This is a genomic window from Thalassospira alkalitolerans, assembly GCF_002115745.1.
GTDB classification, from domain to species: Bacteria; Pseudomonadota; Alphaproteobacteria; order Rhodospirillales; family Thalassospiraceae; genus Thalassospira; species Thalassospira alkalitolerans.
Genome location: NZ_JFKB01000004.1, coordinates 230,687 through 324,286, shown reverse-complemented (window position 1 = coordinate 324,286; position 93,600 = coordinate 230,687). Strand labels below are relative to the sequence as shown.

Annotated in this window: 90 protein-coding genes (1 of these 90 running past the window's edge); 48 read left to right on the top strand and 42 right to left on the bottom strand. The window is 54.0% G+C overall.

The genetic code is table 11. The features are described 5' to 3' along the window. Window positions 1–167 precede the first annotated feature (167 nt). Window positions 168–1,406, bottom strand: coding sequence for a glycosyltransferase family protein (locus TALK_RS08205; RefSeq protein WP_085617709.1), 1,239 nt, complete (start codon window positions 1,404–1,406; stop codon window positions 168–170). A 36-nt stretch (window positions 1,407–1,442) separates the two neighbouring features. Beyond that, entirely contained in the window at window positions 1,443–2,261 is an 819-nt protein-coding gene (locus TALK_RS08200; protein ID WP_085617708.1) for an HAD-IIB family hydrolase, read from the bottom strand. A 322-nt stretch (window positions 2,262–2,583) separates the two neighbouring features. Here TALK_RS08200 and TALK_RS08195 point away from each other — a divergent pair, with 322 nt between their 5' ends. From TALK_RS08195 to TALK_RS08170, 6 genes are all read left to right on the top strand, one after another. After that, window positions 2,584–2,769 (top strand): hypothetical protein, encoded by a 186-nt coding sequence (locus TALK_RS08195; RefSeq protein ID WP_139833760.1) that lies wholly within the window; start codon window positions 2,584–2,586, stop codon window positions 2,767–2,769. An 81-nt stretch (window positions 2,770–2,850) separates the two neighbouring features. After that, window positions 2,851–3,330 carry a hypothetical protein gene (locus tag TALK_RS08190; RefSeq protein ID WP_085617706.1) on the top strand — a complete coding sequence of 160 codons (480 nt, stop codon included), beginning with the start codon at window positions 2,851–2,853 and terminating at the stop codon, window positions 3,328–3,330. Between the two features lie 208 nt (window positions 3,331–3,538). Continuing rightward, on the top strand, window positions 3,539–4,405 hold the full coding sequence (locus TALK_RS08185) for a hypothetical protein (RefSeq protein ID WP_085617704.1): 867 nt from the start codon (window positions 3,539–3,541) through the stop codon (window positions 4,403–4,405). A gap of 234 nt (window positions 4,406–4,639) precedes the next feature. Next, window positions 4,640–5,812, top strand: a complete 1,173-nt coding sequence (gene pobA, locus TALK_RS08180) for a 4-hydroxybenzoate 3-monooxygenase (RefSeq protein ID WP_085617702.1) — start codon at window positions 4,640–4,642, stop codon at window positions 5,810–5,812. A 214-nt stretch (window positions 5,813–6,026) separates the two neighbouring features. After that, the gene (locus TALK_RS08175; protein ID WP_085617700.1) at window positions 6,027–6,314 is read left to right on the top strand and encodes an ElaB/YgaM/YqjD family protein; all 288 of its coding nucleotides are present in this window, start codon (window positions 6,027–6,029) and stop codon (window positions 6,312–6,314) included. Next, window positions 6,311–6,850 carry a hypothetical protein gene (locus TALK_RS08170; protein ID WP_085617698.1) on the top strand — a complete coding sequence of 180 codons (540 nt, stop codon included), beginning with the start codon at window positions 6,311–6,313 and terminating at the stop codon, window positions 6,848–6,850. The genes TALK_RS08175 and TALK_RS08170 overlap by 4 nt, the downstream gene beginning before the upstream one ends. Window positions 6,851–6,891: 41 nt before the next feature. On the opposite strand, the gene hpt is transcribed toward TALK_RS08170, so the two are convergent. After that, window positions 6,892–7,428 carry a hypoxanthine phosphoribosyltransferase gene (hpt, locus tag TALK_RS08165; RefSeq protein WP_085617696.1) on the bottom strand — a complete coding sequence of 179 codons (537 nt, stop codon included), beginning with the start codon at window positions 7,426–7,428 and terminating at the stop codon, window positions 6,892–6,894. A gap of 181 nt (window positions 7,429–7,609) precedes the next feature. Further along, window positions 7,610–8,272: a glutathione S-transferase gene (locus TALK_RS08160; protein WP_085617694.1), complete on the bottom strand. Its 663-nt coding sequence runs from the start codon at window positions 8,270–8,272 to the stop codon at window positions 7,610–7,612. Between the two features lie 373 nt (window positions 8,273–8,645). Here TALK_RS08160 and TALK_RS08155 point away from each other — a divergent pair, with 373 nt between their 5' ends. Further along, on the top strand, window positions 8,646–8,864 hold the full coding sequence (locus TALK_RS08155) for a DUF3126 family protein (RefSeq protein ID WP_085617692.1): 219 nt from the start codon (window positions 8,646–8,648) through the stop codon (window positions 8,862–8,864). Window positions 8,865–8,920: 56 nt separating this feature from the next. On the opposite strand, the gene TALK_RS08150 is transcribed toward TALK_RS08155, so the two are convergent. From TALK_RS08150 to TALK_RS08140, 3 genes are all read right to left on the bottom strand, one after another. Beyond that, complete coding sequence (locus TALK_RS08150; protein WP_085617690.1) at window positions 8,921–9,157, bottom strand: thioredoxin family protein; 237 nt, start codon at window positions 9,155–9,157, stop codon at window positions 8,921–8,923. Window positions 9,158–9,193: 36 nt separating this feature from the next. After that, window positions 9,194–10,513 carry a permease gene (locus TALK_RS08145; RefSeq protein ID WP_085617688.1) on the bottom strand — a complete coding sequence of 440 codons (1,320 nt, stop codon included), beginning with the start codon at window positions 10,511–10,513 and terminating at the stop codon, window positions 9,194–9,196. Between the two features lie 144 nt (window positions 10,514–10,657). Then, window positions 10,658–11,503 carry an oxidoreductase gene (locus TALK_RS08140; RefSeq protein WP_085617686.1) on the bottom strand — a complete coding sequence of 282 codons (846 nt, stop codon included), beginning with the start codon at window positions 11,501–11,503 and terminating at the stop codon, window positions 10,658–10,660. Window positions 11,504–11,643: 140 nt separating this feature from the next. Here TALK_RS08140 and TALK_RS08135 point away from each other — a divergent pair, with 140 nt between their 5' ends. Together TALK_RS08135 and TALK_RS08130 are read left to right on the top strand one after the other, a co-directional pair. After that, window positions 11,644–12,552, top strand: coding sequence for a LysR family transcriptional regulator (locus TALK_RS08135; RefSeq protein ID WP_085617685.1), 909 nt, complete (start codon window positions 11,644–11,646; stop codon window positions 12,550–12,552). A gap of 162 nt (window positions 12,553–12,714) precedes the next feature. Continuing rightward, window positions 12,715–13,404: a hypothetical protein gene (locus TALK_RS08130; protein WP_085617683.1), complete on the top strand. Its 690-nt coding sequence runs from the start codon at window positions 12,715–12,717 to the stop codon at window positions 13,402–13,404. 87 nt (window positions 13,405–13,491) lie between these two features. Here the strand turns inward: TALK_RS08130 and TALK_RS08125 are convergent, their stop codons facing one another. From TALK_RS08125 to TALK_RS08115, 3 genes are read right to left on the bottom strand one after another with little or no spacing between them, the layout of a single operon-like run. Then, window positions 13,492–14,298: a siderophore-interacting protein gene (locus tag TALK_RS08125; protein WP_085617681.1), complete on the bottom strand. Its 807-nt coding sequence runs from the start codon at window positions 14,296–14,298 to the stop codon at window positions 13,492–13,494. A gap of 30 nt (window positions 14,299–14,328) precedes the next feature. Further along, window positions 14,329–14,766: a MarR family winged helix-turn-helix transcriptional regulator gene (locus tag TALK_RS08120; RefSeq protein ID WP_085617679.1), complete on the bottom strand. Its 438-nt coding sequence runs from the start codon at window positions 14,764–14,766 to the stop codon at window positions 14,329–14,331. 60 nt (window positions 14,767–14,826) lie between these two features. Continuing rightward, entirely contained in the window at window positions 14,827–16,218 is a 1,392-nt protein-coding gene (locus TALK_RS08115) for an MFS transporter (protein WP_085617677.1), read from the bottom strand. 227 nt (window positions 16,219–16,445) lie between these two features. On the opposite strand from TALK_RS08115, the gene TALK_RS08110 reads away from it, so the two are divergent. After that, window positions 16,446–16,643 (top strand): hypothetical protein, encoded by a 198-nt coding sequence (locus TALK_RS08110; protein WP_085617675.1) that lies wholly within the window; start codon window positions 16,446–16,448, stop codon window positions 16,641–16,643. 585 nt (window positions 16,644–17,228) lie between these two features. On the opposite strand, the gene TALK_RS08105 is transcribed toward TALK_RS08110, so the two are convergent. Both TALK_RS08105 and TALK_RS08100 read right to left on the bottom strand, forming a co-directional pair. Then, a complete protein-coding gene (locus tag TALK_RS08105; RefSeq protein ID WP_139833759.1) occupies window positions 17,229–17,936 on the bottom strand; it encodes a hypothetical protein in 708 nt (235 codons plus the stop codon). 60 nt (window positions 17,937–17,996) lie between these two features. After that, the gene (locus TALK_RS08100) at window positions 17,997–19,241 is read right to left on the bottom strand and encodes a TIGR03862 family flavoprotein (RefSeq protein ID WP_085617671.1); all 1,245 of its coding nucleotides are present in this window, start codon (window positions 19,239–19,241) and stop codon (window positions 17,997–17,999) included. A gap of 267 nt (window positions 19,242–19,508) precedes the next feature. Here TALK_RS08100 and TALK_RS08095 point away from each other — a divergent pair, with 267 nt between their 5' ends. The 3 genes from TALK_RS08095 to TALK_RS08085 all read left to right on the top strand — a co-directional run bounded on the left by TALK_RS08095 (window position 19,509) and on the right by TALK_RS08085 (window position 22,258). After that, window positions 19,509–20,570, top strand: coding sequence for an ABC transporter substrate-binding protein (locus TALK_RS08095; protein ID WP_245829771.1), 1,062 nt, complete (start codon window positions 19,509–19,511; stop codon window positions 20,568–20,570). A 91-nt stretch (window positions 20,571–20,661) separates the two neighbouring features. Further along, complete coding sequence (locus TALK_RS08090) at window positions 20,662–21,435, top strand: ABC transporter ATP-binding protein (RefSeq protein ID WP_085617669.1); 774 nt, start codon at window positions 20,662–20,664, stop codon at window positions 21,433–21,435. Continuing rightward, a complete protein-coding gene (locus TALK_RS08085) occupies window positions 21,425–22,258 on the top strand; it encodes an ABC transporter permease (protein ID WP_139833758.1) in 834 nt (277 codons plus the stop codon). The genes TALK_RS08090 and TALK_RS08085 overlap by 11 nt, the downstream gene beginning before the upstream one ends. A 78-nt stretch (window positions 22,259–22,336) precedes the next feature. On the opposite strand, the gene TALK_RS08080 is transcribed toward TALK_RS08085, so the two are convergent. The 6 genes from TALK_RS08080 to pcaQ all read right to left on the bottom strand — a co-directional run bounded on the left by TALK_RS08080 (window position 22,337) and on the right by pcaQ (window position 28,444). Then, window positions 22,337–23,134: a polysaccharide lyase family 20 protein gene (locus TALK_RS08080; protein ID WP_211274781.1), complete on the bottom strand. Its 798-nt coding sequence runs from the start codon at window positions 23,132–23,134 to the stop codon at window positions 22,337–22,339. An 86-nt stretch (window positions 23,135–23,220) separates the two neighbouring features. Then, window positions 23,221–24,135, bottom strand: a complete 915-nt coding sequence (locus tag TALK_RS08075; protein WP_245829769.1) for a helix-turn-helix domain-containing protein — start codon at window positions 24,133–24,135, stop codon at window positions 23,221–23,223. A 117-nt stretch (window positions 24,136–24,252) separates the two neighbouring features. Next, the gene (locus TALK_RS08070) at window positions 24,253–25,644 is read right to left on the bottom strand and encodes a TRAP transporter large permease (RefSeq protein ID WP_085617667.1); all 1,392 of its coding nucleotides are present in this window, start codon (window positions 25,642–25,644) and stop codon (window positions 24,253–24,255) included. Next, the gene (locus TALK_RS08065; RefSeq protein ID WP_085617665.1) at window positions 25,637–26,140 is read right to left on the bottom strand and encodes a TRAP transporter small permease; all 504 of its coding nucleotides are present in this window, start codon (window positions 26,138–26,140) and stop codon (window positions 25,637–25,639) included. The genes TALK_RS08070 and TALK_RS08065 overlap by 8 nt, the downstream gene beginning before the upstream one ends. Before the next feature lie 97 nt (window positions 26,141–26,237). Further along, a complete protein-coding gene (locus TALK_RS08060; RefSeq protein ID WP_085617663.1) occupies window positions 26,238–27,272 on the bottom strand; it encodes a TRAP transporter substrate-binding protein in 1,035 nt (344 codons plus the stop codon). Window positions 27,273–27,502: 230 nt separating this feature from the next. Continuing rightward, window positions 27,503–28,444 (bottom strand): pca operon transcription factor PcaQ, encoded by a 942-nt coding sequence (pcaQ, locus tag TALK_RS08055; RefSeq protein ID WP_085617738.1) that lies wholly within the window; start codon window positions 28,442–28,444, stop codon window positions 27,503–27,505. 129 nt (window positions 28,445–28,573) lie between these two features. Here pcaQ and pcaD point away from each other — a divergent pair, with 129 nt between their 5' ends. From pcaD to TALK_RS08015, 8 genes are all read left to right on the top strand, one after another. After that, window positions 28,574–29,374 (top strand): 3-oxoadipate enol-lactonase, encoded by an 801-nt coding sequence (gene pcaD, locus TALK_RS08050; protein WP_085617661.1) that lies wholly within the window; start codon window positions 28,574–28,576, stop codon window positions 29,372–29,374. Continuing rightward, the gene (gene pcaC / locus TALK_RS08045; protein ID WP_085617659.1) at window positions 29,367–29,759 is read left to right on the top strand and encodes a 4-carboxymuconolactone decarboxylase; all 393 of its coding nucleotides are present in this window, start codon (window positions 29,367–29,369) and stop codon (window positions 29,757–29,759) included. Before pcaD ends, pcaC begins: the two co-directional genes overlap by 8 nt. A gap of 5 nt (window positions 29,760–29,764) precedes the next feature. Then, window positions 29,765–30,466 carry a protocatechuate 3,4-dioxygenase subunit beta gene (pcaH, locus tag TALK_RS08040; protein WP_085617657.1) on the top strand — a complete coding sequence of 234 codons (702 nt, stop codon included), beginning with the start codon at window positions 29,765–29,767 and terminating at the stop codon, window positions 30,464–30,466. A 3-nt stretch (window positions 30,467–30,469) separates the two neighbouring features. Beyond that, entirely contained in the window at window positions 30,470–31,057 is a 588-nt protein-coding gene (gene pcaG / locus TALK_RS08035; protein ID WP_085617655.1) for a protocatechuate 3,4-dioxygenase subunit alpha, read from the top strand. 134 nt (window positions 31,058–31,191) lie between these two features. After that, entirely contained in the window at window positions 31,192–32,046 is an 855-nt protein-coding gene (locus tag TALK_RS08030) for a CoA transferase subunit A (protein WP_085617653.1), read from the top strand. A gap of 14 nt (window positions 32,047–32,060) precedes the next feature. Then, window positions 32,061–32,834: a CoA-transferase subunit beta gene (locus TALK_RS08025; protein ID WP_085617651.1), complete on the top strand. Its 774-nt coding sequence runs from the start codon at window positions 32,061–32,063 to the stop codon at window positions 32,832–32,834. An 11-nt stretch (window positions 32,835–32,845) separates the two neighbouring features. Next, on the top strand, window positions 32,846–34,051 hold the full coding sequence (pcaF, locus tag TALK_RS08020) for a 3-oxoadipyl-CoA thiolase (RefSeq protein ID WP_085617649.1): 1,206 nt from the start codon (window positions 32,846–32,848) through the stop codon (window positions 34,049–34,051). A gap of 165 nt (window positions 34,052–34,216) precedes the next feature. Further along, window positions 34,217–35,557, top strand: a complete 1,341-nt coding sequence (locus tag TALK_RS08015) for a 3-carboxy-cis,cis-muconate cycloisomerase (protein WP_085617647.1) — start codon at window positions 34,217–34,219, stop codon at window positions 35,555–35,557. Between the two features lie 55 nt (window positions 35,558–35,612). Here the strand turns inward: TALK_RS08015 and TALK_RS08010 are convergent, their stop codons facing one another. Further along, the gene (locus TALK_RS08010; RefSeq protein WP_085617645.1) at window positions 35,613–36,110 is read right to left on the bottom strand and encodes a GNAT family N-acetyltransferase; all 498 of its coding nucleotides are present in this window, start codon (window positions 36,108–36,110) and stop codon (window positions 35,613–35,615) included. Continuing rightward, window positions 36,092–36,799 (bottom strand): TenA family protein, encoded by a 708-nt coding sequence (locus TALK_RS08005; protein ID WP_085617643.1) that lies wholly within the window; start codon window positions 36,797–36,799, stop codon window positions 36,092–36,094. The genes TALK_RS08010 and TALK_RS08005 overlap by 19 nt, the downstream gene beginning before the upstream one ends. Before the next feature lie 251 nt (window positions 36,800–37,050). Between TALK_RS08005 and TALK_RS08000 the strand changes: the two genes are divergently transcribed. The 3 genes from TALK_RS08000 (at window position 37,051) to TALK_RS07990 (ending at window position 39,199) form a co-directional block, all read left to right on the top strand. Then, window positions 37,051–37,287, top strand: a complete 237-nt coding sequence (locus TALK_RS08000) for a YgaP family membrane protein (protein ID WP_085617641.1) — start codon at window positions 37,051–37,053, stop codon at window positions 37,285–37,287. A 192-nt stretch (window positions 37,288–37,479) separates the two neighbouring features. Then, window positions 37,480–37,893: a protein tyrosine phosphatase family protein gene (locus TALK_RS07995; RefSeq protein ID WP_085617639.1), complete on the top strand. Its 414-nt coding sequence runs from the start codon at window positions 37,480–37,482 to the stop codon at window positions 37,891–37,893. Between the two features lie 193 nt (window positions 37,894–38,086). Continuing rightward, complete coding sequence (locus TALK_RS07990) at window positions 38,087–39,199, top strand: GNAT family N-acetyltransferase/peptidase C39 family protein (protein WP_085617637.1); 1,113 nt, start codon at window positions 38,087–38,089, stop codon at window positions 39,197–39,199. Window positions 39,200–39,246: 47 nt separating this feature from the next. On the opposite strand, the gene TALK_RS07985 is transcribed toward TALK_RS07990, so the two are convergent. After that, window positions 39,247–41,208 (bottom strand): GNAT family N-acetyltransferase, encoded by a 1,962-nt coding sequence (locus TALK_RS07985; RefSeq protein WP_085617635.1) that lies wholly within the window; start codon window positions 41,206–41,208, stop codon window positions 39,247–39,249. Between the two features lie 338 nt (window positions 41,209–41,546). Between TALK_RS07985 and TALK_RS07980 the strand changes: the two genes are divergently transcribed. Both TALK_RS07980 and TALK_RS07975 read left to right on the top strand, forming a co-directional pair. Further along, a complete protein-coding gene (locus TALK_RS07980; RefSeq protein WP_245829776.1) occupies window positions 41,547–43,502 on the top strand; it encodes an autotransporter assembly complex protein TamA in 1,956 nt (651 codons plus the stop codon). Further along, window positions 43,499–47,914, top strand: a complete 4,416-nt coding sequence (locus TALK_RS07975) for a translocation/assembly module TamB domain-containing protein (RefSeq protein ID WP_085617631.1) — start codon at window positions 43,499–43,501, stop codon at window positions 47,912–47,914. Before TALK_RS07980 ends, TALK_RS07975 begins: the two co-directional genes overlap by 4 nt. Before the next feature lie 6 nt (window positions 47,915–47,920). Here TALK_RS07975 and TALK_RS07970 read toward each other — a convergent pair whose 3' ends face one another. The 3 genes from TALK_RS07970 to TALK_RS07960 form a co-directional block, all read right to left on the bottom strand. Further along, the gene (locus TALK_RS07970) at window positions 47,921–48,952 is read right to left on the bottom strand and encodes a sugar kinase (RefSeq protein WP_085617630.1); all 1,032 of its coding nucleotides are present in this window, start codon (window positions 48,950–48,952) and stop codon (window positions 47,921–47,923) included. A 75-nt stretch (window positions 48,953–49,027) separates the two neighbouring features. Next, the gene (locus TALK_RS07965; RefSeq protein WP_085617628.1) at window positions 49,028–49,912 is read right to left on the bottom strand and encodes a MurR/RpiR family transcriptional regulator; all 885 of its coding nucleotides are present in this window, start codon (window positions 49,910–49,912) and stop codon (window positions 49,028–49,030) included. A 60-nt stretch (window positions 49,913–49,972) separates the two neighbouring features. Continuing rightward, on the bottom strand, window positions 49,973–50,362 hold the full coding sequence (locus TALK_RS07960) for a RidA family protein (RefSeq protein ID WP_085617626.1): 390 nt from the start codon (window positions 50,360–50,362) through the stop codon (window positions 49,973–49,975). Between the two features lie 204 nt (window positions 50,363–50,566). On the opposite strand from TALK_RS07960, the gene TALK_RS07955 reads away from it, so the two are divergent. The 5 genes from TALK_RS07955 (at window position 50,567) to TALK_RS07935 (ending at window position 56,197) form a co-directional block, all read left to right on the top strand. Beyond that, on the top strand, window positions 50,567–51,088 hold the full coding sequence (locus tag TALK_RS07955; RefSeq protein ID WP_085617625.1) for a TRAP transporter small permease: 522 nt from the start codon (window positions 50,567–50,569) through the stop codon (window positions 51,086–51,088). Then, a complete protein-coding gene (locus TALK_RS07950) occupies window positions 51,085–52,365 on the top strand; it encodes a TRAP transporter large permease (protein ID WP_085617623.1) in 1,281 nt (426 codons plus the stop codon). Before TALK_RS07955 ends, TALK_RS07950 begins: the two co-directional genes overlap by 4 nt. A gap of 100 nt (window positions 52,366–52,465) precedes the next feature. Continuing rightward, window positions 52,466–53,521, top strand: coding sequence for a TRAP transporter substrate-binding protein (locus TALK_RS07945; protein WP_139833755.1), 1,056 nt, complete (start codon window positions 52,466–52,468; stop codon window positions 53,519–53,521). Between the two features lie 90 nt (window positions 53,522–53,611). Then, on the top strand, window positions 53,612–55,090 hold the full coding sequence (locus TALK_RS07940) for a M81 family metallopeptidase (protein WP_085617621.1): 1,479 nt from the start codon (window positions 53,612–53,614) through the stop codon (window positions 55,088–55,090). A 36-nt stretch (window positions 55,091–55,126) separates the two neighbouring features. Further along, entirely contained in the window at window positions 55,127–56,197 is a 1,071-nt protein-coding gene (locus tag TALK_RS07935; protein ID WP_085617619.1) for a D-TA family PLP-dependent enzyme, read from the top strand. 8 nt (window positions 56,198–56,205) lie between these two features. Here the strand turns inward: TALK_RS07935 and TALK_RS07930 are convergent, their stop codons facing one another. Then, the gene (locus TALK_RS07930; RefSeq protein ID WP_085617617.1) at window positions 56,206–56,700 is read right to left on the bottom strand and encodes a hypothetical protein; all 495 of its coding nucleotides are present in this window, start codon (window positions 56,698–56,700) and stop codon (window positions 56,206–56,208) included. A 222-nt stretch (window positions 56,701–56,922) separates the two neighbouring features. Here TALK_RS07930 and TALK_RS07925 point away from each other — a divergent pair, with 222 nt between their 5' ends. From TALK_RS07925 to TALK_RS07915, 3 genes are all read left to right on the top strand, one after another. Continuing rightward, window positions 56,923–57,774, top strand: coding sequence for an alpha/beta hydrolase (locus TALK_RS07925; RefSeq protein ID WP_085617615.1), 852 nt, complete (start codon window positions 56,923–56,925; stop codon window positions 57,772–57,774). A gap of 138 nt (window positions 57,775–57,912) precedes the next feature. Continuing rightward, entirely contained in the window at window positions 57,913–58,863 is a 951-nt protein-coding gene (gene lhpI / locus TALK_RS07920; RefSeq protein ID WP_085617613.1) for a bifunctional Delta(1)-pyrroline-2-carboxylate/Delta(1)-piperideine-2-carboxylate reductase, read from the top strand. Beyond that, window positions 58,860–59,360: a thioesterase family protein gene (locus TALK_RS07915; protein ID WP_085617611.1), complete on the top strand. Its 501-nt coding sequence runs from the start codon at window positions 58,860–58,862 to the stop codon at window positions 59,358–59,360. Before lhpI ends, TALK_RS07915 begins: the two co-directional genes overlap by 4 nt. Window positions 59,361–59,417: 57 nt before the next feature. Here TALK_RS07915 and TALK_RS07910 read toward each other — a convergent pair whose 3' ends face one another. Then, window positions 59,418–59,927, bottom strand: coding sequence for a GNAT family N-acetyltransferase (locus tag TALK_RS07910; protein ID WP_085617609.1), 510 nt, complete (start codon window positions 59,925–59,927; stop codon window positions 59,418–59,420). Window positions 59,928–60,030: 103 nt separating this feature from the next. Between TALK_RS07910 and TALK_RS07905 the strand changes: the two genes are divergently transcribed. Next, on the top strand, window positions 60,031–61,275 hold the full coding sequence (locus TALK_RS07905; protein ID WP_085617607.1) for a bifunctional alpha/beta hydrolase/OsmC family protein: 1,245 nt from the start codon (window positions 60,031–60,033) through the stop codon (window positions 61,273–61,275). A gap of 75 nt (window positions 61,276–61,350) precedes the next feature. Here the strand turns inward: TALK_RS07905 and TALK_RS07900 are convergent, their stop codons facing one another. The 10 genes from TALK_RS07900 to TALK_RS07855 form a co-directional block, all read right to left on the bottom strand. Beyond that, a complete protein-coding gene (locus tag TALK_RS07900; RefSeq protein ID WP_085617605.1) occupies window positions 61,351–61,698 on the bottom strand; it encodes a RidA family protein in 348 nt (115 codons plus the stop codon). Between the two features lie 43 nt (window positions 61,699–61,741). Beyond that, the gene (locus TALK_RS07895) at window positions 61,742–63,043 is read right to left on the bottom strand and encodes a M20 family metallopeptidase (RefSeq protein ID WP_085617603.1); all 1,302 of its coding nucleotides are present in this window, start codon (window positions 63,041–63,043) and stop codon (window positions 61,742–61,744) included. A gap of 16 nt (window positions 63,044–63,059) precedes the next feature. Beyond that, window positions 63,060–64,202, bottom strand: coding sequence for an NAD(P)/FAD-dependent oxidoreductase (locus TALK_RS07890; protein WP_085617601.1), 1,143 nt, complete (start codon window positions 64,200–64,202; stop codon window positions 63,060–63,062). Then, window positions 64,199–65,242, bottom strand: coding sequence for a histone deacetylase family protein (locus tag TALK_RS07885; protein ID WP_085617599.1), 1,044 nt, complete (start codon window positions 65,240–65,242; stop codon window positions 64,199–64,201). The genes TALK_RS07890 and TALK_RS07885 overlap by 4 nt, the downstream gene beginning before the upstream one ends. A gap of 57 nt (window positions 65,243–65,299) precedes the next feature. Beyond that, window positions 65,300–66,229: a 3,5-dioxohexanoate:acetyl-CoA acetone transferase gene (kce, locus tag TALK_RS07880; RefSeq protein WP_085617597.1), complete on the bottom strand. Its 930-nt coding sequence runs from the start codon at window positions 66,227–66,229 to the stop codon at window positions 65,300–65,302. Further along, window positions 66,226–67,602: an aminotransferase family protein gene (locus tag TALK_RS07875; protein ID WP_085617595.1), complete on the bottom strand. Its 1,377-nt coding sequence runs from the start codon at window positions 67,600–67,602 to the stop codon at window positions 66,226–66,228. Before TALK_RS07875 ends, kce begins: the two co-directional genes overlap by 4 nt. 21 nt (window positions 67,603–67,623) lie before the next feature. Further along, the gene (locus tag TALK_RS07870; protein WP_085617593.1) at window positions 67,624–68,721 is read right to left on the bottom strand and encodes an ABC transporter ATP-binding protein; all 1,098 of its coding nucleotides are present in this window, start codon (window positions 68,719–68,721) and stop codon (window positions 67,624–67,626) included. A gap of 93 nt (window positions 68,722–68,814) precedes the next feature. After that, window positions 68,815–69,969: an extracellular solute-binding protein gene (locus tag TALK_RS07865; protein WP_085617591.1), complete on the bottom strand. Its 1,155-nt coding sequence runs from the start codon at window positions 69,967–69,969 to the stop codon at window positions 68,815–68,817. Window positions 69,970–70,088: 119 nt separating this feature from the next. Then, window positions 70,089–70,898, bottom strand: a complete 810-nt coding sequence (locus TALK_RS07860; RefSeq protein WP_085617589.1) for an ABC transporter permease — start codon at window positions 70,896–70,898, stop codon at window positions 70,089–70,091. A gap of 11 nt (window positions 70,899–70,909) precedes the next feature. After that, window positions 70,910–71,782 (bottom strand): ABC transporter permease, encoded by an 873-nt coding sequence (locus TALK_RS07855; RefSeq protein WP_085617587.1) that lies wholly within the window; start codon window positions 71,780–71,782, stop codon window positions 70,910–70,912. A 166-nt stretch (window positions 71,783–71,948) separates the two neighbouring features. On the opposite strand from TALK_RS07855, the gene TALK_RS07850 reads away from it, so the two are divergent. Together TALK_RS07850 and moaD are read left to right on the top strand one after the other, a co-directional pair. Beyond that, on the top strand, window positions 71,949–72,893 hold the full coding sequence (locus TALK_RS07850; RefSeq protein ID WP_085617585.1) for a LysR family transcriptional regulator: 945 nt from the start codon (window positions 71,949–71,951) through the stop codon (window positions 72,891–72,893). An 83-nt stretch (window positions 72,894–72,976) separates the two neighbouring features. Further along, window positions 72,977–73,228 carry a molybdopterin converting factor subunit 1 gene (gene moaD, locus TALK_RS07845; RefSeq protein WP_085617584.1) on the top strand — a complete coding sequence of 84 codons (252 nt, stop codon included), beginning with the start codon at window positions 72,977–72,979 and terminating at the stop codon, window positions 73,226–73,228. A 67-nt stretch (window positions 73,229–73,295) separates the two neighbouring features. Here the strand turns inward: moaD and choV are convergent, their stop codons facing one another. The 3 genes from choV to TALK_RS07830 all read right to left on the bottom strand — a co-directional run bounded on the left by choV (window position 73,296) and on the right by TALK_RS07830 (window position 76,396). After that, entirely contained in the window at window positions 73,296–74,492 is a 1,197-nt protein-coding gene (choV, locus tag TALK_RS07840; RefSeq protein ID WP_085617582.1) for a choline ABC transporter ATP-binding protein, read from the bottom strand. 2 nt (window positions 74,493–74,494) lie between these two features. After that, window positions 74,495–75,343: a choline ABC transporter permease subunit gene (gene choW / locus TALK_RS07835; protein WP_085617580.1), complete on the bottom strand. Its 849-nt coding sequence runs from the start codon at window positions 75,341–75,343 to the stop codon at window positions 74,495–74,497. Window positions 75,344–75,436: 93 nt separating this feature from the next. After that, window positions 75,437–76,396, bottom strand: coding sequence for a choline ABC transporter substrate-binding protein (locus TALK_RS07830; RefSeq protein ID WP_085617578.1), 960 nt, complete (start codon window positions 76,394–76,396; stop codon window positions 75,437–75,439). Between the two features lie 375 nt (window positions 76,397–76,771). Between TALK_RS07830 and betI the strand changes: the two genes are divergently transcribed. From betI to TALK_RS07805, 5 genes are all read left to right on the top strand, one after another. Continuing rightward, window positions 76,772–77,368 carry a choline-binding transcriptional repressor BetI gene (gene betI, locus TALK_RS07825; protein ID WP_085617577.1) on the top strand — a complete coding sequence of 199 codons (597 nt, stop codon included), beginning with the start codon at window positions 76,772–76,774 and terminating at the stop codon, window positions 77,366–77,368. Window positions 77,369–77,439: 71 nt separating this feature from the next. Next, complete coding sequence (gene betB, locus TALK_RS07820) at window positions 77,440–78,897, top strand: betaine-aldehyde dehydrogenase (RefSeq protein ID WP_085617575.1); 1,458 nt, start codon at window positions 77,440–77,442, stop codon at window positions 78,895–78,897. A gap of 60 nt (window positions 78,898–78,957) precedes the next feature. Then, complete coding sequence (betA, locus tag TALK_RS07815) at window positions 78,958–80,643, top strand: choline dehydrogenase (RefSeq protein WP_085617573.1); 1,686 nt, start codon at window positions 78,958–78,960, stop codon at window positions 80,641–80,643. Window positions 80,644–80,766: 123 nt separating this feature from the next. Beyond that, on the top strand, window positions 80,767–82,359 hold the full coding sequence (locus TALK_RS07810; protein ID WP_085617734.1) for an L-serine ammonia-lyase, iron-sulfur-dependent, subunit alpha: 1,593 nt from the start codon (window positions 80,767–80,769) through the stop codon (window positions 82,357–82,359). Between the two features lie 208 nt (window positions 82,360–82,567). Beyond that, window positions 82,568–83,881 (top strand): NAD(P)/FAD-dependent oxidoreductase, encoded by a 1,314-nt coding sequence (locus TALK_RS07805; RefSeq protein ID WP_085617572.1) that lies wholly within the window; start codon window positions 82,568–82,570, stop codon window positions 83,879–83,881. A gap of 5 nt (window positions 83,882–83,886) precedes the next feature. On the opposite strand, the gene TALK_RS07800 is transcribed toward TALK_RS07805, so the two are convergent. From TALK_RS07800 to TALK_RS07790, 3 genes are all read right to left on the bottom strand, one after another. After that, window positions 83,887–84,369 carry a group III truncated hemoglobin gene (locus TALK_RS07800; RefSeq protein ID WP_085617570.1) on the bottom strand — a complete coding sequence of 161 codons (483 nt, stop codon included), beginning with the start codon at window positions 84,367–84,369 and terminating at the stop codon, window positions 83,887–83,889. Between the two features lie 86 nt (window positions 84,370–84,455). Then, window positions 84,456–85,805, bottom strand: a complete 1,350-nt coding sequence (locus tag TALK_RS07795) for an NAD(P)/FAD-dependent oxidoreductase (protein ID WP_085617568.1) — start codon at window positions 85,803–85,805, stop codon at window positions 84,456–84,458. 110 nt (window positions 85,806–85,915) lie between these two features. Further along, window positions 85,916–87,286 (bottom strand): aspartate aminotransferase family protein, encoded by a 1,371-nt coding sequence (locus TALK_RS07790; protein ID WP_085617566.1) that lies wholly within the window; start codon window positions 87,284–87,286, stop codon window positions 85,916–85,918. 302 nt (window positions 87,287–87,588) lie between these two features. Between TALK_RS07790 and TALK_RS07785 the strand changes: the two genes are divergently transcribed. From TALK_RS07785 to TALK_RS07760, 6 genes are all read left to right on the top strand, one after another. Then, entirely contained in the window at window positions 87,589–88,971 is a 1,383-nt protein-coding gene (locus TALK_RS07785) for a glutamine synthetase family protein (RefSeq protein ID WP_085617564.1), read from the top strand. 54 nt (window positions 88,972–89,025) lie between these two features. Beyond that, a complete protein-coding gene (locus tag TALK_RS07780; RefSeq protein ID WP_085617562.1) occupies window positions 89,026–89,574 on the top strand; it encodes a cupin domain-containing protein in 549 nt (182 codons plus the stop codon). Window positions 89,575–89,645: 71 nt separating this feature from the next. Further along, complete coding sequence (locus TALK_RS07775) at window positions 89,646–91,151, top strand: aldehyde dehydrogenase (protein WP_085617561.1); 1,506 nt, start codon at window positions 89,646–89,648, stop codon at window positions 91,149–91,151. A gap of 38 nt (window positions 91,152–91,189) precedes the next feature. After that, on the top strand, window positions 91,190–92,161 hold the full coding sequence (gene speB / locus TALK_RS07770; protein WP_085617559.1) for an agmatinase: 972 nt from the start codon (window positions 91,190–91,192) through the stop codon (window positions 92,159–92,161). A gap of 111 nt (window positions 92,162–92,272) precedes the next feature. Beyond that, window positions 92,273–92,857, top strand: a complete 585-nt coding sequence (locus TALK_RS07765) for a tyrosine phosphatase family protein (RefSeq protein ID WP_085617557.1) — start codon at window positions 92,273–92,275, stop codon at window positions 92,855–92,857. A gap of 152 nt (window positions 92,858–93,009) precedes the next feature. Next, window positions 93,010–93,600: the 5' portion of a PfkB family carbohydrate kinase gene (locus tag TALK_RS07760; protein ID WP_085617555.1), read on the top strand. The gene runs 369 nt beyond the window's last position; the window shows 591 of its 960 coding nt (coding positions 1–591); it begins with the start codon at window positions 93,010–93,012; its stop codon lies beyond the right edge, outside the window.

The following is a 93,600-nucleotide window of genomic DNA, read 5'->3' as shown; positions in this document are numbered from 1 at the left end:
GCCATTCCAATCAAATTAATGAGTCCTGACCTAGGCTTTGGGTGTGGCGGAAGGCCGCGAAAGGTAACCTCCTGCCAGATCGTGCGCATTAAAAGGGCGGCACGAAGCCGCCCTTGGGTATTTTCATGATGGTCCGGCGCATGAAAGTCTGGCCGCACCTGATCCGATCAGGATGGTGACGCGCCAATTCCGGCATCATTCAAATCGTCTTCAACTGCACTTGAAATATGTTCAAAGATATCGCCCATGGCACTTTCAACACGCTGCCAGCTTGGGATGAACGGGCTTTCAAGCGGATTGTCGAGGTAGTGCTGACCGGCGCTGATGATGACTTCGGCCAGAACTTCGACGCATTGTTCTTCTTCGTCGCGGTTGATCTTAAGCCCGTTAAAGAAGGCATCGGCACGGTATTGTTCAATCAGGTCAAGGGCCGTGCGATAATAGGTTGCCTTAAGCGTTCGGAATGTTTCGTGGGAGAAGATGGTGCCCTGGGTGGCAAGTTTGCGGAACAGGGATTTGGCGATGTCGCTTGCCATGCGCGACAGCCCGTCATCCTTTTGCGCCGGATCGAATTCGCGGTGTTTATGGTCATAGATATCGGCGATATCGACCTGTGCCAGACGATGGACCGTATGGTTGCGATACATTTCCGACAGCATGGAAACTTCAAGCCCCCAATCAGATGCCACGCGCAAGCCATAGGCAACATCGGTGCGGATTGCCATTTCACCCGATAATGAATAGCGGAAGCAATCCAGGTAATTCAGGAAATCGGTCTTGCCGACCACCTGTTTAAGCGCGCGGATCAGCGGGGTGACAAACAGGCGGCAAACCCGGCCTTTGAGCGTGCCATTGGCAACGCGGGCGTAATAGCCCTTGGCAAAGGCGAAATTAAACGCCGGATTGGCAATCGGATACATCAGACGCGCGGGCAGATCGGGTTTATAGGTCGCGATATCGCAATCATGAATGCCAATTACCGAGCTTCGCCCGGTGGCCAGCGTATAGCCAAGGCAATACCAGACGTTGCGGCCCTTGCCCGGTTCGTAACGTGCAAGATCATATTCCGCCAAACGATCATGCACACCGCGCAGGCGCGGGCCATCATTCCACAGGATGCGAACATGTTGCGGCAGGTCTTTGAAAAAGTTACGCGCATAGGCATATTGCGTGGCGTCGGCCCGGTCCAGCCCGACGACGATCTGATCGATATAGGTGGCCTGTTTCAATCCATTAAGGATCGTGGTCATCGCCGGTGTTTCAAGTTCGGAATACAGGCAGGGCAGGATCAGGGTTTGCCGGCGCTGGCGCGCAAAAGCCGTCATTTCATAGGCGAGTTCTTCGGGATTGCGGTCAATGATCCGATGAAGGGTTGTGATCGGGCCGCCCTGATGAAAATCAGCCATCAAATACCTCGCTTTTGTTGGTGGGGTGCGGTCGCATTAATGAGCCTGCACCCTTGCATTGAAAATTTGGTCAAGCAGTTGATTAATCGCGCTGTTCCAGCCCGATGGGCCGGGTTCCGGGGCGATCAGAAGCTTTGTGTCATCGATCAGTGGCAAAATTGCGCCGCCATGCTTTTGCGGAATTTGCACCGGGAAATCAGCCGCCGCCAGCATCGTCGCATCATTTGCGGAATCGCCAAGCGCGATGGTTGCCGGTTTTGCCGGGGGCGATGGCAATCGGCCAATGCCAATCAGCATTTCAATCATCTTGTCCATGGCCTTGCCCTTGTCGGTCGGGCCACACAGGGTGTGAAAACGCCCGCCCTTGACCAGTTTCAGGCCAAATTCCCCGGCAATGGATTGCGCGGTTGCGATATCGGTTTCTGTTGGTGCCCAGATCAGCGGGTCCGAGCAATGGCGTTGTGCCGCCCGGGCCGCATCGGAGGGGGCAAGCCCGGTTTCCCTGGCGATGACGGCCGGGGATGACGTTCGAAAACCGGCCAGCGGGCCGGAAACCGCCCTGGCAATGGCATTGCGTGCCCCATCAATGGTTTTGGTGGTGGGGCCGGGGTGTTCAAGCTGATCGCCAAGGCAGATGACGCCGCCATTTTCACCAATCAGACCATCAAAAATATCGTCCCTGTCATTAAGGAAGGACAATTCGGCCAATGTTTTGGATGAAATTGCAATAAGAGGAATGTGCAACTGTTTTATGCGCCCGATTGCCGCGGCGGCGGGGGCCCAGCTATAGCTGTCATGATCAAGCAGCGTGCCGTCAAGATCGGTAAAAATTACGCAGTGGCTGTGTTTTGTCATCGTCCCGTTTGGTCAGTTTCAGGTGCTTTTTGACGGTCCGGTGCAATAGCGAACAAACAGCTTAGCATAGAGGTTTGGCAAGGGCGACACCGGAAAGATTAAATTTTATACGGTCATGAAAAATGATGAAAAACATGGCAAATCAGGGTTTCACAAGATATTTTCTATTTGTGGTTTAATTTTTGACAAATTAGACAACATTTAAGGCAGGCAAGACGATATTTTTTTACGAATATGCGGGAGCCGGGGATTGGGAAAAAAACGAACTGGCTTTGTAACGTTATGTCCCCTGTTGATGTTGTTTGTTTGGGGCATATCAGCGGTGGCGCAAGCGCAAAACCCGGTAGAGGAAATTTCGCAAGCGCGCCCTGAAATTTTGTTTGCTGTTGGTGAATGGCCGCCGATGATTGCCGAGAATGCAATCGGTTATGGGATCCTCGCCCGGCGTGTTAGCGCCGTATTTGAAGCGATGGGGTATCAGGTGCGGTATGAGTTCCTGCCATGGTAGCGTGCCTATCAAAATACGCAGCGCGGCGAATATGCTGCGACATTTCCCTGGGTATGGTCGGATCAGCGAGACAAGCAGGTTTTGTTTCCGCGTCATCCCATTGCCCGGACCCGGCAAAAGGGATTTTATAAAAAATCACGTTTTCCCGATGGCTTACAGATTGATGATGTTGTCGATATCAAGTCACTTGGGCTGCTGCCGGTTGGTGTGGCGAGTTACTGGTATGAGGGGGTGTTTCGCAATCACCATATTCAGCCCGAGATTGTCACTACATCTGGCGCGGCATGGCGTTTTTTGGAAGCGGACCGTGCGGATATTTACTTTGAAGAAGAGGACGTCGGCTGGTTCGATATTGCGCGCATTTTGGGGGATTATGCACCGGAACGATATGCAACAACGGGGCCGGTATTATCCGAAAACATGTTTGTTTTGTTTTCACGCAGCCATCCTGAGGGGGTGATGCTTCGGGATGCGTTTGATGCCTTTATGGAGACACCCAAGGGGCGTGATCTTTGCAAGCAATGGGACATGTGCGAGCGGGCGGTAAAAAACCACCCGTAAATCGCCCGGCAGATGCAATACAGGAAATGCCGAGCCGAACCAGTCACCATAAATATCGCGATATTTTGGCAAATAAGGTTTTTGAATTTTAATTTTAAGTTGTAGAAGATTTAAATCAATAAAATCAGGGCGGGGAGCGGCTATAGATGACGGAAGGATGTTTTCGTACATGGAAAACATGGCCGTTTATGGATAACCGGAGCCGCATATGAGACATCTGTGCCGTCAGTTGATGATCCTGTTCTGCGTTCAGATCGCAGGTATGGGCATTGGCAATCGTGTTTTTGGACAAGAATTGGCGATCAATGCGGCACAGGGGGCTGCGCCTGAGGCATCATCGGGTATATCTTCTGGTATGGCCGGGGCCGAGGTTGTTTTTGCGGTCGGCGAATGGTTGCCCATGATTAGCAAAACGCCGCCGGATTTTGGCCCACATGCCCGCCGGGTTGCCGAGGTTTTCCGGGCGATGGGATATGAACCGAGATTCAGGTTTTTTTCGCGTGATGATGCCTATGACAAAACCCTTGAGGGTGAATATGTCGCGACATTTTCACAGGTTCAGTCCGGCGACAGGTCGGAACAGTTTTGGCTGCCCGATCATCCCATTGCACAGGCCAATCAGAAGGGCTTTTACAAACCGGCACGTTTTCCGAATGGGCTGGATTTAAAGCGACTGGATGAAATCCGGATTTACGGATTGCGCGCGGTTGGTGTCGAGGGGCATTGGCATGGGGCGACCTTTCGCCAGCTTGGTATTAGTTCCGATATCGTGCGCAACCGAAAATCGGCCTGGCATTTCCTGAATGCGGATCGTGCGGATATTTTGATCGAGGAAGAACAGGTTGGCTGGAACGATCTGAGCGCTTTCCTTGGCGAAGGGGCGCGTGCGCAATATGCGACGACGGAAACGCTTCGAAGTGATGGCATGTATATCCTGTTTTCGCGCCATCACCCGATGGGGGAAATCCTGCGCGATCAGTTTGATGGCTATCTTGATACACAAGCCGGGCAGGCGATGTGCCGTGGATGGCGGGTATGCCGTACAGTTGCCAGTGATGCGTCCAATCAGAACTGATCCTGAACCATCCACCCCAAACGGATGCGAACCACAGCGACACCCCCGACAAAGGTCATTGTTTGAAAACCGGGGCGGTATATTGCAATAACCATTGCGATATATATGTTCGATTTGTCCTATTAATAACCCGGTTTGTCCATTCTTCCCGCGCAGCTTCACGCGTATTGTTTCCGGACTGGAACGGTTCTTGTTCCAGATAAAAACCAAGAACAATCGAGTGAGGAAAACGCCATGCATGTCCCTGTTGCCATTATCGGCTGCGGTCCTTCGGGGCTTTTGCTGTCACATTTGCTGCGTGTCCAGGGGATTGACAGCATTATTCTGGAACGCAAGGACCGCGCCTATGTCGAGGGGCGCATTCGGGCCGGTGTTCTTGAAATGGGGACGGTTGACCTGATGAAGCGGGTCGGCGTTGATGCGCGGATGAACCGCGAAGGCATCATTCATGGCGGCATCTATATCAGTGTGAATGGCAAGCGCCAGCACGTGAATATCGAAGAGTTGACCGGTGGATCAACCGTGATGATCTATGGCCAGACCGAGGTGACCAAGGATTTGATACAGGCACGGCTTGATCATGGCGGCGAGATCGTGTTTGAGGCCGAAGACGTTAGCCTGCATGACATTGAAAGCGACAAGCCGCGTGTTCGATATGTTAAGGATGGCAATCCGGTCGAGCTGACCTGTGATTATATTGCGGCCTGTGACGGATTCCACGGGGTTGGCCGCCAGACCATGCCGGTATCGAAACTTGAAACCTTTGAAAAGGTTTATCCGTTTGGCTGGCTGGGCGTTTTGGCGCACGCCAAGCCGGTGGCGGACGAGCTGATTTATGCCAGCCATGATCGCGGGTTTGCGCTGTGTTCGATGCGGTCCGAAACGGTGGTGCGCCATTATGTGCAGGTGCCCAGTTCGGAAAAAATCGAAGACTGGTCCGATGATCGGTTCTGGAACGAGCTTCGCCTGCGTCTTGGCGAAGCGGATGGGGAATTGGTCAACGAGGGCGAGGTGTTTGAAAAAAGCATCGCGCCGCTGAGAAGTTTTGTTGCCGAGCCCATGCGCCACGGGCGGTTGTTCCTTGCCGGTGACGCGGCGCATATCGTGCCGCCGACCGGGGCCAAGGGGCTTAACCTTGCGGCCAGTGATGTGCATTACCTGTCCGAGGCCTTGATTGCGAAGTTCAAGAACAATCGTGAAGACCTTTTGGATGCTTATTCCGATACCGCATTGGCGCGCGTGTGGAAGGCCGAGCGGTTTAGCTGGTGGATGACAACCATGTTGCACACATTTGATGATCATCACGGCTTTGATGGCCGCATCCGTCGTGCCGAACTGGAATACATCCTGTCATCCAAGGCAGGTTTGACAACCTTGGCAGAAAACTACGTCGGTTTGCCTTACTGATCGATATGGGGCGGAGCCCGCCCGCTTTGGACCCATTGGAATTTCTGCCAGGAAAGAACGGCCCGTCCCCCACAGCGGGCCGTTCTTGTTTCTGGGTTTTGTGGGTTGCCTCGAAATGATCACAATTTTTTGTGGAACTGTTTGGTGCCCTTCGTCGTTAAGAGGGTGTTGTATTTAGTGCAGCCACGAATTTAATGAATGACAGGAGCAAATCATGGTGACCAAGACCGAAACCGATAACGCCAAACTTCAGGCCGATGTTGATGCGCTTCGCAAGGATCTTGCCGAGGTTACCAAAACCCTGAGAGCGATGGGAACGGACACCGTCAATTCCAAGGCACAGGCCGCTGCCCAGCGTGTGCGCGAAGTATCCGGTCAGGCGCGCGATCAGTTTGATCATGCCCGCGAAGCCGCGGTAGAGCAGGTGCGCGAACGTCCGCTGGCATCGGTGGCGCTGACATTTGGTATTGGCATGTTGATTGGTCGTTTGCTTCAGAAATGATTGATCAGATAAGCAATGCAATTGCAGAAATGGCAAAGGCCGCCGCCGCCCGGCTGGCGGTCTTTGCAGCGATTGCGCTTGTGATCTTGACCGGTATTGGTTTTCTGATCGCGGCGATCTTTATGTATCTGGCGGCACAATTTGGCGCGCTTGGCGCGGCATTGGGGCTGGGGTCGGTGTTTGTTGCCCTTGGTCTGGTCGCGCTTGCGATCATGCTGCAAAAAGATCCAAGTGACGCGATTGATCAACCAATCGCCGGTGAACATGGCACCAAACGCCGCGAAGATGATGTGTTGCTTGATATGGTGATCCATGCCGCCAAAGCCGGTTTCGCGACCGGACAGGGTGACAAGGCCCGGATGCAAAATGGCTTTGATCAACTGGTGACGGATTTTTCCGATCTTGGTCTTTTTGAGCCAAGAGAGCGCCGGGATGCAAGTGATGCAGGCGATGATTTTCCGGATCGGGCAGCGGATGATCCGGGGGATCAACCCGATGAAAATCCAATCGATCCAAATGCAAAAAGGGCGGGGTAACCATTGGTTCCCGCCCTTTGTTTTGTTAATTCCAGCGAGATTTATTCGCCGTGGAAATGCACCGTGCCGATAAACGGCAGGTTGCGATTGTTCTGGGCGTAATCAATGCCATAGCCGACGACGAATTCATCGGGAATGTCAAAGCCGCAATAATCAATCGGAATGTCAACTTCGCGACGTGATGGCTTGTTCAACAGCGTGCAAATTTCAAGCCGGTTGGGATCGCGGGTTTTCAGCAAACGCACGACTTCTGACAGGGTATAGCCGGTATCGATGATGTCTTCGACCAGCAGGACATCCTTGCCGTGGATCTGCCCGTCGAGGTCTTTGACGATCCGCACATTGCGCGAGCTTTCGGTGGAATCGCCATAAGATGACGCGACCATGAAATCGACTTCGACCGGAACGGTCAGTTTGCGCGCCAGATCGGCAATGAAAACAAACGATCCGCGCAGCAGTCCAACAACGATCAGCTTTTTGGTGTCTTTGAAGTTTTCGTTGATCTTGGCGGCAATCGCGTCGATCTGTGTGGCAATTTCGTCCGCCGTTATCAGCGGCTTGACATCATAATCGGCCATCAATTTCGGTCCTGAAGCGTTATGGGAGGGTTTCCCGTTTGCTAACACACGCCGCCCGTCATGACCAGCCTGCGAATGGTAACAGAAGTATAATACCGTAGATTTCATGCGGTGTTGCACGCCCCGATTGTGCAACACGCAGGCTCGTCAATACGGGGCATCCCCATCAGATGTAAATTGTTCAGGCGGCTTTAAAGATCACCGGGTCATCGCCGTCGTGCCATTGGTCATATTTGACCATCGCGGCCTCGAACCAGTGTGAGTGCAAAAAGTCATCGAGCCAGCGTTGCAGATGGACAAACGGCATGGCGTCAAAGGCGTCTTTGTCGGCATTGGCGAATTGGCGGATAAATGGCGCAATGGCAAAATCGGCCAGAACCGGGCGGCTGCCAAACAGATATGTGCCAACGGCCAAACGGCCATCAAGCCGGTTAAGGATTTTTTCGGCCTCATATCGGTGTTCGGCCGGATCGGCATCGTCATAGCGCGTATGATATTTAAAGCGATCAAGGTGGTGTTTGAACGGGCCGTCGTTTTGTGCAATTAGCGCCAGCATATCGTCAAGCGTGCCGCTTTCGGGCATCAGCCAGTCTTGCGGATCGGCTTCGGCCAATGCCCAGACCATGATTTCAAGGCTTTCGTCGATCACACTGCCATCGGGCAGGATCAGAACCGGCACGGTGGCCTTGGGCGAGGCGGCGATCATCGCACTTGGTTTGTCGCGCAGGACAACTTCGCGCAGTTCGACATCAATCCCGCTTGCAAGCAAGGCCATACGGGCGCGCATCGCATAGGGACAGCGACGAAAACTATACAGGATCGGTCGGGTGTGCGGATCAGTCATATAAGTCGATTAGCGCCTGAGGGCGTGGTTTGCAACTGCTTATCGGGCACAAAGATGATTGTCATGCGTTAGACATTCATGTGCCGCTTTCCTATGTTTAGAAAAGGTACATGACGAGCGCGCAAAATCGCGCGGAGGCCTTTTTGATTGTGTCATGCGATGGCTTGGGCGGGGTTGATGTAAAAAACTTGGGTCCATTGGGCCTTTTTTGCGCAAGCGGGGTTGATTTCATGGCACAGTTTGTGAAAGGACAATGTCCGTCATTTATTTCGTAAGACCCGTTCGGGGATGTGCTGGCGCGGAACCTGCGCCGTTTGCCCCGAATGCGGTCACAAGACCAAAGCCGACTTGAAAAAAGCAAGGAACCAGTCACATGACACCGACCGAAATCGCGCGCGTTACCGATTATCTGCGCCGTACGTTTGAAAATCCCAATATCGCCATCGATGCGCCGAAACGCAAAGGCTATCCGATTGAAATGCGCGTTGGGGACGAGTTTGTCGGTGTTGTGCACCGTGACGAAGATGAAGGCGAAATCAGCTATTCGCTGAACATGGTCATCCTTGAAGAAGACCTGCCGCCAGCCGTTTAAGGTTGCTGCGATACGTATCAAAACGCCCCGTGCCACTTAATGGCCGGGGCGTTTTTTTATGACGGATCAAGCATGTGGCGGATTTCATCGACGGTGGGAATCTTGCCTTCGGCGACGATGTCGTCATTGATCATCAAGGCCGGGGTGCGCATGATCCCGGCATCGATGATGGCGTTGGTATCGGTGATTTTTTCAAGGTCGTAGTCAAGCTCAAGCGCCTGTGCCGCTGCGGCAGCATTTTTGGCAAGGGTCTGACATTTGGCGCAACCGCTGCCGTAAATTGTGAGTTTCATCCTTGATCTCCTTTGATCGTCAAATCGTTTAATCGCTTACCAGTAATTGCCATAGATAAAGCCCGTTACCGTCGCCATGACGATGACAAGGCTGCAATACACCACGGTTTTTTGTGTGCCGATCACGGTGCGGATCACCAGCATATTGGGCAATGACAGTGCCGGACCGGCCAGCAACAGCGACAGGGCCGGGCCTTTGCCCATTCCGGCCCCCATCAGGGCCTGAACAATCGGAACTTCGGTCAGGGTCGAGAAATACATAAACGCGCCCAGAACCGAGGCCAGAATTGTCGATTGCAGGGAATTATCCCCAACCGCGGCATTGACCCAGCGTGCCGGGATCAGGCCTTCGTGACCGGGACGGCCCAGCAATAGCCCGGCGACAAATACCCCGATCACCAAAAGCGGCAGGATCTGTTTGGTGAAATCCCAGCTTTGATCCGCCCATTCGCGGTCCTGGGGGCGTGACAGGGCAATCATCATCATCCCGCCAATACCAATGGCAAAGGCCAGTTCAGGGGCGTTTGGCGCAACAAGACAGGCCAGAATGACCGCAAGTGCGAGCACCAGAACCTGAAAACGCGGCCAGTCAAACTTTCGGATCAGCACAACAGCCAGCCCGGTGGTCAGAAGGGCGGTGATCAGCCATTTATAGGTGAAAATCATCATCCAGACCGGGCTTTCGACCGGTGCCCAATTGGCAAAAACCAAAACGGCAATCATCAGGGCAAAAAAGGTGACGGTGGTGCCAAGCGGCTTTTCTGCATCGGTTGGTGCAAAGCCACGGGCGGATGTTTTGGCGCGCGCGGCCTCTTCGCGGCGATAGATCAGATGCATGATCAGGCCAATAACAACGGCAAAGACAATCGCGCCAACACCGCGTGCAATGCCAATTTCAGCGCCAAGAATTTTGGCGGTGACGACAATGGCGATAATGTTGATTGCCGGACCGGAATATAAAAACGCAATCGCCGGGCCCAAGCCCGCACCGCGTTTGTAAATGCCGCCAAACAGCGGCAATACCGTGCAGGAACAGACCGCCAAAAGCGTGCCGGAAATAGACGCGACGCCGAGCGCAATCGGGCGTGATGCATCGGGGCCAAGGTATTGCATGACCGATCCCTGGCTGATGTAGACCGCCATTGCACCAGCAATGACAAAGGCCGGTAACAGGCACAGGATCACATGTTCGCGGGCATACCAATTGGTCAGGCGCACGGCTTCGAGAATGGCATTGTCAAAGCGTTCGGTGCCTGCGGGGATGAAATAGATTGCCAGAAATCCCAGCAAGATAAGGGCGGCCAAATGGCCTTCGCGGGGGTTTTCGCGATAAAGGGTTCGTAAAGTCGCAAGCACGCCATCCTCCCAATCTGAATCGACGTTTTAATCTATCCAGATTGGGGGCGTAAAACCATGATGTAAAACAATACCGCTGGTTATGTTTGCGGCCTTTGAAGGTTTAAAATGCCCCGTGCCACTGGCCGGGGCGTTTTTGTTTGTTTATTCGGCGAAGTCGGTTGATGTGGTGATGTGTTCCCATGCCGAGATTTCGCGTTGCAGATCGTCCAGTTTGCCACGAACAAGCGCAAGGGCATCGCGGCCGAGCAAAAGATGAACCGGCGGATTTGGTGATTTGATGATCTGCATCAAGGCCTGTGCGGCTTTTTGCGGATCACCAGCCTGTTGGCCGCTTTTGTTTTGGCGGGCTTGGCGGATCGGATCGAACAGATCGTTATAATCGGGGATATGACGTTCGGAACGAACCATGGAGCGCCCGGCCCAATCGGTGCGAAATGAACCCGGTTCGATCGCGGTAACATGAATGCCCAGACCGGCGACTTCTTTGGCCAGTGCTTCGCTGATGCCTTCAAGGGCAAATTTGCTGCCGCAATAATAGGAAATGCCGGGCATGGTGATGAAGCCACCCATCGAGGTGACATTGAGGATATGGCCGCTTTTGCGTTGGCGCATATAGGGCAGGACCGCCTTGATCATCGCGACCGCGCCAAAAACATTGACGCTGAATTGATCTTGCAGTTCTTGCAGCGGGGATTCTTCGAGCAATCCTTCATGGCCGTATCCGGCATTGTTGATCAGAACATCAATCGCGCCGACTTCCTGTTCGATCTGTGTGATGGCGGGGGGAATGGCATCAAAATCACTGACATCCAAAATAATGCCCGTTGTCTTGTGCGGTGACAGCGCCGTGAAGGCCGCAAGATCGGTTTCCTTGCGAACGGTGCCGATAACGTTGTGGCCTTCGGCGAGTGCGGCCTTGGCAAAGGCACGGCCAAAGCCGGAGCTGACACCGGTAATCAGGATTGTTTTCTTTGGGGGGCTGGTCATATGGGGTGGTCCTTTGAAAGCGTTTCGGGCAAGCGGTTTTGAATGCACGCGCCGCCGGTGTGGATGCCCCACGCTAGTGAAATCATATTGTTTGGTATATGGGTTAAATTCTGCATGGACTGTTTAAAAAGGAATGCATTATGCGCGGGCGGGAATATGCCGAACTTGAAGCCTTTGTCGCGGTCGTCGAAGAGGGGAATTTTCGGCGTGCGGCCGCACGGTTACGCATTTCGGCATCGTCCTTAAGCCAGACCATCGGGAAGCTTGAGGCGCGATTGGGCGTCAACCTTTTGCAGCGAACCACGCGCAGCACATCCTTGACCGAACCGGGAAAGCGGCTTTTTGACCGGTTTCGCCCGGCAATGTCGGAAATGGCGATTGCGGTCGAGGATGTGATGCAGCTTCAGGGGCGCCCGGCGGGAACGGTGCGGTTGATGTTGCCGCGCCTTGCCCTTGCGACCCAGATCGAGCCTTGGCTTGGCGCGTTTCATGAAAAATATCCCGATATTGTTCTGGAACTCGGGATTGAAGATGCGCCGCTTGATATCATTGATGCCGGATATGATCTGGGCATCACACTGGGCGAGTTGCTGCAAAAGGATATGATCGCGTTAAAGCTTGGCCCGGATATTCATCAGCTTGCCGTGGCATCACCGGATTATCTGGCGGCATATGGCGTGCCGCAAACGCCGGGCGATTTGCACGGGCATAAATGCATTAACTGGCGCAAACCGGGGCGCAAGAAGCTTTATAATTGGGAGTTTTGTGTTGACGGGCGCTGGATCAGTGTGGCGGTCGAGGGGCCGTTGATTGTTTCGCACCGGGATACGGCGTTAAAGGCCGCCGCCCAAGGGGTTGGCATTGCCTTTGCCTATTGGTCGTCGCGATGGATGCAGCCGATGATCGAAAGCGGTTCTTTGACGCCGATATTGGAAGAATATTCGCCGCCGTTTCCCGGCTGGTATCTTTATTATCCGAAACAGCGGGCGACACCGCCCGCTGTGCGGGCCCTGATCGATTTTCTGCGTCACTGCCATCAGGAAGCGTGACGTATAGTATGGGCAACTAGGGTCCTGACCCTGGGCTGATCCGGTATATGGCCCCGTCTGCAGGATGGTGAAAGAGGCCGGGCAGGTGATGAGTGGAAACAAATGCGCTGGCGGGGCGTTTGAAAACACAATTGCCCTTTGCCCCCGTTTCACGAGGCCCCGATGACCGCATGGATTGAACAGCACAGCGCCGTTCTGCAAATCATTGCCAGTTTTGCCACGCTATTGGTCTGGGTTTTTTATGCGCAGCTTTTATTTGCAAGCTATCGCCGGATACGGCGCCCGAAAATCGTGATCAATCAGATGCTGGGTCATTCACATAAGGCCCGCTTTCTGATCAGCAATATGAGCCAGGAAGCCATTCATATTGAAACGGTTTTGCTGTGTCTTGATGCCGGTGATACCCGCCTGTGCGAGGTCGTGACCGATGCCGACCCGGAGCAGGGTCAGGACGGCGAGAACGTCAGCGGCGGCGATGGGAACGGTAAATATCAGGCAAGGCTTGAAGAAGTTACCTTGCAGGGGCCGCTGGCATCGGGGAAATGTATCGAACTTGGCGCGATGCCCAATCTTTTGGCGCGGGTCCGCCGGCATATTGAAAAATCCGATCAGGATATATCGCAAAAGGGGCGGGTGATTTTGCCCGATGAAGCCCATGAAAACGGACAGGATTGCCGCATCGAATTCATTGTGATCGGGGTTTACAGTTCGGAAAAAGGGGTGATCGGGGCAAGCCGCACATTTGTTTATGATTGCAACGGCAATCTGCGGCCCGAACAGGTGCAGACCACCCAGCATTCCGGGATGCTGGCCAGACGGCGCATGGCGCGGTTGCATTCGCAATATATCTAGGGTCAGGATGGCCCCGGATGCAGGGCCATCCTGTTAATATGCTGTCGGCTTATATGTTGTACCGCGCAGGCTTTCAGACGGTTGAAATCAGGCTGCGGTTTGGGCGTCCTCGGCCTTGACGACTTTGTGGTTGTCTTCGTTGATGCCAAGCTTCCAATAGCTTGAGATATAAAGATCATCCTTGCCAAGCCCGCGATTACCACGGAAATGATCGCGCAGTTTTTTCATGGCGGTAAATTCACAGGCCGCCCAGACCGACGGGCGACCATCGCCCCATGGCAGTTTTGCCACCACATCGGGCAGGGCATCGGCATTGGTGCCGGGATTGGGGTTGATTACCCATTCGAGGGTGACGTTATCAGGCCTGGTTAAATCCTGCATATCGGCCTCGGATGCGATTTCGATAATCGCATAGCCGCGTGCATCGGATGGCAGGGTTTCAAGATTGACCGATATGGCGGGAAGGGCCGTCATATCGCCGACAATCAGGAACCAGTCTGCGGTTGGATCGACCAGTTTTTTCGGGCCGGGACCGCCGATGGTGATGGTATCGCCGGGGGTGCAATTGACCGCCCAGTTCGAGGCCGGGCCGCCGTGATCGGCGTTATTCCCGGCATCATGACCGGCATCATGATCGCCTGTGCCATGCATGACGAAATCAATATCAATCTGGCGGCCCTGATCGGTGATGCGGTCATGACGGACGGTATAAGTCCGGCGTATAACGCGGCCCTTTTCATCGCCGTCAATCGGGAAGATCAGTTTGACATAGGCGCTTGCCTGATCATCGGGGAAGGATGCGATGCCGTCACCGCCCAGGGTCACGCGCAGCATATTGGGCGTGACATAGGTTTTGCCGATGACGGTCAGATCGCGGGGTGCTGGTCTGTTCATTCCAGGCTCCTGTAGAATGTTTTGTTTTTGTCAGGATTCGAGGTTGTCGGCCATCAGGCTGGCAACCCGGTTGAAATCCTGAATTTGGCTTTGGCTCAGATTGCCGGCCATGCGGGTGCGGACCTTGGTTTCAACGTCTTTGAAATTGTCCATCAAGGCATGGCCTTCTGGTGTCAAATGCAGGGTCTGGCTCCGTCGGTCTTCGGGGTGCGGGTGGCGTTCGATCAGGTTTTTATCTTCCAGCTCTTTGATGAGCCGTGTTATGCGGCCTTTGTCCTGCCCGGTGCTGGCTGCGATATGTTGCGCGGTGACGCCGGGCATTTTGACAATCCATTTCAATGTCCGCATATGCGAAACCGGAAGCGGCATATCGGCGGCGGCCAGCCCGTCGCGCATGGCGCGCTTATAGGCATGGATCAACCGGTGAAGGGTTTCGCCCGGTACATGTGTATTGACATGCTCACTCATCGATATGTTCCTTTTATCGGTTCTCGCAACCCAGGGGCCGGACCCTGGATTATCGCCAGATCAGGCAATAATGCCGGTGCGGATGGCGTATTTGCGGCCTTCGCAGATAAAGGCCGACAGCAGGGCAAAGCCCGCGGCAACCCCCATGATGGCGGTCAGATCAAACGTGCCGCCGGTGCCGATCAGGATTGCGGCCAGTGCCGCGCCAATTGATTGCCCGGTCAGACGTGCAGTGGCCAGCATGCCCCCGGCACCGCCGCTTCGATCACGCGGGGCACTTGTCATCATCAGGCGGTTATTGGGCGATTGGAACAGGCCAAAACCAAAGCCACACACCATCAGACAGGCAATGATCGCCAGGCTGGCGTCGCTTCCCGAACCGGCGGGGATCAGGGTGATGGAAAACAATCCGATGGCAAAAACACCCATGCCGATGCCGGTCAGATGGATTGGCGAATATTTATCGGCCAGCCGCCCGGCAAAGGGGGCGATGATGGCGGTGGCGACCGGCCATGGTGTCATCAACAGGCCGGTATTGACCGCGCTGAACCCCAGAACATCGTGGAAATAAAACGGCAGGGCGACAAAGGCGATGAATTGCGCACAAAAGCCGCAGATTGATGATCCGATGGAGCAGGCAAATACCGGGCGCGCCAGCAAATCAAGCGGTAACATCGGCCGTTCACGCGAAAACTGGCGGCGGACCAAAAATACCCCGCTCGTGATCGACATGATGAACAGACCGGCAATCAGCATCGGATGGTTATCGGTGCCGATATTGCCAAGGGCGGAAATCAAGCCGCCGAATGTCAGCACATTTAAAAACGCACTGACATAATCAAACCGCGTGCGCGAGGCATGGGTATAGGGCAGGGCAAAACTGCCCAGCACAATTGCAATGATCGAAATCGGGATGTTGATCAAAAACAGCCAGTGCCAGGTGGTGACCGCCAGAATGGCCGAGGCAATGGTTGGCCCGGCGGCGGCCGAAACCGATACCACCATGGCGATAAAACCAATCGCCCGGCCCAGTTTGGCGTGCGGCACGGAATGGCGCATCAGGGCGGCGTTGATGCTCATCAGCGCGGCACCGCCGATGCCCTGCAACACACGGGCAAAGGTCAGGAATTCGATATTGGGCGAAAACGCGCAAAGGGCGGATGCAATGCCGAAAATCACCATCCCGGCCAGATAAACCTTGCGAAAGCCAATTGCCTCGCCAAGGGCCGATAACGGCAACAGTCCGACAACAACGGCCAGTTGATAGGCGGTGATGACCCAGATGGCATGGGCCGGGCTGACATTTTGATCCTGCGCGATGGCGGGCAGGGCGACATTCATGATCGACCCGTCCAGCACCGCCATCATGACAGTCAGCAACACTGCGATGATGGCAAAGGTTTGCTGGGGCTGTGGCAGGCCGTCCGGGTGGATGGTTTTGGATATTTTCATGTGGGGCATATTCCGAAAACAAGGCATGCGGTGGCGCGAGGGGGCGAAGGGGCGAGGGCAAAATATCGCCGTGTATCGCACATCGCGGGCATGCCGGAATGGTTGATTTTGTCAACTAATACGGAATGTGGTTGATTTTGTCAACTTGTTTTCGGGCTGTTCTTTCGGGTAGTTCCCGGCGGCGGCTTCGGCGCGTATCATCACGGAAACAGGCGGGAGGACAGATAATGAAAACGATGATGGTTTTGGGGATTGGTGTGCTGTTTGCACTTGGCGTGGTGCAAATGCAAATGCCGGTGAATGCGGCGCAAGGTTTGGTTGTGATGGATCAGACAATCGAACATGGCGGTGGCTGCCGCAAAAGCTCCCCGCCGGGGCAGTGTTGCCATATGGATAACAAGGCTGGGTCTGTGCATTGTCATTGAGTGGTGCGCTTTATGGGGAGCAAAAAATAAATCTGTCCCCATTTTTGTGTCCCCATTTTTGTTGTCCCCATTTTTGTTTGTCCCCATTTTTTTGTCCAAACTATTTGGTTTGTGCGGATCTCAACTTATGGTAGATTGTCTAATGTGAATTAGGAGTTGATAGGCGCGATGGATGGCCTTTTTCGGCAGTTTTGGGTAGCTCTTGATCGAATTTTGCCATTTATTGAGGAACCGGCGCGACAGATAGTAGGGATTGCGGTACCTGTCGTGTTTTTGCTGGTCGGTATTGCGGTGCTAATCCGGTATCTGTTTCCACTCGCCGCTCCGAAGACGCCACATGAGCTCCGCCAACCCGTAGCTGACCTCGTATCGAAAACATCGCAATTCTTTCGGTGGAAGCTTCCTTCCAAGTTCGAGTCAAATCAGGTCGTTTCTACGGAGACTGTGACCAAAGAACTTGTCGAATACCTCGTAGAGTTGCGGCACCTGAAAACACGGATGACGTCAAAACAAGCACAGAAGATTGTGAACATAAAGGGGACAGTCCCCTTTTTAGGGCTATTTTTCCTCGGTTGGTTTCGAAGGTCACGTTACTGTTTTTTCGTCGCAGTCAAATTTGCAGCCAAACTCGCGAATTATTGTATTGCAAGCATCCAACACTGCCTCTCTAACGTTTGTTTCATATCGTTTGGTCTTATGTGAAACTTGGTCCAGATACTCTTGAGAAAAGAGCTTTTTCTTGTCGTGATCGGGATAGTCGTCACATTCGGAAGCAACTCCCACGAACATGAGAAACAGTTTTGGGTCGGTTTTAGCAAGGCAATGACTCAATCGAATGAGTTTTCTGCAACCATATATGAGTTCTATCCGGTTGGACTTGATCATGTGGCAAACGTGAACGAGCTCGGATCGAACTGCTAAGTCCTGTATCAGACTGTCTGACGGGGTTGTTCCAAGTGCATCCAAAAAGTTCAAACACAAGTCGGAATTGATGCTATTGTTTATTTCGGGTGTCGCCAATTGGTGAATGATCATTTCTATTTGCTCGGAAAATGCCGCTTCGAACTCAAGATCTTCGCGGCATTCTATCAAGTTTGCCCAACTCTCGAGTTCTTGGGCCGAAATGTCAGTTCTTAGATAACGCAGCAAAATGGTTTGGACAGCGGTAGCTTCGACAACGATTGTTTCGCCGTCGAAGTCCCGTTCAAAATCTGTAAGGCGTTCCGAAATTTGTTCAAGTGGTTCATGCAACCAGATCAAGCTTTGCAATGTCTGACGTCGTTCTGGCTGCACTTAATGCTCCAACAAGTTCTTAAACGTTCCAAATAGCATCTAAAGATGCCGCAAAGAACACTAACTGTAAGCCAAACACCCCGTCAACAAATACCCCCCCGTCGGAGCCTCCCAATCGAGCATCTCGCCAAGGCAATAGGTGCCGGGGCGTTTTTTGAGCTGGAAGGTGTCGTCAAGTTCTTCCCACGCGACACCGCCTGCGGTGCTGATGGCCTCATCCAGCGGGCGGGGTTTGGTGATTTTGAGTGGCAGGTCTTTGATGGTCATTGCGAGTTTGGCCGGGTCGTTGAGGATGTTGCGCGGGGTGACTTCGAAAATCAGGGCGATTTTGGTGGGGTCGAGGCCAAGGGCTTTGCGCAGGTGGTTGCCCATTGAGTTTTTGCCGCGTGGTTTGGCAAGCCGCGCGGTGACATCCGTCAGGTCGCGGTCGGGCGCAAGGTCCAGCATTACCGTGGCGGTGCCGGTTTCAAGCCATTGATCGCGCAGATTGGCCGAGATGGCATAGACGGCACTGCCTTCGATCCCGGTTTTGGAAATGACGAATTCGCCGCGCACGGTTTGGGTGCCGGTTGTCAGGGTGACGGGTTTGACCGGGGAACCCGCACATTTTTCGATCAGATGATCGGTCCAATTGACGTCAAAGCCGCAATTTGACGGTTTGAACGGATTGCATTTGATCCCGGCATTTGTAAGGATTTCCATCCATTTGCCATCTGATCCCAGACGTTTCCAGCTTCCGCCGCCAAGGGCCAGCACGGTAACATCGGCCTTGGCAGTGATGGTGGTGGTTGTGTCGCCATCTTTGGTTTTGAAAATCGCATCGCCGTTTTCATCCCAGCCGGTCCAGTAATGGCGGTAGTGGATTTTGCAGCCCAGCCCGTCAAGGCGGCGCAGCCAGGCGCGCAAAAGCGGGCTTGCCTTCATCACGGTTGGAAAAACCCGGCCGGATGAACCGACAAAGGTTTCAATGCCAAGCCCGGTACACCAGTCGCGAATTTCGGCGGGACCGAATTTGCGCAAATGTGGTTCAAGCCGGTCGCGTGCCGCGCCATAGCGCGACAAAAACGTTTCCAAGTCTTCGTTATGGGTGATGTTCAGGCCCGATTTACCCGCCATCAGGAATTTGCGCCCGGCACTTGCCATGCCCTCATAAAGTGTCACCGCATAACCCGATCCGGCCAATCGTTCGGCGGCCATCAATCCGGCCGGGCCCGCGCCAATGATCATCGCGGTTTTGCCGTTTGGGGCAGGCGGGATGACCGGGGCGGGCGTGCTTGGCGTGGTGAGGTTGGTTTTTATGGACATTTGGGGCCTTTGGACCGGGGTTTATGTTGGGTGGTTTTAGCCGCTTTGGCGGGCGAAGGCAATTTACGGGGCGTGGAAATTCGCCCATGGGGGAAATATCGTGGCCGGTGAAGTGCGTAATACGGGTGTAATCAACCCTTTTGTGAGAAAAATACGCCAAAGATTGGCAATTTGTCGGTAAATCGGATAACAAAATTCCCAAGGTTCTGGCCCGGGGTTCAGGGGTTTGATCCCAAGTCTTTAAAAAAATGGTTCTGTGGAGGAAACATGCTTTCGATCAAGGGAATGGCGGGTGCGGCCAAGGTGGCACGCGGATCGGTTTTGGCACTTGCGATGGGGGCGACGGCCTTTGGCGCGATGGCGGCACATGCGGGCGAGAAGGTGAACATTGCCGCCCTAGCGTTTGTGTCAAGTTCGCCGCTGTTTATTGCCAAGGAAAAGGGCTATCTGGCCGATGAAGGCCTTGATGCCGAGATTTCGATCTTTCAATCGGCACAGCCGGTGGCGGTTGCCATTGCATCGGGCGATGCCGATTTTGGCGTGACCGCCTTTACCGGCGGGTTCTTTAACCTTGCGGCCAAGGGCGCGCTTAAGGTCATCGGTGCGCAATTGCATGAAGATGCCGCCTATGACGGATCGGCGATTTTGGCATCCAATGCGGCGTTTGATGCCGGTTTGACCTCGGTCGATAAGCTGGGCGGGCATAGCTTTGCCCTGTCGCAGGTCGGATCAAGTTTCCATTACATGATCGGCAATGTCGCGGAAAAAGCCGGGATTGATCCCGATAGCATTTCGCTTAAACCGTTGCAGTCGGTGCCCAATATGATTGGCGCGCTGAAAAGCGGGCAGGTCGATAGCATGATCATCGTGCCCCATATTGCCAAGCCGCTGGCCAATGCCGGTGCGGCGCATATCATTGGCTGGGTCAAGGATTACGTGCCTTATCAGGTGGGTGGTTTGTTCACATCATCTGAAAATGTTGCAGAACACCGCGACACGGTGGCGAAATTTGTGCGCGCCTATCAAAAAGGTGTGGCGGATTACCGTGCAGCCCTTTTGGCGACCGATGCCGATGGCAAGCTGGTTGAAAGCGACACGACGCAGGAAATCCTTCAGATCGTGCATAAATATGTTTATGCCAATGATCCGGCGGAAAAGGCCTATCCGAAAATCCGCAATGGCGCGATGTTCATGACCGAAGACGCCAAACTTGACGTTGAAGACGTCAAAGCGCAGGTCAAATGGTATCAGGATCGTGGCTATGTTTCGGCGGATGCCGATCCGGATACCTTCATCGATACCAGCTTTATCCCGGCACTTGGTCAGTAAGTAACGGATCGTATTTTTCGACCGGGCTTGGCGGTTTTTGCGCCAAGCCCGGTCGTTTCATTTTTCCATTTAAAAAATAACGGATTGTGCCATGCGGCTGCAAATCAAGGGCATTTGCCATTCATATGATCAGGTCGAGGCATTGCGCGACATTGATTTTGGCATTGAACCGGGCGAGGTCGTGGCGCTGATCGGGCCGTCGGGCTGTGGCAAGTCGACCTTATTGTCGATCATTGGCGGCATGTTGACCCCGACCAAGGGCGAGGTTTTGATTTGCGATCAGGCCACACCCGATGGCTGCCTGAACCCGTTGACTTATGTGTTTCAGGATTTCGCGCTTTTGCCCTGGCGTACAGTGGCGGGCAATATCAGCCTTGTTCTGGAAGACCATGGATTATCCAAAACTGATCGCGATGCCCGCGTGGCCGAGGTTCTGGAACAGACAAACCTGTGGGATTTCCGCGATGCTTATCCCAAACAACTTTCGGGGGGGATGAAGCAGCGGGTGGGCATTGCGCGCGCGCTTGCCGTTCGCCCGGCGGTTTTATTGATGGACGAGCCACTATCAGCGCTTGATGCGCAGACGCGGATTTTGTTGCTCGATGAATTTGCCGCATTGTTTGCCCGCACCGGCATGACGGCGGTTTATGTGACGCATAATTTGAACGAGGCCGTGCGACTGGCCAACCGGGTGGTGGCATTGCGCCGTCGCCCCGGCACGATCAAGGAAATTCATACCATTGATATTCCACTGGCCGAGCGGTGCGACGGGATGCCGGAATTGGTGGCGCATGAACGCGCGCTTTGGAACCTGATCCGGGATGAAGCGATTGCGGCCGATAAGGAGCTTGAAAATGTCGCATGATGTGACGGAACGTCGCACCGAAAGCCAAGGGAACGCATCCGAGGCCAGCCATGTGCGGTTTCGCGCCACGGGCTTTAACCCGAAAGCCAATCCGATTGCGGCATGGGGCTTTTTCGTGGTTGTGATTGCGCTGTGGCAATTGGGATCAAGCACCGGGTTCATCAGCGAACTTGCGATGCCAAGCCCGGTTGCGGTCACCAAGGCGCTTTGGCAATTGATCATCACCGGTGATCTTTGGCGTCATCTTGGCGCGTCGTTGCAGCGCCTTGTTGGTGGCTGGATCATGGGGACGGTGGCCGGGCTGTTGGTTGGCTTTCTGGTCGGCATGTTCAGTTGGGCGCGCTCGCCCGGTGTGGCGTTTGTTTCGGCCCTGTTTCCGATCCCGAAAATCGCGCTTTTGCCGCTTTTCATCATCTGGTTTGGCATTGGCGAGCCCTCGAAATTTGCCACCATTGCCTTTGGGGTGTTTTTCCCGACTGTGATCAATACCTTTGGCGGGGTCGATAACGTGCAGCGCAATCTGATCCGCATGGGGCAAAGCTTTGATCTTTCGATGTGGTCGGTGACCCGCAAGATCATCCTGCCCGGCGCGTTGCCGACCATCCTGTCGGGGTTTCGCATTTCATCCTCGATCGCGATTATTCTTTTGATTGCGGCGGAAATGATTGGCGCGCAATACGGGATCGGGGCGCTTATTCTGGCCGCAGGCAACCTGTATCAGACCGATCAACTGATTGCTGGCGTGGTGGTTTTATCGCTTTTGGGGCTGTGTGTTTCGTGGTTGCTGGGGCGGCTGGATCGCTGGTTGCTGGGCTGGCGATAGGGCGGATGCCCCACACGGAATTTCGCATATGAATTGTACAAGGCCGGGAAAAACTCCCGGCCTTTGTTTTAGGGCGATTTATTGTGGTGTGGCGGGCAGCGGTGCGGCCAGTTCCTGACGGGTGTTCGCACGCCGGACATTGGCGTAATAGACGATCTGGCCCGGGACATCTTCGACCTTTTTGACCGCCCGATAGCGCGACATGAAAGACCGATAGATGCCGTATTTGAAATAGGTTGCGCTGGATTGAAGCGTGGTTCCGGTGTAATCGACCTTTTGATCGCCATTGACCCAGACCTTAAAGAAACCATCCTTGTTGCGGCCCCATTTGACCTGCAATTCAATGCGGTGCCATTTGCCGCGCAGGTCCTTTTCGCTGATCAGTTTGTAATAACGGCGTGTTGAGCCAAAGACCTGATCATCCAGGCTGTAACCGCCATCCCCGTTTTGGAACATCCAGACCGGATGTGATTTGTGTTGATGGAATTGGCCAAGGGCGGTTTTGGTCGGATAGATGTTGGGGTAATCATCGGGGAAGTAAATATCCCAGCCATACCAATAGGTTGAACCGGCGTGATTGTCGCTTCCTTCGGAAAGTTCGGATCGTTCGCGATCTTGGGCGCAATCGCTCCAACCGCTGTCGCGGCCGCAATCACCGGGCTGGACTTCGAACCGTTCAACGATTGCGGTTGATGCGGTGCCGGTCGGATCGGGAACCTGTTGATAGCCGTGACTGGTGGTGTTCAGCGATCTTTTGAACCCCCCGAAACTGCCACGATCAAGGCTTAAAGACTGGCAGGCTGAAAGCCCGAAAGCAACGCCACCGACAAGACCCAGCATGGCCATGCGGCGGATCGAAAACATCGAAATGGTCACATGAAATCCCCCGAATTCAGAACAGACGAAAAGTCTAGTATCAGGGGCGTTTAATTCAACTAAAAATATGCGTTTGAAGCTTGGGGTTATCGGTGTTCTTGCCGGAACTGGGCCGGGGGCAGGGCGGCCTTTTTGGCGAAAAAGCGCGAGAAATATCCGGCATCGCGAAAGCCGAGTTCGTCGGCGATTTGTTGAACGGCGATGTCGGTATAGATCAGGGTTCTTTTGGCCTCTAATATCAGGCGATTATGCAATACCTCGATTGCGGTCATGCCATAGATATCCTTGGCGATGCGGTTAAGCTGGGTCGTGGTGATGCCGATTTCACGGGCATAGAATTCAAGCGGTTTATGCTGTTTGTAAAAGGTTTCGATCAGGGATTGGAACTTGCGGAATTTGGCGGATTTTTGTTCCTTGCGGCTAAGGCGTGCCGGATCATCGGACGGAATATGGCGCCCGATACCCAGCAGCAATAACCCCAATATATTGCGCAGCGCATAAAGCCGCCCGGTATGGTGGCTGTAATATTCCGTGACCAATTGCCGGATCAGGAAATCGGTCGGGCTGGGATCGGTGGCGGTGCCCGATACATCCACACATTGCGGGCGATCAAGCCGGGCCAGAAGTTTTGGCGCCGGGGACAGGATTTCTTGCAAGTGGTGATCGGTTAGCGAGATCACCCAGCCATCGATATCAGAACTGAAGCGGAAACCATGCACGGTGCCGGGTGGCAGGGTTAGCAATTGACCGACCTGCATGGAAAATTGCCGATCATCAAATTCGATCCCGGCATGCCCATGGGTGATATACAGCAACTGAAACAGATTGGCATGGCGGTGCGGCTGAATATGCAGATCATGTAGTTTGGATCGCGACGGGATGCTTTCGAGATGAAAGAATTCCGGTTCGGAAATGGCAAGCTGTTCGGTGGGGCCGAGCATGGAATTACCGGTTTCGCCGTAAAGCTTGTAAACCGGGATGCTGTTGCGGGGTGCGACCATGGGTATCTGTTGCTGTTTCAAAGGGGCTTTAGTCTAGCGGGTTTTGCGCCGGACCAAAAGAAAAGCCCGCCATCAGATAACCGGGGCGGGCTTTTCGCAAAAGATATGGCGGGCTTGCTATCCGCCCAATAGGGTTGGCACAAACAATGTCAGCGCCGGGATAAAGATCAAAATCAGGATGCGGACGATCTCGGCGGCGAAGAAGGGCATCACCCCGCGGAAGGTCTGGCTCATGGGAACACCTTCGGCAAGCGCGTTGATGATGAACACATTTAACCCGACGGGCGGTGTTATCAGCCCCAGTTCGACGACAATCAGGGCCAGGATGCCAAACCAGATTTTAAGGTCTTCGGCCCCCATACCATAGGCCGCGGTCGCCGCCGTGGCCCAATCGCCGCCATTGATATCAACCAAGGCCGGCCAGAAGAACGGGATGACAACCACGATCATCGACAGGCTTTCCATGAAGCAGCCCAGAACAATCAGGGCCAGCAACATCAGAACCATGATCAGCCAAGGGTCAAACCCGCTTGTCGCAGCGGCTTCGGCCATGAAGGCCGGAAGGTTGGCACGGCTGAAGAAGCCTTTGAGGACTTCGGCCCCCAGCAGGATGAAAAAGATCATCGAGGTGGTAACAGCGGTATCACGCAGTGATTGTTTTAAGCCAGCAAAGGTCAGGCCGCCCTTGCCCTTTAGGCGCATGTAAGCGCCGTAAACCAGAATGGCAAAAACGCCAACACCGGCCGCAGGGGTTGGGGTAAACAAACCCGCCCCAAGGCCAAGAATGATCGATCCAAAGATCACCATGACCGGGATCAGACGCAACAGGGCTTCGCGGCGTTCGGCGGGTGCCATCGGTTCGGGAAGCGGGGCCAAACTTGGGTTTATACGGACCTGAATGGCAATCACGCCCATAAAGAATGCAACGGCAAGCAAACCGGGAATGATTGCGGCCTGAAACATCTGAATGATCGATGCCTCGACCGTGACGGCATAAATCACCAAGGCAACCGATGGCGGGATCAGAATGCCAAGCGTACCGCCTGCGGCTAGCGTGCCGGTGGCAAGACGTGGTGAATAATTCAGACGACGCAATTCCGGCAGGGCGACCTTGCCCATTGTCGATGCCGTGGCAAGCGATGATCCGCAAACCGCACCAAAACCGGCGCAGGCGCCAATGGCTGCCATGGCAACACCGCCGCGGAACCGGCCCAGAATGGCGTTGACGCCCTGAAACAGATCGCGTGACAGATTGGCCTGACTGGCGAGATAGCCCATCAGCACGAACAGTGGCACGACCGAGAGTTCGTAGTTTGAAACAATCCCGTAAAACAGGGATTTGAACTGTTGCATATAGGGTTCAAAGCGCAGGAACGGGAAAAACAAACTAAGGATATAGTTACCGCCAATCCCGACGCCGATCATGGCAAGACCGACAGGAACACGCAGGGCAAGCACAAAGAACAGCAGCCCAAGGCCGCCAAGACCGATTAATTCACGTTCAGACATTGGCCTCGGCCTCGCTTTCGAAAATCTGACTTGCGGCAATCAGCGCCCACAGGAACATCGATACGATGCCTGGCAGATAGAACGGCCAGACCGGCCAGCCCAAAATTGCCGACAGGGTATTGTCGCTGCGGACTTCGATCATGCCATTGATCATCATGTAACCCATGAAAAAGGCCAGAAGCGTCATCAGGAGGCCCGAGGAGATATCAACGCCACGTGCGAACCAATTGGGAAACATTTTGATAAAGACATCAACGGCAACATGGCCGTGACGCGATTGACAATAAGGGAAAAACATCAGGGCCGCGGCACTGACAGTCATACTGACAAAGTCTTCATAGCCGATGATGGCGGGGAAATTGGCGTCCATCAGGCGGGCAATTTTATCCAGTCCGAACGCGGTGACATTGACGATGGTCACAACGGCGATCAGCAAGGCCAGAAAGCCGCCAGCAACGGCAAACCAGGATGCGGCCTTATTCAGCACGTTTTTCATGTGTCATACAATCTTGCGGAGAAGCGGGCTTACGATAAAACGGGGTCACGTAACGTGATGATACGTAACCCCGCAAGATTTTCCAGTAACTTGGAAATTACTGTGCTGTGTGGGCGAGAACGGCGGCTTTGGCCTTGGCAACCAGAGCAGCACCATCAATGCCGTTCGACTTTGCTTCTTCGATCCAGCGATCGGTCACGGATGCGGATGCATCGTCGAAGGTTGCTTTTTGCGCCGGGGTCAGTTTGATAACCTGACCTTTGCCATCGTTGATCATTTTCTTGCCGACTTCTTCGACATCGTTGAAAACGTCACCGATATGACCTGCGAAATCGCGACCTGAATTGCGGTCGATGATTTCTTTGAGATCATCTGGCAGGCTTTCGTAACGGTCCTTGTTCATGGCAAACAGGAAGACCGAGGTACCAAAGCGCGAATTAACGCCTTCGCCTTCGACCGAGTAGGAAACCAGTTCAGCCAGTTTCAGCGGTGGAACGACTTCGAATGGCACGAGGCCACCGTCAACAACACCCAGCGACATTGCCTGTGGCAGGGCCGGGACGGGCATGCCGACCGGTTCTGCGCCCCAGGATTCAATCACCCAGGAACCGGTACGGGTCGGGGTGCGCAGTTTAAGGCCCTTGACGTCGGCAACGGTGCGGACTTCTTTTTCTGTCAGGTGGATGGCCTGACCGGCATGGACGTGAACGGCCAGCGGATGGATGTCTTTAAGGTCCGGTGCCATGTCTTCCATCAGGTCCCAGATCGCGAGGTTGGTCGCGCGTGCGTCACCCAGATGCACACCCGGAAGTTCAAAAACTTCGGTATGGGGGAAGACGCCCGGGGTGTAACCCGGCAGGGTCCAGACGATATCGGCGGCCCCGTCACGGACCTGACGATACAGTTCCGGCGGTTTGCCACCGAGTGACATGGATGGGAAAATCTCGAACTTGATGCGTCCGTTTGATTCTTCTTCGATCTTCTTTGCCCACGGTTCGATCATTTTCGACTGGGCCGGTGCTTTTGGGCCCAGGAAATGATGGATCGTCAGCGTAACTTCCTGCGCCTGTGCGCCGAACGACACCATGGTCGCAACAGCGGCACCTGCCAGCAGCTTGGTGATGTTTTTCATTCTTCCTCCTTTGAGCGTCCCCGACGTCGCCAAACGCCATCAAACGTCTCAGCCATGATGCGCTTTTTATCTGCGAAGTTTTCCAGCAGTTTATTTTTGTTGTTTTTATTCTTCTTTTTGTCGGCATGTTTGCCATTTATGCACAACATTCATGCCAATTTGTAAACAATCTAATCTTCCCTGCATGGTTATGTATAATGATATTGGCGCTCATTTGCATAACCATATGATTATGTATTGTGACGGGAATGGGCCGCATGATGCAGGGCGGCTTCTTCGCGGACCGCATTGATCAGCATTTCAACCGGTGGTGAGATCGGGCTGTCAATCCGGGTGGTCAGGCCAACCGGGCCAAAGGTATCGCTGGTATCAATCGGCAGTTCCACCAGATGGCCCTCGGCGATGTCGGATGCAACCGCCCCATTGGAAATGATCCAGATGGCATCGGTTTCGCGGGTAAAGGCGCGTCCAAACGATGTTGAAACCGTTTCAATCCGATCGGGCAGGGCGCCGATGCCATGCGCAATCAGCATTTTATCGACTGTCTGGTGAATGATTGCGTGTTTGGGCGGCACCAGAACCGTAAATTCGCGAATGCGTGTGATGTCTGGGTTTTTATCGGCCAAAAGCGGATGGCCCGGACGGGCGACCAGTGAAATATGTTCCGAATACAGATGAATAAAGGATAGCCCCGACATTTGATCGGGTTCGGCAAGGCGCCCGACCACCAGATCAAGTTCGCCAACGCGCAATTGCCCCATCAACATGACATTGGGTCCGGCAACTACCTTGACCGTTGTATCGGGGCTGAGTGCCTTGAAGCGGCGGATGGCGCTTGGCATGACACTGGCGGCAACGGTTGGCAGAACGCCAAGGTTAATCGATAGCCCGCCCTGCATCCTGACCTGACTGATGCTGTCGATACCCTGACGCAGGGCAGTGACGCTGGCCCCGGCATAGCGCAGGAATACCTTGCCAAAATCGGTCAGGGTGACACCACGCTTGGACCTGTCAAACAGGCGAGCATCAAGATGTTCTTCAAGCTCGCGGATGGTTTTGGAAACAGCAGGCTGGGTGATGGATAATGTATCGGCGGCCTTGACGACACTGCGTTGGCGCGCGACTTCGAGAAAGCATGTCAAATGGCGGAATTTAATGCGGTGGTCGAGCATGTTTTCCATTTCCGAATTCAAATTTCATGTGTTTTCATAATTATATGGTTATGCAATTAACGCAAATCCTCATTTTACATAACCAAACCCGCCTGTCAGATTGGGGCGACACATCAGGGTGGAAATGACATGAGTTTATACGTTGCCCCGATCAACGGGACACATATCCATTATACCCAAAGCGGCCCGAAAGACGGACCTGCTTTGGTGTTTTCAAATTCGCTGGGGACCGACCAACGCATCTGGGATGATGTCGTTGTGGCGTTTTCAGATCGGTTCAACGTTATAACCTATGACAAACGCGGCCACGGTTTATCGGGTATTGGGACTGTCGAGTATAATATCGACCTGCATGCCAATGATCTGATCGGGCTGCTTGATTATCTGGGTGTTGATGATGTGATCCTTTGTGGATTGTCGGTCGGTGGGCTGATTGCGCAAAAGGTGGCGTCGCTTGTACCAGACCGCGTGCGTGCGATGATCCTGTGTGATACCGCGCCAAAACTTGGCGATGCGGATGGCTGGAACACGCGGATCGACGCGATTAAAAAGGACGGCATTGAGCCGCTTGGCGATGCGATTATCGAACGCTGGCTGTCACCGATTTATCGCGCCGAACGCCCGCTTGAAACCGCGATGTATCGCGACATGCTGGTGCGCACGACCGTTGATGGCTATGTCGGGACATGTGTGGCCCTGCGAGATGGTGATCTGCGTGACGCGGCGACCAAAATTGCGGTTCCGGTTCTGTGCATTTGCGGATCGGACGATCTGGCAACCCCGCCCGATGTGGTCCGCGCCATGGCCGGGATGATCCCCGGTGCGACATTTGAACTTATTGACGGGGTCGGGCATTTACCATGCCTTGAAACCCCGGAATTGCTTTCCCGGTTGATCGACCGATTTATCAAGGAGAATAACCTTGTCTGAGAACCGGTATGAAGTTGGTATGAAAACCCGCCGTTCTGTTTTAGGCGATGCCCATGTAGATCGTGCATCGGCAAATGTAACCGAAATCGACGCCGATTTTCAGCGTTACATCACTGAAAATGTCTGGAACGGTGTCTGGACCAGTGATGCGTTCACCAAGCGCGAACGCAGTATCGTGACCATTGCCCTTTTGGCCGGGCTTGGTCATGAAGAAGAATTGGCAATGCATATCCGTGCAACGCTTAATACCGGGGCGACGCGCGATGATATTCGTGAAACCCTGATGCATGTTGCGGTTTATGCCGGTGTTCCCACCGCCAATACGGCATTCCGCATTGCCAAGCAAACCTATGCCGATATCGACGAAGCTGCCAAGGGAGAGTAAACGCCATGTCCACTTTTAAACCGCGTGACTGGGGTTCCCACGCCCCGTTTATCGCACCTGGTTACAAATCCACCCTTTTGCGCGGACCGTCGCGGCTGCCACTTGCGATCAAGTCGGGCCTGACCGAGGGGACAGGGCCGCGTTTTGCCCCGGCATCGGTGCGCAAGCTTGATTTCGATCTGACCAAAAACGGCGTCACCAATGGCGAGCCGCTTGGCGAACGTATTGTTGTGCATGGCAAGGTCATGGATACCGATGGCCGCCCGCAGCCCAATATCCTTGTCGAAGTCTGGCAGGCCAATGCAGCGGGGCGATATGTTCATAAGGTCGATCAGCATAATGCGCCGCTTGATCCGAACTTTCGCGGGTCGGGCCGTTGCATGACCGATGCAGACGGCAATTACATGTTTTATACGATCAAGCCGGGGGCCTATCCCTGGGGCAACCATTTCAATGCATGGCGTCCGAACCACATTCATCTGTCGCTGTTTGGGCCGGGCTTTGCCACGCGCCTTGTGACCCAGATGTATTTTCCGGGTGATCCGTTGCTTGAACTTGATCCGATCTTTTTGGAAACGCAGGACCCGGTCGCACGCGAACGGTTGATTTCAAAGTTTTCGATCGAAAAAACCGAGGAAGGCTTTGCCCTTGGTTATCAGTTCGACATCGTCCTGCGTGGACGCAATGCAACCCCGATGGAGGATTAAGTCATGTCTTATGGTGAAACCCCTTCACAGACGGTTGGCCCGTATTTCGCCTATGGCCTGACGGCACAGCAATATGGTTATGATTTTACCGATGTTGTTGATCCGGTGGTGGCAGGGCCTGATGCGGATGGTGAACATATCCGCATTACCGGCCAGGTGTTTGACGGCAATAATGACCCGGTCAATGACGCGATGATCGAAATCTGGCAGGCCGATGCCAATGGGACCTATGCCGAAAATCCGGTTGATGTTGCATCAACGGGGTTCCGCGGCCTTGGCCGTTGCGGCACCGGCACCGATGCGCAGAACCGGTTTTATTTTGATACTGTGAAACCGGGCGTGGTTGCCGATGGTGCCGCCCCGTTTGTCAATGTCATCGTGTTCATGCGCGGTATGCTGGTGCATGCGTTTACGCGCTTTTACTTTGCCGACGAGGCGGAATTGAACGCCCGCGATGACATCCTTCAATCTGTTCCCGCAGACCGCCGCGATACCTTGATCGCCAAGCGTGTCGAAACCCGTACCGGGGTTGAATACCGGATCGACATTCATATGCAGGGGGATGCGGAAACCGTGTTCTTCGACGTCTAGGTCGGTTCGGTCTGGATGGCTGCGTCCGCTGCTTTGGGGAAAGCCGGTGGTCGCAGCCACCCAAACATATTCCCGCATAATCCGGCTGAAATACGCCGCGTTTCTATTGTTTTGGTTACCACAGGAGTTTTACCGTGGTCGCACGCTTCATGTCGCTTAAAGACGCCGTTTCATCCTGCATCAAGGATGGCGATACCGTCTCGATGGAAGGTTTTACCCATCTTATCCCGCATGCCGCCGGGCATGAAGTTATCCGTCAGGGGATCAAGGATCTGACCTTGATCCGGATGACGCCTGATATGATTTATGATCAGTTGATCGGGGCCGGTTGCGCCAAGAAACTGGTGTTTTCATGGGGCGGAAACCCCGGTGTTGGATCGTTGCATCGTCTGCGCGAAGCCATTCAGGATGGTTGGCCGCACAAGCTTGAAATTGAAGAACACAGCCATGCGGCGATGGCCAATGCCTATGACGCGGGAGCGGCCGGTTTGCCCTGTGCGGTGTTTAAGGGATACCGCGGGGCGGAATTGCCGCGTGTGAACAAGAATATCAAATTCATCGAATGCCCGTTTACCGGTGAACGTCTGGCGGCGGTGCCGGCCATTCGCCCGGATGTGACGGTTGTTCATGCCCAGAAAGCCAATAAAAAGGGTGATGTCTTGTTTGAAGGCATTGTTGGCGTTCAGAAAGAAGCCGTTCTGGCTGCGAAAAAATCGATCATCACGGTTGAAGAGATCGTCGATAACTTTGATGACGTTCCTTATAACGCTGTCATGCTGCCAAATTGGGCCGTGACCGCGATTGTCGAGGTGCCCGGCGGCGCACATCCGTCCTATGCGCAGGGTTATTACAAACGTGACAACGCGTTTTACAAGGCGTGGGACACAATTGCCAAGGATCGCGACAGCTTTAGCGCATGGATCAACGAGCATGTCATGAATGGCGGCCCCGAAGATTTCGCCGCCAAACGCGATGCGAACAAAGGGTAAGCGGAGGAAAAACCATGGTTGATTATACACCTACCGAAATGATGACGGTTTCTGCCTCTCGTGCGCTTAAAAACGACGATGTGTGTTTTGTTGGCATCGGTATGCCATCGGCGGCATGTAACCTTGCACGATTGACCCATGCGCCGGAACTGACGCTTATTTATGAAAGTGGCACAATCGGCACCAAGCCCGATGTCTTGCCCTTGTCAATTGGCGATGGCGAGCTTTGCGAAACGGCGGTGAACACCGTGCCTGTGCCGGAAATGTTCCGGTATTGGTTGCAGGGTGGCAAGATTTCGGTTGGCTTCCTTGGCGCGGCACAGCTTGATAAATACGGCAATATCAACACCACCGTGATCGGTGATTATGATAATCCCAAGGTCCGCCTGCCGGGCGGCGGCGGGGCGCCGGAAATTGCCACGAGTTGCGGCGAAGTATTTCTGGTCATGAAACAGACCAAACGCGGCTTTGTTGAAAAGATTGATTTCATCACCTCGCTTGGTCATGGCACGGGTGGTAATGATCGCGCGTCTTATGGTGTCGATACCAAAGGCCCGTCGCGGTTGATTACCGATCTTTGCATCATGGAACCCCATCCGGTTGGCAAACAGTTCATTGTGACGTCGATCCATCCCGGCGTGACGCGCGAAGACATTATTGCAAATACCGGCTGGACCGTTGAATTTGCAGATGAAATTGCGCAAACTCCGGTGCCCGATGCGAACGAGCTTCAGATCCTGCGTGATTTGCATGCCCGCACCGCCAAAGCCCATGAAGGCCAGCAATAAGGAACTTGATTATGGCTGATGCCTATATCTGTGATTATATCCGCACCCCGATTGGCCGGTTCGGCGGCAGTTTGTCGTCGGTCCGTGCCGACGATCTTGGCGCGATCCCGCTTAAAGCATTGATGGATCGTAATCCGAATGTTGATTTCGGTGATGTCGATGACATTATTTTCGGCTGTGCCAATCAGGCCGGTGAAGACAATCGCAACGTTGCGCGTATGTCATCACTTTTGGCCGGATTGCCAGAACATGTGACCGGTACGACGGTTAACCGTTTATGCGGATCGGGCATGGATGCAATCATCATGGCCGCACGTGCGATCAAATCGGGTGAAGCCGATCTGATGATTGCCGGTGGTGTTGAAAGCATGTCACGTGCGCCGTTCGTGATGCCCAAGGCAACATCGGCGTTTTCGCGCAATGCGGAAATCTATGACACCACGATTGGCTGGCGGTTTGTTAACCCGTTGATGAAGAAACAATACGGCGTGGATTCCATGCCCGAAACCGGCGAAAACGTGGCCGAGGATTTCAACATCAACCGTGCCGATCAGGATGCCTTTGCTGCCCGATCCCAAGATAAGGCGGTCGCCGCACAGGAAAACGGTATACTGGCGGCCGAAATCATCCCGGTGACCATTCCGCAGCGCAAAGGCGATGCGATTGTTGTCGATAAGGACGAACATCCGCGTCCGGGCACCACGGCGGAAAAACTGGGTAAATTGCCAACTCCGTTCCGCGAAGGTGGTTCGGTGACGGCGGGCAATGCATCGGGGGTTAATGACGGGGCGGCGGCATTGATCATCGCATCCGAGGCCGCGATCAAGAAATACGGCCTGACCCCGATTGCCAAGGTGGTTGGTGGTGCAACAGCAGGTGTTGCGCCGCGCATCATGGGCTTTGGCCCGGCACCGGCCAGCAAGAAATTGTTGGCGCGGCTTGGTCTTTCGACGGAGCAGCTTGACGTTATCGAGCTTAACGAAGCCTTTGCATCGCAAGGTTTGGCGACGTTGCGTGATCTTGGCATTGCCGATGATGATGCGCGTGTGAACCCGAATGGCGGGGCGATTGCACTGGGCCATCCATTGGGCATGTCAGGTGCGCGGATCACCGGGACGGCAGCAATGCAGTTAAAACGTACCGGCGGTAAATACGCGCTGGCGACCATGTGCATTGGCGTTGGACAGGGCATTGCCATCGTCCTTGAAGCGGTCTGATTGATCGGTCCTGAGCTTAAAGTTGCCCCTGTGCCGTGTGATAAACGGGCAGGGGTTTCTTTTTGTTGTGTTGACCGAATGGGATGGTGGCGCGACACTGTCGCCTCTATCGATCTGTATCCAATGAATTGAAATAACACCTGTTTAAGCGGTGGACCAAACCAGATGACAATTTCGCCTTTTGATTCAAGCCTGCTTGGCAATCTGTTTGCCGATGCGGAAATTGCCGCCTTGTTTGATGATGATGCGCAGATTGCATCGATGTTGCTGTTTGAATCCGCCCTTGCATCGGCCCAAGCGCGGGCAGGCGTCATTCCCCAGGCCAGCGCCAATCGGATTGCCGATGTTTGCCGTGAATTTCGTCCTGATCCGGCGTCGCTTGCCGCAGCAACGGCAAGTGCGGGGGTGCCGGTACCGGCCTTGGTTAAGGCCTTAAAAGCCGAAATCGGCGGTGATGATGCGCGATATGTCCATTTCGGCGTTACCAGTCAGGATGTGGTTGATACCGGCTTGGTGTTGCGGTTACGCGATGCGGTGGCGGTGTTGCGCCGACGCAGTCGTAAATTGATCAAATCCCTGATCAAACAGGCCGAACAGCACCGGGCAACGGTTATGATCGGACGCACGCGATCCCAACAGGCGGTGCCGACGACATTTGGCCTTAAGGCAGCCGGGTGGCTGGCACCTTTGGTGCGGATTGATCATCGGATTGATACCTTGTGTCCCGGTTTGTTTCGGTTGTCCTTTGGCGGGGCGGCGGGGACGCTGGCATCCATCGGGGCCAAGGCGTTTGAGGTTGAAAGCAATCTGACCGATGAACTTGAACTTGAACCCACCGATATGCCATGGCACAGCCAGCGCGATGTTTTGGTGGATTTTGCCGCGCAATTAACCGCATTGACCGGCGCGTTGGGCAAGATGGGGCAAGACCTTGTTTTGCTGGCACAGTCGGAAATCGCCGAAGTTCAGCCGGGCAAGGGCGGCGGATCATCGACCATGCCGCATAAATCAAATCCGGTTCAGGCGGAAATGCTGGTGACGCTGGCGCGGTTTAATGCCGGGCAGCTTGGCACAATCGCGCAAAGCCAAATCCACGAACATGAACGCAGCGGGTCAAGCTGGCTTTTGGAATGGCTGATATTGCCGCAAATGATCATGGCCGCGGGGGCGGCATTGACGCAGGCGGTGGATATGGTGCCGGATTTGAAAATTAATGCTGACCGCATGAAAGAAAATCTGGAATTATCACATGGTGCGATGTTGGCCGAGGCGGCGACATTTACGCTTGCCGATCATGTCGGGCGTGATGCGGCGGACAAGCTGGTTAAGGACGGGCTTGCGCAGTCGGCAGCCCATAACAGCAATCTGTTTGATGAATTGCCCAAATTAACCGATGTTGCGGTGGATTGGGCCCGTTTGCGCGATCCGGCGAATTATGTCGGCCAGGCGGATGCCTATGTCGAACGGGTTGTGACGAATGCGCGGCGTGCCCTTAAGGAAAACTGAAAGCGCCTTGCCCCAACGAGGGCAAGATACCAATCCGCCGTTTTAAAATCGGGTGTCAGGTGATTGGGCGCAGCCGTTTTTCAACCGCGTAATTGTGAATGGCAATCCCGGCGACTTCGAAGTCGCGGCGTTCGACAACCTTGAACCCCTGTTTGACCAAAAACCGTTTGGCAAGTTCGCTGGCCTCGGAATAAAGCTTGGCGATATTGCGTTCTTGGGCGGTGTTTTCAATGGCGTCATACAGTTCTGCAACCGCACCGGTGCCTGAAATTTCGGGGATGGCATACAGGAAATGGATATGCCCGTCCGGTTCCAGATCACAGAATGCCAAGGGGCAATCATTTTCATCGGTCGCAATCAGGCAGATACGGCCATCATTCATCATGGTGGCAAAGCGGTCTGTGCCGGGGATCAGAGCCGTCCAGACCCGGACCTGATCGGGATTATAGATGCGGCTGCCGATTTCGGTGACGGCGCGGGCATAGATATCGCGCATGGCAGCGATATCATCGCTGCGGAACGGGCGGATCGTAATCACAATTGCGGTCCCCATGCAGCATCAAAGAATTGCACTTCAAGGGTGGTCGCCTTGCGGAAATAGGACTGGCACATTGTGCGCGCATCATCGCTCAGTTGCGGTCCGATTTGATCAAGCTGGTGGTTCAGAAACGCGACGACGCTTTCGAAATAGGGGCCGGTATGCAGATCAAGCCATTCCGCATACCAAAAGTCATCGGGACGGGTATCGATCATATCGCTGACGCGGCTGGCCCAGCCAAGATAGGTTCCCTCGGCAACGGCAAGAACCGCCAGCATATTGGCGTATTCGTTGCTTTCCATCGCGACGCGCATCAGTTCCTTGAATGCCGCGGTTACCGGCCAGTCTGGCTGTTCGGTTCGTTCCTGCGTGCTGACCGACAGCGTATCAAGCGAACGTTCAAAATAGGTATTTTCAGGCCCGGTCAGAAGCGCCAGAAACTGACAGGCGGGAATGCGATCAGACAGGGCAGGGGCACGTGAAACCGCACCGGCCAAAAGGGCGACAAACCGATCAATAAAACGATGATCCTGTATCAGGTAGTTTTTCAAGTTACGGTCAGAAACCGCACCTTTGCCCCATGCATCAGTAAAGGCATGATGAGTGACCTTGTGCCAGTCATCGGCAACAGAACCTTTAAGCCAATCGGAAAACGTTCCAGACGGATTTGCCGTTTGCCATTCTGGCCAAGCGGTAACAGTCATGTGTGGACGCCCTTTTTTTAATGACCTGATCGGTTTTTTATTTGATTTTCGCGCATTGCCTAACATGGGAAAGCTACAGGAGCAACCGGGCCAAGTGACGAATTGACAATTGGCGCTGCTTTGTCTGTGGCCGGTCATTGCGATGGATCAATATTTACATGAATAAATGCGAAAATTACATTTGATGATTATAATGTAATGTTTTATTTTTAGGTATTGAGGTCTTATCAGATCATAAATTGGAGGTTCCCATGACCAATGTTGGACAGGTTGATCGTATCTTGCGTTTGGTAGCCGGGGTTGTCTTGCTTGCCCTGCCATTCGTTCTTGCCGGTGAAACCGGACCGGTTTCCGCACTTGGTGGTTTTGGCTGGTTATCTATGGTCGCGGGTGCGGTCATGTTGTTGACCGGTGCGATGCGGTTTTGCCCGATTTATCGGATTTTTGGGCTTCGGACGTGCCCGATTACCAAAAAAACCACGCTTTGATTGGGGGCTGTCATGACGGCGTCATGACAGTTCTTTTGATATACAGCGCCTGATTTTACCATCGGTTTGCATAAATATGCGTGCCGGGAGTTGCCATCAGTCGAAGATAGTGGCATCCGTTATGTCATGATTTCGCTGAATACGCTTTGGGCGTATCAGCGGTCCCGTGACCAGAGATAACGGACCCAAAATATGAAACGCCTGAATGACGAAGTGACTGTTTCGCCGCAGATGCCGCTTGATGCCGTTTCTGAAATCGCAGATGCCGGTTTCAAAACCATCGTCTGTAACCGGCCCGATAACGAGGACCCCGGTCAGCCGTCATTTGCCGAGGTCGAGGCAAAAGCCAAAAGCCTTGGCCTTTCAGCCGTATTTATGCCGGTTGCAAGCGGTAATGTATCCGATGACGATGCCGACACATTTGCCAAAATCCTGAACGATGCCGCAAAGCCGGTTTTTGCCTATTGCCGCACCGGGACGCGATGCACGATTTTGTGGTCGCTGGCCAATGCGGGCAAATTGCCGGTTGAAGATATCGTCAATATGGCGGCCAAGGCCGGTTATGACATGGCACCCCTTGCCCCGCGCATTGCGGCACGCAGCTAGGCCTGGATTATGGGGCCGGTCTGATGCGATTGTGTTTATGTTATCTTGTGGTGAATGATCAGCCGGTAACGGCCTGTGATAACGCGTAACACCCCTGACTAAAAAGCACTTCCGGTTTGGCCGGTTTCATGGCGAAATGGGTCAATCAGCCCCATATCCGTATGTTGGGCGATAATTTAGTTTCGGGTGCCTTTTGACCAAGCTTGACCTTCGTATCGCGATTGACGGGGATATCGATGCCCTTTGTGCGATCGAAAAAAGTTCCTTTGACATCGACCGCCTGTCGCGCCGTGCGTTTAAACGTTTTATCGGCAGTGACACCGCGCGACTGTGTGTTGCGATAAAAGCCGATGTCGTGGTCGGCTATGCGTTGGTGATTTTCCGGTGCAATGTTGCCATGGCGCGGCTTTATTCCATGGCGGTTTCACCTGATTATCGCGGGCAGGGGATCAGTCGGGCACTTTTGACCCGTGCCGAGGAACTCAGCCTTGATTTCGGGGCGCCGATCTTGCGTCTTGAAGTTAATCCGCAGAACAAAACCGCAATTGGGTTGTTCACATCGGCCGGTTATCACGAATTCGCCCTGTATCCTGATTATTATCCCGATCACTCCGACGCACTTCGCATGGAACGGGTCTTGGTGCCGCAATCGTTGCGTCGGCCATCACCGATCCATTTTTATCATCAGACTTTGCCGTTCACCTGTGGTCCGGCGGCGTTGATGATGGCGATGAATGCGTTTGATCCCGAAATTGAAATGGACCGCAGCCAGGAAATCGCCCTGTGGCGTGAGGCAACAACGATTTTCATGACGTCGGGGCATGGCGGATGCGGGCCGCTTGGCCTTGGACTAGCGGCGCGCCGTCGTGGTTTTAACGTTGAAGTGTTAAGCAGTCGGGATGGACCGCTTTTTGTTGATACCGTGCGCAAGCCGCAAAATCGCAAGGTTGTCGAACTGGTACACTATGACTTTGCCGAGCAGGCCAAGACCCTTGGCGTTCAGGTAACAACCGGGCCATTTGGCATTGACGATATCGAGGAACGATCCAATCAGGGCAAAATCGCGCTGGTTCTGATCAGTCAGTACCGGATATATGGCGATAAAATCCCGCATTGGGTCGTGGTATCGGGGTTTGATGATCGTTATGTTTATGTCACCGATCCCGATATTGGCGAGGATTACGAGCCCTTTACCGGCAGTGATTGCGTATCGACCCCGATCTTGCGCCATGAATTTGATCTGATGGCGCGTTATGGCCGGGGCAAGCTTCAGGCGGCGGTCTTTATTGACAAAAGGGCCGGATAAACCGGCCCTTTGTACGTTTTATGCGGTTCTTTTTAAGACGCCGTTGGTTAAGGACGGGCGATCTTGGCCAGAAGATGGGCGATGATCCGGCGATACAAATCCATGCCCAGCACCACGTCTTCGACCCCGCCATCGATATTTGGGTTGTCATTGACTTCGATGACCATCGGGCCGCGCGGGGTTTCTTTCATATCCACACCATAAAGGCCGTCCCCCATCAGGCGGGCAGCGGCAAGGGCGGTGGAGACGATATCAGCCGGGGCGTCTTCGACAGCAACGGTTTCAAAGCCGCCTTCTTCGTATGATTTTCCGTCATCTTCGTGTTTGACGATCTGCCAGTGGCCGGGCGCCATGAAATAGCGGCTGGCAAAAAGCGGTTCCCCGCCAAGAACACCGATCCGCCAGTCAAAGGTGGTTTCGACATATTCCTGAATGACCAGCAGTTCCGAGTTTTTGAACATTTCGGATGCGACTTCGGCCAGATGTTCGGGGGATTTAACCTTGCGCACCCCGCGCGAGAAGCAGCCATCGGGGACTTTGATAACCGAGGGGAAGCTGAATTGTTTGCCGATTTCGCCAACCCGGCGTTTGTCAAAGATCGCACTGCGCGGGGCCGGGATACGATGGGTGCGCAGCAATTCGGCCAGATAGACCTTATTGGTACAACGCAGGATCGATTCCGGATCGTCGATCACGGGAATGCCTTCTTTGCGCGCACGTTTGGCAAAGCGATAAGTGTGATGATCCAATGCGGTGGTTTCACGGATCAACAAGGCATCGAATTCCGAAAGATGGTGGAAATCCTTGGCGGTGATCAGTTCGGCCTTTGCCCCCAAATCACTGGCGGCCTGAACAAACAGGGCCAGGGCGTCGCTGTCAGATGGTGGCAAGACCGCATCGGGATCATACAGGATCGCGACAAGGGCCGATGGCGGGTTGCCGCCGCCGGTGGGTTTGCGCACACGTCCGCGCAGATAGGCACGGATCGCGCTTTCGAAGGCAGGCAAATCTTCGGCGCCAAGCTGGTTTAAGGCCGGGGCTTCGATTTCGCGCAGGATGCGTTTGTCGGTCGGGTTCAGATGCAGGCGCAGGATCGGGCAGCGGAACTGATCAAAGGCACGTTGCGCAATATCGCGGAAACGTTTGTCGGTTGTGCGGCCAAAAAATACATCAATTTTGGTCGGATGGTCGCCGGGTTTGGCCAGTGCATCGACGATTTGCGAACTCATTTCCGCACGGGCGGTTTTTTGCAGGCGTTTCCAGTTCAAATCCAGAAGGACATCGGCCTCTGGGATGACGCGTTCGCTGCGTGCCGCGGCCAGCAGGCTGCAATAATAACCCCGCGACAGATATTCGTATGAATGGCACAGGTTGATCACACGCCGGTTGCGCACCCCGTTATCAAGTGCCAGATAATCGCGTACCCGCATCACACGCGCACCGGGCACCTGAAATGGCAGGTCTTTTAACCGGTCAACAAGGATCAGGGGCGCACCAGTCGCAACCGCAGGCGAGCGTTCGGTTGGAATGTCATAAAGATCATGTTGCAGGCGAATACCGTTCGCGCCGTCTTCGTAATAGCCGGGCAGATCGGCAATCTGTTCATAGCCGTGCCGGTTATATAAATTGCGGGCCGTGCTGTTTTCAGAACGCACTTCAAGGCGGATGCGCACACAGCCCGCATCAATCGCCAGGTTTTCAAGACCGGCCAAAAGCTGGGTCCCCAGACCCTTGCCGCGCCAGTTGTCGGAAATGGCCAGCGAATAAATGCGCGCCGTTGTCGTATTGGCGCGCAGCAACAGCAGGCCATAGCCAACGATATTTGGTGTGCCACTATCGCCGGCATCGGCAACCAGAAGGCGGGCGGATGCCTGACGCAGGAAGCGTAAAAAACCGGGCCGCGAAATGGCGTCGCTGGTGAAACTGCCGGTTTCGAGCGCACAAAGCCCGTCCAGATCAGATCGGGTGGCGTTACGGATGATGACGGGCAGGGATTGGGCTGATGACACGTCGGGGCCTCCGGCAGTTGGGTGGCTGTGGCAAACTTGTTGCTTTTAACTTCCAGTACGCGCAACACATTTTTCTGGCAAGTGCGATTACAGATCATAGCCATGCCATTTTTTCATGCGCTTTGAGCCTTGGGGCACTCGACCCGGATACAGAATGAAAATATGCTAGATGATTGGCAAGAGCCTAAAAATTATAAAAGAATTTGTGACACACCTTTGGCATAGGTAAAGCGTTACAATAAGATCAGGACAGAATGAAGCGACTGAGGATTTCATCATTGGGTAAGGCAATCAGCCGCAACCGTAAATTATATATGCCACGAATCGGGTTGGTGTCGATGCTGCTTGGCAGTTCGGTTTTGGCCGCCTGTTCGGGCGATGGTCCATTGTCGCTTGGTTTTGGTAATGATAGCGAAGCCGTCGCACAGGATCAGCTGGGAACCAGCATCCCCTATGCGGTCGAGATTGCCGGTCTTGATCCCCAGGAAGAACGCCTGGATGCGATGCTGCGTAATGTCAGCACGGCCATCCGGTTGCAGTCCCGCCCGACGCCATCGCGCGCAGGGCTTGAACGCCGGGCCGAGGACGATGTTGAACGGTTTGAAGCCGTCCTGCGGTCTTTTGGGTTTTATGATGGGCAGGTGACGTTTGAAATCCGTAAATTGGACCCGGACGACGATGTGACAGATGATGTTGTCACATCGGCAGATGGGGATGCCGGGAATGGTGCAGGTGACGATGCGGTTCAGGGCGCAAGCAATACCGATGGTGCGACCAATAACACCGATGTGCAAAGCCCCGATCCGCTGGAACTGATCTATCAGGTGCAAAGCAACACCCCCTATCTTTTGTCAGAGGTGACGCTTCGGATTATTCATCCCGACGAAACGGTCGAGCGCGAAGCAACGGATGCCGAACTTTTGCAAAGCCAATTGCATTTGGGGCAGCGCGTTGCGGCAGAACCGATCATTTTGGGTGAACAATACGCGGTTGATTTCATGCGTGACCGGGGGTTTCCCCTTGTTAAAGCAGGCAAGCGCACGGTGATGGCCAATACAGCCGAAAAAACCATTTCGGTGACCTATGAATTGATCACGGATCGTCAGGCAAATTTCGGTGCGGTTTCCGTCAAAGGGGCCGAAACAATCGATGAAGACTTTATCGCCGGGTATCGTAGCTGGCGCCCGGGGCAACAATATTCGCCCGAAGAAATCAAGATTACACGCCGCGACCTGGCGCAATCGAACTTGTTTGACAGCGTGATCGTCAAACCGGTTGGGCCGGTTAGCGAGGGCGGCGAAGTGCCGATTGAAATCGAAGTCAACGAACGCAAACACAGCACCATCGGCGGCGGGATTGATTTTTCGACCGCCGACGGGCCGGGGGCAAATGCGTTTTGGGAAAACCGCAATTTGTTTGGCGCGGGTGAGCGCCTGCGCCTTGGTGTCGAGGGTTCCGATCAAAGTCAGGGGCTTGAAGGAACATTTCGCAAGCCCCAATTCCTGCGTCGGCGCCAAGCCCTTGTTTCGAATGGGTCAGCCAAGAATTACAGCACGGATGCCTATGACGGGGAACTGGTCGAAAGTTTTGTCGGCGTCGAGCGCAAATTTGCTGAATATTGGTCGGCCACATTGGGGCCAACGGCGGAATATTCGGATTTGACGGGGGCTGATTCCCCGAACGAGCAATTCTATCTTGCCGGTTTGCGCGGCATTTTGCGCCGTGACAGCACGGATAATCCCCTTGATCCGATAGAAGGCAACCGGTTGGAATTTAACGTGTCGCCCTATACCAGCATCAGTGGGCCAAGTGCGCAATTTGCATCGGTTTCGTTGAATGGGTCGCAATATTATGCGTTTGATGACGATGGGGATTATGTGATTGCCGGGCGGGGCCGGGCCGGGATCATCATTGGTGAAGACCGTTCGTCATTGCCAGCCAACAAACGGTTCTATTCCGGTGGTGGTGGTTCGGTGCGCGGGTATGAATACCAAAAAGTTGGCCCGCTTGATGAAAATAACGATCCCGAAGGCGGGCGTTCGGTGCTTGAAGTCGGGGCAGAATTCCGGGCGCGCATCACCGAAAGCATTGGGCTTGTCCCGTTTGTTGAGGGCGGTAATGTTTTTGAATCCAGCAACCCGGATGATCTTGGTCTGTTATGGGCCGCCGGGCTTGGGTTACGCTATTATACAGCCGTCGGACCGCTTCGTTTTGACGTCGCGGTCCCGCTTGATAAGCGCGACAATGTTGATGACGATTTCCAGATTTATCTTAGCCTTGGACAAGCATTTTGACGCCGTCTGACACCCCAAAATCACCCCAAAAACCAAAACGCCGCCCCATCGCAAAATGGGTGATACGCGGCGTTATTGCGTTTGGCGGTCTTTTGGGTGTGCTGATTTTGGTCGTCGGGATTGCGGCGACCGGGCCGGTTTTGCGCGTTATGACGCCGTGGATCAACAGTACCGTGGCCGATGCGATTGAGGGTGATTTTGATCTTGGCCGGATCGAAGGCAGTCTTTGGACCGGGGTGTCGCTGGATCGTTTGTCGCTGTCGATACCTGATAACGGGCTTGCCGTTGATGTCAGCCGCTTGGCGGTTGATTGGTCTCCGATGGCGCTTTTGGGCGGCGTGCTTCGGGTTGATCGGATTGAAAGTGCCGAAATTGATGTCGTGCTGCCGGGGATGGGCGGTGACGATGAAGTGCCGACCGATGATGACAGTGGGTCGGGTGATTTTGCACCACCGCTTGCGATTGAGCTTGGCAAGCTTGCACTTGGCCATATTCGCATTTCCGATCCAGCCAGCGGCAAAAGCTTTGCCTATGGCCTTGAGGGGCGGGCGGCAATCCGCAAAAACCTTTCGGGTGCCTTGGCCGTTGATTTAAAACCGCTTGATGACAGCATTGACCGGCTTAAGGCCGATATTGATTTTGATGGCAAGAAACAGCGTTTAACAGCGGAAATTGACGGTCAGCTTGATCGTGCAGGACTGGTGATGACGCTGGCCGGGTTAACCCCGGATGAAGCGCCTGATGTGACATTGCGATTGACCGGTGATGGCCCGGCCAATGACTGGCAGGGGCGAATTGACCTTGCCGCAAGTGATCTGGTGACCCTTGGCGGGGATATTGGTATTGCGCTTGGCACGTCAGATCTTGTGTTTAATCTGGATGGGGTGGTGGAGGCACAGGGGGTTCTTGCCAATGTAGTGCCAGATCCGTTGCGCGGCGATATCGCGCTTGGCATTGGCGGGCGTTATGACGCCAGGGCCAATCGTCTTGCCCTGACGCGCGCCAACATCACCAAGGCTGATCTGGCACAGGTTATGGCAACGGCCGATATTGACCTTACCGACAGCATTTTGGTGGCCGATCTTGAAGCGGATATTGACCCAAAGGCATCGGTATTGGCCGATGGTGCGATATCCTGGGGGCGGTTGAACCTGTTGGCGCATGCCAAGGGGGCGCTTGCAATGCCCGATATCAGTGTGATGGTGCGCGGACGGGATGTTGTGACCCCGGTTTCAAGCATTGGCAGTCTGGCGCTTGATGCGGATATGCGCGGTGATGATCGCGGATTTGCGGTGCAAAGCCGTATCGATCTTGCAGCCCATCAATGGCAGGACGCCGATTTTGCCGCGATGCTGGGCGATGGGCAACAGGTGGTGCTTGATGCGATGATTGCCCCGGATTTCAGCAAATTCGCCCTTGGCAAGATTGTGATCGATGCGCCGGGGATTACGGTTAACGGTGTTGCTGATATTGATGATGCAATGGCGGTAAGGGACGGCGAATTGATTGCCGATGTCAGCGACCTTTCGATCTTTGCGCCGATTTCTGGTCTTGATCTTGTCGGCACCGGCCAAGTTGCGATCCGTCATCTGAACTGGTCGCCCGATGCGGGCGGCGCAGGTGATGTTGCGGTGACAACCGGGCAGGTTGGCTTTGGCATTGACGATCTTGATCGTGTTGTTGGCCCGACGCCGGGCATTGATGGCAAACTTGCGATCAGCGAGGTGTTTGATTTTTCGATCACCTTGGATCAGATTGCGACCGCCATGGTTTCTGGTCCGGCGAAGGTTGATATTTCAAATGAATTCAGTTGGTTGTCGGTTAAATCTAATCTGATGGTTCAGTCCGGTTCCGTGCCGCCAGATAGTGGTGTTTCGATGGCGCCGGCAACGCTTTTGGTGGCGCTCGATGGTGATATTTCGGCCCCGCCCGGCACGGTGACACTTGCAACCCCGTCGATTGTCGCCGGGGGACAGACGTTTGAAAAAGTCACCGTCACAAGCGAAATGCGTTGGTCCGATCAGGCGGTTTTGTCGCTGATTAACCGGGGTGGTTTTGCAATGGCGGGGCGCCATTACGATCTGGCAGCGGATGTTGTGTTGCCCGACGATGGGGTGCATATCGACAATATCGCCCTGACCGGGGATCGGATTGATCTGGCGGGCAAGCTGGCCTTGCCGGATTACGCCGTTCCGATGCGCGGCACATTATCCATTCGCAAGCTTGATGCCGTGATGCTTTCGGATTTCGGGGTTCCAACAACCAATGGAACAATACAGGGTGACGTGATTTTTGGCGCGCAATCGGGCCAGCAGAAGATCGATATTGAGGCCGCGCTTAAAGGCATTCGATTGGCGGCTGAAAGCGGGGCCGACCAACCCGCCATCAAGGATGTGACAATTTCCGGGTCGATCAAAAATGCGTTTGAAAAGCCCGGTTTTGATTTGAAATTGAACGGACGCGATATTCGTTATGCGCCGGTCGTGCTTGATCAACTGACAACCGCGATTACCGGGGATTTATCGGCGATTGGCATTGCGATGGATACCACGGGTCAGTTGCGTGGCAATATCCCGATCAAATTGAATGCGGCGATGGAAGTGGGCGTTGTCGATGGCATTACGGTGCGGGCGGACCGGTTGGACGCGACCATCGGCAGCCAGACCATTGCCGCACAAAAACCGGTTTTATTTAGGCAAACGGATGCCGGGCGGCAGAAACTTGATGCCGTGGTTAAGGTCGGTGCGGGGAATGTGACCGCACGGCTTGATCATCAGCCCGGCCGTGATTTTAACGCCAATGCGCAGATTGCCGATCTTGTCCTTGGCCCATGGGGCGAGATGTTTGGTCTTGCCGGGGCGGATGGCACGATGAATATCACCGCTGATCTCAGTGAAAAATCCGGGCAGTTACCGGTGGCGACGATCCGGGGCGGGATTGATCATATTGTGTCGAGTGCGGCAAAGGATTTGGCACCGGTCGAGATGGTTCTTGATGTCGCCCTGCGCGATGGTCAGTTTGACGGTACGGCGACGCTTGGCAATGCGGATGCCCGTGTGCTTGAGGCGCGCGGGACGGTGCCGCTTGGCATTTCGTTCTTGAAACAGGATTTTGCGATTGATCCGAACGCGCGGATTGATGCGGTGGTTAAGGTTGACGGCGAAATCGGGCAATTCTGGCCCTATGTTCCGGCACCGGATCATGTGCTTTCGGGGAAAATTCGGCTTGATGTGGTTGCCAAAGGGACGCTTGAGACGCTTGATTGGAATGGCACATTGGCCCTTTCCGATGGCGCTTATGAGCATCTGGAATATGGCACCTTGTTAAAACAAATCACGATCAATGGTGATTTTGATCAGAATGGTTTGCGCATTCCCGAAATCACGGCAACCGATGGCGGCAATGGCAAAATCAATGGGTCAGCCGAGGTCGTCATGGATGGTGATCCGCTGGTGCGTTACAAGGCTGATTTTAAGGTCGATAATGCGGCCCTGTCGCGCAAGGACGAGCTGCAATTCTGGGCCGATGTTGAAACATCTGTCACCGGGACCGAACGAACCGCCGATATCAAAAGTGATGTTGTTGTGCGCCGGGGTGAAGTGGATTTGACGCTTGCCCTGCCGGTATCGGTTCCGGCCCTTGATGTGCAAAACCTTGACGATGCACAACAGCGCGCGGATGCCGAAAAGAAAAAGAAGGCATCGGGATTTGTCGGCAATCTTGATGTGACGGTCAATATCCCCGGGCGGCTATTTGTGCGTGGACGGGGGCTTGATTCCGAATGGGGCGGCACGCTTGATATCACCGGCACCACCGCCGAGCCGATTATTGTTGGCCAGTTGCAGGCGCTTCGCGGGCAATTGGATATCATTGGCAAGACATTCGTGATCAAGGATTCCAAAATTACGTTTTCAGGCGCGACGCCGCCCGATCCGTTGCTGGATATCGAAGGGGTTTATACCACCACCGATCTGACCGTGACGGCGGGGTTCAGTGGCCCGGCCAGCGACCCGGAACTGGTATTGTCATCCGATCCGTCCTTGCCAGAAGACGAAATTTTGTCGCAGGTCCTGTTTGGCAAATCGCAAGGCAGTCTGAGCGCAATTGAAGCGGTTCAGCTTGCCAGTGCGGTTAATGAATTGTCCGGTGGGGGTGGTGGTTTTGACATTGTCGGAACGATCCGCCGTTTTATCGGCGCGGATGTGTTGCAGGTGGGCGGCGGTGATGACGGGCCGAATGTCAAAGTTGGCAAATACCTGACGGAGGGGGTCTATGTTGGCACCAAAACCGGGACCACGCCGGGATCAAGCGGGGTCGAGGTCGAGATTGAATTGACGCCAAATATCAGCGTCACCAGCGAAACCACCGAGATTGACAGCAAGGCCGGTGTTCAGTTCCGGCTGGATTACTGATCGGGTTTAAAGCCCAATAAGATCAAGGTCGTTGATATCGACCAATGCGCCGCGCCGTGAAATTACGCGCGCGGCGACTTTTTGCGCAATCGCAATCGCACCGGCAACATCATGGCCGGTTTGGCGCGCGGCCAGATAAGACCCGTTAAAGGAATCGCCCGCCGATGTTGTATCGACAATATCGGTGACTTTGGGGGGCGTTACGGTGCCGGTGCGGAAGGTATTGTTATTACCCTTCCCCTCGCCATCGCCCTCGCCATCGCGGACAGAAAAGAATGTTGGTTCACCGCCGCACTTAACAACGACTTCGCGTGCGCCCAGCGCGTGCCAGCGTTGGGCGGTTGCACTTGGCGTCGTATCGCCAAACAGCGCGCTGTCATCATCAAATGTTGGCAGAACCGTATCGCAATGGGGGGCAATTGCTTGGTAGCTTGCAATGGCGCGATCCTGATCAGGCCAAAGGCGCGGGCGATGATTGGTATCAAAGCACACCTTGCCCCCCTGATCGGCAAAGCGTGTGGTGATGTCGATCAGGGTTTTACGATCCTGTTCGGAAAGGATCGCCAAGGTGATCCCCGAAAGATACAGGCAATCAAAACCGGCAAGGGCGTGGCGCAATGTGGCATCATGGCCGCCTTGCAGCATCTGTTTGGCGGCGGCGTTGTTGCGCCAGTATGAAAAGCTGCGTTCGCCTGTATCATCGGTTTGAATGGCATAAAGACCGGGCAGGGCGCCATCGATCCGGCGCACAAGGCCGGTATCGATATCGTCATCCTGCCATGCGGCAATCATGGCGTCGCTATAGGGATCACTCCCCAGTGCGGTGATATAGGAAACACGGGTATCGCCGTTGGCGTCGTTGTTGTCGCCATTGTCGCTAGTTGATGGGGCGGCAAGCAGTCGCGATGTGCGCGCCATATAGGTTGCTGCATTTAGCGTATCACCGGCAAATCCCAGATTGGCGGCCCCAAAGATGCTGCCAGGTGTTGTTCCGGCAAGTTCGATCATGCATTCGCCGATAAAAGCAGTACGGGTCATTGGGGCCTCGATAGGGATGGGGACGGGAGGGTGATGGGGCTGGGGGCTGCTCTGTTCGTTGGGCAATCCGGGCGATCAGTCGCCAATCGGTTGGCGTCCGGTTGGCAGATTAAGTGTTAACAAGGACGACCTGATCCGGCGCAGTTTTTCCAACGCCCGCTCGGGTGTGCGGCGCGCAACCGCAGTTGCAATGATATCGATGGTCGCCAGAAAGACGTGGCGGGTGGCCGTCGGTTTATAGATATCGGGGTTTTCGGGCATATCGATCCCGATCACCAGATCGCTTTCGGCGGCAAGCGGGCTTTGCGGATGGGTCAGGGATATGACCTTGGCACCGTATTGGCGGGCAATGGCGGCACTGTGGATCAGTTCGGTCGGGCGGCCGCTGGTGGAGATGGCGAAAATCACATCATCCTCGCCAAAGGTCGAGGCCAGCATGCGTTGCAAATAGCCATCGCTTTGGGCCTGTGCCGGGATACCCAGCCGGAAAAAACGGTTTGCCGCATCAAATGCCACCGTGGTCGAGCCACCACCAACCCCGAAAAAAGCAACCTGACGGGCTTTGGCCAGAATATCGGCAGCCTTGTCGATTTCAGCGCTTGAAAGCTGTTCACGCAGCAAACGCAGGTTATCGACGATCACACCAAGCACATGGTTGCTTAGAACATCGGCAGCGGTTGTATCATCGGCCAGATCATCAGGGGCCAGATATTGCATGCTGACCGCAAGGTTCTGTGCCAGACGGATTTTGAAATCGCGAAATCCGTCACAACCAAGGGTCCGGCAAAACCGGATGACAGTCGGTTCGCTGACGCCGACTTTGGCGGCAAGATCGGACAATGCAATGGTGGTGACGTCTTCCAGATGATCCTGAATATAATCAGCAACCAGTTGTTCGCGCGCGGGAAAAGACCCGGCACGGCGACGCAGAAGACTGATGATATCGGCAGCGGGCTGCATAAGGTGGTTCCGATCATTCGTGGGTACGGGGTGCCAATACCGACACCCCGCTGATAATTATCACTTTTCCGGTTTATAGGCGATAGCTTCGATCTCGACCTTGGCATCGACCATCATGCTGGACTGAACCGTTGAACGGGCCGGGCGTTCGCCGGGGAAATATTCGGCATAAACCCGGTTAAATGTCCAGAAATCGCGGGTATCTTCCAGCCAGACATTCATTTTGAAAACATCGTCAAGCGTGCAACCGGCCAGTGCCAGTGCTGCCTTGACGTTTTCCATGGTGAGTTTGGTCTGGGCTTCGATTCCGCCATATTCGATTTCACCGTTTTCTTTCATCGCGACCTGACCCGAGATATAGACGTAATCGCCTGCGCGAACGGCCGGGGAAAATGGAAGCTTCTGACCACCGGCACCGGTGCGTTGATTGCCGAAATGTTGGATCGCCATGGGGGATCTCCCTGTCTTTGTCTTGTGGGTGGCACAAGACACATATGTGCCAAAATGTAGTTAAACTACTTAAAATGTCGTTCTTTACGGCTTGTAAGCCGCTGTATTTGCAATTATGACTCAAAAACATGTAGACAAGCTACATAAATATCATCACGATGTAGAAAAATTACATAAAATATTCATCAGCGGAGATTGAGAAAGATGGCGTTGCGCCGTGTTGAAACCATAGCTGCAATGATCAGCCGGTCGTTAAACTGGGTGGTCGAACGAGTTATTGCAGTTCTGATGCTGGCCCTTGTTCTTGATGTCTGGCTTGGCGTGGTTGATCGTTACATTTTTCACTGGCAAATGAACTGGCCCGAAGAACTGGCCCGTTATCTGATGATCTGGGCGGCACTTTTGGCGATTTCGGCCGGTATTGCACGCCGTGAACACATTGGCATCGGGATGTTTGTCCTGAGCCTGCCAATGCCGATCCAGCGAACCATTTTGTTCTGTGTTGATCTGATCGCGCTGGGGGCCTTTCTTTATCTGGCGATTTACGGGTTTGATTTTGCCGCCGGGGGGATGCGCCGTCAGGCAATGATCTTTGGCATGTCATTGATGTTGCCTTATGCCGCCGTGCCGGTGGCATCGCTGTTGGCAGCGGTTCAACTGTTGTTGGTGGCACTGCGTGATCAGGGTCGTTTTGTTCCTGTCGAACTGGCGGAGGGCGCGGAATGATCGTCGGTATTTCTTTTGTTGTTTTCATGGTTCTGGGCATGCCGATCGGTTTTGCCCTTGGCGTTGCCGGGGTGATCGGACTGTATGACATGGGCGGGGGCATGTTCCTGGCTCAGGGGCCCAGCAAGGTGTTTAACGGGTTAAACGTTTTCCCGTTCCTTGCCATGCCGTTCTTTATTCTGGCGGGTGAAATCATGAACCATATCGGCATTACCAGCCGGTTGGTGAAATTCGCCCAGGCCCTGGTCGGGCATTTTCGCGGTGGTTTGGCCCATACCAATATGCTGGCATCGGTGTTCTTTGCCGGGCTGACCGGTGCGGCAACCGCCGATGCGGCGGCCTTTGGCAAAACACTGGTCCCGGCCATGGTCGAACGTGGCTATCGCCGTGATTATGCCTGTGCGGTGACTGCGGCCGGATCAATCATCGGCCCGACCATTCCGCCGTCCGGTTTGATGGTGGTGTATGGGTCGCTGATGGGGGTATCGATTGGCGGGCTGTTTGCCGCAGGTATCTTGCCGGGGCTTATGATTTGCCTGATTTGCATGACGGTGATTGCGGTAACCGCACGGTCCAAGAACCTGCCGAAAAACGAACGTCGTGCGAACCTTATGGAAATCTGGGTGATTTTCAAATCCTCGATCACGGCATTGATCATGCCCTTGATTATCCTTGGCGGCATTTTGGGTGGGATCGTCACCCCGACCGAGGCCGCATCGGTGGCCGTGGCCTATGCCCTGTTTATCGGCGTGTTTGTTTATCGCGCGCTGACATTTACCGATTTCTTCCGGATGTTGATCCGCACGGCACGGGTAACGGGCGTGATTTTTGTCATCATCGCCTTTGCGTCGATCCTTGGCTGGTGGCTGAGCTTTAACCGCATCCCGCAAGAAGTCGCCAGCCTTGTGCTGAGCCTGTCATCTGATCCCTATATGGTCATTTTCATGATCGTTGCCTTGTTGCTGATGATCGGGATGGTCATGGATATCAATGCAATCCTGATCATTCTGGCCCCGGTTCTGGTGCCATTGACCGCACAGATCGGGATGGACCCGATCCATGCCGGGATCATCTTTGTCTTAGCCCTTAACATCTCGTTGATGACGCCGCCCGTGGGGGCGTGCCTGTTTGTGTTGTCATCGGTGACGGGTGAAAAGCTTGAAAAAATTGCTGCCCAGCTTTGGCCGTTCCTTTTGGCGGAACTGGGTGTGCTGTTCCTGTTTGCCTTTTGGTCGGACCTTGCACTGCTTGTACCGCGATTGCTTGGTTTCCGGTAACCCGGGGCAATGAAAAACCCCGGTCAGGTCCGGTCCGGGGTGCCGAATTCGGTAATGATACGGACAGAAAGAACGTTCTTTAATTCAGGAGAGGCAGAATATGAAAACGATGAAACGTTTTGGGGCATTTGCCCTTGCGACGGCCATGTTGGCCAGCAGCACGTCATTGGCTTATGCGGAACCAAAGGTTCTGAAATTTGCCCATGATAATAAAGAAGACCCGTTTGATAATCCGGCACATGCTTGTACCGCTGTTTTTGCCAATATTGTCGAAGCCGACACCAATGGCGAAATCAAGGTCGAAGTTTATCCGTCCAACCAGCTTGGTTCGGCGGCAGAACATGTGCAGATGGTGCGTGATGGTTTGATTCAGGCGACCCTGACATCGACCGGGGCGATTGCATCGTATTATCCGCGCATCGACGTTCTGAACCTTGCCTTTGCCTTTGACAGCAACGCATCGACCTATGACGTGTTTGATGGTCCGTTCGGTCAGAAACTGGCCGGTGATATCGAAAACACCCTTGGTGATGTCAAGGTTCTTGGTTTCCCCGATACCGGCGGGTTCTTTGCCGTGACCAATTCCAAGCATCCGATTGCAAAACTGGAAGATTTCAAAGGCATTCGTGTGCGCACCATGTCATTGCCGTCACACCAGAAAATCATGCAGGCATTGGGTGCCGAAGCCTATCCGATGGCTTGGGGCGAAGTTTATGCCGGTCTTCAGACGGGCGTAATCGACGGCCAGATGAACCCGGTTCCGACCGTGACCTTCGCGAAATTCAACGAAGTTCAGGGCTATTTGACCCTGACCAATCACTTGTTCTCGCCTTACACCTTTATGCTGTCGAAAGCATTCTGGGATGATTTGACTGCTGATCAGCAGAAAATCGTCCGTTATGCGGCACAGTCTTGTGTGGTTGCCAGCCGGGGTGTTTCACGCGTGATCGAAGCATCGGATCGTGGTCTTAAAGGCCTGACCGATAAAATGGAAATCACTGCATTAAGCTCGACCGAGCGTCAGAAGCTTAAAGATGTGACCCAGCCGGTCGTGGTTAAACACGTTCAGGAATCTTTGGGCACGGAAGGCGTTGAACTTCTCGAACTGTTCCAGACAGAAGTCGATAAGGCCAACGCCCACCGCTACATGGAATAAACCCATGCGCGTGCGGGTGGTCCATCACCCGCACGCATTTTCTTTTGCACATAAATTATGATGAATACAAAGAACAAAAAGGATGGGGTCATGAGGATTTTTTGCGCCTCGATTGCGACCGAAACCAATACATTTTCGCCATTGCGCACGGATTTTTCCGATTTCAAGGAAAGTTTTTATGCCCCGCCGGGCCAGCATCCGGTAACCCCGACGCTTTGCAGTGCTGTATTTACCGAGGCGCGTCTTCGTGCTGCCAAGGAGGGCTGGGATTTGATCGAAGGAACCGCCACTTGGGCGGAACCGGGCGGCTTGGTCAATCGCGAAACTTATGAAAATCTGCGTGATGAAGTTCTGGGTCAGTTACGGGCGGCCTTGCCGGTTGATGCGGTTATTCTGGGTCTGCACGGGGCGATGGTCGCGCAAGGCTATCTTGATTGCGAAGGCGACCTTCTTGCCCGTATTCGTGAAATTGTCGGGCCGGATGTGATTATTGGCACCAGTTTTGATCCGCATAGTCATTTGACCGAACTCCGGGTTTCCAACGCGGATGTCATCGTCGCGTTCAAGGAATTCCCCCATACCGATTTTGTCGAAACCGGTCGTTCGGTTGTTGATCTGGTGTTGCGCACGCTGCGCGGTGAAATTACCCCGACCAAAGCTGTCTTTGATTGCCATATGATCGAAGTTTTGCCGACATCGCGCGAACCGATGCGGTCGTTTATCGACCGTGCCAAGGCGCTTGAAGGAACTGGTGATATCCTTTCGGTTTCGTTCATTCACGGCTTTATGGCTGGTGATGTGCCCGATTTGGGGGCCAAGGTGATTGTCACCACCAACAATAATCCGACTAAGGCCCGCGAGACTGCGGAAACACTGGGACACGAACTTTTCGGGTTCCGCGGGACGACCCGGCCAAGTTTTGTGACCCCGGATGTCGCCCTTGATCAGGCCTTGGCAAGTGATGCCAACGATGCCAAGCCGATTGTTCTGACCGATGTCTGGGATAATCCGGGTGGCGGTGTTCCGGGCGATAGCACGATATTGCTGCGTGCAGCAATGGCGCGGGGATTGAGTGATTTTGCGGTTGGCACCGTCTGGGACCCGATGGCCGTGCGTATTTGCATTTCCGCGGGCGAGGGCGCGACATTACCATTGCGTTTTGGCGGTAAAACCGGTGCGCATGCGGGGGCCCCGATTGATGCCGAGGTTCGGGTAAAAACCATCCGTCGTGATTCCTGGCAGTATTTTGGCGACAGCATTGTGCCATTGGGCGATTGTGCGGTGATTGAGCTTCCGGGGGGCGGCGAGGTGATCTTGAATTCCAACCGGTCGCAAAGTTTCGATCCCAGCCTGTTTTCAAATATGGGCATTGATCCGACGGCAAAAAAATATTTGTTTATCAAATCGACCAATCACTTCTACGATGCGTTTGCCAAAATCGCAGGCGAGATCATTTATGTCGATGTCCATGGGCCTTATCCGTCCGATCCGAAAACTAATGGATATCGCCATGTGACCCGCCTGCTTTGGCCGATTGTTGATGATCCGTTTGCCGCCAAGGCAAGCTGAATATCCGTTACGCACCCAATAAAGGACGCCGCCCCAATGGCCCAATCGCCGCAATATTCCGAACTTGATACGCCTTGTGCTGTGGTCAATCTTGATGTTGTCGATCGCAATATCGACACCTATCAGGCCTATTGCGACAAACACGGGATCGGGCTGCGTCCGCATATCAAAACCCATAAAATTCCGGCCTTTGCCGCCCAACAGGTCAAGGCCGGTGCGATTGGCATCACATGCCAGAAAATCGGTGAAGCCGAAGTCATGGCTGATGCCGGGCTGGACGACATTCTGTTGACCTATAACGTGTTGGGCGACCGTAAATTGGCGCGGTTGCGCGCGTTGTTTGATCGGGTCAAAAGCCTGCGTGTGGTTGCCGATAATGCGGTTGTGGTCGATGGTTTGTCCAAAGCCTTTGCCGATAGCGCCAAACCCTTGGAAGTTCTTGTGGAATGCGACACGGGTGGCGGGCGTTGCGGTGTGCAGAACCCGGCCGAGGCCGTTGATCTGGCACAGAAAATAACATCTTTGCCGGGGCTGAAATTTATTGGATTGATGACTTATCCGGCAACTGGCAGCGGGTCAAAAGTCGAGGCATTTTTCACCAAAGCCATGGCGGAACTTGAGACCCTTGGCATTAACTGCCCGGTGCGCAGTTCCGGTGGGACGCCGGATATGTGGCTGGCCCATGAAGTGCCGAGCGTGACTGAACATCGCATCGGTACTTATATCTATAATGACCGGTCGTTGATGGCCAAAGGCGTTTGCAAGGAAGATGATTGTGCGCTTCGGGTTTTGACCGAAATCGTATCTTTGCCTGCGCCGGGCCGGGCGATTATTGATGCCGGGTCCAAGGTTTTAACCTCGGATTTGCTGGGGCTTGAGGGGTATGGCTATGTCGTTGGTCATCCCGAGGTCGCGGTCAAGGCATTGTCTGAGGAACATGGCATTTTACAGTTCGACCCGACGCTTAAACCGTTTGAAATCGGCCAGCGGATCGAAGTCATTCCGAACCATGTGTGCGTCGTCAGCAATATGCTGGATCAGGTGCATCTGGTACGTGACGGCGACGTCGAAACGGTTGAAGTCGCGGCACGGGGATGTGTGCTTTAGGGCGCTTTCTATGCCGGATCGTGATTGGGTAAATAGCCGGTAAACCCGGTGATTAGCCATTTACCATCGGGCTGCTTTTCGCAGTAATAATGGGTTTTCCAAAGCAGACGGTCATGTGATCCGTCTGCTTTTTTTATGGTGCCGTTAAAATGTTTGCGCACCAGTGCGCGGTTGCCGGTGATATCGATTTTGGAAAGCTCGGTAGCGCGGAAAACGCCGTCAAACAGGTTTTCGGCATAGTCGATACCTTGCGCGGCAAGGGCCTGGCGCAGCCATTCATCGCGATAGGTCGCCAAATCGGGAAACATCATTTTCCACGCGTCGGGATCGTCCGACTTGCAGGCATCAATCGCATAGAACCCGTCGGCCTTGAAATCATCTTTGACCATTGACCAATCAGCCGCGACAAAAGCCGCGATATCGCGCGGCACCAACATTGCCCATATCTGGTTGCGGTCGGTATCATCGGCGGCAAACGGGCTTTGGGTTTTGGCGCTGATCATGGTCTATCCTGCTGATTGTAAAACCGATTTTGTTATTTTGCCATTGGCCGTAATCGGATTCAATCGACTTGCATGCCAAAGTCCTGGAATTAGGCCCGATTGCGCGAAGCATTTGCAAATGCAGTAAAAATAAAGAAAGATCATAGGTCATAATGACGTTGTAAACCGGTTTTACCGGGTTGGACGCTATAGGTCCTGAACCGATATTGATATGAGGTACCAATGAGCTGGGGTGGGTTCACTGCTGCGGAACTGGAATGGCAATATAACGCCCGTGAAACCGTTCCCGAATTCATGACCCATGTCGAACGAACTGTTCGGTTGTCGGACGATACGCGCGCCTGTACCAAACACAGCCTTGATATCCGTTATGGCGATGGGCCAAAGGAAACCATGGATGTTTATTTGGCCGATGCACCGGGGGCGCCGGTTCATGTGTTTTTCCATGGGGGATATTGGTGCAGTCGGGACAAAAAGGATTATGCCTTTGTCGCACGCGATTTGGTTGCTGCCGGTTTTACGGTGATTTGCCCCAATTACGATTTATGCCCGGATGTGACAATTGCCGATATAACCGATCAGGCGGTGCAGGCGATTATACATATTTATCAAAATGTTGAACAGTTTAACGGTGACCGTGACCGGATCAGCATATCGGGGCATTCCGCCGGTGGACAGATTGTCGCCCGTCTTGCATCCCATGATTGGCATGTGACCTTAAACGATGACCACCCATTTTGCGCGATTGTTCCGGTATCGGGCATGTTTGATCTTGAACCGATCCGCCATACGTCGCTGAACGATAAAATCGGCCTTGATGCAGCATCGGCGGCGGATAATTCGCCCATGCTGGATGCGGTCCCGCACGAGGTCAAGATGATGGTCGTGGTCGGTGGTAATGAAAGCCCGGAATTTGCCCGCCAAAGCGATGCCTATGCGGCCTATTGCGAGCGCGGCGGACTTCATGTGCCGGTCTATAAGGCATGGGGGGCAAACCATTTTACCGTGCTTGAAGAATTATATCTTGGGACCGGTTCTTTGTTTGGCCATCTGAAACGCTTTTTGCAGCCCTGATCGCATCATTTCGGGGCAGATTTTCCACCGGTTTTCGGGTGAAAAACAGCGTGCGATCCTGTGACGCGGGCCTTTGGGTATGGTATAAGATATTCACGCTACCACTTTGAAAACCAAAATAAATTCACAGGAAGGCTCATGCGTTTCGTATCCGCCGAAGAAATCGATAAATTCGTCTCGCCCCGCGATCTGGTCGAAGCCCTGCGACAGGGGTTTGCCGCGGGCTGCGAAGCCCCGTTGCGCAGCCATTTCAACATGGAACGAAGTAACGAAGACGATGCAACATTCCTGATCATGCCTGCCTGGCAAAAGGATGGTGCCGCCGGGGTCAAGGTTGCCGCCGTTGTGCCGGGCAATTCGGCGCGCGGTCTTCCTGCGGTTTCGGGTACTTATATCCTGCTGGATGGTGTTACCGGGCAACCATCGGCGGTGATTGATGGCACCAAATTAACCACGCGCCGCACAGCGGCAGCATCGGCACTGGCCGCAGATTACCTTGCGCGCAAGGATACGCGCGAAATGGTTATGGTTGGTTCCGGGGCGATGGCGCCCAATCTGATCAATGCCCATGCATCGGTGCGCCCGATCAAAAAGGTCACGATCTGGAACCGCAATGGCGATAAGGCCCGTGCGCTGGCGCTTGAAACCGCGGCCCTTGGTTTTGATGCGGTTGGCACCGATGATTTGGAAACGGCTTGCAAGACAGCGGATTTGATTTCATGCGCGACATTGTCGACCGAACCGCTGGTGCGCGGGGCATGGTTGCGCGATGGCACGCATGTTGATCTGGTTGGCGCGTTCAAGCCGACCATGCGCGAAACCGATGATGCCTTGATGCAAAAATGCCGGATTTATGTCGACAGTTTCGAAGGGGCCAGTGCCGAAGGCGGCGATGTGGTTCAGGCGCTAAAGGCGGGATCAATTGCCAAGTCCGATATTCTGGGCGACCTTTTCGGGCTGACACGCGGCGAGGTCAAGGGCCGGGAAACCGACGGTGAATGCACGGTGTTTAAATCGGTCGGTCATTCGCTGGAAGATTTCGTCGCAGCCGTTGCCGTGGTCAAGGCGGTGGAAGGGGCGGGGAAATGATCAGTACCGATCTTTTCGCCCCGGAAATGCTTGAAAGTTATCGCGGGGTCGTGCCGAAGGAATGGATTGATTTCAACGGGCACGTCAATGTTGGCTATTATGTTGTTGGTTTTGATCTGGGGTCGGTCGCGTTTCTTGACGCGGTCGGGATGGGGACGAGCTATCCGGAACGGCGCGGGTTTTCGACCTTTGCCCTTGAAATGCATGTGACCTATGACCGGGAAATTCACTTAAACGATCCGTTTGTGATCCATACGCAAGTCCTTGATTGCGATCACAAACGCATTCACATGTATCACGAATTGCGCCATGGCACCGAAGGCTGGCTTTCGGCGACCAATGAAATCATCACCATGCATATCGATATGGATAAACGCCGGTCGGCGGCGTTTCCCGATGATATTCAGAAAACACTCGATCTGATCTGTGATGCGCACAAGGACCTGCCGGTACCAATCGGTGTTGGCCGCAAGATTGGCATTCGTCGCGCAGAATGACCGATTTTAAATCGTCTGATGAAAATAAACCCGCATCATTTGGTGCGGGTTTTTGCATCAGGCGACCTTTACAAACACCTTGCAGATTTCGCCGCTGTTATTGACGTCCTGATCACGTTCATAGGTCAGGCCAAGTTTGGTCAGTAATTTGAGTGACGCAATGTTTTCGGGCAGGCTGTAGCCGAATATCCGATCAAAGCCCAATGTGTCATGTCCGTAATTCAGCAATGCTTCGTTGACTTCAAAGGCATAGCCTTGGCCCTGAAAGGATTGCGCAATCGCATAGCCGATATCGGGTCCATCCAGCGTGTCGCGCTTTACAAAGCCGCAAAGTCCAACCGGGGTGCCCGTTTCCTTTGCGATGACAATATAAGACCCGAAACCATTTTTCAGGTAGCTCGACAGAAGTCGTTCATCGATATAGCTGCGCGCGGCATCAAGATCGTGAATGTTGCGATCACCGATGAACCGGATCCAGCCCGGTTCGTTCAGCAATTGCAAGATAAAGGGCGCGTCGTCATGTGTGGCGTGACGCACAATCGTTCTTTCGGTTTCCAGTATTGTCACACTGTATTACCCTTGGCTTTGTGGTGGCGACGTCAGGTATGCTAGCGCAGAAATTGTAAAAACAAAGAACGATTTCAACAAATACCGACAGCGGAGGTTCGTTATGGCTGTAAGGCCGATCAAACTTAGCTTTGAAGGGGCACTGGGCGCGAAACTTTCGGCCCGGTTGGACCTTCCGACGGGTCCGGTCCGGGCCTATGCCCTGTTTGCGCATTGTTTTACCTGTTCCAAGGATTTGACCGCCGCGCGCAAGATCGCGCAATCGCTAACCATGCAGGGCATCGGGGTGTTGCGATTTGATTTTACCGGGCTTGGCGGATCGGGCGGGGATTTTGCCTCGACCAATTTCACATCCAATCTGGATGATTTGCGCCGTGCCGCCGATTTCTTGCGTCATGAATTTGCAGCGCCGAGTTTGCTGATCGGGCATTCATTGGGCGGGGCGGCGGTTTTGGCTGTTGCCGATAGTGTGCCAGAGGCAAAGGCCATCGCCACCATCGGTGCGCCTGCCGATATTGAACATGTGACGCATAACTTTGCCGATTACCTTGATAATATTGCCCGCGACGGGCAGGCAGAGGTATCGCTTGGCGGGCGACCGTTTGTGATCAAACAGCAATTTGTGGATGATCTGCGCGCCCATGATGTTGAAACATCAGTTGGCAAATTGCACAAGGCGCTTTTGGTCATGCATGCACCGATGGACCAGACCGTCGGGATTGACAATGCCAGCCGTATTTTTGCTGCTGCCAAACACCCCAAAAGCTTTGTGTCGCTGGACACGGCAGACCATTTGTTGCGCGATCCCGATGACGCGGCCTACGCGGCTGATGTGATTTCTGCCTGGGCGAAACGGTATATCACGACGGATGAACCGGCCGGTGATGATAACGATATTCCCGATGGGGCGGTTGTGGTGCGTGAAACCGGGCTTGGCAAATTTCAGGCGATGGTTCTGGCCGGTCATCATCGCATGCTGGCCGATGAGCCGGAAAGTGTTGGCGGTTTTAACAGTGGTCCGTCCCCCTATGATCTTCTGGCGGCGGCCCTTGGATCCTGTACGGTGATGACGATCCGCATGTATGCCGATCAAAAACAAATCCCGGTTGATGGCATTCGGGTTGAAGTCCGCCATGATAAAATCCACGCGTCTGATTGCATGGAATGCGGTGCGGAGTTCGCGCAAAAAAGTGGAAAGATCGACCGATTTGAACGGATCATTACCCTGCATGGCGATTTCACCGATGACATCCGTGAAAAACTGATCGCGATTGCCAATAAATGCCCGGTGCATCGTACTCTGGAAGCCAAATCCCTGATCGTGACGGGTGATGAGCGCAGCAGGTAGCCTTGCGCAGACCCAAACAAAAACGCCCGGCGATAAATCGACCGGGCGTTTTGCATTGGCAAACAGATCGTCGAATTACGGTTTGGCCGCAACGATCATAAATTCAACCAGATAATCCGGGGTGGCGAGCTTTGCTTCGCCGCAGGCACGGGCCGGGGTGTGACCCTGTGGAACCCATGCGTCCCAGATTTCATTCATTTTGCCGAAATCGGCCATGTCAGCCAGCCAGATGGTGGTCGACAGGATGTTTTCCTTGGACGAGCCACATTCCGCCAGAAGGGCATCAACCTTGGCCAGGCATTCCTTGGTCTGGTTGGTGACGTCGCTGCCCGGTTCGCCAACCTGACCGGCAAGATAGATGGTGTCGCCATGGACAACGGCCTGGCTCATACGCGGGCCGGTGTGGAAACGCTGAATGCTCATTGGGATCTCCTGATATCAAGTTTGGTTTTGAATTTGGGGTGATTTATGCCGGTTGGGTATCACGTTTGGCCGTACCGCACCAGTCGGCAATGAACAGGGCAAGAACCTCGGTGACTTCCATCATGCTGGAAATCGAAACCCGTTCGTCAATGCCATGAATCCGTTCGGCTTTCGGGCCATAACAGGTGGCCGGGATGTTGCCGTAAATCTGGAAAAAACGCGCGTCTGTCGTTGCGGTCGAGGCATAGTTTTTGATCACATTGCCGGTGACTTCCTGATGGATGTCGCCGATCATGGTCATCATTGGATGGGTTTCATCCATCACACAGCCTTCGGCCTGAAAACCGCGATAGGTAATGTCAAATTTTGCCCCCTTGCAAGAAGGGTGGTTTTCAAGGGCACTTTGGGCGACGGCCTCGATGGTTTCGCGGACCTTGGCCAATTCCATCCCCGGATAGAATCCAACCCGGATATCAGCCGAACAAACCGGCGGAACGGTGGATGCCCATTCACCGCCTTCGATCTTGCCAAGATTGAAATTGACCGGATGAACATGTGCGCCGTAAGCCGCATGACGATGGGTGGGATGGTTCCAGATTTCTTCGACTTCTTTCAGGGTTTCGAAAAAGCCAAAGGCCGCTTCGATGGCGTTGCTGCCAGCCGAGGTGTCGAGAACATGCGCCGGGCTTCCGGTGACGTGAAGCTGAAACCACATCACGCCAAGCTGGGCGGTCATCAGGGTTTGGCTGAACGGTTCGGGGATGATGGCGCAATCGGCCTTGTAACCGGCATGAAGGCAAGCCAGCGCACCATTGCCGGTGCATTCTTCCTCGACCACGGATTGCAGGATGACCGGGGCGGCAGGTTCCAGCCCCAGATCATGCAGGGCCGCCAGCGCATGGCAATAGGCAATGATCCCGGCCTTCATATCGCCAGCCCCCCGGCCATAAAGCCAGTCGCGTTCGACATAGGGATCAAACGGGCCGCGCCGCCATTGCGCCACCGGGCCGGTCGGCACCACATCAATATGTCCGTTTAAAATCAGGCTGCGCCCGGTCTGTTTGGCCGGTTTATGCAGGCCCACAATGTTTTCGCGCCCGCTATATTCCGTCGTAACCACCGGGGAAAAGCCCGGCTGATCACGCAGGGCATTGATATCGATCTTTACCCGTTCGACCGCAAGCCCCATATCGGCAAACCGATCCGCGACCCAGTTTTGCGCCGGGGCCTCGTTCCCCAGAAGACTGTCATGACGGACCAAGGCGCAGAGATCATCAATCGCACGATCCCGGCGATTGGCAACGGCGTTACGAAGGGCATTGCGATCAAGGTTTTGGGACGTCATGACGGGCTCCGTATTTTCAGGCTGGTTTGCCAAGGCCGGGACGGGTGGCGGCAAGGGCGTCTTCGGTGATGCCGATTTTTGCCATCCGGGCCGGAACACCATCGCCACAGATCACACTTGCGGCATATTCGCCCATGGCAGGGGCGGTTTGAATGCCATAGCCGCCCTGACCGGCAAGCCAGTAAAAGCCACCCATTTCGGGATCAAAGGCCGAAACCGGATCACCATCGGCAAAGAAACTGCGCAAACCTGCCCATGCTTCGCCCGGACGGTTGATTTTAAGTGTCGTTGCTGTCATCAGACGATCAATGGTGATGGCGATATCAAGTTCTTCGGGCTGGACATCATGGGGTACGGTGGGTGTCGTATCGGATGGCGATACCAGCAGGCGACCGGCGTCTTCCTTGAAATAAAGACCTTCGCCAATGTCAGACACCATATGCCAGCCAAGGGCATTAACGTCACTTGGTAAATCCACCATCACGGCTGTGCGGCGCTTGGGCGTGATTCCCAGCGGTTTGGCACCTGCCTTTTGTGCGATTTCGTCGGCCCATGCCCCGGCTGCATTGACAATAATCGCCGCTTCATAGGTTTCATTGCCAGCGGTTACCTGCCAGCCGGTGGCGGTTTTTGCGATGGCGCTGACATCGGCATTGACTACCAATTCACCACCAAGCTTTTTGAAATGCCGGATAAATCCCCAATGCAGGGCATGGACATCAATATCCATGGCATCGGTTTCAAGCGCACCGCACGAAATCAGATCGGTATTCAGGATCGGGATCAGTTTTTTGATGTCATCGGCTGTCAGGGCGACAACATTGGCACCGTTGGCCCGCCCGTCGGTCAGGACTTCGTCAATCGCGCCTTCATTGCCCGGTGCGGCGGTCAGGATCACACCGCGCGGGGTCAGGATGGGGTTTTCGGTAAAACCGTCGGGCGGGGTCAGGAAAAAGTCGCGGCTGGCGGTTGACATTTTGCGGATGATTTTCGGGCCATAGGTTTCGCTGTAAAGGGCAGCAGACCGGCCGGTGCTGTGATAGCCCGGTTGGTCTTCGCGTTCCAGAACCGTGATCGACTTGCCACGTTTGGCCAGAAAATAGGCCGTCGACATTCCGGCAATACCGCCGCCAATGATCAGGATATCGGATGTTTTCATTCGGGGCTCTCCGCGATGGTGGCGCGAAATGCGCTGACAAACTGAAAAAGGTTTTCTGCCAGTGTGTTACTGACATACCCACCTTCCTGCACTAGCACGGTTGGCAGTTTGACGCCGCCAATTTTTTTACCGATTTCGGCAAAACCGTCCGGCGTGATTGCAAGTCCGCCAAACGGATCGTCCTGTGATGCATCCAGACCAAGTGCAATTACAACTGCATCGGCGCTGAAATGATCAATCATGGAAAGCGCACGATCAAGGGCAGCCAGAAAGACGTCATTGCCGCTGCCAAGGGGCAGGGGATAGTTGTGATTAAAGCCAAGCCCGGCATCTTGGCCGCGTTCTTCGGCATGGCCCCAGAAAAACGGATAAAACACGCCGGGATCGGCATGGATCGATAATGTCATGACATCATCGCGGGTATAGAAAATATGTTGTGTGCCATTGCCATGATGCAAATCGACATCAAGGATGGCGACGCGGTCATATTTGGCGCGCAGTTCCTGTGCGGCTATGGCGCTGTTATTAAGGTAACAGAACCCCCCGGCGATATCGCGGCTGGCATGATGGCCGGGCGGGCGGCACAGGGCATAGGCCGATTTATGGCCATGATCGCGCACATCACGGGCCGCGGCGATAGCGGCCTGTGCACTGGCATAGGCCGATTGCCATGTGGTTTTTGATACCGGGCAGGATGTATCGCCCAAATGAAAACCTGCCTTGCCGATATGGGATCGTGGATAGGGCCCCATCCGGTCAAAGGGGTGGATGCTGGGCACCACGAGTTCCGATCCGCCTGCGGTTTTCCATTCATCGTGAATGGTTTGCAGGAATTTCAGATATTCCGGCGCATGAATGGCGGCAATCGGACCCATGCCAAAATCACCGGGTTCGCGCAAATCAAGGCCAAGCCGTTTGACGGCTGTGGACAGGATTTCGGCGCGTTCCGGAACTTCGGGGATCGGCTTTGGTTCGCCTGCGACCATGAATGTCTGGCCGTGATGACGAAGCTGATCGTCTGAAAAATAGGCATGCATCATGCGCGCCGCCTTTCGTTGGCTATGCTTTGTTGCGGTGGTGGCGTTTGTTATGGCGTTCTAAAAGGCGACCTGATCGGCACCTTTCAGGTTCAGAAGTGATCGGGCGTCATCCGGGGTGGCGATTTCAAGCGATAGACCATCCAGAACCTCGCGGATTTTGCGAACTTGCGAGGCGTTATCCGGGGCCAGTTCGCCCTTGCGCAGATAAAGGTTGTCTTCCAGTCCGACGCGGACATGCCCGCCCATGGCGGCCGACATGGTGGCAAGTGGCATCTGGTGACGCCCGGCGCCGAGGACCGAAAACTCATATTGATTACCAAACAGTTTGTCGGCCGTGCGTTTCAGATGGGCAAGGTTATCGGAATCAGCCCCGATGCCGCCCAGAACGCCCAGAACAAACTGGATAAATATCGGCCCCTTGATCAGGCCGCGATCAACGAAATGGGCCAGCGTATAAAGATGGCCAACGTCATAGCATTCAAATTCGAACCTTGTGCCATTGGCAACGCCCAGATCGGCCAGAATGGTTTCGATATCGGCAAAGGTATTTTTGAAAACAAAATCGCGGCTGTCTTCAAGGAATTTTGGTTCCCAATCGTGTTTCCAATCATTGCGCCCGGCAAGGGCGGGGAACAGGCCGAAATTCATCGTGCCCATATTCAGCGACGCCATTTCAGGCGCGGCCTGTTGTGCCGCGCGGATGCGATCCTTGACCGTCATGGTCATGCCGCCGCCGGTTGAAATATTGATTACGGCATCGGTCGATGACTTGATGCGCGGCAGGAATTGGTTGAACAGGTCGGGTTCCGGACTGGGAAAACCGGTTTCGGGATCGCGTGCATGCAGATGCAGGATGGCAGCTCCGGCCTCGGCGGCGGCAATTGCCTGATCGGCAATCTGATCCGGGGTGATCGGCAGATGCGGGCTCATGGAGGGGGTATGCACCGATCCGGTAATCGCACAGGTGATGATGACTTTGCGGCTCATGCGAAGGCTCCGGCAAGGGTGAGTTCATCCTGAAGTTCGCCAAGGGCAGCGCGCAACGGGTCCATGATGTCGTTAAACTGATCGGGTGTGATGGTCATCGGCGGACAGACCATGACATGATCGCCGCGATAGCCGCCGCGTGTGCGCCGCCAGTAAATGATCAGGCCCTTGTCATAGGCAATATCGACAAGCCGGGCGGCTGCCATGTGTTTGGCATCGAACGGTTCCATGGTTTCGCGGTTTTTGACGAGTTCAACAGCAAGCAACAAACCCAGCCCGCGCACATCACCGATCATGGAAAAATCATTGGCCAGTTTGCCAAGTTCGGTTTTGAGCGCAGCCCCGCTTTGGGCAGCGTTATCAAGAAGGTTGTCTTCTTCGATGACGTCAAGAACCGCATTTCCAGCAGCACAGGCAATCGGGTTTCCGGCATAGGTATAGCCATGAATAAAACCGCCATGATCCAGAACCGGGCCAACAATTCGATCGGGTGCTATCATCGCACCCAGCGGGGCATAACCCGCCGCCAATCCTTTGGAAACGGCCAGAATATCAGGCGTAATGCCCCAATGTTCGGCGGCAAAATATTTGCCGGTACGCCCGGCACCGGTCATGACCTCGTCATAGATCAGAAGAATGCCGTATTGATCGCAGATTTCGCGGATGCGGCGATAATAGCTGTCGGGGGCGACAAGCGCGCCCGTGGCAGCCCCGCCGACCGGTTCCATGATAAAGCCAAGGACGGTTTCCGGGCCCTGTTTAAGGATTTCAGCCTCGAGCATATTGGCGTATTTCAGACCACGTTCATGATAGGTCAGGTCATCGTGATCCAGATAACATGTCGGGGCCGGGATTTTGGGTTGATCAACCATCATCGGGGCAAAGGGCGCATGCATCGGGGTATAGCCGGTGATGGCAAGCGCGCCCAATGTCGATCCATGGTAACTGGGAAAGCGTGAAATGATTTTGCTGCGCTGGGCCTGACCGATTGCCAAGGCGTATTGACGGGCAAGCTTGATACAGCTTTCAATTGCCTCGGACCCGCCGGAGACAAAAAATACCCGTTCAAGATCGCCCGGTGCGCGTTCGGAAAGCCGGTAGGCCAGCGTTTCGGCGGCATCATTTTCAAAATGCAGGCGATAGGCGAAGCTTGCTTTTTCAAGCTGTTCGTTCATCGCGGCAATCACGCGCGGGTCGCTGTGCCCGATATTGCTGACCATGGCACCGCTGGATGCGTCGATATAACGTTTGCCATCTACATCCCACATATAAACGCCTTTGGCGTGGTCAATCAGCGGGCGTCGGGAACGGCTTTGATAAAACAGGCGGGATTCCCGGTTATGGCCGACCTGTTTGTTTTTATCATGCGTCATTTTGGGGCTCTCCTGATCCGGTCAATCGTGATGACCGGGCAACAACACACAATTTCGCGCGGCAATATGCATGAAAACATCCGCGCCTTCCTGATGGGGGTGGGCATCAATCGGATTGATGACCTGCCAGTCACGACCATTGGCGGTGACAAAATATCGCGCCTGTTGACCCAGATAATCGACGGTTTTGATCTTGCCGGGGATGGTGATGACGCCATCGGCCGCATTGTTTTGATCAGACAGGTCGATTTTTTCGGCCCGGATCACAGCGCGGACATCTTTGGCGCCATTGGCTTTGGCAGTTTGTTCCGGGATGGTGACCAATGTTTCACCACTTTGCAGCATGACTTTGGTGAATGCCGCGTCCGGGCCCCCAAGGGTGGCGGGGATGATATTGGAATGGCCCAGAAAATCGGCAACAAAGGCCGATGCCGGATTGTTGTAAACGTCTTCGGGCGCGCCTTCCTGTTCGACGATGCCGTTATTCATCACCACCAGTTTGTCTGACATCGCAAGGGCTTCGGATTGGTCATGGGTGACGAAAACGGTGGCGATTCCCAATTCGCGCTGAATACGCTTTAACTCAACCCGCATTTCTTCGCGCAGATTGGCATCAAGGGCGGAAAGCGGTTCATCAAGCAACAGCACATCGGGTTCAATCACGATGGCACGGGCCAGGGCAATACGTTGTTGCTGGCCGCCGGAAAGCTGATTGGGGTAACGGTCGGCCACATGGGGCAGTTGCACCAGATCAAGGGCGCGGTTGACCTTGTCACGGATGTCTGATTTCGCGACCTTGCGGTATTTCAGGCCAAAGGCGATGTTTTCGTAGATCGTTTTATGCGGAAACAGGGCGTAGTTTTGAAACACCAGCCCCAGATTGCGCTTGTGGATCGGCAGGGCATTGACCCGATTTCCCCGGATCAGCAAATCGCCTTCGGAAATATCGGTCAGCCCGGCAATCATGCGCAAGGTTGTGGTTTTGCCGCAACCCGACGGGCCGAGGAAGGTCACAAAGCTGTTGTCGGGCACGGTCAGATCCATGCGCTGCACGGCGGTAAATTCGCCATATCGTTTGACGACATTTTTCAGCTCGACCGCATTTTCGATGTCAGCCATCACAAATAACCCTGTCAGAAGAAGGCGGTGGCACCCCGGCCGTTATTTTCGGGAATAACAGCCGGGGGACCGGTTTGCATGGTTCAGATCGGCTTAGTAGCCGCGCTGAACCCGCGAGAAGGTTTTTGACCAATCGGCCTCGTTCTCGTTCCAATAGGCCGGATCAAAGAAGCTAAGCGATGACAGGGTGCCCGAAGGATCAAAGGCTGGCAGGGTCGGGATGATCTTGCCAAGATCGACTTTGTTCGGGTCAAGGGCAGGCGGATAGCTTTGGCCTTCGGCAACCGCAATGGCGACTTCGGGTTCAAGCATGAAGTTCAGAAGTTCTTCACAGGCAGCCATCGGGCTGCCACGCAGCACGAACAGGCATTCCTGCCAGCCAAGACCACCGGCCGGGTCAAGATAACCGATGTCATGACCCTGGTCCTGCAAGGCCTTGATGCGGCCGGACCAACCCTCGGTGACATAGATTTCTTCTTCGGCCAGAAGGCTCATGAGCTCGGCTCCTGAGCTCCAATATTTCAGGGAGAGATCGCGGTGGGCGCGGATCATATCCCAGACGGCATCAATATCCTTGATCCCGTTCGGATCCTGATCGGATTGCAATGCGCCGTACCAGATGCGGGTTTTCCATTCGCCCCAGCCACCGATTTTGCCTTTATAGGCCGGATCGATCATCAGCTTGGCCCCTTTGGCCTTGGCTTCGTCATCGCTGATATATTTGCGATTATAGGCGATGCCGGTGGTGCCATAATCATAGGGGACAGCCGAAATCGTTCCGTTGGTGATTTTGCGCAGGGGCTCAATCAGGCCGGGAATGACGTTTTTCAGGTTTGGAATATTGGCTTCGTTCAGTTCCGAAGTCAGTTCCAGACCATGATAACGGGCATAATCAAATACGCCCGAAAGATGGGCAAGATTGAATTCGCCCGGCTGGCCTGCCTTGACACGCGCGATATATTCATCGGCACCGCCAAAGGTGCCCGAAACAACCTTGATGCCGGTTTTCGCGGTATAGGGACCGAAAGCATATTTTTCAAAGGCTTCGGAAACCACGCCGCCCCAGCCATCAAAGCGGACCTGTTCCGGTGTTGCGGCATGGGCGTTGCGGGCCAGCATACCCATCGGGCCACCGGTGATCCCGGCGGTAACACCGGCCGCGCCCAGAACGGTCAGGAAAGTACGACGGTTGATATCACCGTCGCGGAAGCGGGTGAGCAGGCGTTCATAACGTTTGGTATCGTCCATTTAAGGCCTCCTGATAAAGGTTTTTATCGGTCTTATGATCCGTTTTCTTGTCGGTTTTTATGGTTCTTTTTGTTGGTTTTGGCGGTTTCCCGCATCATTTCAATGATCGGTTTCGGTTCTTAGTCAGGTGTTGCATTTGCCCTGATCTTGCGGGCCGATGCCACACGTGCAATTGCGGTCGCGATTAATGGCAGGGCAACGGTAAACATCACCATCACCGCACCAAGAGCGTTGATTTCAGGGCTGATGGAATTGCGCAGCATGGCGAAAATCTGGGTCGGGACGGTTTCAACCCCGCCCGGTTTCCAGAACAGGGTGCCGGTAATGTCATCAAACGAAATGGTGAAAGAAAACAGCATCCCGGCCATCACCGCAGGCATCATCAGCGGCAGGGTGATTTCAAAGAAGGTCTGGATCGGTGTCGCGCCAAGGCTCATGGCGGCTTCTTCAACGTCGCGCCGGATCGATACAAGGCGTGCCTGAACCACGAGCAAGACGAAGGGCAGGGTAAAGACAACATGCCCCATCAACAGCAGGCCAAAGCTTTTTGGCATGGCAAGAAATTGCAGGAACAGCAACAGAGCCACGGCCAGAACGACTTCGGGGATCAGGATCGGGGCAACCAAAAGGGTCGAGATCGTCCGTTTGCCGGGAAAATCGTATCGGACCATGGCAAGGGCGGCCATGGTGCCCAGTGTGGTTGAAATTGCACTGGTCAATGCGCCCAGCAATAACGAGGTTTTAAACGCACGCACAATGGCATCGTTGTTCCAAAGGGCTTCGAACCAACGCAGGGAAAGGCCTTCGATCGGGAAGCTTCCGAATTGATTGGCGTTGAATGCCAGCAGGATCACAACTGCCACCGGGGCAAACAGGAACAGATAAACAAGGATCGTTGCAAAACGGATCAGGGACCAGCCGGACATCATTACATTTCCCCCTATTTGAAACTCTTGGCGATTTGATCAACGCCAAGATAACGGGTGTAAATGACGACCAGCGCACCAAGAAGGGCGAGCAGGACAAGCGAAAGGGCGGAGCCAAGCGGCCAGTTCAGCTGTGTCACGATGGCCTCGAACACCAGATTGGCAAACATCGCATCACGCGGACCGCCAAGGATGACGGGGGTGATGTATGTGCCCGCCGCCAGGACAAAGCATAAAAGCGATCCGGCGGCCAATCCCGGGAAGGACAGCGGAAGGGTGACTTCGCGAAAGGCCTGAAATCCGGTGCAGCCAAGGCTTTGGGCGGCTTCGGTCAGGTTTTTGTCGATGCCATCCAGACTGACATAGACATTCAGGATCATGAAGGGCAGCAGGTAATGCACCAGACCGAGAACCACGGTCGTCTGGTTGTAAAGCATCTGGATCGGTTCATCGATGATGCCGATGGATACGAACAGGGTATTTAATGCCCCCGAAGCGCCAAGGATGTTGATCCAGGACATGGTACGGATGATGTAGCTGATCCAGAATGGCAGCATCAGCATCAACAGCAAAAAGGTCTTGGACTTCATCGGCGTATTGGCAACGAAATAGGCCGGGATGTACCCGATCAGCGCACAGATCACCGTGGTGTAAAAGGCAATCGCAAATGTTTGAAACAGGATGTCGCGGTAAAACCGATCGCCAAGGACTTCGATCCAGTTATCAAGGAAAAAACCGACCTGATCGGCACCGGTTGCTGTGCGCAGCCAGAACGAATAAACCACGATGAACATCATCGGGATGATCAATAGCAACGATATCGTCGCCAATGACGGCGACAGCAGGACCCAGGGCGTTCTGCGCGCCCCGGCAACATCTGCGGCCATTTTTGCCTCCCGTTATTGTGCTTTGGCAATTGCTTGCCATGCGCGGTTATTTGGCTGTGTATGAATAGGATTTGTTCATTTCACCCCAGACTTGCACATAGCACAAATAGATAAGTAGAATGGATTGCATAGTCATTGGCTATGGGTGAAGGTGTGAGGCTGAAATATGAACGATTTGATCCGCCGACAATTTGACTGGAATCTGTTGCATACCTTTACCGTGATCGTCGAAGAACGATCCATCACGGGGGCGGCAAACCGCCTGTTTTTGCGCCAGCCCAGTGTTAGCAACGCCCTTAAACGTCTTGAAGATCAGATCGGCGCGCGCCTGATTGACCGCGAACGTGGCCGGTTTGAAGTCACCGAACAGGGCAAGGCGCTGTATCATGAATGCCGTGAAATTTGCGGTGCTATCGGGCGATTATCCGATGTGATGACAGATAGCGGCAATCAGCTTAGCGGGCATTTACATTTATGGCTGGCCAGTCATGTGGTGTTTCCCCCGCTTGATGATGCGCTGTTTGAATTTAACCGGGCGCATCCCGAAGTCACCTTTGAAATCAATGTTGCGACATCGGGCAATGTCACAAGTCAGGTTCTGTCCCAACAGGCTAGTTTTGGGATTTGTCTGGTCAATGAACAGCATCCCAGGTTGGAATATCGCAGGCTGTATCGTGAACATTTCGGGTTTTTCTGCGGGCCGACGCACCATTTGTTTGGCAAAAGCGATTTGACCCTTGCCGATCTGCGCAGCGAAGCATTTGTGTCGTTTTCCACCGATCAGCTTTCAGATGCGCTGGCGCCGGTGGCGGTACTGCGTGCGCGTGAAGGCATGAAAGGCAAGGTGATCGCCACCAGCCCGCATTTGGAAGAAGTCCGCCGATTGATCAATGCCGGGCTTGGGATTGGGCCATTACCGATCCATGTGGTGCAAAATGCGATGGAACGCGGACAGCTTTGGCGGTTGCCGCCTTATGATGCGCCGCCTGCGATTGATATTTATCTGGTGACCAATCCGCGCATGTCACAAAGCCGAGCGGAACGGTTTTTCATCGATAATTTGACCGAACGCCTTGCGAAAGCGCCGGATGGTTATTTCGTTTATCCATAAACCGGCCGTGATCGGGACTTGCGCATTTAAGGTGATTGCGCAAGCATGCGGCCAAATACAGATTTGAACGGAACGGATGCGACATGAAGCTGGTTTATTTTTCCTGGGTCAAAGACCGTATCGGCCTGTCCGAGGAAGACGTTGATGTGCCTGCGACGGTTAAAACCGTTGCCGATTTGCTGGCATGGTTGCCGGGCAGGGGGGCGAATTTTGCCGATGCACTGAGTGATCCAACCATCATTCGGGTTGCGGTTGATCAGGAATATGCCCAAGCTGATCGCGAAATTACCGGGGCCATTGAAATCGCACTTTTCCCGCCGGTCACAGGCGGTTAATCACCGATTTTTGAAATAGTCTGATGATTAAAATGCGCCCCGGTTACAGGGCGCCTTTATTGTGTGATTAATCCGCGGGCGATGCGGTTTGCGTCAGGCTTTCAAAGAATGCCTTGCGACCCAAAGTTCCGGAAATGCGCCCTTCGTGGGTCAGCAATACCGGGTTCTGGGTGATGCCGCGCATATCGATCAGATCTTTGAGAAGGACAGTATCGTCCGCAACAAAGATGACCGAGTTATCCATCGGGTCCAGATCGGTCGGCAGGTCACCGGTATAATTGATCAGCTTAAGTTCACCGAGATCACCATCATGAGCCGCCCGGATGATCCCGTTTTCAAGCGAAATACGAATGTTTTCGTCTTTGATCGGAAGGTCACCGGAACCGGTGCGCTGATCCTTGGCGACGCGTTGCATGATAGCACGACCGCGCAGGATATGGACCGGGTTCATATGAGCCACGAAATCGGCAACATAGCCATTGGCCGGACGAAGCGCGATGTCTTCGGGGGTGCCATGCTGAACGACATAACCACCTTCCATGATGGCAATTGAATTGCCAAGTTTCATGGCTTCGTCCAGATCATGACTGACAAACAGGATGGTTTTGTTGAGCTTGTCCTGAAGGTCAAGAAGCTCGTCCTGAAGGCGGTTACGGATCAGGGGATCAAGGGCCGAAAACGGTTCATCCATCAAAAGGATCGGGGCATCGGTAGCAAAGGCGCGGGCAAGCCCGACACGTTGTTGCATACCGCCCGACAGTTCATGGGCGTATTTATCCGCCCATTGATCCAGCCCGACCAAGGCCAGCTTTTCGCGCACGATTTCACGGCGCTGTTTCGGGCCCATACCGTCAAGTTCAAGGCCAAAACCAACATTGTCCTCGACCGTGCGCCAGGGAAACAGACCGAATTGCTGAAACACCATGGCAACGCATTTGCGGCGCAAATCACGTAATGTTTTGGTGTCACAGGTGGTTACATCAACCATCCAGTCGCCATCATGCACCCGAAGCGACCCGCGCGAAACTTTATTTAGACCGTTCACACAGCGTAAAAGCGATGACTTTCCCGAGCCAGACAATCCCATCAGGACACAGATTTCACCCTGCGGCACATCAAAGCTGACATTGGCTACACCCAGGATATCACCCGTGGCCTCGGCAATTTCATCGCGGTTCTTGCCGGCATCAAGCAGTTCAAGCGATTTGGCCTGATTGTTACCGAAAATGACGTCGATATTGTCGAATTCAACAGCATTGCTCATGATTACTGCCCCGTGTTTTCGTTGGTGTCGCGACGGCAGATACGATCAAGAATGATGGCCAGAATAACAATTGCCAGACCAGCTTCGAAGCCTTGGGCAATGTTGACCGTATTCAGTGCACGGACAACCGGCTTGCCAAGGCCATCTGCGCCAACAAGGGCGGAAATCACCACCATCGACAGGGATAGCATGATGCATTGCGTCAGACCGGCCATGATCGATGGCATCGCCGATGGCAGTTCGACTTTGAATAACAACTGGCGCGGTGTGCAGCCAAAGCTTTCACCCGCTTCAAGCAATGCCTTGGGCGTGCTGATGATACCAAGATGGGTCAGGCGCACCGGGGCGGCGATGGCAAAGATCACGGTCGAAATCAGGCCGGGCACAACGCCCAGACCAAACAGGATCAGGGTCGGGATCAGATAAACGAATGTCGGGATTGTCTGCATCAGGTCAAGGACCGGGCGCAGTATTTGAAATAACCATGGGCGATGGGCCGATGCGACGCCAAGCGGAACGCCAATGACCATGCAAAACAGCGACGCATATAAAACAAGCGCAAGCGTTTCCATGGTGGCTTCCCAATAGCCAAGATTGACGATCAAAAGCAGCGAAAGGACGGTGAAGGCCGTCAGTTTCCAAGATTTGTGCAGCCAGGCTGCCAACGCGCCAAAGGCCGCGATAATCAGGAAAGGTGGCAGCCAGACCAGAAGGTCGACCGTGTTTTCGATAATGAATTCAAGAACATCCGAGATGGTGTAAAACACGAAATCGGCATGTTCATTTAACGCATCCATCAGGGATGCAATCCACCGTCCCAGCGGAATTTTTGTTTCCGTGAGCCATTCCATTGGATTTTTCCGTTATTTCAAAAAAGTAAAATGTGCCGATACGCTAGGCTTGTTAAAGCTGCGTATCGGCATTAGCAGGGCTTTACGCAGGCGTTAGAGGCCAAGCGCGCCTTTAAGGGCTTCCTTGGCATCGCTACCGTCAAAGGTGGTGACGCCGTCAAGCCATGGGTTGGCAGCATCCGGATTGGCTTTTAGCCATGCGGTTGCGGCTTTTGCCGGATCAGTGCCTTCGTTAAGGATGGCATCCATGATCTGGTTTTCCATCGCAAGGCTGAATTTCAGATTGGTGACGAATTTACCGGCATTCGGGCATTCGTCCGTATAACCGGCACGCATGTTGGTGTGAACCGTTGCGCCACCGAAATCCGGACCAAAGACATCATCGCCACCGTCAAGATAGGCCATGTCGTATTTGGCATTCATCGGATGCGGTTCCCAACCCAGGAACACGATGAACTTGTCGCGTGCGGATTTGCGTTTAACTTCGGCCAGCATGCCCTGTTCAGAAGATTCAACAAGTTTAAAGCCGTTGAGGCCGAACTGATCATTGTCGATCATATCCTGAATCAGGCGGTTGCCATCGTTGCCCGGCTCGATACCGTAAATTTCGCCATCAAGCTGGTCTTTGAATTTGGCAATGTCAGCGAAATCTTTCAGGCCTGCATCATGGGCATTCTTGGAAACCGCAAGGGTGTATTTCGCCCCTTCAAGGTTTGCGCCGCTGCTGACGACCGTGCCTTTTTCCAGATAGGGCGCAATGTCTGCGACCATGGTCGGCATCCAGTTACCAAGGAAGACGTCAACATCGCCGTTGGCAAGGCTGGTATAGGTGACCGGAACGGAAAGAAGTTCGGTTTCGGCATCATAGCCAAGCGCGTCAAGAATAACCGATGCGGTTGCCGTGGTTGCGGTGATATCGGTCCAGCCGACATCAGAGAAAGTCACGGTTTTACAAGCATCGCTATCAGCTGCCTGTGCACCGGCTGCACCCAGCAAGGTGGTTGCAATGATCGTGGTGCCAAGAAGGCGGCTGAAAGTGGAAAGATTGGTCATGTTTCTGGTTCTCCCTTGTGTGGACCTAACGGTTACTAATGCCAGTCATGCGACTGTCATCAGACTCTCGGTTCCGGAGGCCAGACGAACATCAACGTAAAATCATCGTCGCTAACACTCGCCCAGAGCCTTGCAACAGGTTTCCCGAACCTGTCCGCATGGACCGGAATAATCACAAAAACAGCCCCAACGCCGCACAATCCAGATGTTGTGCCCTGCAATACGTGCCGCGAATGACGGCGTGTTTTTATTGATTGATTGTTCAATTAAAATACAGCATATTCGTCGCAGGTCAATCGTGAAGGGTAAAAAACTGCGTCGGTGTAATACGCCGCGTCAGGAAATCCTTCGGATCGCTTGGAATTGGATATGTGAATGCCCAAGGTTGGAATGCAGCCTGTGCGCCGCAGGCAATTGATCGACGCAACAATTGAAACCATCCATCGTCACGGTTTTGCTGACACCACAATAAGTCGTATTGCCGGGGCAGCCGGAATGTCGTCGGGCATTATTTCGCATTATTTTGGCGGCAAGAACGCGCTGCTGGAAGCAACCATGCGGTTTTTGATGCAGGAACTTCGCAGTGATTTTCTGGCACGCGTCGGCAAGGCGCAAACGCCGATCGAGCGCCTTGAAGCGATTGTTGCAACTAATTTCAACGAAGAACAATTTACCCCGCAGGTGATCGGGGCGTGGTTGTCATTCTGGTCGCAGGTGCCATTTTCCGAGGCATTGCGCCGTTTGAACATGATTTATTTTAAACGACTGGCGTCAAATCTGCGCCATGAGTTGCGTTTGCTGACGACAGATCAGCGGGCCGAAGAAATTGCCACCGTTGTGGCCGCCCTGATTGACGGCATCTGGGTGCGATCCGGTCTGGCGCCGGGGCGATCCAATGTTGGGGCCGCGCGCCAAATGGTGCTTGATACCATGCATCTTTATCTGGCGAGTTCGCCCGCGCGTGAGTCCTGAAACCGGGACCAATCGATACATAATTTGAACGAAGGTCGCCCGTATCCGATGCGACCTGCAGGAGTTTCGACATGAGCCTTTATCAGATCCAGAACTTCATCAATGGCAAGAAAATCGCTGGTTCGGGCGCGGAGATGGTGACGTTAAACCCCGCGACCAATGCCGTTCTTGCCGGGGGCAATGAAAGTACGGCTGCCGATGTTGACGCGGCAGTGAAAGCCGCACGGGCCGGATTTGAAATCTGGAAAAAGACGCCTGCGGCCGAACGTGCACGAGTGCTGTTTAAAGCAGCCCAGATTTTGCGGGATCGCAATGATGAACTAGCCTTGGTTGAAACGCGCGATACCGGTCGTGCCATTCAGGAAACCGAAATTGTTGATGTGATTTCCGGTGTGGAATGCCTTGAATATTTTGCCGGTGTTGCGGGTAGCCTTGCGGGTGAACATATCGATCTTGGTGGTAATTTTGCCTATACGCGCCGCGAGCCGGTTGGCGTTTGTGCTGCCATCGGGGCATGGAATTATCCAATCCAGATTGCCTGCTGGAAGGCCGCCCCGGCCTTGGCGTGCGGCAACGCGGTTGTTTTCAAACCATCCGAAGTCACCCCGTTATCGGCAATTGCGGTTGCCGAAGCCCTTCAGCAAGCCGGTTTGCCTGATGGGGTTTATAATGTTGTGCAGGGCGCGCGGACTTGTGGCGCGGCACTGGTTGAACATCCGGGTGTTGATAAGGTTTCATTGACCGGGTCGGCAGAAACCGGGGCAAAGGTCGCATCCGTTGCCGCAGGCGGCATGAAGGCCGTCACCATGGAACTTGGCGGCAAATCACCGATGATCGTGTTTGCAGATGCTGATCTGGATAACGCTGTTTCCGGTGCGCAGATGGCGAATTTCTATTCCTCGGGGCAAATCTGTTCGAACGGGACGCGGGTCTTTGTTCATGAAAGCGTTGCGGATGCCTTTATCGAAAAGCTGATCGCACGCAGCAAAAATCTGGTTCTTGGTGATCCCGAAAAGCCGGAAACGCAAGTCGGCCCGATTGTGACCAAGGCGCAGTTCGACAAAATCATGTCCTTTATTGAAACTGGCAAGGGTGAGGGCGCAAAATGCGTTCTGGGTGGTCATGCCGTGACGGAAAATATGCCCAAAGGTGGTCTGTATATCGCGCCGACGATTTTCACCGGCTGCACCGATGATATGACCATCGTGCGCGAGGAAATTTTTGGTCCGGTGATGTCAGTTCTGACCTTTACCGACGAAGATGAAGTCATCAAACGTGCCAATGATACCCAATATGGTTTGGCAGCCGGCGTGTTTACCAAAGACCTGTCGCGTGGCCATCGTGTTGTTGCGCGGTTGGAAGCCGGGACGTGCTGGATCAACACATACAACATCACCCCCATTGAGATGCCGTTTGGTGGGGTCAAGAAATCGGGTGTCGGACGTGAAAACGGCCGGGCGGCGATTGAACATTATACCCGCATCAAATCCGTCTATGTCGAAACCGGCGATGTTGAGGCGCCTTACTGATTGATCATATCAATCTTACTTAATGGCCGCCCGCAACCCGTTGCAAGCAAGGGATGAAGCATGAATACGCCGACCACGACCGAAAATTATGATTACGTCATTGTGGGGTCCGGTTCCGCCGGGGCCGTTTTGGCCAGCCGACTGAGCGAAGACCCGGAAGTTAAGGTTTTGGTGGTTGAAGCCGGGCCGGTGGATCATTGGTGGGACTGGCGCATTCATATGCCAACGGCATTATCCTATCCGATGCAGTCTGAAACCTATAACTGGGCGTTCTGGACCACCGAACAGCCCAATTTGAATAACCGCCGTATGGAAACACCGCGCGGGCGGGTTTATGGCGGGTCCAGTTCGGTTAATGGCATGGCTTATGTTCGGGGCAATGCGCTTGATTACAATCGCTGGGCGCAACAGGATGCTGCCCTGAAAGATTGGGATTATGCGCGCTGCCTGCCGTATTTCCGCAAGGCCAATACGCGTAATGAAGATGCCAATGGTGATGATTATCACGGTGGGGATGGGCCACAGCATGTCACCACGGGGGCGTGCAAAAACCCGCTGTATCAGGCATGGATGAAGGCCGGAGTTGAGGCCGGTTATACCCATACCGATGACCAGAACGGCTATCGCCAGGAAGGTCTCGGGACGATGGATATGACGGTCTATAAGGGGCGTCGTTGGTCCACCGCACGGGCTTATTTGCATCCGGCAATGAAACGACCCAACTTGACAGTCTACAACAAGGCATTGGCGCAGAACGTTGTTTTTGATGGAAAATGTGCCATTGGACTTGATTTCACCCATCGGGGTGAATTGAAACGTGCCTATGTGGGGCGCGAAGTTATTTTGTCGGCCGGGTCAATCAATTCTCCCAAGCTTTTGATGTTGTCGGGCATTGGCCCGGCGGCACATTTGCGCGAGCATGGCATTGATGTCGTTGCTGATCTTCCCGGTGTTGGCGAGAATCTTCAGGACCATTTGGAGCTTTACGTTCAGATGGAATGCACCCAACCGATCAGCCTGAACAGCAAACTTGATCCGTGGAACAAGTTCAAGATCGGCCTTGAATGGTATTTGTTCAAAACCGGCCTTGGTGCGACGAACCATTTTGAAGCAGGTGGCTTTATCCGGTCCAAGGCCGGGGTTCAGCACCCGGACCTGCAATATCATTTCATTCCGGCGGCGGTTAACTATAACGGGTCCAAAGCGGCCGAAAAGGATGGTTTTCAGGCTCATGTCGGCCCGATGCGGTCCAAATCGCGCGGAACGATCCGTCTGGCATCGAATGATCCGGCCAAGCGGCCCATCGTTGACCCGAATTATATGAGCCACCCGGAAGACTGGGAAGAAATGCGGGCATCGGTGCGTTTGACGCGCGAAATCTTTGCCCAGGATGCGTTTAAAGACCTGCGTGGTGTTGAAATCGGACCGGGCAAGGACATCCAGACCGATGATGACATCAATGCCTGGGTCGCCGATCATGCCGAAAGCGCCTATCACCCGTCATGCTCGTGCAAAATGGGCAGCGATGATATGGCCGTGGTGGATGAAAATACCCGTGTGCATGGCATCGAAGGTTTGCGCGTGGTCGATAGTTCGATCATGCCGACGATTGCATCGGGTAATCTGAATGCGCCGACGATCATGATTGGTGAAAAGGCCGCTGATATCATTCGCGGGCGCGATCCATTGCCGCCATCGGATGCGCCGTTCTTTGTCCATCCCGAATGGCAAACCAAACAACGCTAACGATTGAAAACCCCGGTTCCTGTGATGTCAGCGACCGGGGTTTTCGTTTCGGTGATTGCATTTGGCCGATGCTCGGGCGATCATCAGGGCATAAAATATGCAATATTCCCGGATTGCCTCGCCATGCAAGAAATCAGCCTGCTTAATTCCGTGATCGGCCCCGTCATGCGCGGCCCGTCCAGTTCACATTGCGCCGCCCCTTATATGATGGCGAAATTGGCGCGTGAGCTTTCGTGCAGCAATGACGAGGTTTTGCAAAAAGCGATTGTGTGGTTTGATCCGCGCGGGTCGTTCGCACCGGTTTATCAGGCGCAAAGTTCGGACGAAAATTTTGCCGCCGGTTTTGCCGGTGCCGCCCTGACCGATGCGGATTACCGCGATATTTTGCCGCGTGTTTCGCGCGGTGAAGGATTTCAGTTTTTGGTCGAAATCACCGAACTTGAAAACAATAACCACCCCAACCGTGTTGACCTGGAATTGATGGTGGTCACTGCGGATGGCACGGAACGCAGCGATTTATATGCCGGGGCATCGGTCGGCGGCGGGATGTTTTATATTGATGCGATGAATAATGAGCCGGTGTTTTTAACCGGCAAGACCGCAAGCGTGTTTGTCTGGGGTGAGGGTGTTGGTGATCTGGCCGATGATATCGCGGCCAGACTGACAGTGAATGGCAATATGCTGCTTGGTACGGCCATTGATCCGAAATACAGCCGCTGCGAAATATCGTTGCAGGCCTTGCCCGATGCCAAGGTGATTGCGGTATTGCGGGCGCAGGATGGTATTGACGCAGTGTGGTTTGCCGAGGCCGCGCAATATCCGGTTTGTGCCACCGATGATCTGTTTTCAACCAGTGACGCCGTGATGGGGGTTGCGATGGAACATGGTGGATCGCTTGCCGAGGCGGGGTTGGTCCTTGAGGCCAGGCGCCTTGGGTTATCACACGCGGCAACACGTGATTTGTTTCGTGAACGCTGTGAATTGATGTTGCGGGTTGTGGCCGAAGGATTTGATGCCAAACCCGAAGACAATGTGATGCGGTTTTTAACCTTACGCGCGCGCAAGGTGCGCGATGCCAATCTGCCGGGTGGCCTTGGCGGGGCGGTGTTGCAAGATGCCATTGCCGGGGCATTATCCGCAATGGAACGGGATTCCAATCGCGGGCTGGTCTGTGCCGCGCCGACAGCCGGAAGTGCCGGTGTGGTGCCCGGAACGCTTTATGGTCTGATCCGGCATGGTATTGATCTGGACGGGGCGACCGATGCGTTGCAAGTGATGGCCTTGGTGGGGGCGGTATTTGCCGCACGCGGGACTTTTGCCGCCGAATGTGGTGGATGTTCGGTTGAAACCGGGGCATCGGCAGCGATGGCGGCCGCCGGTGTGGCGCAGGCCTTTGGCGGTGATCCCAAGCAATGCTTTGATGCGGCCAGCATGTGTTTGATGAATACGCTGGGTCTGGTCTGTGATCCGGTGGGTGGGGATGTTGAAATCCCGTGTCATGCGCGCAATGTTGCTGGCGTGTCGCATGCGTTTTCATCGGCCATGGCGATACTGGCCGGGTTTGATGCGGTATTGGGCTATGACGAACTGGTCGATCAGACGGTGAAGATCGGGGCGATGATGCATCCTGATCTGCGCTGTACGGCGCGGGGGGGCTGTGCAGCGACCAAGACCGCCCTTCGCATGGTCGAGGCGGTTAGCCATTCGCCGGGTTGAACGAACCAGCATGGTTGCTGACGGCTTGCAGGTTCGGGGCTTAACAACTGTTTTTGCGCAATCCTTTGCCCCGCTTGTTGCCTGTTTTGGCATAATCGGTGAAAAGCATGTGGCCAGCCTGACATTTGGCAATTTTCCCTTGATACAGGCCGCGTTTCCGGCACCATGATCGGATAACGAACCATCAGACAACCATTCGAGGCATCCCGTGTTTATCCCCAATTTCCTGACCGCAAATGACAAAGCCGGTGCGTATCCGCAATCCTATTATGCGGCGACGTCGAATAAAACCGAACCCTTCGCGACACTCGATGGTGATCAGTCCTGCGATGTTGTGGTAGTGGGCGGCGGTTTCACCGGTTTGTCATCGGCCCTTCATCTGGCGGAACGCGGTTACAGCGTTGTGTTGCTTGAAGCACATCGGGTCGGTTGGGGCGCATCGGGGCGTAATGGCGGGCAGGTCGGATCGGGCCAGCGACGTGAACAGGACGACCTTGAAAAGATGCTTGGCCGTGATGACGCCAAAAAGCTTTGGGATATTGCCGAACAATCCAAGGATATTGTCAAAAGCCTGATCGCCAAACACGGGATCAAATGCGACTGGAAACCGGGCATTTTACATGCGGATCATCGCGAACGGTTTGTTGCGGGAACCCATGAATATACCCAAAAGCTTCAGACCGAATATGGCTATGACGCGATCCGCACGGTTGGGCGCGATGAAATCCGCGACATGTTGGGGTCGGAATTTTATCATGGTGGGTCGCTTGATATGGGGGCGGGGCATCTTCATCCGCTGAACTTTGCGATTGGCATTGCCGATGCGGCCCGTGCTGCCGGGGCAAAGATTTATGAAAATGCGACGGTGACCGGTTATGACAGCGGGGAAAAAATCGTTGTTAAAACCGATGCCGGGCATTGCGTGACCGCAGACATGATGGTGTTGGGTTGCAATGGTTATCTGGACGGGTTGGAAGATCGCGTTGCCAAACGGGTCATGCCGATCAACAATTTTATCATCGCGACCGAGCCATTGGGCGATGATCTGGCACGTGATTTGATCCGTGATGATGTGGCGGTGGCAGATTCAAAATTCGTGATCAATTATTATCGCCTGTCGGCGGATAACCGCATGCTGTTTGGCGGTGGGGAAACTTATAGCTATCACTTCCCCAAAGACATTAAATCCTTTGTCGCCCCCTATATGCTTGAAGTCTATCCGCAGCTTAAAGACGTTAAAATTGATTATGGCTGGGGCGGGACATTGGCGATTACGATGAACCGCATGCCGTTTTTCAATAAGGTCGAGGATCGCGTCTTTACCGCAACCGGTTATTCCGGGCATGGGGTGGCGCTGGCGACCCTTGCCGGGCAAATCATGGCCGATGCGATTTCGGGGACGATGGAACGGTTTGATGTGATGGCCAATATCAAAATCCCGAGTTTCCCGGGCGGCAAGGCATTGCGTTATCCGCTTTTGGTCCTGGCAATGACCTGGTATTCAATCCGCGACAGGCTTTGACCGGGTTATTTTGGCTCCCAGGATGAAACCGGGTCATAGCGTTCCCCCTTGCCCAGAATGACGCCGTTATGCGCAGCGATGCCGATTTCGAAACTTGATGCGATCCGAAGCGCGCGTTCCATGAAATGTCGAGCGGCGGGTGTTTCGCATTGTTCAGAAAGGGTTTGGGCAAATAATTCAAGCCAGCGATCAAAATGGGTGCGATCAATTTTAAGCGGCATATGTTTTTGCATCGGGCGCCCGTCATAGGAACCACTGGCAAGCGCCACCGATGACCAGAACATGCACATCCGCCCAAGGTGATGATCCCAGTCGGTGATCTTGGCGTCAAATATCGGGCCCAGCATCGCATCATCGCGCACCTTGGCGTAAAAGCCATGCACGACATTTTTGATCATGTCCTGATCAATGCCGGTGTCTTCGCGGATTTTTCGCGTGGCGATTTCGCGGCGTTCGTTGATTTCGGCAAGGGTCGGTTGATCAGACATGATGGGGGCTCTGTTTAATGCAGATAATAATCACGGCAATAGCGCCAAAGCCATTGCCGTGACATGAGATAAGTCAGTTTGCCCGATTACGCAAACCTGTCACGCAATCCATAGTACCGATAAGCAAGATTGCGACCAATCCGGCGGAACCGGGAAAACGGAAAACGATCCGGCGGTGTGCCCATGATGGCACCGGTTTCCGACGGTTGCTGTGTACCAAGGATTTGTTTGCCCAGCATCTGACCGGCAAGGCTGCCCAATGCAACGCCATTGCCATGCCAGGCAAGCCCGGTCCAGATATCACGGTGCCCCGGAACCCGGCCAAGATAGGGGCGGAAGGATTGTGACAGACAGGCCAGCCCGTTCCAGTGATGGGTGATATCGACATCGCGCCATGCCGGGAACATGCGATTGAAATTACCCAAAAGGTCTTGCTTGGCATGGGCAAAAGACGTTGGAGTGGCGGTAATGCCACCGCGTCCCCCAAACAGGAACCGGTTATCGGGCAGTTTGCGGAAATAATGCAAAAGAATGCGGCTATCAAATGCCATCAAATCACTGGTCCAGCCCTGATTGGCAAGTTCATCATCAGACATCGGCCGGGTGACCAGAATACCGGAAAAGACCGGCATCAAGCGCCCACCAATCCAGTCGGGCAGGTTTTCGGCACTATAGCCATTGGTGGCGATGATGACTTTTGGGGCTGAAATCCGGATGTTTTTAGATGTCAATTCATAGCCGTTGCCGGTGTCTTTCACATCTTCGATGGTGGCCTGTTCGAATATCCGAACACCTTTTGATGCACATTGACGGTGCAGACCGGCCAGATATTTCATCGGGTGCAGGCCAAAGCCCGCTTTGACATGCAGCCCGCCATAGGTTTCCCCGGCGCTAAGGCCATGTTCACGAAGCTGATCGGGTGTCAGGAGCTCGGTTTCGATATCGGTGAAATGCGCTGTTTCGGCAGCGTCTTCATGCAAGTCGGCAACCCGGTTGGGTTTATGCGCCAAGATGACTTCGCCGTTTGAATGGCGGTCCGCATCGACATTCCAGCTTTCCAACCGTGATCCGACAAGATCGATGGCGCTTCTTTGAAGCTTGGCAAAATGGCGCGTTTCATCCTCGCCAAACTGTTTGGCAAGTTGGGCGTAGCTTTTGCCACTGCCGCCCATGCAACAAAACCCGCCATTGCGGCCCGATGCGCCCCAACCACTGCGCCCGGCGTCAAATACGGCAACATCGACCCCGTTTTCGGCCAGTTCAAGGGCTGCTGAAAGGCCCGTGTATCCGCCGCCAATGATGGCGACTTCGGTCTGGATTGTTGTGGCGTCGGGCAACGTTTCGCAATCGGGCAGGGGCGAGGCACTGGCGACCCAGTAACTTTCAGGAAGGGTGTCGGTTTGATAGGCGGTGGGTTGATATAGATGTTTGAGCATGGGGCACTCTGGCGTGTGGTGGCGGTTGAGGGGCGGGATGAAATGGCAAACACCCGGCAATGATAAATCACGCCGGGTGTTTGTGTAATGCAGGGATATCAAATCGGGGTTTACATTTTTCCGATTTTTTTTGCGGTCGCATCGAAGGCCGCACGCGCACGTTTGACGAGTTCGTCAACTTCGCCGTGGGTGATGCAAAGTGGCGGTGACGCCACCATGCGATCACCGCAGGCCCGCATGATCACACCATTTTCAACACAGGCATCGCGGCAGATCGTGCCAACGACACCGGGTTTGTCGAATGGTTTGCGCGTGGCTTTGTTGTCGACCAACGGCATACCGGCAATCAAACCAACGGTTTCAACGGCCCCGACCAGCGGGTGGTCTTCAAGGGTTTTAAGCTGTTTGGCGAAATACGGACCGATATCATCACGGACGCGTTCGACCATTTTTTCGTCGCGTAAAATACGGATGTTTTCAAGCGCCACAGCCGCACATGCCGGATGCCCGGAATAGGTGAAGCCATGGGTGAATTCACCGCATTCATTGATCAATACATCGGCAACCCGGTCGCCAACCATCACCGCCGAGATCGGCAGGTAACCGGACGACATGCCTTTTGCCATTGGCATCAGATCCGGCTTGATGTTGAAGGTATCGCAGCCAAACCAGTTACCGGTACGGCCAAAACCACAAATGACTTCGTCAGCAATCAGAAGAATGTCGTATTTTTTGCAGATACGCTGAATTTCTGGCCAATAGGTTGACGGCGGAATGATCACGCCGCCAGCACCCTGGATCGGTTCGCCGATAAAGGCCGCAACGCGATCTGCGCCAAGTTCTTCGATTTTTTCTTCGAGCTTGCGCGCCGCAATCAGGCCGAATTCTTCGGGGGTGTGATCGCCGCCTTCGCCGTACCAGTACGGTTGGTCAATATGGGCAATATCGGGCAGAAGCAACCCGCCCTGCGAATGCATTCCCGCCATACCACCAAGCGACGCACCGGCAACGGTAGAGCCATGATAGGCATTTTTGCGGCTGATAATGACTTTGCGTTCCGGCTGATCTTTAAGGTTCCAATACTGGTGCACCATACGAACAACCGTGTCGTTTGCTTCTGACCCGGAATTGGCAAAAAAGACGCGGTTCAAACCATCGGGCGTAATTTCTGCAAGAACTTTGGAAAGTTCAATTGCGGGCGCATTCGCACACTGGAAGAAGTTGTTGTAATAGGGCAGTTCAAGCATCTGCTTATAGGCGGCTTCGGCAAGTTCTTTGCGGCCATAACCAATATTGACGCACCAAAGACCGGCCATGCCGTCCAGATACTTTTTGCCGTGTGAATCTTCAATGAATACGCCATCGGCACGGGTAATCACGCGTGTACCACGGCTGTTCAAATCAGCCGTATCGGTAAACGGGTGAATGTGGTGCTGTTGATCGATATCCTGCCAATAGGCGGTTTTGTCGAAATTATTCATAACGTCTCCTGACAGCGATGCTTGCCTGTTTTGTGCGATATGTTGAACATCTGGGCCTAGTGTTCGTTTTTTCGAACACCTTTGCAAGAGGAATTTTTGTGATGCCAATTTGATGTTTTTGGGGCGGTATCCGATATGGGACGGGAGTTTGCAATCGTCGCGGTATTGCAACATATTTGCCCGGATGATTTATTTTGCACTGCATTATTTGTACGATATATCGCACGAGGGGCTTGACCGAATTCATTGGGCGGGGCACGATGCGATAGTGAATAAAGCGGCTTTTCTGGGAGTAATAGACGATGAACACGTCGTTCGTCGAAGACAGCAGGGCTGAAGCTCTGCGATTCTTTGAGACAAATCCTGATATCGAACTGGTCGAATTGCTTATCCCTGATGTGAACGGGGTGTTCCGTGGCAAGCGAATCAGCAAGCAGAAGTTTCTCAAAAGCTTCCAGGAAGGCATAAATATGCCTGGTTCCGTGTGTTTGGTGGATATCACCGGCGATACACCGGAAGGTACGGGCATGTTGTGGTCCAGTGGTGATCAGGACAATGTGGCAAAGCCCATTCCCGGCACATTGCATGCGGTTCCCTATGGCGAGCTGCCGCTGGCACAGGTGATGATGAGCCTGCATAATCTGGATGGCACAAGATTCTTTGCCGATCCGCGTAACGTATTGCAGGGTGTCGTTGATCGTCTGACCGCAGATGGTTTCTATCCGACGGTTGCACTTGAACTTGAATTCTATCTTGCCGATCAGAACGAACAGACAGCGGCACCCTTGCCGCCCGCACCGCTTGGCGGCGGGATTGCGTCTGACGGTGTTCAGGTTTATGGCCTGCAACAGATCGAAGATTTTGAAAAAGTCCTTCATGATGCGGTTGGCGAACTTAACCGACAGGGTATCCCGGCTGATACAATTGTTGCCGAAGCAGGTCCCGGTCAGTTCGAGATTAATTTGGGGCATGTTAATGACCCGATGCAGGCCGCCGATCATGCCATGCAGCTTAAGCGCGTGGTCAAGGGCATTGCCTGGGATCACGGGGTAACGGCAACCTTTATGGCCAAGCCGTATTCCGATCAGGCGGGTAACGGCCTTCATGTTCACGTTTCCTTGCGTGACGAAGAAGGCAACAACGTATTGACGCCTAAAGGCGACGAAGAAGTTTCCGACAACCTGTTGCATGCGATTGGCGGGCTTCAGGCGTCGATGTTTGAAAGCATGGCGATTTTTGCGCCAAACCCGAATTCCTATCGCCGGTTCCAGAACAAGGCCTATGCGCCGATGTCACCGAACTGGGGGCTTAATAATCGGACCGTTGCCTTGCGTATTCCGGCTGGCAGCCCGAAGGCGGCGCGTATTGAACATCGTGTGTCGGGTGCGGATGCCAATCCGTATCTGGTTCTGGCCTGTGTTCTTGCCGGTATGCATTACGGTCTGAAAAATAAGCTTGATCCGGGTGATCCGATTGTTGGAAACGGTTACGAGCAGCATGGCGGCAAAATTGTCCCGCGCAGCATGATTTCTGCGCTGGATCATTTTGTTGATGGCCCGATTGTTCGCGATTATCTGGGCGAACGTTTTGTCGAGGTTTTCGATATTTGTCGGCGTTCGGAATATGACGAATTCTTCTCCGAGGTCACAGCGCTTGAATATCGTTGGTATCTTGACGCGGTATAACGCCAAATTTGTAAAATAATCGCCGATAAGAGCGATCGACAGGGAAGAAACCGGATGTCACAGAAGGTTGGGGATCGTTTGAAGGCCATACGTACGATGTATGGGCTGTCCCAGCGTGAACTGGCGCGTCGCGCCGGTGTTACCAACAGCACGATCTCGACAATTGAACAGAACCGGGTCAGTCCGTCGGTGGATAGTCTGACCAAGGTTCTGGATGGCATCCCCATGAGTTTGATCGATTTCTTTACAATCGATCTGGAAAATGGCGAGGAGATTTTCTTTCGCAAGGAAGAACTTGTCGAACTGTCAGACGGAACCATGTCGATGCGCCTTGTCGGGGCAACCCGCAAAGATCGCAAACTGCGTGTCCTGCATGAAATCTATCCGCCCGGTGGCGATACCGGCGATAAACTTATCGTTCAAAAAGGCGAAGAGGCCGGTGTCGTTGTTCGCGGCAAGCTTGCCGTAACGGTGGGTGAACGTGTTCAGGTGCTTGGCCCCGGGGATGCGTATTACTTTAATGCGGAAATTCCGCACCGTTTCCGCAATGCAGGCGATGTTGAATGCGAAGTCGTCAGTGCGGCAACTCCGCCGTCATACTGATTGAACAATCATATTTTTATATAATGCGCGGCCGAAAATAACGACGCGCCACCTGTCAGGAGGATATCCGCATGACAAACCAGTTGAGTTTTGAACAGCTGAGCGCACAGGCCGCCAGCCTTAAAATCCGGAATCAGGCCTTTATCAATGGTGCCTATGTCGATGCCGCATCGGGCAAGACATTTGATTGCATCAGCCCGCGTGATGGCAAGATCCTGACCAAGGTTGCCGAATGTGATGTCGAAGACGTCAATCGCGCTGTTGCATCGGCACGGGCCGTTTTTGAAAAAGGCAGCTGGTCCGAAGCAGCACCGACGAAACGCAAGGCGATCCTGCTTCATTTCGCGGACCTTTTGGAAAAGAACGCCGCCGAACTGGCATTGCTTGAAAGCCTTGATATGGGCAAACCGATCAAGCTTGCGGCACGGGATGATATTCCGTTGTCGTATAAATGCATTCGCTGGTACGCCGAAGCCATCGACAAGATCTATGACGAGGTTTCCCCGTCAGAAACCAACGCGATTGGCATGATTACCCGTGAACCGCTTGGCGTGATTGCGGCCGTGGTGCCATGGAATTTCCCGCTGATGATGGCGGTCTGGAAACTTGGCCCGGCATTGGCGATGGGCAATTCGATCATTCTTAAACCAGCGGAACAATCATCGCTAACGGCCATTCGTGTTGCTGAAATTGCGATTGAAGCCGGTCTTCCTGAAGGTGTTCTGAACGTGGTTCCGGGCTTTGGCCCGACGGCGGGCAAGGCGCTTGGTCTGCATCCGGATGTGGATTGCGTGACCTTTACCGGGTCTGGTGAAGTCGGCAAACTGTTCCTGCAATATTCCGGTCTGTCGAATATGAAACGTGTCTGGCTGGAATGCGGTGGCAAAAGCCCGAATATCGTTCTGGCTGATTGCCCGGATTTGGACGCCGCAGCCGAGTCTGCTGCAGGTGGTATATTCTATAATCAGGGTGAAGTTTGCACGGCTGGATCGCGCCTGATTATCGAAGAAAGCATCAAGGATGAATTCATTGAAAAGGTTGTCGCCGCAGGGGCAAAAATGCAACCGGGTGACCCGCTGGATCCGAAATCCGAAATGGGTGCTATTGTCGATGAAGGCCAGATGAGCCGCGTTCTTGGTTATATCGAAAAAGGATCGGCCGAAGGTGCGACACTCTGTACCGGTGGTAAACGGGCACGGACCGAATCTGGTGGGTATTATGTTGAGCCGACCGTGTTTGACGGGGTCAAAAACGACATGACCATTGCCAGAGAAGAAATCTTTGGCCCGGTTTTGTCGGTGATTTCAGTCAAGGATTGGAAAGAGGCTGTTCAGACGGCAAATGATACGCCATATGGATTGGCAGCAGCAGTCTGGACGCGCGATATCAACAAGGCCCATCTGGCCGCGAAAAAATTGCGCGCCGGTCTTGTCTGGATCAATTGCTGGGATGGTGGATCAATCACCATGCCGTTTGGTGGTTACAAGCAATCGGGTACCGGTCGCGACCGGTCGCTGCATGCACTGGACAAATATTGTGAAATCAAGTCGACCTGGATTGCACTGGGCGACGCCTGAACGCCGGATCGGCCAGGGGAATAGATAAGGGACGAGCTATGAGCAGTACCGGGGTTATCGATACCAAAGGCGGCGACAACGCCTTTACTGCGAAATCTGTGCATCAGAATACCAGCGAGCCGATGTATTCCGGCGCGCTGTCATTCATGCGACGGAAATATTCCCGTGATCTTAACGGGATTGATGTTGCGGTGACGGGGATTCCTTATGATCTTGCAACGTCAAGTCGTCCGGGAACGCGCCTTGGCCCACAAGGTGTGCGTCGCGCCTCGGTCAATCTGGCCTGGGCGCCGCATTTCCCGTCGGGGCGCGATATCTTTGCCGAGCTTGCGGTTGTTGATTATGGCGACATGGTTATTGATCCCGGTTATCCGCATAAAATCCCGGAAATGATCGAAGATCACGCGCGTGATATCGTACAATCCGGTGCCAAGATGCTGACGATTGGTGGGGACCATTTCGTTAGCTATCCGATCCTCAAAGCCCATGCCGAGAAATACGGCAAGGGTATTTCCCTGATCCAGTTTGATGCCCATTCCGATACCTGGGAAGACGATGGGGATCGTATTGATCATGGCACCATGTTCTGGCATGCGGCCCAGAATGGCATTGTTGATCCGGCGAAATCAATTCAGGTCGGTATTCGTACCCATAATGAATCAACCCATGGCTTTAACATCCTGTATGGGCCGGATGTTCAGGCGATGTCGATTGATCAGATCGTTGCCAAAATCAAGGATGTGGTGGGTGATAATCATGCCTATATCACCTTTGATATTGACGGACTTGACCCTTGCTATGCCCCGGGAACCGGTACGCCGGTATTGGGCGGGCTGACCAGCCATCAGGCGGTTTCGATCCTGCGTGGTTTGGCCGGTGGGATTGATCTGATTGGCTCGGACGTGGTTGAAGTTTCCCCGCCTTATGATGTGTCCGATATTACGTCATTGGCCGGTGCGACGATTGCGTGGGAAATGCTGAACATCCATGCGGTGAACAGAAAACCCTGATTGTTGCGTTAACCGGAATTTGGCAATGGCCGGTATTTTCATAATACCGGCCATTGCTTTTTCATATTGCTGTGATGTTATGGCGACCATTCATTGCATCGGAGAATAGATATGAAACCGGTTTCGATCTCGTTATTGACGATTTGTGGTATCGAAGAACTGCCAAACCATCAGACCCGGTCGGTTTCGCATGTGCTTTCGGTGGTTGATCCGGAACGTGCCGACCTTGATGCGTTTAATGCCTATGCCCCGCATGAACGCACGATTTTGCGTTTCCACGATATTATTGATGATCTTCCCGATCAGATTGCCCCGACACCGGCCCATGTTGAAGAAGTCCTGACGTTCGGCGATGGGCTGCGCAATACTGTTGATACACGCCAAGACGGCCATTTGCTGGTGCATTGCCATATGGGGGTTTCGCGTTCAACGGCTGCGATGCTGACCCTGATGGCGCAGGCTCAGCCTGATATCGCCGAGGATGAGCTGTTCGCCAAACTGCGCGCCATTCGACCGATTGCCTGGCCCAATTCGCGCATGATTGGCTTTGCGGATGATCTGCTGGGGCGGGGTGGTAAACTGAACGCAGCACTTGCGCGGCATTATCGCTATCAGCTTGACCATGATGATCATTTTGATGAATGGATGACATCGCTTGGCCGCGCCCGCGAAGTTGCGCTGGGGAAATCAGTCTGAAGTTATTGAAAAAACACCGGTTCAAAGCCACTTTTCGCGTAAGGTGGCTTTTCCTTTGCCTGATGAATTGAATCGATTTAAAAACGTCGCGTCCCACAGCAAATGATAATGCCCGCAACCCGGTTGCCGGGCGACATAAACGGAGAAACGCTATGAGCGCAAAAGCAGTTTGCCTTGGGGAATTGCTGATCGATTTTGTCCCGACCGTGACCGGTACCGGCCTTGCCGATGCACCGGCCTTTGCCAAGGCCGCAGGTGGTGCGCCGGGCAATGTGGCCGTGGGGTTGCAACGGCTGGGCATTGAAACCGGTTTTATTGGCAAGCTTGGCGATGATGCCTTTGGTCATTTTTTGGTCGATACGTTAAAGGCCGATGATGTTGATACATCGGGTATTGTCCTGACCAAGGAAGCCCTGACCGGGTTGGCTTTTGTGTCGTTGCGGGCCGATGGCGAGCGCGAGTTTTCATTTTATCGCAGTCCGTCGGCGGATATGTTGCTGACACCTGCCGATCTTGATCAGGATATGCTTAAGGGCTGTGACTTGTTTCATTACGGCACGCTTTGCATGATTGATGATGATCCACGTGCCGCGACCCTTGCTGCAATTGATATTGCACGTGAAAACGGGGCGATTATTTCCTGTGACCCGAACCTTCGTTTGCCGCTTTGGCCCAGTGCCGATGCCGCGCGCGATATGTTGCGACTTGCGATTACCAAGGCGGATGTGGTCAAGATTTCTGAT

Coding starts and splice junctions, on each gene's coding strand:
- TALK_RS08205 (WP_085617709.1), bottom strand. CDS start 1,406: ATGGCTGATTTTCATCAGGGCGGCCCGATCACAACCCTTCATCGGATC.
- TALK_RS08200 (WP_085617708.1), bottom strand. CDS start 2,261: ATGACAAAACACAGCCACTGCGTAATTTTTACCGATCTTGACGGCACG.
- TALK_RS08185 (WP_085617704.1), top strand. CDS start 3,539: ATGAGACATCTGTGCCGTCAGTTGATGATCCTGTTCTGCGTTCAGATC.
- pobA (WP_085617702.1), top strand. CDS start 4,640: ATGCATGTCCCTGTTGCCATTATCGGCTGCGGTCCTTCGGGGCTTTTG.
- TALK_RS08175 (WP_085617700.1), top strand. CDS start 6,027: ATGGTGACCAAGACCGAAACCGATAACGCCAAACTTCAGGCCGATGTT.
- TALK_RS08170 (WP_085617698.1), top strand. CDS start 6,311: ATGATTGATCAGATAAGCAATGCAATTGCAGAAATGGCAAAGGCCGCC.
- hpt (WP_085617696.1), bottom strand. CDS start 7,428: ATGGCCGATTATGATGTCAAGCCGCTGATAACGGCGGACGAAATTGCC.
- TALK_RS08160 (WP_085617694.1), bottom strand. CDS start 8,272: ATGACTGATCCGCACACCCGACCGATCCTGTATAGTTTTCGTCGCTGT.
- TALK_RS08155 (WP_085617692.1), top strand. CDS start 8,646: ATGACACCGACCGAAATCGCGCGCGTTACCGATTATCTGCGCCGTACG.
- TALK_RS08150 (WP_085617690.1), bottom strand. CDS start 9,157: ATGAAACTCACAATTTACGGCAGCGGTTGCGCCAAATGTCAGACCCTT.
- TALK_RS08140 (WP_085617686.1), bottom strand. CDS start 11,503: ATGACCAGCCCCCCAAAGAAAACAATCCTGATTACCGGTGTCAGCTCC.
- TALK_RS08135 (WP_085617685.1), top strand. CDS start 11,644: ATGCGCGGGCGGGAATATGCCGAACTTGAAGCCTTTGTCGCGGTCGTC.
- TALK_RS08130 (WP_085617683.1), top strand. CDS start 12,715: ATGACCGCATGGATTGAACAGCACAGCGCCGTTCTGCAAATCATTGCC.
- TALK_RS08125 (WP_085617681.1), bottom strand. CDS start 14,298: ATGAACAGACCAGCACCCCGCGATCTGACCGTCATCGGCAAAACCTAT.
- TALK_RS08120 (WP_085617679.1), bottom strand. CDS start 14,766: ATGAGTGAGCATGTCAATACACATGTACCGGGCGAAACCCTTCACCGG.
- TALK_RS08115 (WP_085617677.1), bottom strand. CDS start 16,218: ATGAAAATATCCAAAACCATCCACCCGGACGGCCTGCCACAGCCCCAG.
- TALK_RS08110 (WP_085617675.1), top strand. CDS start 16,446: ATGAAAACGATGATGGTTTTGGGGATTGGTGTGCTGTTTGCACTTGGC.
- TALK_RS08100 (WP_085617671.1), bottom strand. CDS start 19,241: ATGTCCATAAAAACCAACCTCACCACGCCAAGCACGCCCGCCCCGGTC.
- TALK_RS08095 (WP_245829771.1), top strand. CDS start 19,509: ATGCTTTCGATCAAGGGAATGGCGGGTGCGGCCAAGGTGGCACGCGGA.
- TALK_RS08090 (WP_085617669.1), top strand. CDS start 20,662: ATGCGGCTGCAAATCAAGGGCATTTGCCATTCATATGATCAGGTCGAG.
- TALK_RS08085 (WP_139833758.1), top strand. CDS start 21,425: ATGTCGCATGATGTGACGGAACGTCGCACCGAAAGCCAAGGGAACGCA.
- TALK_RS08075 (WP_245829769.1), bottom strand. CDS start 24,135: ATGGTCGCACCCCGCAACAGCATCCCGGTTTACAAGCTTTACGGCGAA.
- TALK_RS08070 (WP_085617667.1), bottom strand. CDS start 25,644: ATGTCTGAACGTGAATTAATCGGTCTTGGCGGCCTTGGGCTGCTGTTC.
- TALK_RS08065 (WP_085617665.1), bottom strand. CDS start 26,140: ATGAAAAACGTGCTGAATAAGGCCGCATCCTGGTTTGCCGTTGCTGGC.
- TALK_RS08060 (WP_085617663.1), bottom strand. CDS start 27,272: ATGAAAAACATCACCAAGCTGCTGGCAGGTGCCGCTGTTGCGACCATG.
- pcaQ (WP_085617738.1), bottom strand. CDS start 28,444: ATGCTCGACCACCGCATTAAATTCCGCCATTTGACATGCTTTCTCGAA.
- pcaD (WP_085617661.1), top strand. CDS start 28,574: ATGAGTTTATACGTTGCCCCGATCAACGGGACACATATCCATTATACC.
- pcaH (WP_085617657.1), top strand. CDS start 29,765: ATGTCCACTTTTAAACCGCGTGACTGGGGTTCCCACGCCCCGTTTATC.
- pcaG (WP_085617655.1), top strand. CDS start 30,470: ATGTCTTATGGTGAAACCCCTTCACAGACGGTTGGCCCGTATTTCGCC.
- TALK_RS08025 (WP_085617651.1), top strand. CDS start 32,061: ATGGTTGATTATACACCTACCGAAATGATGACGGTTTCTGCCTCTCGT.
- pcaF (WP_085617649.1), top strand. CDS start 32,846: ATGGCTGATGCCTATATCTGTGATTATATCCGCACCCCGATTGGCCGG.
- TALK_RS08015 (WP_085617647.1), top strand. CDS start 34,217: ATGACAATTTCGCCTTTTGATTCAAGCCTGCTTGGCAATCTGTTTGCC.
- TALK_RS08010 (WP_085617645.1), bottom strand. CDS start 36,110: ATGGGGACCGCAATTGTGATTACGATCCGCCCGTTCCGCAGCGATGAT.
- TALK_RS08005 (WP_085617643.1), bottom strand. CDS start 36,799: ATGACTGTTACCGCTTGGCCAGAATGGCAAACGGCAAATCCGTCTGGA.
- TALK_RS08000 (WP_085617641.1), top strand. CDS start 37,051: ATGACCAATGTTGGACAGGTTGATCGTATCTTGCGTTTGGTAGCCGGG.
- TALK_RS07995 (WP_085617639.1), top strand. CDS start 37,480: ATGAAACGCCTGAATGACGAAGTGACTGTTTCGCCGCAGATGCCGCTT.
- TALK_RS07980 (WP_245829776.1), top strand. CDS start 41,547: ATGCTGCTTGGCAGTTCGGTTTTGGCCGCCTGTTCGGGCGATGGTCCA.
- TALK_RS07970 (WP_085617630.1), bottom strand. CDS start 48,952: ATGACCCGTACTGCTTTTATCGGCGAATGCATGATCGAACTTGCCGGA.
- TALK_RS07965 (WP_085617628.1), bottom strand. CDS start 49,912: ATGCAGCCCGCTGCCGATATCATCAGTCTTCTGCGTCGCCGTGCCGGG.
- TALK_RS07960 (WP_085617626.1), bottom strand. CDS start 50,362: ATGGCGATCCAACATTTCGGCAATCAACGCACCGGTGCCGGTGGTCAG.
- TALK_RS07955 (WP_085617625.1), top strand. CDS start 50,567: ATGGCGTTGCGCCGTGTTGAAACCATAGCTGCAATGATCAGCCGGTCG.
- TALK_RS07950 (WP_085617623.1), top strand. CDS start 51,085: ATGATCGTCGGTATTTCTTTTGTTGTTTTCATGGTTCTGGGCATGCCG.
- TALK_RS07945 (WP_139833755.1), top strand. CDS start 52,466: ATGAAAACGATGAAACGTTTTGGGGCATTTGCCCTTGCGACGGCCATG.
- TALK_RS07940 (WP_085617621.1), top strand. CDS start 53,612: ATGAGGATTTTTTGCGCCTCGATTGCGACCGAAACCAATACATTTTCG.
- TALK_RS07935 (WP_085617619.1), top strand. CDS start 55,127: ATGGCCCAATCGCCGCAATATTCCGAACTTGATACGCCTTGTGCTGTG.
- TALK_RS07930 (WP_085617617.1), bottom strand. CDS start 56,700: ATGATCAGCGCCAAAACCCAAAGCCCGTTTGCCGCCGATGATACCGAC.
- TALK_RS07925 (WP_085617615.1), top strand. CDS start 56,923: ATGAGCTGGGGTGGGTTCACTGCTGCGGAACTGGAATGGCAATATAAC.
- lhpI (WP_085617613.1), top strand. CDS start 57,913: ATGCGTTTCGTATCCGCCGAAGAAATCGATAAATTCGTCTCGCCCCGC.
- TALK_RS07915 (WP_085617611.1), top strand. CDS start 58,860: ATGATCAGTACCGATCTTTTCGCCCCGGAAATGCTTGAAAGTTATCGC.
- TALK_RS07905 (WP_085617607.1), top strand. CDS start 60,031: ATGGCTGTAAGGCCGATCAAACTTAGCTTTGAAGGGGCACTGGGCGCG.
- TALK_RS07900 (WP_085617605.1), bottom strand. CDS start 61,698: ATGAGCATTCAGCGTTTCCACACCGGCCCGCGTATGAGCCAGGCCGTT.
- TALK_RS07895 (WP_085617603.1), bottom strand. CDS start 63,043: ATGACGTCCCAAAACCTTGATCGCAATGCCCTTCGTAACGCCGTTGCC.
- TALK_RS07890 (WP_085617601.1), bottom strand. CDS start 64,202: ATGAAAACATCCGATATCCTGATCATTGGCGGCGGTATTGCCGGAATG.
- TALK_RS07885 (WP_085617599.1), bottom strand. CDS start 65,242: ATGATGCATGCCTATTTTTCAGACGATCAGCTTCGTCATCACGGCCAG.
- kce (WP_085617597.1), bottom strand. CDS start 66,229: ATGAGCCGCAAAGTCATCATCACCTGTGCGATTACCGGATCGGTGCAT.
- TALK_RS07875 (WP_085617595.1), bottom strand. CDS start 67,602: ATGACGCATGATAAAAACAAACAGGTCGGCCATAACCGGGAATCCCGC.
- TALK_RS07870 (WP_085617593.1), bottom strand. CDS start 68,721: ATGGCTGACATCGAAAATGCGGTCGAGCTGAAAAATGTCGTCAAACGA.
- TALK_RS07865 (WP_085617591.1), bottom strand. CDS start 69,969: ATGGACGATACCAAACGTTATGAACGCCTGCTCACCCGCTTCCGCGAC.
- TALK_RS07860 (WP_085617589.1), bottom strand. CDS start 70,898: ATGATGTCCGGCTGGTCCCTGATCCGTTTTGCAACGATCCTTGTTTAT.
- TALK_RS07855 (WP_085617587.1), bottom strand. CDS start 71,782: ATGGCCGCAGATGTTGCCGGGGCGCGCAGAACGCCCTGGGTCCTGCTG.
- TALK_RS07850 (WP_085617585.1), top strand. CDS start 71,949: ATGAACGATTTGATCCGCCGACAATTTGACTGGAATCTGTTGCATACC.
- moaD (WP_085617584.1), top strand. CDS start 72,977: ATGAAGCTGGTTTATTTTTCCTGGGTCAAAGACCGTATCGGCCTGTCC.
- choV (WP_085617582.1), bottom strand. CDS start 74,492: ATGAGCAATGCTGTTGAATTCGACAATATCGACGTCATTTTCGGTAAC.
- choW (WP_085617580.1), bottom strand. CDS start 75,343: ATGGAATGGCTCACGGAAACAAAAATTCCGCTGGGACGGTGGATTGCA.
- TALK_RS07830 (WP_085617578.1), bottom strand. CDS start 76,396: ATGACCAATCTTTCCACTTTCAGCCGCCTTCTTGGCACCACGATCATT.
- betI (WP_085617577.1), top strand. CDS start 76,772: ATGCCCAAGGTTGGAATGCAGCCTGTGCGCCGCAGGCAATTGATCGAC.
- betB (WP_085617575.1), top strand. CDS start 77,440: ATGAGCCTTTATCAGATCCAGAACTTCATCAATGGCAAGAAAATCGCT.
- betA (WP_085617573.1), top strand. CDS start 78,958: ATGAATACGCCGACCACGACCGAAAATTATGATTACGTCATTGTGGGG.
- TALK_RS07810 (WP_085617734.1), top strand. CDS start 80,767: ATGCAAGAAATCAGCCTGCTTAATTCCGTGATCGGCCCCGTCATGCGC.
- TALK_RS07800 (WP_085617570.1), bottom strand. CDS start 84,369: ATGTCTGATCAACCGACCCTTGCCGAAATCAACGAACGCCGCGAAATC.
- TALK_RS07795 (WP_085617568.1), bottom strand. CDS start 85,805: ATGCTCAAACATCTATATCAACCCACCGCCTATCAAACCGACACCCTT.
- TALK_RS07790 (WP_085617566.1), bottom strand. CDS start 87,286: ATGAATAATTTCGACAAAACCGCCTATTGGCAGGATATCGATCAACAG.
- TALK_RS07785 (WP_085617564.1), top strand. CDS start 87,589: ATGAACACGTCGTTCGTCGAAGACAGCAGGGCTGAAGCTCTGCGATTC.
- TALK_RS07780 (WP_085617562.1), top strand. CDS start 89,026: ATGTCACAGAAGGTTGGGGATCGTTTGAAGGCCATACGTACGATGTAT.
- TALK_RS07775 (WP_085617561.1), top strand. CDS start 89,646: ATGACAAACCAGTTGAGTTTTGAACAGCTGAGCGCACAGGCCGCCAGC.
- speB (WP_085617559.1), top strand. CDS start 91,190: ATGAGCAGTACCGGGGTTATCGATACCAAAGGCGGCGACAACGCCTTT.
- TALK_RS07765 (WP_085617557.1), top strand. CDS start 92,273: ATGAAACCGGTTTCGATCTCGTTATTGACGATTTGTGGTATCGAAGAA.